General features: G+C 63.1%; 103 protein-coding genes, 1 tRNA gene, 2 pseudogenes and 1 riboswitch (1 of these 107 cut by a window edge). Of the genes and pseudogenes, 66 read left to right on the top strand and 40 right to left on the bottom strand.

The window, feature by feature from the left end; translation table 11 throughout:
• Positions 1 to 637: 637 nt before the first annotated feature.
• Together ACF8FB_RS09285 and ACF8FB_RS09290 are read right to left on the bottom strand one after the other, a co-directional pair.
• On the bottom strand, positions 638 to 2,131 hold the full coding sequence (locus ACF8FB_RS09285) for a CoA-acylating methylmalonate-semialdehyde dehydrogenase (protein WP_003255276.1): 1,494 nt from the start codon (positions 2,129 to 2,131) through the stop codon (positions 638 to 640).
• Positions 2,132 to 2,204: 73 nt separating this feature from the next.
• Positions 2,205 to 3,551, bottom strand: a complete 1,347-nt coding sequence (locus ACF8FB_RS09290) for an aspartate aminotransferase family protein (protein WP_392511245.1) — start codon at positions 3,549 to 3,551, stop codon at positions 2,205 to 2,207.
• A 118-nt stretch (positions 3,552 to 3,669) separates the two neighbouring features.
• Between ACF8FB_RS09290 and ACF8FB_RS09295 the strand changes: the two genes are divergently transcribed.
• From ACF8FB_RS09295 to ACF8FB_RS09315, 5 genes are all read left to right on the top strand, one after another.
• Positions 3,670 to 4,587, top strand: coding sequence for a LysR family transcriptional regulator (locus tag ACF8FB_RS09295; protein WP_392511246.1), 918 nt, complete (start codon positions 3,670 to 3,672; stop codon positions 4,585 to 4,587).
• A gap of 90 nt (positions 4,588 to 4,677) precedes the next feature.
• Positions 4,678 to 5,340 (top strand): TetR/AcrR family transcriptional regulator, encoded by a 663-nt coding sequence (locus ACF8FB_RS09300; protein WP_012051106.1) that lies wholly within the window; start codon positions 4,678 to 4,680, stop codon positions 5,338 to 5,340.
• A gap of 9 nt (positions 5,341 to 5,349) precedes the next feature.
• Positions 5,350 to 5,934 carry a YigZ family protein gene (locus tag ACF8FB_RS09305; RefSeq protein WP_010951864.1) on the top strand — a complete coding sequence of 195 codons (585 nt, stop codon included), beginning with the start codon at positions 5,350 to 5,352 and terminating at the stop codon, positions 5,932 to 5,934.
• A gap of 368 nt (positions 5,935 to 6,302) precedes the next feature.
• Positions 6,303 to 6,989: an SDR family oxidoreductase gene (locus tag ACF8FB_RS09310; protein ID WP_020190046.1), complete on the top strand. Its 687-nt coding sequence runs from the start codon at positions 6,303 to 6,305 to the stop codon at positions 6,987 to 6,989.
• An 86-nt stretch (positions 6,990 to 7,075) separates the two neighbouring features.
• A complete protein-coding gene (locus tag ACF8FB_RS09315) occupies positions 7,076 to 8,023 on the top strand; it encodes an adenosine deaminase (protein WP_010951862.1) in 948 nt (315 codons plus the stop codon).
• Between the two features lie 20 nt (positions 8,024 to 8,043).
• On the opposite strand, the gene ACF8FB_RS09320 is transcribed toward ACF8FB_RS09315, so the two are convergent.
• The gene (locus tag ACF8FB_RS09320) at positions 8,044 to 8,757 is read right to left on the bottom strand and encodes a transcriptional regulator (protein ID WP_392511247.1); all 714 of its coding nucleotides are present in this window, start codon (positions 8,755 to 8,757) and stop codon (positions 8,044 to 8,046) included.
• A gap of 489 nt (positions 8,758 to 9,246) precedes the next feature.
• Here ACF8FB_RS09320 and ACF8FB_RS09325 point away from each other — a divergent pair, with 489 nt between their 5' ends.
• Positions 9,247 to 9,444 carry a hypothetical protein gene (locus tag ACF8FB_RS09325; RefSeq protein WP_003255284.1) on the top strand — a complete coding sequence of 66 codons (198 nt, stop codon included), beginning with the start codon at positions 9,247 to 9,249 and terminating at the stop codon, positions 9,442 to 9,444.
• Here ACF8FB_RS09325 and ACF8FB_RS09330 read toward each other — a convergent pair.
• Both ACF8FB_RS09330 and ACF8FB_RS09335 read right to left on the bottom strand, forming a co-directional pair.
• Positions 9,395 to 10,576 (bottom strand): multidrug effflux MFS transporter, encoded by a 1,182-nt coding sequence (locus ACF8FB_RS09330; protein ID WP_003255285.1) that lies wholly within the window; start codon positions 10,574 to 10,576, stop codon positions 9,395 to 9,397. The genes ACF8FB_RS09325 and ACF8FB_RS09330 overlap by 50 nt on opposite strands.
• Positions 10,577 to 10,683: 107 nt before the next feature.
• Positions 10,684 to 10,881, bottom strand: a complete 198-nt coding sequence (locus ACF8FB_RS09335) for a heavy-metal-associated domain-containing protein (protein WP_392509301.1) — start codon at positions 10,879 to 10,881, stop codon at positions 10,684 to 10,686.
• Between the two features lie 145 nt (positions 10,882 to 11,026).
• Between ACF8FB_RS09335 and ACF8FB_RS09340 the strand changes: the two genes are divergently transcribed.
• From ACF8FB_RS09340 to ACF8FB_RS09360, 5 genes and pseudogenes are all read left to right on the top strand, one after another.
• Entirely contained in the window at positions 11,027 to 11,413 is a 387-nt protein-coding gene (locus tag ACF8FB_RS09340; RefSeq protein WP_010951859.1) for a hypothetical protein, read from the top strand.
• Between the two features lie 52 nt (positions 11,414 to 11,465).
• Complete coding sequence (locus ACF8FB_RS09345) at positions 11,466 to 13,865, top strand: heavy metal translocating P-type ATPase (protein WP_392509302.1); 2,400 nt, start codon at positions 11,466 to 11,468, stop codon at positions 13,863 to 13,865.
• Positions 13,862 to 14,272, top strand: coding sequence for a Cu(I)-responsive transcriptional regulator (cueR, locus tag ACF8FB_RS09350; protein ID WP_004576995.1), 411 nt, complete (start codon positions 13,862 to 13,864; stop codon positions 14,270 to 14,272). Before ACF8FB_RS09345 ends, cueR begins: the two co-directional genes overlap by 4 nt.
• Positions 14,273 to 14,637: 365 nt before the next feature.
• Positions 14,638 to 15,525: pseudogene (locus ACF8FB_RS09355) on the top strand (cache domain-containing protein); the annotation flags it as partial.
• Between the two features lie 129 nt (positions 15,526 to 15,654).
• Positions 15,655 to 16,383 carry a methyl-accepting chemotaxis protein gene (locus ACF8FB_RS09360; protein ID WP_392509328.1) on the top strand — a complete coding sequence of 243 codons (729 nt, stop codon included), beginning with the start codon at positions 15,655 to 15,657 and terminating at the stop codon, positions 16,381 to 16,383.
• Positions 16,384 to 16,448: 65 nt separating this feature from the next.
• On the opposite strand, the gene ACF8FB_RS09365 is transcribed toward ACF8FB_RS09360, so the two are convergent.
• Positions 16,449 to 17,228 carry an AraC family transcriptional regulator gene (locus ACF8FB_RS09365; RefSeq protein ID WP_392509303.1) on the bottom strand — a complete coding sequence of 260 codons (780 nt, stop codon included), beginning with the start codon at positions 17,226 to 17,228 and terminating at the stop codon, positions 16,449 to 16,451.
• 89 nt (positions 17,229 to 17,317) lie between these two features.
• A complete protein-coding gene (locus tag ACF8FB_RS09370) occupies positions 17,318 to 18,595 on the bottom strand; it encodes an acetyl-CoA C-acetyltransferase (protein ID WP_014755214.1) in 1,278 nt (425 codons plus the stop codon).
• 117 nt (positions 18,596 to 18,712) lie between these two features.
• Between ACF8FB_RS09370 and ACF8FB_RS09375 the strand changes: the two genes are divergently transcribed.
• The 8 genes from ACF8FB_RS09375 to ACF8FB_RS09410 all read left to right on the top strand — a co-directional run bounded on the left by ACF8FB_RS09375 (position 18,713) and on the right by ACF8FB_RS09410 (position 24,968).
• Positions 18,713 to 20,065, top strand: a complete 1,353-nt coding sequence (locus ACF8FB_RS09375; RefSeq protein WP_392509304.1) for a 3-oxoacyl-ACP reductase — start codon at positions 18,713 to 18,715, stop codon at positions 20,063 to 20,065.
• Positions 20,066 to 20,067: 2 nt separating this feature from the next.
• Positions 20,068 to 20,919, top strand: a complete 852-nt coding sequence (locus tag ACF8FB_RS09380) for a MaoC family dehydratase (RefSeq protein WP_392511248.1) — start codon at positions 20,068 to 20,070, stop codon at positions 20,917 to 20,919.
• 78 nt (positions 20,920 to 20,997) lie between these two features.
• On the top strand, positions 20,998 to 21,303 hold the full coding sequence (locus ACF8FB_RS09385; RefSeq protein ID WP_003255298.1) for a MazG-like family protein: 306 nt from the start codon (positions 20,998 to 21,000) through the stop codon (positions 21,301 to 21,303).
• Positions 21,300 to 22,049, top strand: a complete 750-nt coding sequence (locus tag ACF8FB_RS09390) for a methyltransferase domain-containing protein (RefSeq protein WP_104960723.1) — start codon at positions 21,300 to 21,302, stop codon at positions 22,047 to 22,049. The genes ACF8FB_RS09385 and ACF8FB_RS09390 overlap by 4 nt, the downstream gene beginning before the upstream one ends.
• 22 nt (positions 22,050 to 22,071) lie before the next feature.
• On the top strand, positions 22,072 to 22,707 hold the full coding sequence (locus ACF8FB_RS09395; protein ID WP_049587205.1) for a DUF4136 domain-containing protein: 636 nt from the start codon (positions 22,072 to 22,074) through the stop codon (positions 22,705 to 22,707).
• Between the two features lie 19 nt (positions 22,708 to 22,726).
• Positions 22,727 to 23,296, top strand: coding sequence for a DUF4136 domain-containing protein (locus ACF8FB_RS09400; RefSeq protein WP_010951849.1), 570 nt, complete (start codon positions 22,727 to 22,729; stop codon positions 23,294 to 23,296).
• A 305-nt stretch (positions 23,297 to 23,601) separates the two neighbouring features.
• Positions 23,602 to 24,072 (top strand): prepilin peptidase, encoded by a 471-nt coding sequence (locus ACF8FB_RS09405; protein WP_010951848.1) that lies wholly within the window; start codon positions 23,602 to 23,604, stop codon positions 24,070 to 24,072.
• Between the two features lie 119 nt (positions 24,073 to 24,191).
• The gene (locus ACF8FB_RS09410; RefSeq protein WP_392509306.1) at positions 24,192 to 24,968 is read left to right on the top strand and encodes a response regulator; all 777 of its coding nucleotides are present in this window, start codon (positions 24,192 to 24,194) and stop codon (positions 24,966 to 24,968) included.
• A 72-nt stretch (positions 24,969 to 25,040) separates the two neighbouring features.
• Here ACF8FB_RS09410 and ACF8FB_RS09415 read toward each other — a convergent pair whose 3' ends face one another.
• A complete protein-coding gene (locus ACF8FB_RS09415) occupies positions 25,041 to 26,705 on the bottom strand; it encodes a ShlB/FhaC/HecB family hemolysin secretion/activation protein (RefSeq protein WP_392511249.1) in 1,665 nt (554 codons plus the stop codon).
• A gap of 92 nt (positions 26,706 to 26,797) precedes the next feature.
• Complete coding sequence (gene pbpC, locus ACF8FB_RS09420) at positions 26,798 to 29,152, bottom strand: peptidoglycan glycosyltransferase PbpC (RefSeq protein ID WP_392511250.1); 2,355 nt, start codon at positions 29,150 to 29,152, stop codon at positions 26,798 to 26,800.
• Between the two features lie 77 nt (positions 29,153 to 29,229).
• Between pbpC and ACF8FB_RS09425 the strand changes: the two genes are divergently transcribed.
• The gene (locus ACF8FB_RS09425; RefSeq protein WP_004577004.1) at positions 29,230 to 29,523 is read left to right on the top strand and encodes a hypothetical protein; all 294 of its coding nucleotides are present in this window, start codon (positions 29,230 to 29,232) and stop codon (positions 29,521 to 29,523) included.
• A 151-nt stretch (positions 29,524 to 29,674) separates the two neighbouring features.
• Here the strand turns inward: ACF8FB_RS09425 and ACF8FB_RS09430 are convergent, their stop codons facing one another.
• Positions 29,675 to 34,576 carry an alpha-2-macroglobulin gene (locus tag ACF8FB_RS09430; protein ID WP_392511251.1) on the bottom strand — a complete coding sequence of 1,634 codons (4,902 nt, stop codon included), beginning with the start codon at positions 34,574 to 34,576 and terminating at the stop codon, positions 29,675 to 29,677.
• Between the two features lie 180 nt (positions 34,577 to 34,756).
• Between ACF8FB_RS09430 and ACF8FB_RS09435 the strand changes: the two genes are divergently transcribed.
• Positions 34,757 to 36,094, top strand: a complete 1,338-nt coding sequence (locus ACF8FB_RS09435; protein WP_392509309.1) for an MATE family efflux transporter — start codon at positions 34,757 to 34,759, stop codon at positions 36,092 to 36,094.
• A gap of 126 nt (positions 36,095 to 36,220) precedes the next feature.
• On the opposite strand, the gene ACF8FB_RS09440 is transcribed toward ACF8FB_RS09435, so the two are convergent.
• The 5 genes from ACF8FB_RS09440 to ACF8FB_RS09460 all read right to left on the bottom strand — a co-directional run bounded on the left by ACF8FB_RS09440 (position 36,221) and on the right by ACF8FB_RS09460 (position 41,121).
• Positions 36,221 to 36,676 carry a transposase gene (locus ACF8FB_RS09440; RefSeq protein ID WP_392511252.1) on the bottom strand — a complete coding sequence of 152 codons (456 nt, stop codon included), beginning with the start codon at positions 36,674 to 36,676 and terminating at the stop codon, positions 36,221 to 36,223.
• A gap of 166 nt (positions 36,677 to 36,842) precedes the next feature.
• Entirely contained in the window at positions 36,843 to 38,756 is a 1,914-nt protein-coding gene (gene speA / locus ACF8FB_RS09445) for an arginine decarboxylase (protein ID WP_010951840.1), read from the bottom strand.
• A 150-nt stretch (positions 38,757 to 38,906) separates the two neighbouring features.
• A complete protein-coding gene (locus tag ACF8FB_RS09450; RefSeq protein ID WP_003255318.1) occupies positions 38,907 to 39,278 on the bottom strand; it encodes a translation initiation factor Sui1 in 372 nt (123 codons plus the stop codon).
• 239 nt (positions 39,279 to 39,517) lie between these two features.
• Positions 39,518 to 40,051 carry an NUDIX hydrolase gene (locus ACF8FB_RS09455; protein ID WP_010951839.1) on the bottom strand — a complete coding sequence of 178 codons (534 nt, stop codon included), beginning with the start codon at positions 40,049 to 40,051 and terminating at the stop codon, positions 39,518 to 39,520.
• Positions 40,052 to 40,053: 2 nt separating this feature from the next.
• Positions 40,054 to 41,121 (bottom strand): DUF2333 family protein, encoded by a 1,068-nt coding sequence (locus tag ACF8FB_RS09460; protein WP_049587200.1) that lies wholly within the window; start codon positions 41,119 to 41,121, stop codon positions 40,054 to 40,056.
• A gap of 247 nt (positions 41,122 to 41,368) precedes the next feature.
• On the opposite strand from ACF8FB_RS09460, the gene ACF8FB_RS09465 reads away from it, so the two are divergent.
• From ACF8FB_RS09465 to accC, 6 genes are all read left to right on the top strand, one after another.
• A complete protein-coding gene (locus ACF8FB_RS09465) occupies positions 41,369 to 42,724 on the top strand; it encodes a diguanylate cyclase (RefSeq protein ID WP_010951837.1) in 1,356 nt (451 codons plus the stop codon).
• Between the two features lie 652 nt (positions 42,725 to 43,376).
• A complete protein-coding gene (locus tag ACF8FB_RS09470; protein ID WP_392511262.1) occupies positions 43,377 to 44,930 on the top strand; it encodes a methyl-accepting chemotaxis protein in 1,554 nt (517 codons plus the stop codon).
• Between the two features lie 117 nt (positions 44,931 to 45,047).
• Positions 45,048 to 46,820 carry a protein-disulfide reductase DsbD gene (locus ACF8FB_RS09475; RefSeq protein WP_392511253.1) on the top strand — a complete coding sequence of 591 codons (1,773 nt, stop codon included), beginning with the start codon at positions 45,048 to 45,050 and terminating at the stop codon, positions 46,818 to 46,820.
• Positions 46,821 to 46,999: 179 nt separating this feature from the next.
• Positions 47,000 to 47,455, top strand: coding sequence for a type II 3-dehydroquinate dehydratase (gene aroQ / locus ACF8FB_RS09480; RefSeq protein ID WP_003255330.1), 456 nt, complete (start codon positions 47,000 to 47,002; stop codon positions 47,453 to 47,455).
• A gap of 100 nt (positions 47,456 to 47,555) precedes the next feature.
• Positions 47,556 to 48,017 (top strand): acetyl-CoA carboxylase biotin carboxyl carrier protein, encoded by a 462-nt coding sequence (gene accB, locus ACF8FB_RS09485; protein WP_010951833.1) that lies wholly within the window; start codon positions 47,556 to 47,558, stop codon positions 48,015 to 48,017.
• A gap of 17 nt (positions 48,018 to 48,034) precedes the next feature.
• The gene (accC, locus tag ACF8FB_RS09490; protein ID WP_003255333.1) at positions 48,035 to 49,390 is read left to right on the top strand and encodes an acetyl-CoA carboxylase biotin carboxylase subunit; all 1,356 of its coding nucleotides are present in this window, start codon (positions 48,035 to 48,037) and stop codon (positions 49,388 to 49,390) included.
• Between the two features lie 90 nt (positions 49,391 to 49,480).
• Here the strand turns inward: accC and ACF8FB_RS09495 are convergent, their stop codons facing one another.
• On the bottom strand, positions 49,481 to 51,334 hold the full coding sequence (locus tag ACF8FB_RS09495; protein ID WP_010951832.1) for a sigma-54-dependent Fis family transcriptional regulator: 1,854 nt from the start codon (positions 51,332 to 51,334) through the stop codon (positions 49,481 to 49,483).
• Between the two features lie 283 nt (positions 51,335 to 51,617).
• Here ACF8FB_RS09495 and ACF8FB_RS09500 point away from each other — a divergent pair, with 283 nt between their 5' ends.
• From ACF8FB_RS09500 to ACF8FB_RS09530, 7 genes are all read left to right on the top strand, one after another.
• Positions 51,618 to 52,673, top strand: a complete 1,056-nt coding sequence (locus ACF8FB_RS09500; protein WP_010951831.1) for an ATP-NAD kinase family protein — start codon at positions 51,618 to 51,620, stop codon at positions 52,671 to 52,673.
• Between the two features lie 22 nt (positions 52,674 to 52,695).
• The gene (locus ACF8FB_RS09505; protein WP_010951830.1) at positions 52,696 to 53,673 is read left to right on the top strand and encodes a thiamine pyrophosphate-dependent dehydrogenase E1 component subunit alpha; all 978 of its coding nucleotides are present in this window, start codon (positions 52,696 to 52,698) and stop codon (positions 53,671 to 53,673) included.
• Between the two features lie 33 nt (positions 53,674 to 53,706).
• The gene (locus tag ACF8FB_RS09510) at positions 53,707 to 54,729 is read left to right on the top strand and encodes an alpha-ketoacid dehydrogenase subunit beta (RefSeq protein ID WP_010951829.1); all 1,023 of its coding nucleotides are present in this window, start codon (positions 53,707 to 53,709) and stop codon (positions 54,727 to 54,729) included.
• Positions 54,726 to 55,832, top strand: coding sequence for an acetoin dehydrogenase dihydrolipoyllysine-residue acetyltransferase subunit (locus ACF8FB_RS09515; protein WP_010951828.1), 1,107 nt, complete (start codon positions 54,726 to 54,728; stop codon positions 55,830 to 55,832). The genes ACF8FB_RS09510 and ACF8FB_RS09515 overlap by 4 nt, the downstream gene beginning before the upstream one ends.
• Before the next feature lie 52 nt (positions 55,833 to 55,884).
• Entirely contained in the window at positions 55,885 to 56,949 is a 1,065-nt protein-coding gene (locus tag ACF8FB_RS09520) for a 2,3-butanediol dehydrogenase (protein WP_223843612.1), read from the top strand.
• A 213-nt stretch (positions 56,950 to 57,162) separates the two neighbouring features.
• Complete coding sequence (locus ACF8FB_RS09525) at positions 57,163 to 58,896, top strand: C13 family peptidase (RefSeq protein ID WP_392509313.1); 1,734 nt, start codon at positions 57,163 to 57,165, stop codon at positions 58,894 to 58,896.
• A 27-nt stretch (positions 58,897 to 58,923) separates the two neighbouring features.
• Positions 58,924 to 59,568: an oxidoreductase gene (locus ACF8FB_RS09530; RefSeq protein WP_104960714.1), complete on the top strand. Its 645-nt coding sequence runs from the start codon at positions 58,924 to 58,926 to the stop codon at positions 59,566 to 59,568.
• 107 nt (positions 59,569 to 59,675) lie between these two features.
• Here ACF8FB_RS09530 and ACF8FB_RS09535 read toward each other — a convergent pair whose 3' ends face one another.
• The 4 genes from ACF8FB_RS09535 to ACF8FB_RS09550 all read right to left on the bottom strand — a co-directional run bounded on the left by ACF8FB_RS09535 (position 59,676) and on the right by ACF8FB_RS09550 (position 64,017).
• Positions 59,676 to 59,963: a YceK/YidQ family lipoprotein gene (locus tag ACF8FB_RS09535; protein WP_003255347.1), complete on the bottom strand. Its 288-nt coding sequence runs from the start codon at positions 59,961 to 59,963 to the stop codon at positions 59,676 to 59,678.
• A complete protein-coding gene (ubiX, locus tag ACF8FB_RS09540; protein WP_003255348.1) occupies positions 59,960 to 60,589 on the bottom strand; it encodes a flavin prenyltransferase UbiX in 630 nt (209 codons plus the stop codon). The genes ACF8FB_RS09535 and ubiX overlap by 4 nt, the downstream gene beginning before the upstream one ends.
• The gene (gene mpl, locus ACF8FB_RS09545) at positions 60,586 to 61,935 is read right to left on the bottom strand and encodes a UDP-N-acetylmuramate:L-alanyl-gamma-D-glutamyl-meso-diaminopimelate ligase (RefSeq protein WP_350298338.1); all 1,350 of its coding nucleotides are present in this window, start codon (positions 61,933 to 61,935) and stop codon (positions 60,586 to 60,588) included. Before mpl ends, ubiX begins: the two co-directional genes overlap by 4 nt.
• A 66-nt stretch (positions 61,936 to 62,001) precedes the next feature.
• Entirely contained in the window at positions 62,002 to 64,017 is a 2,016-nt protein-coding gene (locus ACF8FB_RS09550; RefSeq protein ID WP_392509314.1) for a sigma-54-dependent Fis family transcriptional regulator, read from the bottom strand.
• Between the two features lie 255 nt (positions 64,018 to 64,272).
• On the opposite strand from ACF8FB_RS09550, the gene ACF8FB_RS09555 reads away from it, so the two are divergent.
• The 10 genes from ACF8FB_RS09555 to ACF8FB_RS09600 all read left to right on the top strand — a co-directional run bounded on the left by ACF8FB_RS09555 (position 64,273) and on the right by ACF8FB_RS09600 (position 74,523).
• A complete protein-coding gene (locus ACF8FB_RS09555) occupies positions 64,273 to 65,793 on the top strand; it encodes an aldehyde dehydrogenase family protein (RefSeq protein ID WP_010951822.1) in 1,521 nt (506 codons plus the stop codon).
• A 227-nt stretch (positions 65,794 to 66,020) separates the two neighbouring features.
• Complete coding sequence (gene eat / locus ACF8FB_RS09560; protein ID WP_003255355.1) at positions 66,021 to 67,469, top strand: ethanolamine permease; 1,449 nt, start codon at positions 66,021 to 66,023, stop codon at positions 67,467 to 67,469.
• A gap of 46 nt (positions 67,470 to 67,515) precedes the next feature.
• The gene (locus tag ACF8FB_RS09565) at positions 67,516 to 68,910 is read left to right on the top strand and encodes an ethanolamine ammonia-lyase subunit EutB (RefSeq protein ID WP_392511254.1); all 1,395 of its coding nucleotides are present in this window, start codon (positions 67,516 to 67,518) and stop codon (positions 68,908 to 68,910) included.
• 8 nt (positions 68,911 to 68,918) lie between these two features.
• The gene (eutC, locus tag ACF8FB_RS09570; RefSeq protein ID WP_392511255.1) at positions 68,919 to 69,737 is read left to right on the top strand and encodes an ethanolamine ammonia-lyase subunit EutC; all 819 of its coding nucleotides are present in this window, start codon (positions 68,919 to 68,921) and stop codon (positions 69,735 to 69,737) included.
• 107 nt (positions 69,738 to 69,844) lie between these two features.
• The gene (locus ACF8FB_RS09575; protein WP_012051075.1) at positions 69,845 to 70,303 is read left to right on the top strand and encodes a GNAT family N-acetyltransferase; all 459 of its coding nucleotides are present in this window, start codon (positions 69,845 to 69,847) and stop codon (positions 70,301 to 70,303) included.
• 235 nt (positions 70,304 to 70,538) lie between these two features.
• A complete protein-coding gene (locus ACF8FB_RS09580) occupies positions 70,539 to 71,186 on the top strand; it encodes a DedA family protein (RefSeq protein WP_003255361.1) in 648 nt (215 codons plus the stop codon).
• Positions 71,187 to 71,206: 20 nt separating this feature from the next.
• Positions 71,207 to 72,022, top strand: coding sequence for a zinc-dependent peptidase (locus tag ACF8FB_RS09585; protein WP_010951819.1), 816 nt, complete (start codon positions 71,207 to 71,209; stop codon positions 72,020 to 72,022).
• Between the two features lie 92 nt (positions 72,023 to 72,114).
• A complete protein-coding gene (ppa, locus tag ACF8FB_RS09590; protein ID WP_003255365.1) occupies positions 72,115 to 72,642 on the top strand; it encodes an inorganic diphosphatase in 528 nt (175 codons plus the stop codon).
• 182 nt (positions 72,643 to 72,824) lie between these two features.
• Positions 72,825 to 73,526 carry an XRE family transcriptional regulator gene (locus ACF8FB_RS09595; protein ID WP_049587189.1) on the top strand — a complete coding sequence of 234 codons (702 nt, stop codon included), beginning with the start codon at positions 72,825 to 72,827 and terminating at the stop codon, positions 73,524 to 73,526.
• A gap of 526 nt (positions 73,527 to 74,052) precedes the next feature.
• Positions 74,053 to 74,523, top strand: a complete 471-nt coding sequence (locus ACF8FB_RS09600; RefSeq protein ID WP_010951817.1) for a hemerythrin domain-containing protein — start codon at positions 74,053 to 74,055, stop codon at positions 74,521 to 74,523.
• A gap of 161 nt (positions 74,524 to 74,684) precedes the next feature.
• Here the strand turns inward: ACF8FB_RS09600 and ACF8FB_RS09605 are convergent, their stop codons facing one another.
• The gene (locus ACF8FB_RS09605) at positions 74,685 to 76,862 is read right to left on the bottom strand and encodes a TonB-dependent siderophore receptor (protein WP_010951816.1); all 2,178 of its coding nucleotides are present in this window, start codon (positions 76,860 to 76,862) and stop codon (positions 74,685 to 74,687) included.
• A 181-nt stretch (positions 76,863 to 77,043) separates the two neighbouring features.
• Between ACF8FB_RS09605 and ACF8FB_RS09610 the strand changes: the two genes are divergently transcribed.
• From ACF8FB_RS09610 to ACF8FB_RS09620, 3 genes are all read left to right on the top strand, one after another.
• Positions 77,044 to 77,736 (top strand): response regulator transcription factor, encoded by a 693-nt coding sequence (locus ACF8FB_RS09610; protein WP_010951815.1) that lies wholly within the window; start codon positions 77,044 to 77,046, stop codon positions 77,734 to 77,736.
• The gene (locus tag ACF8FB_RS09615) at positions 77,736 to 79,064 is read left to right on the top strand and encodes a sensor histidine kinase (protein ID WP_010951814.1); all 1,329 of its coding nucleotides are present in this window, start codon (positions 77,736 to 77,738) and stop codon (positions 79,062 to 79,064) included. Before ACF8FB_RS09610 ends, ACF8FB_RS09615 begins: the two co-directional genes overlap by 1 nt.
• A gap of 100 nt (positions 79,065 to 79,164) precedes the next feature.
• Positions 79,165 to 80,058 carry an alpha/beta hydrolase gene (locus ACF8FB_RS09620; RefSeq protein ID WP_010951813.1) on the top strand — a complete coding sequence of 298 codons (894 nt, stop codon included), beginning with the start codon at positions 79,165 to 79,167 and terminating at the stop codon, positions 80,056 to 80,058.
• A 21-nt stretch (positions 80,059 to 80,079) separates the two neighbouring features.
• Here ACF8FB_RS09620 and ACF8FB_RS09625 read toward each other — a convergent pair whose 3' ends face one another.
• Positions 80,080 to 81,060, bottom strand: a complete 981-nt coding sequence (locus ACF8FB_RS09625) for a zeta toxin family protein (protein WP_049587186.1) — start codon at positions 81,058 to 81,060, stop codon at positions 80,080 to 80,082.
• 149 nt (positions 81,061 to 81,209) lie between these two features.
• A riboswitch (FMN riboswitch) is annotated at positions 81,210 to 81,351 on the top strand.
• An 80-nt stretch (positions 81,352 to 81,431) separates the two neighbouring features.
• Between ACF8FB_RS09625 and ribB the strand changes: the two genes are divergently transcribed.
• From ribB to ACF8FB_RS09650, 5 genes are all read left to right on the top strand, one after another.
• Complete coding sequence (gene ribB / locus ACF8FB_RS09630; RefSeq protein WP_010951811.1) at positions 81,432 to 82,082, top strand: 3,4-dihydroxy-2-butanone-4-phosphate synthase; 651 nt, start codon at positions 81,432 to 81,434, stop codon at positions 82,080 to 82,082.
• 165 nt (positions 82,083 to 82,247) lie between these two features.
• Positions 82,248 to 82,490 (top strand): exodeoxyribonuclease VII small subunit, encoded by a 243-nt coding sequence (locus ACF8FB_RS09635; RefSeq protein WP_003255380.1) that lies wholly within the window; start codon positions 82,248 to 82,250, stop codon positions 82,488 to 82,490.
• On the top strand, positions 82,487 to 83,374 hold the full coding sequence (gene ispA / locus ACF8FB_RS09640) for a (2E,6E)-farnesyl diphosphate synthase (RefSeq protein WP_010951810.1): 888 nt from the start codon (positions 82,487 to 82,489) through the stop codon (positions 83,372 to 83,374). Before ACF8FB_RS09635 ends, ispA begins: the two co-directional genes overlap by 4 nt.
• A gap of 177 nt (positions 83,375 to 83,551) precedes the next feature.
• The gene (gene dxs, locus ACF8FB_RS09645) at positions 83,552 to 85,447 is read left to right on the top strand and encodes a 1-deoxy-D-xylulose-5-phosphate synthase (protein ID WP_010951809.1); all 1,896 of its coding nucleotides are present in this window, start codon (positions 83,552 to 83,554) and stop codon (positions 85,445 to 85,447) included.
• Between the two features lie 208 nt (positions 85,448 to 85,655).
• Positions 85,656 to 87,527: a TonB-dependent receptor domain-containing protein gene (locus tag ACF8FB_RS09650; protein ID WP_392511256.1), complete on the top strand. Its 1,872-nt coding sequence runs from the start codon at positions 85,656 to 85,658 to the stop codon at positions 87,525 to 87,527.
• Here the strand turns inward: ACF8FB_RS09650 and ACF8FB_RS09655 are convergent.
• From ACF8FB_RS09655 to nrdR, 12 genes are all read right to left on the bottom strand, one after another.
• Entirely contained in the window at positions 87,505 to 88,317 is an 813-nt protein-coding gene (locus ACF8FB_RS09655; protein WP_010951806.1) for a cobalamin-binding protein, read from the bottom strand. The genes ACF8FB_RS09650 and ACF8FB_RS09655 overlap by 23 nt on opposite strands.
• Positions 88,317 to 88,736: an MFS transporter gene (locus tag ACF8FB_RS09660; protein WP_392509320.1), complete on the bottom strand. Its 420-nt coding sequence runs from the start codon at positions 88,734 to 88,736 to the stop codon at positions 88,317 to 88,319. Before ACF8FB_RS09660 ends, ACF8FB_RS09655 begins: the two co-directional genes overlap by 1 nt.
• Positions 88,733 to 89,350, bottom strand: a complete 618-nt coding sequence (ribA, locus tag ACF8FB_RS09665; RefSeq protein WP_003255389.1) for a GTP cyclohydrolase II — start codon at positions 89,348 to 89,350, stop codon at positions 88,733 to 88,735. The genes ACF8FB_RS09660 and ribA overlap by 4 nt, the downstream gene beginning before the upstream one ends.
• A gap of 180 nt (positions 89,351 to 89,530) precedes the next feature.
• Complete coding sequence (locus ACF8FB_RS09670; protein ID WP_010951804.1) at positions 89,531 to 90,274, bottom strand: ABC transporter substrate-binding protein; 744 nt, start codon at positions 90,272 to 90,274, stop codon at positions 89,531 to 89,533.
• A gap of 16 nt (positions 90,275 to 90,290) precedes the next feature.
• The gene (locus tag ACF8FB_RS09675) at positions 90,291 to 90,794 is read right to left on the bottom strand and encodes a phosphatidylglycerophosphatase A (protein WP_010951803.1); all 504 of its coding nucleotides are present in this window, start codon (positions 90,792 to 90,794) and stop codon (positions 90,291 to 90,293) included.
• Complete coding sequence (gene thiL / locus ACF8FB_RS09680; protein ID WP_010951802.1) at positions 90,791 to 91,759, bottom strand: thiamine-phosphate kinase; 969 nt, start codon at positions 91,757 to 91,759, stop codon at positions 90,791 to 90,793. Before thiL ends, ACF8FB_RS09675 begins: the two co-directional genes overlap by 4 nt.
• A gap of 18 nt (positions 91,760 to 91,777) precedes the next feature.
• Entirely contained in the window at positions 91,778 to 92,278 is a 501-nt protein-coding gene (nusB, locus tag ACF8FB_RS09685) for a transcription antitermination factor NusB (RefSeq protein WP_003255393.1), read from the bottom strand.
• Positions 92,275 to 92,751, bottom strand: coding sequence for a 6,7-dimethyl-8-ribityllumazine synthase (gene ribE / locus ACF8FB_RS09690; protein WP_003255395.1), 477 nt, complete (start codon positions 92,749 to 92,751; stop codon positions 92,275 to 92,277). The genes nusB and ribE overlap by 4 nt, the downstream gene beginning before the upstream one ends.
• Before the next feature lie 91 nt (positions 92,752 to 92,842).
• Positions 92,843 to 93,934 (bottom strand): bifunctional 3,4-dihydroxy-2-butanone-4-phosphate synthase/GTP cyclohydrolase II, encoded by a 1,092-nt coding sequence (gene ribBA / locus ACF8FB_RS09695; RefSeq protein ID WP_003255398.1) that lies wholly within the window; start codon positions 93,932 to 93,934, stop codon positions 92,843 to 92,845.
• An 18-nt stretch (positions 93,935 to 93,952) separates the two neighbouring features.
• Positions 93,953 to 94,618 (bottom strand): riboflavin synthase, encoded by a 666-nt coding sequence (locus ACF8FB_RS09700; protein ID WP_392511257.1) that lies wholly within the window; start codon positions 94,616 to 94,618, stop codon positions 93,953 to 93,955.
• A 42-nt stretch (positions 94,619 to 94,660) separates the two neighbouring features.
• The gene (gene ribD, locus ACF8FB_RS09705) at positions 94,661 to 95,791 is read right to left on the bottom strand and encodes a bifunctional diaminohydroxyphosphoribosylaminopyrimidine deaminase/5-amino-6-(5-phosphoribosylamino)uracil reductase RibD (protein WP_392511258.1); all 1,131 of its coding nucleotides are present in this window, start codon (positions 95,789 to 95,791) and stop codon (positions 94,661 to 94,663) included.
• Positions 95,792 to 95,793: 2 nt separating this feature from the next.
• Complete coding sequence (nrdR, locus tag ACF8FB_RS09710) at positions 95,794 to 96,258, bottom strand: transcriptional regulator NrdR (protein WP_003255402.1); 465 nt, start codon at positions 96,256 to 96,258, stop codon at positions 95,794 to 95,796.
• A 106-nt stretch (positions 96,259 to 96,364) separates the two neighbouring features.
• Here nrdR and ACF8FB_RS09715 point away from each other — a divergent pair, with 106 nt between their 5' ends.
• Genes ACF8FB_RS09715 through trxA form a run of 3 tightly spaced genes read left to right on the top strand, consistent with a single transcriptional unit; the run spans position 96,365 to position 98,375 of the window.
• Complete coding sequence (locus ACF8FB_RS09715) at positions 96,365 to 96,811, top strand: YbaY family lipoprotein (RefSeq protein ID WP_020191400.1); 447 nt, start codon at positions 96,365 to 96,367, stop codon at positions 96,809 to 96,811.
• A gap of 3 nt (positions 96,812 to 96,814) precedes the next feature.
• A complete protein-coding gene (locus ACF8FB_RS09720; RefSeq protein WP_392511259.1) occupies positions 96,815 to 97,471 on the top strand; it encodes a class I SAM-dependent methyltransferase in 657 nt (218 codons plus the stop codon).
• A gap of 31 nt (positions 97,472 to 97,502) precedes the next feature.
• Positions 97,503 to 98,375, top strand: coding sequence for a thioredoxin (gene trxA, locus ACF8FB_RS09725; protein ID WP_010951799.1), 873 nt, complete (start codon positions 97,503 to 97,505; stop codon positions 98,373 to 98,375).
• Positions 98,376 to 98,526: 151 nt separating this feature from the next.
• On the opposite strand, the gene ACF8FB_RS09730 is transcribed toward trxA, so the two are convergent.
• Positions 98,527 to 98,871 carry a hypothetical protein gene (locus ACF8FB_RS09730; RefSeq protein WP_010951798.1) on the bottom strand — a complete coding sequence of 115 codons (345 nt, stop codon included), beginning with the start codon at positions 98,869 to 98,871 and terminating at the stop codon, positions 98,527 to 98,529.
• Positions 98,872 to 99,001: 130 nt separating this feature from the next.
• Between ACF8FB_RS09730 and ACF8FB_RS09735 the strand changes: the two genes are divergently transcribed.
• The 5 genes from ACF8FB_RS09735 to ACF8FB_RS09755 all read left to right on the top strand — a co-directional run bounded on the left by ACF8FB_RS09735 (position 99,002) and on the right by ACF8FB_RS09755 (position 102,991).
• Positions 99,002 to 99,583 carry a DUF2796 domain-containing protein gene (locus ACF8FB_RS09735; protein ID WP_392509322.1) on the top strand — a complete coding sequence of 194 codons (582 nt, stop codon included), beginning with the start codon at positions 99,002 to 99,004 and terminating at the stop codon, positions 99,581 to 99,583.
• Positions 99,584 to 100,294, top strand: a complete 711-nt coding sequence (locus ACF8FB_RS09740) for an ABC transporter ATP-binding protein (protein ID WP_350298345.1) — start codon at positions 99,584 to 99,586, stop codon at positions 100,292 to 100,294.
• Positions 100,294 to 101,559: an FtsX-like permease family protein gene (locus ACF8FB_RS09745; RefSeq protein ID WP_010951795.1), complete on the top strand. Its 1,266-nt coding sequence runs from the start codon at positions 100,294 to 100,296 to the stop codon at positions 101,557 to 101,559. The genes ACF8FB_RS09740 and ACF8FB_RS09745 overlap by 1 nt, the downstream gene beginning before the upstream one ends.
• Before the next feature lie 126 nt (positions 101,560 to 101,685).
• Complete coding sequence (locus ACF8FB_RS09750; protein WP_020191397.1) at positions 101,686 to 102,198, top strand: DUF3299 domain-containing protein; 513 nt, start codon at positions 101,686 to 101,688, stop codon at positions 102,196 to 102,198.
• A gap of 109 nt (positions 102,199 to 102,307) precedes the next feature.
• On the top strand, positions 102,308 to 102,991 hold the full coding sequence (locus ACF8FB_RS09755; protein WP_010951793.1) for an OmpW family protein: 684 nt from the start codon (positions 102,308 to 102,310) through the stop codon (positions 102,989 to 102,991).
• Here the strand turns inward: ACF8FB_RS09755 and ACF8FB_RS09760 are convergent.
• Positions 102,979 to 104,184: an MFS transporter gene (locus tag ACF8FB_RS09760; RefSeq protein WP_392509323.1), complete on the bottom strand. Its 1,206-nt coding sequence runs from the start codon at positions 104,182 to 104,184 to the stop codon at positions 102,979 to 102,981. The genes ACF8FB_RS09755 and ACF8FB_RS09760 overlap by 13 nt on opposite strands.
• Positions 104,185 to 104,285: 101 nt before the next feature.
• On the opposite strand from ACF8FB_RS09760, the gene ACF8FB_RS09765 reads away from it, so the two are divergent.
• Positions 104,286 to 104,729, top strand: coding sequence for a helix-turn-helix domain-containing protein (locus ACF8FB_RS09765; RefSeq protein WP_010951791.1), 444 nt, complete (start codon positions 104,286 to 104,288; stop codon positions 104,727 to 104,729).
• A gap of 30 nt (positions 104,730 to 104,759) precedes the next feature.
• Here ACF8FB_RS09765 and ACF8FB_RS09770 read toward each other — a convergent pair whose 3' ends face one another.
• Both ACF8FB_RS09770 and ACF8FB_RS09775 read right to left on the bottom strand, forming a co-directional pair.
• A complete protein-coding gene (locus ACF8FB_RS09770; RefSeq protein WP_392511260.1) occupies positions 104,760 to 105,692 on the bottom strand; it encodes an NAD-dependent epimerase/dehydratase family protein in 933 nt (310 codons plus the stop codon).
• Positions 105,685 to 106,569: a sugar nucleotide-binding protein gene (locus ACF8FB_RS09775; RefSeq protein ID WP_003255419.1), complete on the bottom strand. Its 885-nt coding sequence runs from the start codon at positions 106,567 to 106,569 to the stop codon at positions 105,685 to 105,687. Before ACF8FB_RS09775 ends, ACF8FB_RS09770 begins: the two co-directional genes overlap by 8 nt.
• A 258-nt stretch (positions 106,570 to 106,827) precedes the next feature.
• On the opposite strand from ACF8FB_RS09775, the gene ACF8FB_RS09780 reads away from it, so the two are divergent.
• From ACF8FB_RS09780 to ACF8FB_RS09790, 3 genes and pseudogenes are all read left to right on the top strand, one after another.
• Positions 106,828 to 106,989: a hypothetical protein gene (locus tag ACF8FB_RS09780; protein ID WP_154070664.1), complete on the top strand. Its 162-nt coding sequence runs from the start codon at positions 106,828 to 106,830 to the stop codon at positions 106,987 to 106,989.
• Between the two features lie 93 nt (positions 106,990 to 107,082).
• Positions 107,083 to 107,822 (top strand): annotated as a pseudogene (locus tag ACF8FB_RS09785) (TSUP family transporter).
• Between the two features lie 8 nt (positions 107,823 to 107,830).
• On the top strand, positions 107,831 to 108,676 hold the full coding sequence (locus ACF8FB_RS09790) for an alpha/beta hydrolase (RefSeq protein WP_049588011.1): 846 nt from the start codon (positions 107,831 to 107,833) through the stop codon (positions 108,674 to 108,676).
• Between the two features lie 11 nt (positions 108,677 to 108,687).
• Here the strand turns inward: ACF8FB_RS09790 and ACF8FB_RS09795 are convergent, their stop codons facing one another.
• Positions 108,688 to 109,497 (bottom strand): helix-turn-helix transcriptional regulator, encoded by an 810-nt coding sequence (locus ACF8FB_RS09795; RefSeq protein WP_014589490.1) that lies wholly within the window; start codon positions 109,495 to 109,497, stop codon positions 108,688 to 108,690.
• Positions 109,498 to 109,675: 178 nt separating this feature from the next.
• On the opposite strand from ACF8FB_RS09795, the gene ACF8FB_RS09800 reads away from it, so the two are divergent.
• Together ACF8FB_RS09800 and ACF8FB_RS09805 are read left to right on the top strand one after the other, a co-directional pair.
• The gene (locus tag ACF8FB_RS09800; RefSeq protein ID WP_010951788.1) at positions 109,676 to 111,118 is read left to right on the top strand and encodes a sodium:alanine symporter family protein; all 1,443 of its coding nucleotides are present in this window, start codon (positions 109,676 to 109,678) and stop codon (positions 111,116 to 111,118) included.
• 63 nt (positions 111,119 to 111,181) lie between these two features.
• Positions 111,182 to 112,180: an asparaginase gene (locus ACF8FB_RS09805; RefSeq protein WP_079732569.1), complete on the top strand. Its 999-nt coding sequence runs from the start codon at positions 111,182 to 111,184 to the stop codon at positions 112,178 to 112,180.
• 106 nt (positions 112,181 to 112,286) lie between these two features.
• On the opposite strand, the gene ACF8FB_RS09810 is transcribed toward ACF8FB_RS09805, so the two are convergent.
• Positions 112,287 to 112,306: transfer RNA gene (locus ACF8FB_RS09810), tRNA-Sec, on the bottom strand (it continues 76 nt past the right edge of the window).

Here is a 112,306-nt window from a genome sequence, read left to right on the forward strand (position 1 = left end):
CTCTCGTAGCGGGAGGCGAATCATACAGCACTTGGAAACGCTGTCAACCATCATCTCAACCGCTTTCGATCATTTGATCGTAGCCCTTTCAGCCTTTGCCTTCACTACTTAACTCGTTGAATTTCAAGGAGTTTTTCGTTCCGATGTCGCTGGAAGTGGGGCGCATTATAAGGGGATTCGAGAGGGCGTCAACCTTTAATTTCAATAAAGTGAAATATAGGGGAAAAGACCGTATCAAGGCTACCAGGTGTTCGCCACAACGCATTTGGCGCCTGTGAGACCGAGCGCCGCCCGCGCGGCGCATCGCGAGCAAGCTCGCTCCTACATTTGTTTCGGGCCAATTATGCCTGTGAGATTCGCGCGCGAACGCTTTGGTGCCTGTCTCGATATCGCGTCGAACAAACAAGGCGGTCGCGCGCGCCAGGCACAGGAGGGACTGGCCCGAAACAAATGTAGGAGCGAGCTTGCTCGCGATGCGCCGCGCGGGCGGCGCTCGATCTCACAGGCACTGCAAGGGTTGTGGCGGACACATCTCACAGCCAACACCCTCTCAAAACAGTTCCTCCCCAACAGCAACAACCAACCCCCAAAAACAAAGCGGGGAGGCCTGACGGCCTCCCCGCTTCATCTACTTCCCTTACAGGCTAGGGAATGCAAACTGCGACGCTTCATGGCTGGCCCGCTGCGGCCAACGCTGGGTAATGGCCTTGCGACGGGTATAGAAGCGCACACCATCCGGGCCATAGGCATGCAGGTCACCAAACAGCGAACGCTTCCAGCCACCGAAGCTGTGGTAGGCCACCGGCACCGGCAGCGGTACGTTCACACCCACCATACCCACTTCGATCTCGTCGCAGAACAGACGGGCCGCTTCACCGTCACGGGTAAAGATGCAGGTGCCGTTGCCATACTCGTGATCGTTGATCAGCTGCATGGCCTGCTCCAGGCTATTCACCCGAACCACGCACAGTACCGGGCCAAAGATCTCCTCTTTATAGATACGCATCTCCGGGGTCACCTTGTCGAACAGGGTGCCACCTACAAAGTAGCCATCTTCATTACCCGCCACACGGAAGCCACGGCCATCCACCACCAGCTTGGCACCAGCAGCAACACCGTCATCGATGTAACCCACGACCTTGTCACGCGCTGCCGCAGTCACCAGCGGGCCCATGTCCAGGCCGCACGAGGTGCCGGCACCAATCTTCAGCGCCTTGATCTGTGGCTCCAGCTTGGCAATCAGGGCATCGGCCACTTGGTCGCCCACGCACACGGCTACCGAAATGGCCATGCAACGCTCGCCACACGAACCGTAAGCCGCGCCCATCAGTGCACTGACTGCGTTGTCCAGGTCGGCATCCGGCATCAGCACCGCATGGTTCTTCGCGCCACCCAGGGCTTGTACACGCTTGCCACGCTTGGTGCCTTCGGCATAGATGTACTCGGCGATCGGGGTCGAGCCCACGAAGCTCAGTGCTTTGACTTCCGGCGCTTCGATCAGCGCATCCACCGCTTCCTTGTCACCGTGCACGACGTTGAGGATGCCCTTCGGCAGGCCGGCTTCCAGCAGCAACTGGGCAATGTACAGGGTCGAGCTCGGGTCACGCTCGGAAGGCTTGAGGATGAATGCGTTGCCACAGGCGATGGCCAGCGGGTACATCCACAGCGGCACCATGGCCGGGAAGTTGAATGGGGTGATACCGGCAACCACGCCCAGCGGCTGGAAGTCGGACCAGGCGTCGATGTTCGGACCGACGTTGCGGCTGTACTCGCCCTTCAGCACTTCTGGGGCTGCACACGCGAACTCGACGTTCTCGATACCACGCTTCAGTTCACCGGCGGCATCTTCCAGGGTCTTGCCGTGCTCTTCGCTGATCATCTGCGAAATCTTGGCTTCGTTCTGCTCCAGCAGTTGCTTGAAGCGGAACATCACCTGGGCGCGCTTGGCCGGAGGGGTGTTGCGCCAGGCCGGGAAGGCTGCCTTGGCCGAGTCGATCGCTTCCTGCACGGTTGCGCGGCTGGCCAGTTCGACCTTGCGAACGGCCTGGCCAGTGGACGGGTTGAAGACATCGGCGGTGCGCTCACCCTTGGTAACCAGTTCGCCGTGAATCAGGTGCTGAACAATGCTCATGCAAAACTCCAGATAAACAAAGGAGAGCCAGGCGCGCGCTGCGGGCATACGCCTGGCATCAATATCGGAAAGATCAGTCGATCAGGTTCAGGGTTTCGCCAACAGCATCGAACAAGCGGTCCAGTTCCTGCGGCTTGGTATTGAAGGTTGGGCCGAACTGCAGGGTGTCGCCACCAAAGCGTACATAGAAGCCCGCTTTCCACAGCTTCATGGCCGCTTCGTATGGGCGAACAATGGCATCACCGTCACGGGCGGCGATCTGGATGGCGCCGGCCAGGCCGTAGTTACGGATATCGACGATATTCTTGGTGCCCTTCACGCCGTGCAGCAGCTTCTCGAAATGCGGCGCCAGTTCAGCCGCGGACTGCACCAGGTTTTCCTTCTGCAGCAGGTCCAGCGCGGCGATACCGGCGGCACAGGCTACCGGGTGCGCCGAATAGGTGTAGCCGTGTGGGAATTCCACGGCGTATTCCGGGGTCGGCTGGTTCATGAAGGTCTGGTAGATCTCGCTGCTGGCAATCACTGCGCCCATCGGGATGGCGCCGTTGGTCACCTGCTTGGCGATGCACATCAGGTCCGGGGTAACGCCGAAGGCTTCCGAGCCGGTCATCGCGCCCATGCGGCCGAAGCCTGTGATCACTTCGTCGAAGATCAGCAGAATGTTGTGCTGGGTGCAGATTTCACGCAGGCGCTTCAGGTAACCCTTTGGCGGCGGCAGCACACCGGCCGAACCGGCCAGCGGCTCGACGATGACTGCTGCGATGTTGGAGGCATCGTGCAGCTCGATCAGCTTGAGCATTTCGTCAGCCAGCGCGATACCGCCCTCTTCCGGCAAGCCTTTCGAGAAGGCGTTCACCGGCAATACAGTGTGAGGCAGGTGGTCGACGTCCAGCAGCTGGCCAAACATCTTGCGGTTACCGTTGACGCCACCCAGGCTGGTACCGGCGATGTTCACGCCATGGTAACCACGGGCACGGCCGATGATCTTGGTCTTGGTTGCCTGGCCTTTCAGGCGCCAGTAGGCACGCACCATCTTCAGTGCGGTATCGGCGCACTCGGAACCGGAGTTGGTATAGAAGACGTGATTCAGATTGCCCGGAACCAGCTCGGCGATCTTTTCCGCCAGCTGGAACGACAGCGGGTGGCCGAACTGGAACGCTGGGGAGTAGTCCAGCGTACTCAGTTGACGGGTCACCGCGTCAGCGATTTCCTTGCGAGTGTGCCCTGCGCCGCAGGTCCACAGGCCGGACAGGGCGTCGAAGATCTTGCGCCCGTGGTCATCGACCAGGTAGTTGCCTTCGGCCGCCACGATCAGGCGTGGGTCGCGCTGGAAGTTACGGTTGGCGGTGTAGGGCATCCAGTGGGCGTCCAGCTTGAGCTGGCTGGCGATACCGGCAGGACCAGTTTCGGGCATGTTCATCGGCGGTTCCTCGGAAGACGATTAGGCAACGATGGATGTTGTTGCAGCTAAATTGGCACGGCGATAGAGTCTGAAAAAGCCTACATTTCTAACCTTCAGACAGGCCGTGACTAAACTAATGAGCCGACGCCCCGATCCACTCGCCCAAGTCAGCGATTTCGACATCCGCCTGCTGAAGATCTATCGCAGCGTCGTCGAGTGCGGTGGCTTCTCGGCTGCCGAAAACGTACTGGGCATTGGTCGCTCGGCCATCAGCCAGCAGATGAACGACCTCGAGCAACGCCTCGGCCTGCGCCTGTGTCAGCGCGGCCGCGCCGGTTTCTCGCTGACGGAGGAAGGCCGCGAGGTCTACCATTCAGCCCTGCAACTGCTCAGCGCGCTGGAAACCTTCCGCACCGAGGTCAACGGCCTGCACCAGCATTTGCGCGGCGAGCTGAACATCGGCCTGACCGACAACCTGGTGACCCTGCCGCACATGCGTATCACCCATGCCCTGGCGGAACTCAAGGATCGGGGCCCTGATGTGCGCATCCAGATCCGCATGATCGCCCCCAGCCAGGTCGAGCACGGCGTGCTCGACGGCAGCCTGCACGTTGGCGTCGTACCACAGACCAGCCCGTTATCGGGGCTTGAGTATCAACCGTTGTACAGCGAACGCTCGCTGCTGTACTGCGCGGTTGGCCACCCGCTGTTCTACGCCGACGACCAGCAGATAGACGACGAGCGCCTCAACAGCCAGGAAGCCATCACCCCCACCTTCCGCCTGCCGGCCGACATCCAGGCGCAATACCAGGCGCTGAATTGCACAGCCAGTGCTTCTGACCGCGAGGGCATGGCGTTTCTCATCCTTACCGGGCGCTATATCGGCTACCTGCCCGACCACTACGCCATGTTCTGGGTGCAGCAAGGCCGTTTGCGTGCGCTCAAACCCAAGGAGCGTTTTTATGACCTGAGCCTGAGCTGGGTTACCCGCAAAGGCCGGCGCCCCAACCTGGTGTTGGAAAGCTTCCTCGAAAGCCTGGCTGCGACACGTTGATGCCTGTCTGTGCCGCAAACGCTTGTCACTTCGGCACAGGCAGGTAATCTTGTCCCACAGCCGCAGCCACTGCACCGTACGGAATCGTCCATGACCCTAGAAGTCCCTGCGCATCGCCTCTCCGCCTCGGGCAAGCCCGCGGGCCGTATCCGCCAGAAGAACGAACAGGCCATTATCCAGGCCGCCGAAGATGAATTCGCCCGCCATGGTTTCAAGGGCACCAGCATGAACACCATCGCCCTCAAGGCGGGGTTGCCCAAGGCTAACCTGCATTACTACTTCACCAACAAGCTGGGCCTGTACATCGCCGTGCTCAGCAACATCATCGAGTTGTGGGACAGCACCTTCAACGCCTTGAGCGTCGATGACGACCCCGGTGAAGCCCTGAGCCAGTACATCCGCACCAAGATGGAGTTCTCCCGGCGCAACCCGCAAGCTTCGCGCATTTTCGCCATGGAAGTGATCAGCGGTGGCACCTGCCTGACCGAATACTTCAGTGCCGACTACCGCGAATGGTTCCGAGGCCGTGCTGCGGTATTCCAGGCCTGGATCGAAGCAGGCAAGATGGACCCGGTCGACCCCGTACACCTGATCTTCCTGCTCTGGGGCAGCACCCAGCACTACGCTGACTTCGCCACCCAGATTTGCCAGGTGACTGGCCGCAGCCGCCTGACCAAGCAGGACATGGAAGACGCGAGCAACAACCTTATCCACATCATTCTGAAGGGCTGCGGCATCACGCCGGCTGCCTGACTGTCCTTTATGCCTTCTACCCTGCTCGACCTCTGCGAATACCGCGAGGAAATCCGCAAAAGCCGCTTCATCACCCTCGCCGGGCCGATCAGCAGCGCCGCCGAAGCGATGAGTTTCATCGAACGTCACAGCGACCTGGCCGCTACCCACAACTGCTGGGCCTGGAAACTCGGCGCGCAGTACCGCAGCAGTGACGACGGCGAACCCGGCGGCACCGCAGGGCGGCCGATCCTGGCGGCCATCGAAGCGCAGGACTGCGACCAGGTGGTGGTGCTGGTGATCCGTTGGTACGGCGGCATCCAGCTGGGTACCGGCGGCCTGGCCAGGGCCTATGGCGGCGGCGCCAACAAGTGCCTGCAACAGGCGCCCAAACGCCTGCTGGTGCAGCGCAGCCATTTCAGCTGCAGTTGCAGTTTCAGCGAACTGGCGCTGGTGAAGTTGCGTCTGGCCGAGGTTGACGGCCTGGTCCTGGACGAACAGTTCACCGCCAATGGTGTGGACCTGGTGATCGCCCTCGGTGACGCCCACCTGGCGCCATTGCAGCAGCAACTGGCGGACTTGAGCCGCGGGCGTATTTTGCTCGAAGCACGCTGAACATTGCCCACAACAACTGTGGGCCTGCCTGTGGATAAGCTTGGGGCATTCTCTTGCAGCCTAGTGATTTCAAGGCCCCCAGAGCTTTGATCATATTTTGATCACTATTTGATGACAGTCGTAAACTGCTGAATGTGCGCGACTTATCCCCAGCGAACCGCCCATCCAAGCCGCACCCCTCTTGCTCACCTTGCACACAATAACTGTGGACCAGCTTGTGGATAACCCGTGCGCCAACGGGCGAAGCGCCCGGCACCGCAAGGCCCAGACAAAACTGACCATTTTTTAACCAGACGCAAACCAGGCACGCGTATTCGCCGTGACGTATGCTCAATTCCTTTCTCCTACACCGATAAAGGAATGTTCCTATGGCTAATTCAAGAACTGCCCTCATCATCGGCGCCTCGCGCGGGCTTGGCCTGGGTTTGGTACAACGCCTGCACGAAGACGGCTGGCACATCACTGCAACCGTCCGTAACCCGCAGCAGCCCGGCGGCCTGGCGAACGTCCCCGGCGTGCACATCGAGCAGCTGGAAATGAACGACACCGTTCAGCTCGACAGCCTGCAGCAACGCCTGCAAGGCCAGGTGTTCGACCTGATATTCGTCAACGCCGGGGTCATGGGCCCCCTGCCGCAAGACCTGGAGGCAGTACACAACAGCGACATTGGCGATCTGTTCATGACCAACGCCGTGGCGCCGATACGCGTGGCTCGCCGCCTGGTGGGTCAAATACGCGAAGGCAGTGGTGTGCTGGCCTTCATGAGCTCGATCCTGGGAAGCGTCACCATCCCCGACGGTGGCGAAATCTGCCTGTACAAGGCCAGCAAGGCGGCACTGAACTCGATGATCAACAGCTTCTTCGTTGAGCAGCAGCGCCCGGACCTGTGCGTGCTGGCCATGCACCCGGGCTGGGTGAAAACCGACATGGGTGGCGAAAACGCCGATATCGATGTGCTCACCAGCACCCGCGGCATGATCGAACAGATCAAGGCTCAGAGCGGCAAGGGCGGCCTGCGTTTCATCAACTACAAGGGCGAACCCTTGGTCTGGTGATTCACCAGGTCGCAGCCCGGCTGGGCGCATTGCCCGGCCGGCCCCTGTAGAATGGCCGCAACCGTACCTGATTGAGATGAACCACTATGTATGACTGGTTGAACGCCCTGCCCAAGGCCGAACTGCACCTGCACCTGGAAGGCTCGCTGGAGCCCGAGTTGCTGTTCGCCCTGGCCGAGCGCAACAAGATCGCCTTGCCCTGGGCCGATGTGGAGACCTTGCGCGGTGCCTATGCCTTCAACAACCTGCAGGAGTTCCTCGACCTGTATTACCAGGGCGCCGACGTGCTGCGCACCGAGCAGGACTTCTACGACCTGACCTGGGCCTATCTGCAACGCTGCAAGGCCCAGAACGTGATCCACACCGAACCCTTCTTCGACCCGCAGACCCACACCGACCGCGGCATTGCTTTCGAAGTGGTGCTCAACGGCATCAGCCAGGCGCTCAAGGATGGCCGCGAACAACTGGGCATCAGCAGCGGCCTGATCCTCAGCTTCCTGCGCCACCTCAGCGAGGATGAAGCGCAAAAGACGCTCGATCAGGCATTGCCGTTCCGCGATGCGTTCATTGCCGTAGGCCTGGACAGCTCGGAGATGGGCCACCCACCCAGCAAGTTCCAGCGGGTGTTCGACCGCGCCCGTAGCGAAGGCTTCGTCGCCGTTGCCCATGCTGGCGAAGAAGGCCCGCCTGAGTACATCTGGGAAGCCCTCGACCTGCTGAAGATCAAACGTATCGACCATGGCGTGCGCGCCATCGAGGACGAGCGCCTGATGCAGCGCATCATCGACGAGCAGATCCCGCTCACGGTGTGCCCGCTTTCCAACACCAAGCTCTGCGTGTTCGACCACATGAGCCAGCACAACATCCTCGACATGCTCGAGCGTGGTGTGAAAGTCACGGTCAACTCGGACGACCCGGCCTACTTCGGTGGCTACGTCACGGAGAACTTCCACGCTCTGCATACCCACTTGGGCATGACCGAAGACCAGGCACGTCGCCTGGCGCAGAACAGCCTGGACGCACGGCTGGTTTGAGTAGCATGACGACGTTGCGCTCAACCGACCTGCAACGTCGCCACGCGGGCTATGCGATTGATCTGCTGGATACCCAGCGCCGAAATATGCAGTGCCCGCGAGTCCTCCAACTCACGCATCCAGCCAGATTGCAGGAACAACCTGAACAAGGCCTGGCCCAGTACGCCACCCAGATGCGGGCCCTGGTCATTCCATTCGGTGCAGCGGCAGATCACGCAACCTCGTTGCTGGTGTGGCGCCAGGGCATCGATGTACACCCCGACCAAGGCCAACTGCGCCCGCCCCTCGTCACTGACCCTCAAGTGCCGTCCGCTGCCTTCCAACCAGCCAGCCACCACCATGCGATGGTACAGCTCACTGGCCAACTCCCCACCCAGGTGATCGCCACAACGGCGCGCCCGGCGCATTGATAGCGGCAGCGACGATACCGGCGCTTCGGCACGCTTTCCCCTGGCGCTATCCAGCTGTACGCTGGCCAAGGCCTCTACCGCTGCTCCGACCTGAGGGGTAGCCAGGCAGAAGTAACGTTTGCGGCCCCTGGCTTCATGCCTGAGCAAACCGGCCGACGACAGCAGCGAAAGGTGTGCGCAGGCGGACGATGAAGTCAGGCCAGTCATTATCGCGAGCTCATTGGCCAACCGTGGTGTGCCATCGATCAATGCCCACAACATGGCACTGCGCTTGGGGTCGGCCATCAGGCTGGCAATTTGGCTGATACTGCTGGCTGCGTTCATGTCCTTGTAACTCCCTGCAAGTTCACGGTGGGGATGCGATGGCCAACCCTGCCAGGGAAGCGCCTCTCGCTGGCACTGGCCTGGCTCGCCAGTATAAGCCGCAGAAAAACGCCGGTCAGACGACCAGGTGCCGTCGTACTCATGACGAAAAACCACTGGGTATGCCTACCCATTGCAAGCAGCGAAGCGGCTTCGAAAACGCCCCGGAACCAAGTCAAACAAGGCACCGGTACGCCCACACAAATGCGCTGAAACATCTTGATGAAAACAAACTTGCAGCCATTTCAGATGTGGCCCACAGCAACCTTCCACAAATAGCGCGAAACAAAGCGAAGGTTCTGCGGGTTTGCAGGCATTGCGCCCAAAGTAGGAAGCACCGCCAGTGAAATGCACACACTTACCGTCAGTCAGGAGGCTGAAGCCGTGTCATGGCAGGCTGGCGGGCCAGCGCTACACTTGAGCGGCTCCCCTTCCTGGAGGTATGCCGCGATGAAAATTATCGTAAGTGCGTCGAGCCGAAACCCCGCCTGCCCTTGGCAAGTCCAGCTCGATCAGCATGTGGTCAGTTTTCGCAGCGAGGCTGAGGCGCGCGCCTTCGTCGCCACGCTGGAAACCCGGCTGCAGGCACCTCACCCGCTTATGCGGGAGCCTTGGCCTGCAAACGCCGGGTCAACAGCGCAACACTGACCACCAGCGCCCCGCACAGGCTGATCACGATTGCCATGGGCACCGCACTGCCATCATGCAGTAGCCCGACCAGCGCCGCAGCACCCGCAGCTACGCTGAACTGCACGCAGCCCATCAGTGCCGAGGCGCTGCCGGCACGCGCGCCCTGTCCACTCATGGCGCAGGCCGAAGCATTGGGAATGATGCAACCAAGGCTGGCGATACAGATGAACAGCGGCACCAGTAGCGGCCACAATTGCGCAGGGCGCAACGCCGCCACGCCCAGCAGCACCAGGCCCGCAACCAGATACAGCCACACCGCACGGCCCAGCAGGAAGGCCGGCCCGCGTTTGGCCAGCAGGCGGGCGTTCACCTGCGCCACCAGAATAAAACCTGCGGCGTTGGTACCGAACAGCCAGCCGTAGTGCTCAGCGGGCACGCCATACAGTTTGATGAACACGAAAGGTGAACCGGCGATATAGGCGAACATGCCGGCAATGGCGATACCGCCGGTCAGGGCATGGCCGAGGAAAACCCGGTCAGCCAGCAGCCGCAGGTACTGGCGTAAAGCGCCAGACAGCGGTTGGCGGGGTATATGCTCGGGCAGGCTTTCCGGCAGGCCCAGGCTTACCGCAAGCAGGCAGCCAGCACTGAACAGGCTCAGCGCAAGGAAGATCGACTGCCAGCCGGCCAGGTTCACCAGCACCCCACCCAACATCGGTGCCAGGATCGGCGCCAAGCCCATGACCAGCATCAGTTGCGAAAACACTTTGGCGGAAGCTACCGGGTCGCACTTGTCGCTGACGATGGCCCGCGAAAGCACCATGCCGGCACAACCACCCAGTGCCTGGATGAAACGCGCCACTACCAAGGTATCGAGGTTGGGGGCGTAGGCACAGGCCAGTGATGCCAAGGTGAACAGCGTAACGCCGAACATCAGCGGTTTGCGTCGGCCAAAGCGGTCGGCAACCGGCCCATAGGCCAACTGCCCGATAGACAGGCCCAGGAAGTAGGCGGCCAACGTGGCCTGGACGTGTTTTTCATCGGTGGCGAACGCTTGCGCCATGGCCGGGAAGGCTGGCAGGTAAAAGTCGATCGCCAAGGGCCCGAACGCACTGAGTGCGCCCAGGATGAGCACCATTCGCAGGTTCATCAGGAATCCATAGCAGGCTAAGCAAGTGACTGATTCTACCTGCTGTGGACCCTGTCAATGTGAAAAGATTTGCAACACTGTTAGCCCCGGAGGGAGCAATCAGGTCTTCAGGCGAGTTCGGCCTGATACCCCTCATCCCGAATCGCAGTGAGGATCTGCTCCTGCGCCAACTCGCTCTGCACACGCACCTGTTTGTCTGCCAGATCAACTTCCACCCTGGCCGCCGCATCCCGCTCCTGCACCGCGCGGGTCACGGCTTTCACGCAATGGCCGCAGGTCATGCCTTGTACATTGAACACTTGCATGGGGGTTACCTCCTTCAGGTTTTTCACAAGTCTCAAGCTTGCCATCAGGGCAAGGTCAAGCCCTGCCTGCAACACCCGGGGTGGAAATCCGCGTCCGCGTCGGCCAAGCTGCGCCTTTGACGATCAGGCAAGCAGGAGATTTTTCATGTTCAGGGCAGCATTGGGCGTTGTCGGGCTCTTGGGCGCGCTGGCTGTGGTGCCACCGGCATTCGCCGAGGGCAACTCGGCCTACAGCGTACTGATCATTTCCCGGGAGCGCCTGGAAGTGGCCACCAGTTGCGAAATCGGCGTGTACCTCAACGACCAGCTTTCCGGGCGCGTTTTCCAGGAGCAGTCCACCTCGTTCAACCTGCCGCCTGGCACGGTGGATGTGCGCCTGCGCCTGCTGCCTGGGCAAATGCCGGGTTGCGCCCCAGGTATAGAGGACCAGCGCAGCACACGTTTGAATCTGCAGGCGGGCCAGATCAACAAATACCGCATCGCCATGGGGCAATATGGGCTGGAGTTGAAACGAGCCGACCTGGGCTATTGACCTTGCCTGCGTGGCAAGGTTGATGCTGGAGGCCTGTCCAAGGAGGAGAGCCATGCCCGCATCCACCATATACGACCTGCCGATCTCCGGCATGACCTGCGCCAGCTGTGCTGGCCGGGTCGAGCGCGCCCTGCGCAAGGTCACCGGCGCTGAACAGGTCAGCGTAAACCTCACCACTGAAAAAGCTCGGGTTCTGGCCCCGCCTGCCAGCCTGCCAGCCTTGGTCGAAGCCGTGCGCGAGGCCGGTTACGGGGTACCAACCCGCACCCTCGAACTGCAGATAGGCGGCATGACCTGCGCCAGTTGTGTCGGCCGAGTAGAGCGCGCCCTGGGCAAATTGGCCGGAGTCGAGCAGGTCAGCGTCAACTTGGCCAGCGAACGCGCGCACCTCGAAGTGCTTGCCGCGCTTGATGACAACCTGCTGATCGACGCTGTGCAAAAGGCAGGCTACAGCGCCAGCCTGCCGCAATCGACCAAGGACGACCAAAGCGCTGTCCAGCGCCGCCTGCGCAACGAGCGCCTGGCAGTCGGTGCAGCCTTGCTGTTGGCCCTGCCGCTGGTATTACCCATGCTGGTACAACCGTTCGGCTTGCACTGGATGCTACCCGCCTGGGCGCAGTTCCTGCTGGCCACACCCGTGCAGTTCATTCTCGGTGCCCGCTTCTACATTGCAGCCTGGAAGGCCGTGCGCGCCGGCGCCGGCAACATGGACCTGCTGGTGGCCCTGGGCACCAGCGCTGGTTATGGCCTGAGCCTGTACCAATGGGCACAGGCTCCCGCCGGCATGGCCCCGCACCTGTACTTCGAAGCCTCAGCCGTGGTGATTGCCCTGGTATTGCTGGGCAAGTACCTGGAAAGCCGCGCCAAACGCCAGACCGCCAGTGCCATCCGAGCCCTCGAAGCCCTGCGCCCGGAACGCGCCTTGCGCGTGGTCGACGGCGTGGAAGAGGACGTGGCCATCGCCCACTTGCGCGTGGGCGACCTGGTACTGGTCAAGCCCGGCGAACGCTTCCCGGTCGACGGCGTGGTCGAAGACGGCAGCAGCCATGCCGATGAGGCCCTGATCAGCGGCGAGAGCCTGCCAGTGCCCAAGCAACCCGGCGACAGCGTCACCGGTGGCGCCATCAATGGCGAAGGCCGGCTGCTGGTGCGTACCCAGGCGCTGGGCACCGAGACCGTGCTGGCGCGCATCATCCGCCTGGTGGAAGACGCCCAGGCCGCCAAAGCGCCGATCCAGAAGCTGGTCGACCGTGTCAGCCAGGTGTTCGTCCCGGCCGTGCTGGTACTGGCGCTGATCACCCTGATTGGCTGGTGGCTGGCTGGGGTACCGCTGGAAACCGCGCTGATCAACGCCGTCGCCGTGCTGGTCATCGCCTGCCCCTGCGCCCTCGGCCTGGCCACGCCCGCCGCGATCATGGCCGGTACCGGGGTCGCCGCCCGCCACGGCATCCTGATCAAGGATGCCGAAGCCCTGGAGCGTGCCCATGCGGTCAACCGCGTAGTGTTCGACAAAACCGGCACCCTCACCTCCGGCAGCCCGCAGGTGGTTCACAGCCAGGCGCTGGACGGCAACAGCGCCGACCTTTACCGCCTGGCCGGCGCCCTGCAGCGTGGGAGTGAACACCCGCTGGCCAAGGCGGTGCTGGTGGCCTGTGCAGAGCAAGGGCTGGACGTGCCAACCGTTGCCGACAGCCAGTCGCTGACCGGGCGCGGCATTGCCGGTCGCGTTGAAGGCCGTGAACTGGCGCTGGGCAACCGCCGACTGCTTGACGAAAGCGGTCTGCAGCCCGGCGAGTTGGCCGCCCAGGCCCAGGCCTGGGAAGCTGAAGGGCGCACACTGTCGTGGCTGATCGAGCGCGGCAAGCAACCGAGAGTGGTGGGCCTGTTCGCCTTTGGTGACAGCCTCAAGCCTGGCGCTGCGCAGGCCATCGAAACCCTTCACGCCCAACACATCAGCAGCCACCTGCTGACCGGTGACAACCGTGGCAGCGCCAACGTGGTTGCCGAGGCCCTGGGCATCGACGATGTGCATGCCGAAGTGCTACCGGCCGACAAGGCCGCGACCGTGGCCGCGCTCAAGCAGGAAGGAGTGGTCGCCATGGTTGGCGATGGTATCAACGATGCACCGGCGCTGGCCGCGGCCGACATCGGCATTGCCATGGGTGGCGGTACCGACGTGGCCATGCAGGCCGCCGGCATCACCCTGATGCGTGGCGACCCGCGCCTGGTGCCCGCCGCGCTGGAAATCAGCCGCAAGACCTACGCGAAGATCCGCCAGAACCTGTTCTGGGCCTTCATCTACAACCTGATCGGCATTCCGCTCGCCGCGCTGGGTTACCTCAACCCGGTACTGGCAGGAGCCGCCATGGCCCTGTCCAGTGTCAGCGTCGTCAGCAATGCACTGTGGCTTAAAACGTGGAAACCCACCAGCAGCACCCAGGAGGCGCCATGAACATCGGCCAGGCCGCCCGCCGCAGCGGGCTCAGCACCAAGATGATCCGTTACTACGAATCCATCGGCCTGCTCAAACCCGCCACTCGCAGCGACAGCGGCTACCGCCTGTACCAGGCGCAAGACTTGCACAACCTGGCCTTCATCAAGCGCTCCCGCGACCTGGGCTTTTCCCTCGAGGAGGTCGGCAAGTTGCTGACCTTGTGGCAGGACCGCCAACGTGCCAGCGCCGATGTGAAGGCGCTGGCCATGCACCACATCGATGAACTGAACCGGCGCATCGAGGAGCTGGTGAGCCTGCGCGACACCCTCGGCGAGCTGGTTTCGCACTGTCAGGGTGACGACCGCCCGGACTGCCCGATCCTCAAAGACCTGGCCAATGGCGCTGCAGGTAGCTGCTGTCACTGAGCTGCCACGCGCCTTTGGCATGCCATAAATGTCCAAACACGACCGAATAGTCACCAACCACGACTTTATCCAATAAATACGGGCGTTTTGGCTTCATAAAACCCGGATGCTGCCGATGCAGTTGCTACCTGCCTCGTGTGTCGAAAACAAAAATTCCGGGAGCGTCGATGAGCATCAAACAGAAATTGACCTGGGCATTCGCGGTCATCGCCGGCTTGCCCATCGTTCTGGTGGCCACCCTGGTGGTCATCAACCTGCGCGGCGAAGCCCGCGACGGATTCCTCGACAGCAGCAGCCGGGAAATCCGCCAGGTCAGCAATGCGATGAACATCTTCTTCCAGGGGATCAACCAGAACGTCGAGTACATGGCTTCCCAGCCAATGGTTGCCGCCACGGGCAGCGAGCTGAACAAGTACATGAGCGCAACCCCGTCCTACGAACTGGGCGAGCAGGCCAGCAAAATTCTCGACTTCATGACTCGCCTGGCCAACTCACATCCCGCCTACGCCTACCTGTCCTACGGGGTGAATGACGGCGGCTACACCGGCTGGCCGGCCGGCCAGAAGTTTGTCAATTATGACCCACGCACGCGCCCCTGGTACCAACTTGCCATGGCCAACCCTGGCAAGACGATGCGTACCGGCGCCTACTACTGGGCCGCCGACGATGCGGTGCTGGTCAGCACCGTGCGCACCGTGGCCAACCAGCTGGGCAACCCCGGCGGCGTGGTCAACATCGACGTGTCGCTCAAGGGCCTGACCGAGATCGTCAAGCAGATCAAACTGGGCGAGAGCGGCTACCTGATGCTGGTGGAAAGCAACGGCAACGTGATGGTCGACCCGCGCGACGCCGCCCACAACTTCAAGCAGCTGGGAAGCTTTGGCGACGGTTACGCCAAGCTGGCCAAAGCCGGCAAAGGCCTGGTCGAGGTCGAACTCAATGGCGTGCACTACATGGCCAACGTCTACCCCGACCAGCAGCTGGGCTGGACCTTCATCGGCCTGATCGAACAAAGCGAAGTGATGCAGACCACCACCCGGCTCACCTGGCTGATCGGTGTCATCGCTGTGGTGTTGGCCGCGCTGTTCGCGGTGGTCGGTGCGGCCTTCGCCAAACTGATCGTGCGCCCGATCAACAGCGTCACCAATGGCCTGGAAGACATTGCCCAAGGTGAGGGTGACCTGACCCGCAACCTGGAAATCCGCGGCCGCGACGAAACCGCGCAACTGGCCAACTGGTTCAACCAGTTCCTCGGTGCCATTCGCAGCCTGATCCAGCACATCGGCACTGCTGCCAGCAAGATCCTCAGCACGTCCAGCAGCTCGACCCGCGTCTCCAGCGACATGGCCGAGGCGGCCGGCCGCCAGCGCGAAGCCGTGGATATGGTTTCCACTGCATTCCACGAAATGGTCGCCACCGCCAATGAAGTGGCACGGTCCTGCAGCCAGGCGGCGCAGTCGGCCGACAACGGCCAGCAGCAGGCCCGCGAAGGGCAGCAACAGATCGATGCAGCGGTACACAGCGTTGATCGCCTGAGCCAGGAGATCGAGCAATCGGCCCAGTCGATCCAGCAACTGGAGCGTGACAGCAACGCCATTCAGTCGATCCTCGGCACCATCCGTTCGATTGCCGAACAAACCAACCTGCTGGCCCTGAACGCCGCCATCGAAGCGGCCCGTGCCGGTGAGCAGGGCCGCGGCTTTGCCGTGGTGGCCGACGAAGTACGGGCGCTGGCCAAGCGTACTGCCGACTCCACCGCTGAAATCGACGGTTTGCTGGGCAACCTGGCCAGCCGTACCGCCGAAGTGGCCGAGCAGATGCACGCCAGCCTGGAAGTGTCGCAGCAGTCGGTGAGCCGCATTGGTCTGGCCCGCGACAGCTTCGGGCAGATCCGTGAGTCGGTGGATGTGATCCGCGACATGAACACCCAGATCGCCACGGCAGCCGAAGAACAGCATCAGGTGGCTGAGGACATCAACCGGCACATCAGCCAGATTCACGGGGATGCGCAGTTGGTGGCCGAGCTGGCCCAGGCGGCGCGCCAGGACTCCGAGAGCCTGGCCGGGCTGTCCAATGAGCTGGATACGCTGGTGCGCAGGTTCCGCACCTGACGTATGGCCTGTGCCGGCCCTTTCGCGGATAACCCCGCGAAAGGGCCGGCACAGGCAACCGAAAATCAGAGCTTCAATTCCCCCGGTGTCGCGCCAAACAGCTGCTTGAACGCCGCAATGTAGGCCGACGTGGAGTCATACCCACACCCCAGCGCCGCCTCGGTCACAGTCTCCCCCGCCTCCAGCAACGCCAGCGACGACAACAACCGCATGCGCTGGCGCCAATTACGAAAGCTCAAGCCGGTCTCCCGTTGAAACAGCCGCATCAGTGTCTTCTCCGAACACCCCAGCTCCCGCGCCCATTGCTGCAAGGTCTGCGGCTGGTCTGGTGCAGCGATCAAGCCATTGCACAGCGCCAGCAAACCAGGGTGGCGGGGCAACGGCAGCGAAAAACCGACTTCCGGCAAGGTGCGCAACTGATCGAGCAGCACTGCCACCAGACGCGATTCGGCGCTGTCGTCCTCTGGGTAATCTGCCGGGAACAGGCAGAACTGCTTGATCAGCTCGCGCGCCAGCGGCGTGACTTCCAGCACTCGGCATTGTTCCGGCGCCCATGGGCAGGCATCGCGGCGCACATACAGGCTGCGCATCTCGGCTTGCATCGAGGTGACCACTTCATGCTCGGCATCGGCAGGGATCCACACCCCCCACTGCGGTGGGGCGAAGTAACTGCCGTCGCGTGTGTACACGCCAAGTACACCGCTGATGGCGTAGGAGAACTGCACCCAGTCGTGCTGGTGGCGGGTAGTCCACGAACCGGCGCCAAGGCTTTCGGCACGGGCGTAGAGCGGTCTGGGCAGGTGTTCCAGCGCGGGGATAGCGCGGGGGTGTCCGATGATCGGCATGGTATGTTCTTGTAGTTCTGACCAGACAAGCCTAACAGCTGGATCATGATCGAGGCACTCACCGCCTCTGCAGTTACCCTCGAGGTGCTTCAGCGCTCGACGATAACGGTCACCCCCTGCCCGCCTGCCGCACAGATCGAAATCAGCCCGCGCCCCTTACCCGCCGTCGCCAGCAGCTTGGCCAGGTGGGCCAATATCCGCCCACCGGTTGCCGCAAACGGGTGCCCGGCCGCCAGCGAACTGCCCTTCACATTGAGTTTGCTGCGGTCGATCGCGCCCAGCGGCGCCTCCAGGCCCAACCGCTCACGGCAGTAATCGGCATCTTCCCAGGCCTTGAGCGTGCACAGCACCTGGGCAGCAAAGGCTTCGTGGATTTCGTAGTAGTCAAAGTCCTGCAGCGTCAGGCCATTGCGTGCCAGCAAGCGCGGCACGGCATACACCGGCGCCATCAACAACCCTTCGCGCCCCGTGACAAAATCCACCGCAGCGGTTTCGCCATCGACCAGATAGGCAAGCACCTGCAACCCCTGCTGCTGCGCCCACGCCTCGCTGCCCAACAGCACCAGCGAAGCACCATCGGTCAACGGCGTGGAATTACCCGCCGTCAACGTGCCCTGCCCGCTGCGGTCAAAGGCTGGTTTGAGTCTGGCCAACTGTTCAAGACTCAGGTCGGGGCGCAGGTTGTTGTCCCGTGCCAGCGAAAGAAACGGCGTCAACAGGTCGTCCTGCCAACCCTCGGCATAGGCCGCAGCCAGCTTCTGGTGGCTAAGCAGCGCCAATTCGTCCTGCTCGGCGCGGCCAACGCGCCAGGTGTGGGCCATGCGCTCGCAATGCTCGCCCATCGACAACCCCGTACGCGGCTCGCTATTGCGTGGCAGCTCGGGTTTCAGGTGATGAGGCCGCAGCTTGAGGAAGGGCTTTAACCGTTCGCCAAGGCTTTTGCCACGGTTGGCCTGCAGCAATATATGGCGCAAGCCTTCGTTGACGGCGATCGGCGCATCGGAGGTGCTATCGACACCGCCGGCAATACCGCAGTCGATCTGCCCCAGGGCAATCTTGTTGGCCACCAGCAGTGCAGCCTCCAGCCCGGTACCGCAGGCCTGCTGGATGTCATAGGCCGGGGTCTGCGGTGACAGGCGCGAACCCAACACGCACTCGCGGGTCAGGTTCATGTCGCGCGAGTGCTTGAGCACGGCACCGGCCACCACCTCGCCCAACCGCAGCCCGTGCAGGCGATAGCGTTCGATCAAGCCTTCAAGCGCGGCCGTGAGCATCGCCTGGTTGCTGGCCGTAGCGTAGGCGCCATTGGAGCGGGCGAAAGGGATCCGGTTGCCGCCCAGGATCGCGACCCGGCGAGTTGAACGCATGCGCGTGTTCCTCCTGAAACAATTTGTTCGGTACAGCCTAGGTGTTTTTACCGCATTCGAACGACCCTGCCGCAAAGTTGGTCCACACTTTCAAGCTTGCCTTTCGGGAGACCCCTCATGAGCGATCGCTACCTCGGTTTTGCCAACTCCAATCTCGGCCGCCGCCTCGTGGATGCCCTTGGCCTGCCACGCCCGGCGCCACTGGAGCGCTGGCAGGCTGGCCGCCTGCGGCCGGTGGAAGGTGCCCTGGTACTGGGTGGCGGGCCACTGGCGAAGCAGGTCGAAGCCATCGCCCCGCGCCTCACGGACGAGGTATACAGCTTCAATGCCGACAACCTGCAGGCTGAAGCCTGGGTGGCCGGCCTGGGGCCGAAAATCAAGGCCGTGGTATTCGATGCCAGTCACTTGTCCGACAGCGATGCACTGAAGCAGTTGCGTGAATTTTTCCAGCCGCTGTTACGCAGCCTGGCCCCATGCGCCCATGTACTGGTGCTGGGCCGTGCACCGGAAGGCCTCGACGACCCACTGGCCAGCGTTGCACAGCGTGCCCTTGAGGGCTTCAGCCGCTCACTGGCCAAGGAACTGCGCAATGGCGCGACTGCCCAGCTGCTGTATGTCGCCCCCGGTGCCGAAGATCAGCTGGAAGGCGCCCTGCGCTTCTTCCTCTCGCCAAAGAGTGCCTTCATCTCTGGCCAGGTACTGCGCCTGCAAGCCTGCACCAGCCAGGTGGAGGACTGGACCCGCCCACTCGGCGGCCGCCGTGCGCTGGTCACGGGGGCTGCGCGCGGTATCGGCGCCGCCATTGCGGAAACCTTGGCACGGGACGGCGCCGATGTACTGCTGCTGGATGTACCGCAGGCCAGCCAGGACCTCGACGCCCTCGCTGCACGCCTCGGCGGCAAGGCACTGCCACTGGACATATGCGCGAGCGATGCGGCAACGCAACTGCTCGCGGCCCTGCCCGACGGCATCGATATCGTGGTGCACAACGCCGGTATCACCCGCGACAAGACGCTGGTCAACATGACGCCGGAATACTGGGACGCCGTGCTGGCCGTGAACCTCAAGGCACCGCAAGTGCTCACCCAGGCGTTGTATGACAACGGTGCGCTGGGGGAAAACGCGCGCATCACCCTGCTGGCCTCGGTCAGCGGCATTGCCGGCAACCGCGGGCAGGCCAACTATGCCGCGAGCAAGGCCGGGCTGATCGGTTTGGCCCAGGCCTGGGCGCCACGGCTCGCCGAGCGCGGTGGCAGCATCAACGCCATCGCTCCCGGTTTCATCGAAACCCACATGACTGCAGCCATGCCCATGGGCCTGCGCGAGGCGGGCCGGCGCCTGAGTTCACTGGGCCAGGGGGGGAGCCCGCAGGATGTCGCCGAAGCCATTGCGTGGCTCAGCCAGCCAGGCTCCGGGTCGGTCAACGGCCAGGTGCTGCGGGTGTGCGGCCAGGCACTGATGGGGGCTTGAACATGAGCCGACAATGGCACGACCTGCACAACCCTGCCGCCCGCGCCAGCCTGTACCTGCGCGCAGCCAGCAAACGCTCCATCAGCGGCGACCGCCTGCCGGACGATGGCCTGCGCTGTTTCATGCGGGTCCAACCGGGCAATCTGGGTGCCTATCGAAGGCTTTGCCACTTTCCCGATGATGGCCGCCTGCCGGGGACCTATCCACATGTGATGGCGTTCGCCCTGCAATTGCAGCTGATGACGGCCGATGATTTCCCCTTCCCGCTGCTTGGCCTGGTACACCTGCACAACCGCATCGAAGTGCTGCGCCCGCTTGGTGCTGTCGAAGGACTGCGCTTTGCGGTGTACACGCACAACCTGCAGCGCCATGCCAAAGGTGGCACCTTCGACCTGGTCACCGAGGCTGAAGATGGTATCGGCCTGCTCTGGCGCGAAACCAGCCGCATGTTGGTGCGTGGCTTGGCCCTGGAAGGCGAGGCAAGTGAGCCCGCCGACCCTGAGCCTGATCCGTTGGCCGAGGCCACCCGCTGGTACGCCGACAGTGATATCGGCCGGCGTTATGCCAAGGTGTGCGGGGATTACAACCCTATCCACCTCAGTGCCGTCAGTGCGCGGTTGTTCGGCTTTCCCACGGCCATTGCCCATGGCATGTGGACCAAGGCCATGGCCTTGGCCGCGCTGCGCGGGCACTTGCCGCACAGTGGCTATGCCTTTGAGGTGGACTTCCGCAAGCCGGTGAGGTTGCCTTCCGAGGTGGTGCTCAGTGCCAGTGAAGCGGGCCCTTCGGGCCAACTGCGCCTGGACGGGCACGGGGACGTGCTGCATATGGTCGGCCGTTGGGAGAGCCTGTAGGGCCGGGCCTGTCCTGGCGGTATACGCTTGCTTTGCATCGGGCCTGGGCAGAAGCTATGCAGCAATAGGAGACCCCCGATGAACCTGCAAGAACTCACCCAACGCCTGCATCAGATCCGCGATACCAATGACTGGCGCGGCTTCCACAGCCCGAAGAACCTGGCCATGGCCGCCAGCGTCGAAATGGCCGAACTGGTAGAAATCTTCCAGTGGCTGAGCGAGGACGAATCGCGCCAGCTGCCTGCCGACAAACTCGCCCACGCCGGCCAGGAGATCGGTGACGTGGTGCTCTACCTGTTGCTGCTGTGCAGCGAACTGGGTCTGGACATGGACCAGGTGGTGCGTGCCAAGCTGGCCGACAGCGAGAGGCGCTTCGCCCGATGAACGACCGTCATTTCGATGAGCTGGCCACCCGCTTTGCCGAAAAGATCTATGGCGGCGCCAAGGGTGCGATCCGCCTGGCCGTGCTGCAGGCCGACCTGGCCGAAGCGCTACCCGACCGCCCGCTACGCATCCTCGACATCGGCGCCGGGTTGGGCCACATGGCCTTGTGGCTGGCCGAGCGCGGCCACCAGCTGACCCTGGCCGAACCTGCGGCGCCCATGCTCGACGGCGCCAGGGCACGCTTTGCCGAAGCCGGCCAGACCGCGACTTTCATCCAGGCGCCCTGGCAAGACCTCCTCGGCCAACTGACCGAGCGCTACGACCTGGTGCTCTGCCACGCCGTGCTCGAATGGCTGGCCGAACCCGAGAGCATCCTGCCGGTGCTGCATCAGCTCACGGCCCCCGACGGCTGGTTATCGCTGGCCTTCTACAACCGCGACGCCCTGGTCTATCGCAACCTGCTCAAGGGCCATTTCCGCAAGTTGCGCAGCAACCGGCTGGAAGGTGAAAAGCAGAGCCTGACCCCTCAGAAACCGCTTGATCCACGCGAACTCAAGGCGCAACTTGAGCCTATGTGGCTGGTTGAAAGCGAAAGCGGCGTGCGGGTGTTTCACGACTATATGCCCAAGGAATTCCAGGGCAAGGCCGAGCTGCTCGACCTGCTGGAAATGGAACTGGCCCACCGTCGCCACCCCACCTTCGCCGGGCTTGGCCGCTACCTGCACTGGGTTTGCCGCCCCCGCTAATCCGCCGCGCCGGGAGAAACACATGCCGTACCGTCTGTTGTGCCTGGCCCTGCTGCCCATTGCCCTGGCTGGCTGCCAGGGCAGCAACCCGTATGTGGCCAGCAGCCGCCCGTTACCACCGGCCCCCGCCCAGGCGGCCACCACCTTCGACGCCAGTGCTTACCCTGCGCCCGCTCGTGATTATGGGCACTACCGCAGCTGGAGCTGGCGCAACGGCCAGTTGCCCAGCGGCACTGTCGATGCCGACCCGGCGCAACTGGCCGATGCCGTCAGCGGTGCGCTCGACCAGCATGGCCTGCGCCCCTCTCGCGCAGGCCCTGGCGACTTGCTGGTGAGCGCCGATATGCGCCTGGAAAAACGCTTGCGCCAAGTGCGTGACTACGACACCTACGACCCCTACTACGGGCCGTACCCCTATGGAGGTGTCGGCTATGGCGGCTACCGCCACGGTTATGGAGGCTATGCCAGCGTGCCCATCGTGCGTACCTACGAGGTCGAAGTCCTGGTGGTGCGCATCGACCTGTACGACGCCCGCAGCGGCCAGCCGGTCTGGAGCGCCAGTGCCGAAAGCAGCAGCAACAAGGACTCGCCCCGCGAACGCGAAAGTGCCTTGCGCGACTCTGTGCACAAGGCACTCAGCGGCTATCCTCCCAGTTAATAGCTAACGGAGAACCATCATGTTGCGCCGTCTCGTTCTACTGTCATTCGCGTTGTTGCTCGCTGCCTGCTCGAGCAACAACGTCCAGCAGGATTTCGATGCCAGCCGCGATTTTGCCGCCTACCGTAGCTGGGCATGGCAGGAGCCGGGCCTGCAGTACCGCCCGGATGACCCGCGGATCAAGAGCGACCTCACCGAGCAGCGCATTCGCCAGGCGGTGGCAGACCAACTCGACCAGCGCGGCCTGCGCCCGGTACAAGGCGGAGCGCGGCCCGACCTGACAGTACGCACATACCTGATCGTGGAGCAGCGCCAACAACAGATCACCACCAACTACGGCGGTGGCTGGGGTGGCTACTGGGGCGGCTACTGGGGTGGCCCGATGTACAACGAAACCCGCAGTGTCGACTACAAGGTCGCCACCATCCAGGTCGACATGTTCGATGGGCGTGACGGCAAGCTGGTATGGCGCGGCAGTGCCGAGCAGATCATGAACAACTACCCGCCAAGCCCGGAAGAACGCAACAGCGCAATCCGCAATACCGTGGCCAAGGTGCTGGGCAACTACCCACCGGGCAGCAAAAAATAGCGTTGGAACGCGGCTTTTGCATGCACCGTGGCCCGGCGGGAGCGGGTTTACCCGCGAAGCAATTGGCCCGGTGCATGGCACCGGCTTCGCGGATGTTCGCGGGTGACCCCACGCCTACATAGATGGCGACTCCGAGTACGACTGCGTCACCGGCCTGGCCTGTGTCAGCTACGACAAAATCCATTCCACGCACGCCTTTTTTCCGATGCCAACCGCACTCCCCCGCACGTTCCCGTCTATCTTCTTTTAAGGAAACCTGACTGACCGGGTAGAAGTGTTCAACATTTGGGAAAGGCGACCTGCCAATGCAAAGCATTGTTCTCCTGCTGTGGCTTGCCTTGTGCTCCGAACAGGATGTGCGTCAACGCCAGATCTCCAACGTGCTGACCCTGGGGGCGGCTGGCTGCGCCCTGGCCTGGCTGTTCAGCACCGGTCACAGCTGGATAGGCGCCGAAGCCAGCGAGGCCGGTTGGGCGCTGGCCATCGTCATGCTGCTGACCCTGCCAGGCTACATGCTCGGCCGCTTCGGCGCCGACGACGTCAAGCTGATGGGCGCCCTGGCCCTGGCCACCAGCCCGCAATATGTGCTCGGCACCTTCATTGGCGCGGGTGTCACTGTACTGGTCTGGCTACTGACCCGCCGCCGCCTGTGGACGCTGCTCAACCCCAAGGTAAAGAAGCGTTTGCAGGCTCTGACCGAAGAAATGGGCGACAAGCAGGCGTTCGTCCCCTATGTGTTATCAGGTTTTCTTCTAACGGCCGTATGGATCCAATAACCCTTCCAGTGGTCCGATGACTTGTACAGACCTTGTACATATTCGCTGAGTGCGACTACTTTTAAGCTGCCAGAGCGTCTGGCACGGGAGCAGGGCCGTATAAGAACAGGGAGTTGATCGTGTCCAGATCAGTGAGTGAAGTAAAGGTGTTGGTGGTTGATGACCAACCGGTCATTGTCGAACAGCTGAGTGAATTCCTTCAAACCAAGGGCTATGCCTGCGTTACAGCCCTCTCAACCGACGAAGCCATCGAGCACTATGTGGCAGACCCGACCATCGGCTTGCTCATCTGTGACCTGCACATGCCAGATCGGGATGGCATCGAGCTGGTGCGCGCCTTGAAGGAAATCAACGGCAGCCAGCGCACGTTCGAAGCCATCATGTTGACAGGGCGTGCCGAGAAACAGGACTTGATCCGGGCGATACGCGAAGGGTTTGCCGATTACTACCAGAAGCCGATGGACCTTGATGAACTGCTGGCAGGCGTCCGCCGGCAGGAAGAGGCCTTGCTGGAGCGCCAGCGCAACATCCGCGATCTGGGTGGGCTGAACCAGCGCTTGCAGGAACTGGCCGAGTCGGTGGACGAACTGTATCAGGACCTGGAAAAAGCCCGTGGCCAAGGCACTCACCGGCGTGCCAGTGATGCAGAAGAAAGCGAAAGCGAGCTGCCAGCAGCGTTCGAGAAACTGTCTCCACGCCAGCTGGAAGTGGCGCGCCTGGTAGGCAAGGGCAAGACCAATTACCAGATCGCCTGCGAACTGGGCATTACCGAAAACACCGTGAAGCTCTATGTGTCTCAGGTATTGCGTTTGACGCATATGCACAACCGCACCCAGCTGGCTCTGGCGCTGACCCCCAGCTCGTCACCCGTGCACCAGCGGTTCACGACCCATTGAGTGAAGGCTCGGCTTACCATCTGGAGCGGCCTCGTGCTGCAAAGGCTGCTCCTGCAAGCCCATAGTTGCCTGCTACAACTGGATCGCCAGGTTCAACGACAGCCGCGGCCCACGGTCCAGGCTATCCAGCGCCACATCCGCCAACGGCTTGGCCACTTCCAGCGTCACATTGAACACATGCCCACCCCCTAACCGCACACCCAGCGCCACCGAAGCCAGATGGGCGTCCTCCACCGGTCCCCGGTTATGCCAGGCCTGAGCGGTATCCACCACCGCATAGGGTTGAACCTGCGCAAGCCATCTACTGCGCACGCTGTAGTTGAGCCCGTAAGCCACACCCCAGCCCTTGTCACCGTCCGCCTGATCGCGCGGGTAACCGCGCCCGAAATTCTGCCCGCCAAACCCCACACGCTCGCTGTCGGGCAAGCGATCATCACTCCAGTACAACGCCCCGGACACCACCCCCTGCCAGTTATCCAGCAGCGTGTCGCTCTGCAAACCGGAAAGCCGCAAGCGCAGGAAGTCGAGATCGTAGTCAGCATCGCTGCGTGCCCCCAGGTAGTCCAGACCCTGATGGACCCCGGCACTGACGATACGCAAACGCCCCTGCTCCACCTTGCGCCAGTCACCTTCGAATGACAGCGCCCGCACATAGGTGTCGTATTTGCGAGACGTTGGCTGCTCGGCCATCCGGTCTTCATCATGCTCACTGACCGAGTACAGGTGGCCCTGCACCGCCAGCCACTCATTCGGCCTGACAACCACCGGCTGACGCAGGCCGATCGCATAGCGCTCACTGTCGTGCTCGCGGGTGATATCGCGGCCATCGTCCAAACGTATGCGCGTGCCGGGCTCGCTGCGGTAGCGCGACGCCGACAGCAGCAGTTGGCTACCGGCGGCGTCCAGGTACTGGCTGTAATCGAGGCGCTGGTAATAGACCCGGTCATTGCCAGGGGGCAGCAGCCAGCTGGCCGTGACGCGTTCGCCATGGCGGGTCTGGGCATTGCTGGCTACGGTGATCAGGGCCTGTGCAGCATCACGGCTGGAGTCGGCCACGGTCACAGCGGCGCTGAGCGGCTTGCGCCGCGCATGCACCGTCAGCTGGGCGACACCATCGGCAGCCCGTGCCATTGCCAGTTCGGCCTCTACCACGACCCCTGGCATGCGCGTAGCCAGGCCCAGATAGCGCTCCAGCGTTTCGCGGCTCAGTGGGCGCTCGGCCTCAATGCGCGCCAGCAACTGCTGCAAATACTCATTGGCCGGTCCAATATCGCCTTCCACGTGGTAATCACGTACGTAACCTTCGACCAGCACCACGTCGACCCTGCCATCGGCCACATCCTGAGGAGGCAGATAGGCATACGACAGCAAGTAGCCCTTCTGCCGGTAGCGTTGGGTCAGGCGCTGGGTGTATTGCTGCAATTCACCCAACGTGGTTTCGCGCCCGATCAGCGGCTGATAGTGTTCGCGCAGGTCGCCCAAGGGGAACACCGTGCCGCCCTCGAAGCGCACTTTTTGCAGCACCAGCCGGGTGTTGGCCGGGGCCCAGTCGGGGTTTTCGATAGCCGCCCCTGCCAACCGTATGCGGGGGCTCACAGGGGCGTAGTCCGTCATCGGCAGGTTGGCGCTTGGCAGACGTCGCTCGTATTCATGGCTGTCGAGAAACCCCGGCAACGGGTCGGCGTGGGCAGCAAGTGCCCAAAGCAGCAACATCAGGGGCACGACCAGAGGACGCATAGGGTACTCCATGTTCCCATGGGTTGCGGGGCACCAGCCGGTCACACCCGTCACTTGCAAGCGTAGGTGCTGGCCCGGCTGTCGTCGAACACCTACTCACTGACCTGGAACGCCACCCGCGCCGTCTGACCGCTTTCGTCCAGCGCGCTGAGTTCGGCCTGCCCGACCTGTGGCAAACGCAGCAACAAGCTGTCCTGCCCCTGGGTTTCACCCAACGGCTGGCCGTTGAGGAACCACCAGCGCCGTCCACCACCACCCAAGGCAGATACCTGCAATTGCAACGGCTCAGTGCTGGTGGCCGGGCGGCGCAGATTGTCGCCTGTGCGCACGCCGACGATCGACAGCGGTGGTGCACTGGCCGGCGCCTGCGGCGGGCAGGCCGGGTCGATGGCCGGCAAACGCGCCATGCGCCGCTCGACACGGGGTAGCCAAGGCTCCAGCGGCGCCGGCCACAGGGCGATGTCGCTAGCCTTGGCGCCCGGGCAGCTACCATCGACCCGCAAGCCCTGCTCGTTGACCCATACTTTTTCGCGCAAACCCAGGCCCAGCGGCTGGTCGGCTGCCTGCAAGGTTGGCGGCGTGGTGCCGTCCAGGGTCCATGCAAAGCGCTGACGCCGACAGTTGGTGTCCTGCTTGCTCATCGGCTGGCCCAGCGGCCAACAGATCGCCGCAACGCCGATATTCGCAGGTACCGGCGCTACCGGGACGCTGATGCCGCGTTGGCTGTCGCGATTGCTCAACAGATCGTGCACCTGCAACATCAGCGGCGCCGCCGACGCCAGGCCGAACTGTCCAGGCACCGGTGTACCGTCGGGGCGGCCAATCCATACGCCGATCAGGTAACGCGGCCCCACGCCAATCGACCAGGCATCGCGAAAGCCGTAGCTGGTGCCGGTTTTCCAGGCCAGTAGCGGGCGCTGCACCAGTTCGGCGTGCGGGTCACGGTCCGGGCGCGCCTGGCCGCTGAGAATACGCCGGATGATCCACGCCGCCCCCGGTGACAGCAACCGGTGCTCCACCAGAGGGGCCTGTGGCTGCAAGCGCACCTGCGCACTGTTGCCACCCCGCGCCAGCGCCGCGTAGCCGCCGACCAGGTCCTCCAGCCGGCTGCCGGCACCGCCCAGGATCAACGACAGGTTGGGCTCGGCAAGGGGGGGCAGTATCAACGGCATGCCCGCCATGCGCAGTTGCGCGGCAAAGCGTTTCGGGCCGTAGGCCTCCAGCAATTGCACGGCGGGCAGGTTGAGCGACAGGGCCAGCGCCGAGCTGGCCGACACCGGTCCGCTGAACCCCATGGAGAAGTTGCCAGGGCGATAGTCGCCATAGCGTCGCGGAACATCCTGCAACAGCGATTCGGAATGGATCAGGCCATCGTCCAGTGCCATGCCGTAAAGAAACGGTTTGAGGGTGGAGCCGGGCGAACGTAGCGAGCGCACCATATCGACATGGCCAAAGCGGCGCTCATCAGACAAATCTATCGAGCCCAGGTACGCGCGCACCGCCATGCTCTGCGCTTCGACCACCAGAATGGCGGCCGAGGTACGCTCCGGCAGCCGTGCGCGCCAGCCCAGCAGCAAGTCTTCGAGGCGCCGCTGAAGCGCAGCGTCAAGCGTGGTACGGATCAGCGGCGGGCTGTCAGCGCTGTTCAGGCGCCGGGCCAACAATGGCGCCAGGGCCGGCTCCTGGCGTGGCGCCAACACCAGCGGCTCCTCGGCCGCCTCGCGAATTTGCTGGGCCGGCCATACCTGGTACTCAGCCAGGCGCTGCAGCACCTTGTCCCGGGCACGCTGGGCACGCTCGGGGTGGCGGTCCGGGCGCAGCCGGCTGGGTGCCTGGGGCAGCACGGCCAGCAGTGCCGCTTCGGCAGGTGTCAGGTGCAGGGGCGACTTGCCCAGGTACGCCCAGCTGGCTGCCGCCACGCCCTGAAGCGTGCCGCCGAAAGGTGCGCGGTTCAGGTAGATCTGCAGGATGTCGCGCTTGGACAAGTGCCACTCCAGCTGCAAGGTGCGCCATAGCTGACGCAGTTTGCCGACCAAGGTACGGTCGTGCGGGTCGAGCAGCCGTGCCACCTGCATCGACAATGTGCTGCCGCCCGACACAACACGCCCGCCGCGCAGGTTCAGCCAGGCCGCGCGGACCAATGCCAGCGGGTTGACCCCTGGGTGGTTGTAGAACCAACGGTCCTCATAAGTCAGCAAAGCCTGCAGGTAAAGCGGCGAAACCTCTTCAGGGCTCACGGGGTAGCGCCACACGCCATCAGCATCGGCAAAGCGCCACAAGGGCGTGCCGTCTTCGGCCAGCACTACCCGGGCCAGGTCATCACCCGGCAGCGGCAACGGCCAGATACGATCAGCCAGCCAGAACAGGCTGCCGAGCACCAGCAGACTGATCAGCGCGGCACGCAACAACCTGCCCGCACGGCACCGTGGTCGCGCTAAGCTTGGCATCGGGAACCGACCTGGCCAGGTAATGGCCAAAGGCTTTGGGACGACAACCTCGCCGATTTTTTCATCAGGAAGCAACTATGCATGTAGAAGGTTTTTTCGAGTGGCTGGGCCAGGCACTGGGGTCGTTGATCCGCTTCATCGTCGACGCATTGAGCGGGTTGTTCAACCTGCTGGCCAATGCCGGTGGCAACTTCATCGATGGCCTGTCGCGCACCTTGGGCATGGACACTTCGCTGCTGAGCATCCTGGCCCTGATCATCGGCCTGATGCTGCTGTACTCGGCAATCCGCGCATTCATGCGCGCCTCGATCATCCTCGGAATCATCTGGCTGGTGCTGGGGCTGTGGGTGATGAGCTGGGTGATCCACTGATCTGCGCGGTCTTTGTGGGAGCGGCCTTGCGTCGCGACAGGGCTGCACAGCAGCCCCAGGCTTTCAGCTTCGCCGCTTGAATTGTCGGGGCCGCTTTGCGGCCCTATCGCGACGCAAGGCCGCTCCCACACTTTCCGCGTAGAGCGGGTCTCTAGCGGGCTTTCACCGTCATCTCCCCTTGCCCATCGCCCACGGCCTGCAGGTTCGGCCGGTACATCGATTCGACCTGCGGCGGCGGCACGCGGTAAGTGCCCGGGGTCACTGCTCGCGCCAGGTACAGCAGGTGGGTGGTGCCATAGCCCTCAAGCTTGAGCGCGGCAACATAACGGTCATCACGGTACTCCTGATGCACCACGCTGGCATTCTGCATCGACTCGCGCCACGCCTTCACTGCACTGCTGGCGTTGTCCAGGCTGGCGGCGCTTTGAGCCAGGTTCTGGTTTTCCAGCTCCAGGCCTGCCGGCAGCAGGTCCACCACCAACGCATCCGGCACGCGGTCCTCAGCCTTGAGCGCCAGGTGCACGAGCACAAGGTCGCCACTGCGCAGGTTGTGCAGGTCCAGCGGCTGGCCATTCATACCCAGGTACTCTCTGTGAATCTGCATGCCATTGCCGCCTGCCGCAGGTGCCTGGCGCGGGTAGCCGGACAAGGTCAGCTGCTGATAGAGCGTCTCACTGCCTTGGTTCTGCACGCTCAGCGGTGAAGCCAGCAACGGGCCCTCAAGCTTCATACCGGCCTCGGCATTGTTCAACTCGCGCACTTCACCCGCGCTGTCCAGGCGTGCCTGCCACTGGCCTTCCGGCTTGCCCAGCAGGCCACGGCCAGCGAGGAACAGTGCATTGCGCTCTTGGGTCGACAGCCAACGGTTGGCTGCCAGTTCATCCGACAAGGCGAACAGGCGCTGATCGACCTGGCTGCTGACCAGGTTGCTTTCCTGCAGCAGCGCCAGGATCAGTGCCTGGTCACGCAGGGCGCTGCCATAATCGGCCAGCCAGCCTTTGCCACGGCTAATGCCCAGGCCCGCCTGCAAGGCTTGCTCGGCACGCGGTTTGTCGCCCATTTTGTCCAGCGCCACTGCCAGTTGTACCAGCGGCAGACCGGAGCGGGCATCGGCGCGACGTTCGAACAGCCCGCGCAGGGCACCCAACGGCGCCTGCTGGCTGCGCGACAGCACCAGCGCCGCGTAGGCCTGCACCGCAAAGCGCGTGTGGTCGGCATTCTCGCTGTAGTCGACTTCGATCAGGTTGCGTTCCTGCAGGTAACGCAGCAGGCGCTCACTGGCCTTCTTCAGTGCCTCGGCGGGCACGCCGTAACCCTGGTCACGGGCACGCAGCAGGAAGTCGGTCACATAGGCGGTCAACCAGTACTCTTCCTCGCTGTCCGAACTCCACAGGCCAAAGCTGCCGTTGTAGCGCTGCATCCCCAGCAAGTGCTCGATGCCCATTTCGATCTTGCGCTTGCGCACATCCGCCGGCTCGCCCTTGATGCCCAGGCGCTTGAGGCTGTCGGCATCGGCGTACAGCGAAGGGTACAGGCCACTGGTGGTCTGTTCGAGGCAGCCATAGGGGTAGGCTTGCAGCGCGCGAATCTGCTCGGCAAGGTTCAGCGGCGGCCGGCTCGACAAGGCCAGGCTGGCTTCCAGGCCAGCCGGTTCGAAGGCGGCCAGGTCTGCTTCGGGCAGAGTCCACGGCTGGTCCTTCAAGGCCACACGGTAGTGCTTGAGCATTGCCGGGTAGGCCGGGCGCACGCCCAGCGTCCACTCACGTTCGAACGCATTGACCGGCTCGTTCGGCAGTTGCAGGCCCGTCACCCGGACATGCACTTTGCCCTGCCCCAGCCCTCCCTGGGCCTGCACCGGAATCATCAGCGTCGAGCGCTGCCCTTCGGCCAGGTTAATGCTCTGCACGGCGTTGGCCGCCAGGCTCAGTTGCCCATCCGTGGTGATTTCGACGCTCAGTTGCTGGGCGCGGCCGGACAGGTTGGCCAGGTCCAGTGCCAGGCTGGTACGGTCGCCACCGGCCAGGAAGCGCGGGGCCGAAAGCTCGGCAATCAACGGCGCGGCGACCACGGTCTTGCCTTCGGCCATGCCGAAGTGCTCTTCGGTCCAGGCCTGCGCCATCAGCCGCAATTCGCCGTTGAAGTCGGGGATGTCGACCGTAGCCTGGCCCTCACCCTTGTCGTCCAGCGTCACCGGCAGGCTCTGCTGGGCGACTATGGTTACCGTAGTGTTGGGTCGCTTGCCCCCCTTGGCCATCGCCGCATCGCCACCGAACGCCAGGCTGGCCAGGCGGCCTTGGCCGGCCTCGATCAACTGGCCGTAGATGTCCAGTTGATCGGCACCATAGGCCTTGCGCCCGAACAGGCTGGCGAACGGGTCGGGGGTTTTGAAATCGGTGATGTTGAGGATGCCCACGTCCACCGCCGACAACAACACATGCACCTGCTTGGGCACACTGCCATCGGCGTTGGCGGCCTTTACCTTCACTGTCAACGGCTGTTTCGGGCGCATTTTCTCCGGCGCCTGCAGGCTCAGCGCAAGCTTGCGCTCGGCGCGGTCCAGCGGCAGGTGCAGCACGCCCACGGCGCGCTTGGGCGTGGCATTGGCCTTGCGCTCACCAGGGCGGATAACCAACGCGCTGATGTACAGGTCGTGACGGGCCCAGGCCTTGTCCAGTTGCACGTCAAAGGTCTTGCCCTCGGCGGGCACATCGATCTCCTGCCACCACAGCGGGCCATCGCTGGACTCGATCATCAGGTAGCCGCTGCCCGCAGCGGGCGGAGTGACGGTGACCTTGGCGGTAGCGCCATCGGTGTAGGAGGGTTTGTCCAGCGCCAGCTTGACCTGGTCCGGCCGCACCGCGCCGCCCTCAGCGTTGTCCTGGGCACGATAGCCGGCCCAGAAGCGCTCACTGGACACCAGACCGGTCTGCGGGTCTTCGACCTCGACGCGGTACGGGCCCCATTCAACCTGGAAGCTGAGCTTGGCGGTGGAACCTGCCTTGACGCTGATCGTCTCTTCGTTCTGGGTCAGGAACTTCTCGTTGTAGGCGTAGCTCCAGCCGTCGTTTTGCGAGTAATTCCAGTAATAATCCCGGCGTTCGCGAACAAGGCGCACCTTGAGCGCGTCGGCCGCCAGTTTGTTACCGTCGCGGTCGGCCACCAGGAACTCGAATTCCACGGGCCCGTCGCTATCGGTCTCCTCACCTTCGAACAGGCCTCGCAGGCCCGGCAGGCGCTCAGCCGGCCAGATAGGCTGCTCCAGGCGCCGGGTGATCGGCCGGCCACCCGACTCCTGCAGGCTGGCCTGCACGGTCAGTTGCAGCGGAGAGCGGGCTTCGGCCCAACGGCTTTCGATATCGACCACCGCCTTGCCGGCCTGGTCAAGGGTGACTTCGTCCAGTTCCAGGTCCTGGTTCAGATCGGTTTCGGTGACCGAGCCGAATTGGTAGCCAGGCAACGCCGGTACGGCCTCGCGCAGCGGGCGTACATAGGCCTGACCGCTCAGGCGGTTGCCGGCGGCCGGCGCACCATAGAGGTAACGGCCATTGACCTGGATACGCGCATCTTCATCCGGCGAAAGCGGTGTGCTGCTGCCCTTGAGCTCCAGCGCCAGGCGCTCGGGCAGGAAGTCTTCAACGAGGAATTCATAGACCTGCTTGCGCCCGCCACCCAGGTCGAGCAGCAACTGCCAACGGCCAGTCGGGGCCTCGGTGGCCAGTTGCAACTGGTATTGGTACAAACCATTGCTGTCGGCTTCCCAGACGAACTTGCGGCTCACCTGTTCATCCGGGCGACGCACTTCCACGCTCACCGGCTGGGCTTTGACCGGCTTGCCGTCCTGGTCGCGCAGCAGGCCGTTGAGCAGCACCGTCTCACCCGGGCGGTACAGGTCACGCGGGCCGAAGATGAAGAACTGCAGCGGGTTGGCCTGAGGCCCGGTAATGTCGAATTCGGCCAGGTCCAAGGCTGCGGTGTTCAGGCGCAGCAGCGTGGTATGCACGCCCTGGGTGGCGATCAGGGTATCGGCCTTGGGCGTGATCGGCAGCTGGGCATGCCCCTTGCCATCGCTGGTGGCCTGGGCCAGCAGCTTGCCCTTCTCGTCATGGATTTCCAGGTTGACGCCGCTAAGCGCCTTGCCGCCTTCCAGGGCTTGAGCAAACACGTCGATGCGATCGCGGTAGCGGTGGGCCGACACGCCGATGTCGCTAAGGGTGAACAGGGTTGCCGGCTGAGAATAATCGTAGGTACCCGAGGCGCGCATCACTGCCAGGTACACGCCTGGCGCCTGCAACGGCTTGATGCCGGCAATCGGCAGCAACACGGTCTCGCGCGTGTTGCGCGCCGGGTTGAGATCGAAGCGGCCGCTGTAGACCAGCTCGGCCATGTCCAGGGTTTCCTTGGACTGGTAGTAGTACAGGCTGCTGTTGCGTCCCCAGTTGGCCAGGAAGGTCGAGAGCATGTCTGGCTTGATGCGGAAGAACTCGACATCCACTTTGTCGACGTTCAGGGCAATCACCGGCAGGCCTTCGGCCAGGCGCGTAGGCAGCAAAGAGCCGCGGCTGGCAAAGCCGATGGTCGGCTGCATGTCGCGGGTTTCCAGGCGGGTGATCGACTCGCTGTCCAACTGCTTGCCGTTGACTGCCAGCAGCCCCTTGTCGACGGTCAGCACCAGCTTGCGCTGCGGCTCCAGGTGGCGCAAGCGCAGCTCCATCTGGTTGTCGGAGAGTTCCCAGGCACCGTCGAGCTTGCCTTTGACGGTGTCTACCAGGTGCACCTTGGTGGTGAAGTCCTGCTTGGCATCCAGCGGTACGGAGAAGCTGATCGACAGCGTTGCCGCGCCATCGAGCTGCACTTCCGATACGTCCAGCACCGTGAGTTCGCGGCCCTCGTAGCGCTTGGCGAGCACGGTCGGGTCCTCACGCTTGGGGGCGGAGGCTTCGGCGGGCGCGGGTGCCACAGACTTCTCGACCGGTGCGGGTTTACCCGGCGTGGAAGAGTCACAGGCACTGAGCAACGCCAGCGCGCAGGCCAGCAACAATCCTTTGTTGAACATGAGATAGGAACTCTTGGGCAGCGTGTACGTGAGGGCAGCAACTATAGCTCAACGTCAGGTGCAGCACCCGGCGTTGCGCGCCAGGTCAGACCATGGTCGCGCTAAATGGTTGCCTGGTCGTTACACTGTGGCCATTCGTTAAAGGGGCACACAGCGGCCCCAAAATCTCATGGAATGCACATGCCCCAACTCGCTGCCGACTGGCGCCACCGCCCCACCCACCGCAAGGTCTGGGCGCTGGCCGCGCCGATGATCCTGTCCAACATTTCGGTACCGCTGGTGGCGCTGGTCGACAGCACGGTCATCGGGCATCTCCCGCACGCTCACCAACTGGGCGCCGTAGCCGTCGGCGCCACCTTGTTCACCTTCATGGTCGGCCTGATGGGCTTCCTGCGTATGGGTTCCACCGGCTTCGCTGCTCAGGCCGCCGGCCGTGGCGACGGTGCAGCGCTACGCCAGGTCCTGGTGCAAGGGCTGCTGCTGGCGGTCGGCTTCGCCCTGTTGATCGGCCTGCTGGCCCTGCCCTTCAGCCAGCTGGCACTCCATGCGATGCAACCCAGCGCAGCCCTGCAGCAATCCACCGAAGACTTCTTCCATACCCGCCTGCTTGGCCTGCCTGCGGCGCTGGCCAGTTACGCGCTGGTCGGCTGGTTCCTCGGCACGCAGAACGCCAGGGCTCCACTGGCCATCCTGCTGACCACCAACCTGCTGAACATCGCCTTGAACCTATGGTTCGTGCTGGGCCTGGACTGGGGTGTACTGGGCTCGGCGCGGGCGTCGGTAATTGCCGAATGGAGTGCCGCCCTGCTCGGCCTGGCCCTGACCCGCCCGGCTCTGCGGGCATACCCGGGGCAGATCGTGTGGGCAGCGCTCAAGCGCTGGCAGGCCTGGAGGCCACTGCTGGCGGTGAACCGCGACATCTTCCTGCGGAGCCTGGCACTGCAACTGGTGTTCCTGCTGATTACCGTGCAGGGCGCGCGTCTGGGTGAGGCCACGGTGGCGGCCAACGCCCTGCTGCTCAACGGCCTGCTGCTGACGGCCTATGCGCTGGATGGGCTGGCCCATGCGGTGGAGGCCTTGTGCGGCCATGCCATTGGTGCCCGTGACCGCGACACCTTGCGCCGCTCGCTGGTGGTCGCTTGTGGTTGGTCACTGATCACCAGCCTGGGCTTTGCCGGGCTGTTCCTGCTGGGTGGGCACCTGTTCATCGACTTGCAGACTGATATCGACAGTGTGCGGGCGGCGGCTTATCCGTATTTGCCCTACCTGGCGTTGCTGCCGCTGATCACGGTGTGGAGTTACTTGCTGGATGGCTTGTTCATCGGCGCGACCCGGGCGCGGGAAATGCGTAATGCAATGCTGGTTTCGGTGTTGATTGCGCTGCCGGTGGCAGTGGCCATGAGCGGGTTGGGCAACCATGGGTTGTGGATGGCGTTTCTTGGGTTCATGGGGTTGCGGGCGGTGACGTTGGGGTGGGTCGGGTGGCGGTTGCAGCAGAGAGACCTGTGGTTTGGCTGATTGGGGCCGCTTTGCGGCCCATCGCGACGCAAGGCCGCTCCCACAGGGGATAGCGAGTCGGCCTGCTTTTGCGATCCCTGTGGGAGCGGCCTTGTGTCGCGAAATGAGGGCGAAGCCCTCACATGCTCACAGCCATACACAGTCCCAATGGGGATACTCGCCAGCCCGCCGCACGAGGCCCGTCCGAATAGGGTTGGCGATGATGTAGCGGGCCACCGCTCGCACATCCTCCTCGCGACGCAAAGCCCGGTCATGAAAGCTGGTTTGCCAGATATGCCTTCTTTCAGCACCGGCCTTGTACAAGGCACAGCTGCTTCTGGATTTGAATTCGCACATCAGCCTACCCAGGCTCACTGGACCCAGCTCGATAAGCCAGTGAAGGTGATCCGGCATCAACACCCATGCCAGCGATCGACAAGCCTTGCGCTCATCGCTGAACCGCAACTGCTGGATCACGGTCCTGGCGAATCGGAAGTCTTTGAACAACGGCGTTCGGTCACGAGTGGTTGTGGTGAGCAGATAAAGGCGCCCGGATTCAGACACTCGACCGCCACGTAAACGATGGGAGCCTGGACGTTGCATATCGTCCTCCTTTGAACATTGCATTCAAAGGTAGCGGCATTGGTGCGATGGACCAGGGCCGGATATTTACCGGTTGTGACGCTGGTGAGGGCTTCGCCCTCATATCGCGACGCAAGGCCGCTCCCACAAAAGGCAGCACAGGCTTTTGCAGGAGCGGCCCCGTCAATTACGACGACAGGTACGAAGACCGGGTCAAGCCCAGGCGCAAGGCATCCAGATACTGGGTCCGCTCACGCGCAGTGATCTTGGCGCTGGCAACCTTGTCGCGGTAATGCGTCATCAACTCTTCCGGCGACAGGTGCACGTAGCGCAGCATGTCTTCGATGGTGTCGTGGGTTTCGATACCGGCGTGGTACACGCTGCCGTCGGCATTCTGGTAGATGTTCACCGAATCGGTGTCACCGAACAGGTTGTGCATGTCACCCAGGATTTCCTGGTAGGCACCCACCAGGAACACGCCCAGCAGGTAATCCTCACCCTCCTTCACCGCATGCACCGGCATGCTGGTTTCGATGCTCTGCTCGTCAACGTACTGGTTGATCTTGCCGTCGGAATCGCAAGTCAGGTCCTGCAATACCGCACGCCGCATCGGCTCTTCGTCCAAGCGGTGCAGCGGGATGATCGGCAGGACCTGGCCGATGGCCCAGGTGTCTGGCAGGCTCTGGAACACCGAGAAGTTGCAGATGTACTTGTCGGCCAGCTTGTCGTTCAGCTCGTCCAGCACCTGGCGGTGCGAGCGCTGGCGGGCTTTCAGCGAGTTGTGCAGGCGGCGGCACACGGCGAAATAGCACTGCTCGGCCAGGGCCTTCTCGCCCAGGCTCAGCTTGCCATCGGCGTACTGCGCGGCCACATCACCCATGTAGTGGGTGGCGCGCCAGTAGGTCTCGGTGACCATCTCGATGTCGGTCGGGCCAAGCAGGTCGACCAGCCACTGCACGGTCTCGGGCAGGGCTTCCTTGTTCTCGATGGTCGGTACGTCGTCATTGTGTTTCTCGACGTCGGTCACCTGGATCACCAGCATGGCGTGGTGCGCGGTCAGCGAACGGCCACTCTCCGAGAAGATGTGCGGGTGCGGCAAGCCCTGCGCGTCGCAGAACTCCTTGAGCATGCCCACCACCACGCCGGCGTAGTCGTCCATGTCGTAGTTGATCGAGCTGGCATTGCGCGAGTGGGTGCCGTCGTAGTCCACACCCAGGCCGCCACCCACGTCGATGTGGTCGACCGGCAGGCCCAGCGCACGCAGTTCGCCGTAATAACGGATGGCTTCCTTGAAACCGTGCTGGTAGTCAGCCAGGTTGGCGATCTGCGAACCCATGTGGAAGTGCAGCAGGCGGATGCCCTGATCCAGGCCCGCATCGCGGAAGCGCTGCACCACCGAAAGCAACTGGGCGGCGGACAAACCGAACTTGGACTTCTCGCCACCGGTGTCGGCCCACTTGCTCGAGGCCAGCGACGACAGGCGAACGCGCAGGCCAACCTGTGGTTTCACCTTGAGCTCGGCGGCCTCTTCGATCACCAGGGCCACTTCCGACTCTTTCTCGATGACGATGAACACATTGTGGCCAAGCTTCTGACCCATCAGCGCCAGGCGAATGAACTCACGGTCCTTGTAGCCATTGCAGACGATGGTGCCGCCCTTCGGCGCCAGCGCCAGCACTGCCAGCAACTCGGGTTTGGAGCCGGCTTCCAGGCCGATGGAAACGTTTTGCGTGGCGATGATGTTTTCCACCACCGCTTCCTGCTGGTTGACCTTGATCGGGTACAGCGCGGTGTACTGGCTCTGGTATTCCAGGCGCGCGATGTTGGCGTCGAAGGCACCGGTCAGCTGGCGCACACGGTCCTGCAAAATGTCAGGGAAGCGTACCAGCAAGGGCAGCGACAAGCCGCTCTGGCGCAGTTCGTCGACCTGTTCGAACAGGTCGATCGGAGCGCTTTGAGGGCCGTTGGGGCGTACTTCGACGCGCCCGGCTTCATTGATGGCGAAATAGCCAGCGCCCCAATGGCGGATACCATAAACACTGCGGCTGTCGGCCACGGTCCATTGGCTACCATCGTCTTTGCGTGTGCGTCGTACGGACATTCAAGTCCCCTATAGATAAGTCGAAGACACTGCCCGCAGGCAGCGGGGCGAGTGTAAAAGCTGAAAATGACGATTCATCCGTGCTCAGGCATAGACTCTGACCACGGGAACGAGTTTAGAAAGCGCTGGGCAAAAAATCGCGCGATGGCCTCAGCCGCCGGACTTTTTCGCCTTGAAACCCTGTTTGGTCAGCTCGCCGATCAATAGCTCGACATGGTCGCCCTGGATCTCGATAACCCCGTCCTTCAAGGCGCCGCCGGTACCGCAGCGGCGCTTGAGTGTGGTCGCCAGCTCTTTGAGCTGATCGGGCGGCAGCGGCACGCCGGTGACGGTGGTCACGGTCTTGCCGCCACGGCCTTTGCTTTCGCGGCGCACGCGGGCAATGCCGTCGCCTTCGGGGATGATTTGCTGCTTGCAGGTGCAGGCGTCCACCGGCTGGCCACAGTCGGGGCAGTGCCGACCGGCGTCGGTGGAGTACACGAGACCGCCAAGGGCGGAAAAGGAAGAAGCTTTCTTGGCCACTTTTGTTCCTCGGTGCTGAGGACAAAAACTGGTCGTGCCTTGGGGTTGAGGCCGACCGCGAAGCCCCACTCTGGCAGGGGCGGCGCTACTGCTGCAAGAATTGCGGCAGCCCGAAAAGGGCGCGCAGTGTAACGATAAATACGCCGGTTGTGTAGGAGCGGATTTACCCGCGAACAAGGGCAAAGCCCTTGCCCTGGGAAACGGGTGTCTGGGCCGGTATTTCGCGGGCAAACCCGAGCCTACAAAGTGGCCTTGTAGCGCTGCAACGCCGCCAACGAGTCCGGGCAATAAGGCTTGCTCAGGCTTTCCTGCTCAGCCTGTTCCAGACCGATGAAGCGCGCTTCAATAACCTCTTCCGGCTGCAACCGCAACGGCGCATCCGACACCGCCGAATACACCGCGCACCACAAGCGGTTATCCGGCTGGTCGAAATAGAACCGCTCGTGAAAGCGCAGCTCGGCGCCCTCGATGCCCAGCTCTTCGGCCAGCTCGCGCGCGGCCGACTCGGCATACGCTTCGCCAGCCGCGACCATGCCGCCCGCTGCCACATCCCAATAGCCGGGGTACAGCGCCTTGCTCAGCGTACGCCGGTGTACACACAATTCACCGGCACTGTTGAACAGCAGAATGAACGTGCAACGACCGATCAGGCCACGCTCGCGCAGCTCGGCACGGGGCAAGGCGCCCAGTACCTGGTCGGTTTCGTCCACCCAGGTGACCAGCTCGCGGTCGGAAGCCGCCCGATGGGCGGCCTCGGTTGGGCTGATAGCCATCATCAACCCTGCGACAGCAGCTGACGCAGATCGATAACCGCAGCGTTGGCCCGGGAAATGTAGTTGGCCATGACCAACGAGTGGTTGGCCCACATGCCGAAGCCACTGCCGTTGAGCACCATCGGGCTCCACAGCGACTCTTGCGAGGCCTCCAGCTCACGGATGATCTGACGCACGCTGACGGTGGCATTCTTCTTCGCCAGCACGTCGGCGAAGTCCACCTCGATGGCACGCAGCAGATGCGACAGCGCCCAGGCTTGGCCACGGGCTTCATAGAACACGTTGTCGATCTGCAGCCATGGGGTTTCCACCAGCTCCTCATCCACCTGCGGCGCCTGGCCGGCAACGACCGACTCGGTCTTCAGCGTGGTGTTGAGCTTGACCCGGCCAACGCTGGCCGACAGGCGCTGCGACAGCGAGCCCAGACGGGTGGCGACGTCACCCAGCCAGTTGTTCAGGTTGTCGGCGCGGGTATAGAAGATAGCGCCCTTGTCACCGGCAGCCAGACGGGTCTGGTAGCGGGTCAGCGACTTGATGCCCTCTTCGAACTCCGACTCGCTCGATGGCAGGATCCAGCTCTTGTTGTCGAAGTTGAAGCGCGGCTCGGCCTTGGCCAGGTCGGCGTCTTCGGTGGACTGCGACTGCGAACGGGCGAAGTCTTTACGCAGGGCACGGGACAGGTCGCGGACCTGGACCAGCACGCCATATTCCCAGCTTGGCATGTTGTCCATCCACAGCCCTGGCGGGAAGCGGTCGTTGGAAATGTAGCCGCCCGGCTTGTTCAGCAAGGTGCCGGCCACGGTCTTGAGGGTTTCGACGGTGGTATAGCCCACCACCATCTGCTGGCCAGTACGTTCGGCTGCTGCCTGGGCGTTTTGCTGCACCGGGAACAGAGCAGGCTCCTGGCTCCAGTACCAGCCCAGGCCGATACACACCAGCAGGTACAACCCGATCAGGGTCCCCAGGGCACGGCTCCAAAGGCCGCCAAGGTAGCTACGGGCGGCAGCGCCGCGCCCGTCGACACGCTCACGGGGCTCGGCTTTGGCCTCGCGGTTTTTCCAGTCCAGCATGGCTTTGTCCTTATCAGTCACGACGGTTCAGGGGCTTTGACCACAGGCCTGCGCTAGCGTGCCACGGGAAGCCCGAATGGCTGCACTATAAAGCAGACACCACCGTACGCATAAGCGACCATTCAGTCAGCAACTGAATATTCGTTCTGCCCGCTTTGTTGACGCAGGGCACTCACTCACGTGAAAAGAGCTGCTAGCATAGAGCCATCATTGCCCCTGCACATCCCAACCTATAAGTAGCCAGGACATGAGCCAAGCAGTCGAGCCGAGCCCGCAGTGCCCCGTCCAACAGTTGACGCGTAACGGCCTGCGCAAGGACGACCCGCTCGACCAACTGCTGCTGCCCGTGCGCAAACCGGTGTACATCCTGCTGCAGGACCACGAGCGCGCCCAGCGCCTGGCCCAGCAACTGGAATTCTTTGGTCTGGTGGTGCAGGCGTTGCCCAGCGCCGCAGCGTTTCTCGCCTCGATCAGCGAGTACCCGCCGTCGGCCATCATCATGGATGTCGACTTCACCGGCGCCGGCCTGGGCTTGCTGCTGGCCGCTCAGGTGCAGCAGGGCCTGGCACGCTCCATTCCGTTGCTGTTCTTCAGCCATCACGAAGCCGACACCCCTACCCGCCTTGCCGCAGTGCGCGCCGGCGGTCAGGACTTTCTCACCGGCAGTCTGGAAGCTTCCAGCTTGCTGGAAAAGGTCGAACTGCTGACCAACACCGCCCCTCACGACCCGTTGCGCGTGCTGATCATCGACGATTCGCGCACACAGGCCATGTACACCGAGCGTGTACTGGCCGGCGCCGGCATGCTCACCCGCAGCCTGACCGACCCGATCCGCACCATGGCCGAGCTTGCCGACTTCCAGCCCGACCTGATCATCCTCGACCTGTACATGCCGGCCTGCACCGGCCCGGAGCTGGCCAAGGTAATCCGCCACAGTGACCGTTATGTGAGTGTGCCGATCATCTACCTGTCTGCCGAGGACGACCTGGACAAGCAACTGGATGCCATGAGCGAAGGCGGTGATGACTTTTTGACCAAGCCGTTTCGCTCACGCCACCTGATCACCACCGTGCGCAACCGCGCCGCCCGCGCCCGCCATTTGAAGGCGCGCATGGTCCGCGACAGCCTGACCGGGCTGTACAACCACACCCATATCCTGCAGCTGCTGGAAGACTGCAGCTTCCGCGCCCGCCGTGAGCAGCAGCCGTTGAGCTTTGCCATGCTCGACATCGACCACTTCAAGAAGATCAACGACCGCCACGGCCACCCCATGGGCGACCGAGTGATCAAGAGCCTTGCCCTATTCCTCAAGCAGCGCTTGCGCAAGACCGACTTCATTGGCCGCTACGGTGGCGAGGAGTTCGCCATCGTCATGCCCAATACCGCGCTGGATGCCGCACACAAGGTGCTGGACGAAATTCGCCGGCGCTTTGCCGAAATTCTCTACCCGGCGCAGCCGCGGGATTTGCAGTGCACCTTCAGTGCCGGCGTGGTGCAACTGGACGAGGGGCTGGATGCACTGACCATGGCCAGTGCAGCTGACGAGGCGCTGTACCGGGCCAAGCATGCGGGGCGCAATTGCGTCGTTCGTGTAGAGCCCTGAAATTCGCACTCACGGTGCCGGCTTCTTCACAGGCTCGCCCGCTTCCCCAGGCATTTCACATACCTCAAGTCTGGAGGTAAACCTGTGGGAGCGGGCAAGCCCGCGAAGAGGCCAGTGCCGGCCACACCAATAGAGGCACTGTGCCACTTTTTTTCTGACACCAAGCCCCTGGCGTCATCACCCCGTCACAAAATCGCAATAACTTCAGGCGCCTACCTCTCCCCTGCGCAGGAAGTTCGCGGCTATGCGCCTGAAGTGGCTGACCAATTTCAACACGCTGTTGCTGGTGACCGTGTGTATCGCCTTGGGCGCCACCCTGTGGTGGTCACAGCGCGCCCTCGAACGCCCCTACCAGCTGATGGAGCGCTATCTGGGCCTGTCCCAGCAGTTCCAGAACCAGGCGGCGCGCAATATCCAGGCCTACCTGGGCAGCGGCGACGCCCTGCGCCAGGCCGCCGCCATGGAGGCGAACCAACAGTTGCAGGCCGCACTGACGGACTGGCCGGTAGAGCTGGCCGAGAAGTTGCGCCCCAGCCTGGATAGCCTGCAGGCCTTCACCGCCAACGAACTGCTGGCCGCCGGCAAGCTGGCCGGCGACCCACAAGCCCTGCTGCTGCAAGCCGAGCGGGAGCTGGGGGCGAACTTCGAGCAGATGGCCAGCTACGCCCGCGACAGTGGCAACGCCGAGGCCAATCGCTACTTGCTGCCCTTGCTAGACGCCACCCTGCATCTGGGGCGGCTGTCATTGGCTCGCGACAAGCTGGTCAGCAGCGGCCGCCCAGAGCTGGCCGACGAGGTGGAGCGCGAGCTGCAACTGATCCGCACCCAGGCCCAGACGGTCGACGGCCTGCCACTGCTCGGAGTAACCCGCACGGCCGAATCCGGAGCCGACGACTTCGCTGCGATGATGGGCCTGGAATCCCAGAGCAGCGCCCAGCAGGAAGACATTGCCGTGGGCCTCAAGCGTGAATTGCAAAGCCTGCTCAACCGCTACCCGGCCGAACTGCAACGCACCCGCGAACAGATCGAGCGCCGCGCCGAACTGGCCGCCACCACCGGCCAGCGCCTGGAAGCCGTACAACAGGCCATCGCCGCGCTGGAACCCGAAGTACGCGGCCAGCATGCGAAAATCGCTGCCGAGGTGCGCATCATCCAAGGCCTGATGATCGGCCTGATCCTGCTGATCGCCCTATTGATCGACACGCTGCAACGGCGCCTGGCCCGGACCCTGACCGGACTGGCCCCGGCCCTGTCACGCTGGGCCGAGGGCGATTTCGCCCAAGCCATCGCCCTGGGCAAGACCAACCGCGAACTGCACGACATCCAGGAGTCGCTCAACCGCCTGCGTCAGTACCTGGTGGAGCTGGTCGGCACCATCCGTCATAATGCCGAGCAGGTGGCCGGCAGCAGCCATGCCCTGGCCGGCATGAGCGCTGCGCTGCACGGCGGCGCCGAGCGACAGGCCGGCGATACCGGGCAGATCCGCGATGCCTTGGGCGAGCTGGAAGCAACCATTCAACAAGTGGCTGGTGATGCCAGCGCAGCCGCCGAGGCCAGCCGCGATGCCGGGCGTGCGGTGGAACAAGGCCAGGCGGTAATCGGCCAGAGCCTGTCGGGCTTGCGTGAGCTGGTCGATGAAGTGCAAGGCAACGCCCGCATGATCGAACAATTGGCGGAAGAGTCGGCCACCATTGGCGGGGTACTGACGGTGATCCGCGCGATTGCCGAGCAGACCAACCTGCTGGCACTGAATGCCGCGATCGAAGCGGCCCGTGCCGGCGAGATGGGCCGTGGCTTTGCCGTGGTCGCCGATGAGGTGCGCTCACTGGCTCAGCGCACCACGGGGGCTACCGGCGAGATCCAGGCGTTGATCGACCGCCTGCAGCAGGCCGCCAGAAGTTCGGTGGCGGGGATGCGCGCGCAACTGGAGCATGCCGAGGCCACGGCCAACCAGGCCCAGGCGGCGGATGGGGCACTGGATGAGATTGTCTGTGCCATTCGCACCATTTCCGATACAGCGGTGCGGATTGCCGATGTAACGGCACAGCAGAGTGGCGCGGTGAGCGAGATTCGTGACCACAGCGAGCGGATTCACGAACTGGGTGAAGACAACCTGCAGCGCATTGGCGAGGGGCGTAAACAGGGTGAACAGCTGCTGAGCCTGGGCGGTGAGCTGAACCGGGCGGTGCGAGCGTTCAGGGTCTGAGATCGAGCGCCGCCCGCGCGGCGCTTCGCGGGTAAACCCGCTCCTACGTTTGTTTCGGGCCAATTATTCCTGCGCATCCGTTATCATGCCGGGCACGTTCCACCTCGCGAGTCCGCCATGCGCCGCCTGTTTTTCATGCTGTTCCTACTGCTGGCCAGCCCGGCCTTCGCCGCAGGCCTGCTCGACAACCGCCCCAGCGCCACCCTTGGCGCCGCTTCGCTGGCCAACAACGCCGACTTCCTGCCGGTACACGAGGCCTTCAAGTTCAACCTGGTCCAGGCCGATGCGCAAACAATCAAGCTGCGCTTCGTTGCCACCGATGGCTACTACCTTTACCGCCACCGCTTCCAGTTCCGCACGGAACCGGCCGATATCACCCTGGGCACACCGAACATCCCCAAGGGTGAGGCCAAGCACGATGAATTCTTCGGCGACGTCGAGGTGTACCACGGCGTGCTCGATATCGAGTTGCCACGTAAAGACCCGCGCGCCTTCACCCTGCTGGTGGGCTACCAGGGTTGCGCCGACAAGGGCTTGTGCTACCCGCCGGAAACCGCACGCCTGAGTATCGATGGCGAAGGCGTTGCAAACACGCCAGCCACCCGCGAACACGGCTGGAACTGGAAGTCGCTGCTGCTGTTCTTCCTCGCTGGGGTCGGCCTGACCTTCACCCCCTGCGTGCTGCCGATGTTGCCGATCCTTTCCGGTGTCGTGCTGCGCGGCCAGGTTGGCGGCGTGCGCGGCCTGGCGCTGTCGCTGGCCTACGTGCTGCCAATGGCCGCCAGCTTCGCGGTGCTCGGCGCACTGATGGGCCTGTTCGGCGCAAGCCTGAACCTGCAGGCGCGCCTACAGTCGGCCTGGGTGCTGGTACCTTTCGCGCTGTTTTTCGTAGTGTTCGCCCTGGCCATGTTCGGCCTCTTCGAACTGAGGCTGCCCCAGGCCCTGAGCAACCGCCTGAACAACGTCGCCAACCACACCCGCGGCGGCTCGCTGCTGGGCGCAGCTGTGCTCGGTGTGCTCTCCAGCTTGCTGGTTTCTCCGTGTGTATCGGCGCCCCTGGCCGGTGCCTTGCTCTATATCAGCGCCAGCGGCGATGCCCTGGGTGGCGCGCTAAAGCTGTTCGCCCTGGGTTTGGGCATGGGTGCACCGCTGCTGCTGGTAGCCACCGGTGGCGCGGCCTGGCTGCCCAAAAGCGGCCCATGGATGAACACGGTGAAAAACGCCATTGGCGTACTGCTGCTGGGGCTGGCCATCGGCTTGCTCAGCCGTGTACTGCCGGGCCCTGCGACCTTGCTGCTGGTCGGTTTCCTCGCTGCGGGTGTGGCACTGTTCCTTGGTGCGCTGGAATTCGTCGTCAAGACGACGGCCCAACGCCTGGCGCAACTGCTCGGTCTGGCCTTGCTGGTCTACGCGCTGGCTTGCTGGTACGGCGCCCTCACTGGCCAGGGCGACCCACTGCGCCCACTGCCAGTTGCGTCAATGGCCGCCAGCGGCGGTCTGCCGGCAGCAAAAGCCGATGCCTGGCAGACCATCACCACACCTGATGCTCTGGACGCGGCCCTCGCGCAGGCCCAGGCCACCGGCCAGCCAGTGCTGCTGGACTGGTACGCCGACTGGTGCATCAGCTGCAAGGTGATCGAGCATGAGGTGCTCAATGCACCGCAGGTGCAAACACAGCTGGCCGGCTTCAAACTGCTGCGGTTCGACATCACCGAAAGTAATGCCGAGCAACGCAAGCTGCTCGACCGCTATCAGCTGTTCGGCCCACCTGCCCTGCTGTTCTTTGCTGCGAACGGCAGCGAAATTACCGCTGATCGGGTGATTGGCGAGATAAATGCCGGTGAATTTGCGCAGATTCTGACGCGCGTGCGCGGCAAAGTCGGTCTATAACTTCCCGCGAGCCCGGAAAAATCCTGAAATGAGTGACCGGATTTAATTATTCGGTCACATACTTCGCGCGAACCTCGGACATCGTGCTGGCTATTGCCGGGAACTGGACACTTGCCGTTGCTTTACGGCACACTCGCCGCGCTGTGTCGAATTGCCCTACAAATCCAAGGAATCCGCAGATGGCAACGCTACTGGTGCTCCACGGCCCCAACCTCAACCTGCTCGGTACTCGCGAGCCAGGCCACTACGGCGCCGTGACCCTGGCTCAGATCAACCAGGACCTGGAGCAACGCGCCCGCGCCGCAGGCCACCATCTGCAGTACCTGCAGAGCAATGCCGAATACGAACTGATCGACCGCATTCACGCCGCACGCAACGAGGGTGTGGACTTCATCCTGATCAATCCGGCTGCTTTCACCCACACAAGCGTCGCATTACGTGACGCATTGCTTGCGGTGAGCATCCCATTCATCGAAGTGCACCTGTCCAACGTGCACAAACGCGAACCGTTCCGTCACCACTCCTACTTTTCCGATGTTGCCGTAGGGGTGATCTGCGGTCTGGGCGCCAGCGGTTATCGCCTGGCCCTGGAGTCCGCGCTGGAACAACTGGCTGCCAACGCACAGCCCAAATGATGAAAACCCTGGCCTAAGTGGGCCGGGGTTCGAGAGAAACGTTTCAGATACGTTTTTTTGTATTTCGCCCCCTGACCGAACCTTTGGGAGTTGATGATTAATGGATATCCGTAAAGTCAAGAAACTGATCGAGCTGCTGGAAGAGTCTGGCATCGACGAACTGGAGATCAAGGAAGGCGAAGAGTCGGTCCGTATCAGCCGTCACAGCAAGACCCCAGCTGCCCAGCAGTTCTACGCACCGGCGCCTATGGCCGCCGCCCCTGCCGCTGCGCCGGTTGCCGCTGCTGCGCCAGCCGCCGAAGCCACTGCTGCCGCCCCGGCCCTGAAAGGCACCGTGGTCCGTTCGCCAATGGTAGGTACCTTCTACCGCAAGCCTTCGCCGACCTCGCCTAACTTCGCTGAAGTTGGCCAGTCCGTGAAGAAAGGCGACACCCTGTGCATCGTCGAAGCCATGAAGATGATGAACCACATCGAAGCCGATATTGGCGGTGTCATCGACGCCATCCTGGTAGAAGACGGCCAGCCGGTTGAGTTCGACCAGCCGCTGTTCACCATCGTTTGAATCGCGGAGAGCCAACGATGTCTGGGAAGCTCGAAAAAGTCCTGATCGCCAACCGCGGGGAAATTGCCCTGCGGATCCTGCGTGCCTGCAAAGAGCTGGGTATCAAGACCGTCGCCGTGCACTCCACTGCCGACCGTGAACTGATGCACCTGGGCCTGGCAGACGAGTCGGTCTGCATCGGCCCTGCATCGTCCAAGGATTCCTACCTGCATATCCCCGCGATCATCGCTGCCGCCGAAGTGACTGGCGCCACTGCGATTCACCCGGGTTACGGCTTCCTGGCGGAAAACGCCGACTTCGCCGAACAGGTGGAAAAATCCGGTTTCGCCTTCATCGGCCCGAAAGCCGACACCATTCGCCTGATGGGCGACAAGGTTTCGGCCAAGGACGCGATGATCAAGTCGGGCGTACCGACCGTACCGGGCTCCGATGGCCCACTGCCAGAAGACGAAGAAGTTGCCCTGGCGATTGCCCGTGACGTCGGCTACCCGGTGATCATCAAGGCCGCCGGTGGCGGTGGTGGTCGCGGCATGCGCGTGGTGCACAAGGAAGAGGACCTGATTTCCTCGGCCAAGCTCACCCGTACCGAAGCCGGTGCAGCCTTCGGCAACCCGATGGTTTACCTGGAGAAGTTCCTGACCAACCCACGCCACGTGGAAGTACAGGTACTGTCCGACGGCCAGGGCAACGCCATTCACCTGGGCGACCGCGACTGCTCGCTGCAGCGCCGTCACCAGAAAGTACTGGAAGAAGCACCAGCCCCGGGCATCGATGAGAAAGCCCGTCAGGAAGTGTTCAAGCGCTGCGTCGATGCGTGCATCGAGATCGGCTACCGTGGTGCCGGTACTTTCGAGTTCCTGTACGAAAACGGCCGCTTCTACTTCATCGAGATGAACACCCGCGTGCAGGTTGAGCACCCGGTGTCGGAGATGGTCACTGGTATCGACATCGTCAAGGAGATGCTGAGCATCGCCGCTGGCAACAAGCTGTCGTTCCGCCAGGAAGACGTGGTGATCCGTGGCCACTCGCTGGAGTGCCGGATCAACGCCGAAGACCCGAAGAAGTTCATCCCGAGCCCAGGCAAGGTGAAGCACTTCCACGCCCCGGGCGGCAACGGCGTACGCGTCGATTCGCACCTGTACAGCGGTTATTCGGTTCCGCCGAACTACGACTCGCTGATCGGCAAGCTGATCACCTACGGCAAGGACCGCGACGAGGCCATGGCGCGCATGCGCAATGCCCTGGACGAGATCGTCGTCGACGGCATCAAGACCAACATCCCGCTGCACCGCGACCTGGTGCGTGATGAAGGCTTCTGCAAAGGCGGCGTCAACATTCACTACCTCGAGCACAAACTGGCCAACCAGGAGTGATCGTGTAGTGTGATGTACCAGAACCCCGGCCCTGTGCCGGGGTTTTTTATTGCCTGCCAGAATCTGGGGCCGCGTCGCGGCCCCAGGGCTCTACCCCTTCATCCGCGGCATGTCGATGCGGTGCTCATGCACTCGCCGATAAAGCGTCGCCCGCGAAATGCCCAAAGCCCGTGCCGCATCAGCCGGCTTCCAGCGATGGCGGATCAGCGCGTCCAGCAACAGCTGCCGGGCCGGGCACGACACCCCGCTTTCAGCCGAGCCAACCGCTTCACCGCGCACCTCCTGCGGCAGATCCTGCAGCCGCACCTGACCGCCCTCACTCACCGCACAGGCATACCGCAACACCTGCCGCAGCTGGCGCAAATTGCCCGGCCAGCGATAAACCAGCAGCGCCTGCAGCGCGTCATCCGCCAACACCACCTCCACCCCGCAGGCCGCAGCCTCTTCGGCCAGCAACTGGTGAATCAGCCCCAGCCGGTCATCACGCTCACGCAAGGGGGGGAGCTCAAAGCGGGCATTGGCCAGGCGGAAGTACAAGTCTTCACGAAATCGCCCGTCCTCCACCATCGCCGCCAGATCGCGATGGGTCGCACAGATCACCTGAATATCCACCCGCTCCCGCCGCGCGGCCCCCAGCGGCGCCACCTCGCCCTCCGCCAGCACCCGCAGCAGGCGGGTTTGCAGGTTCAGCGGCATGTCCCCGATCTCGTCGAGGAACAGCGTGCCGCCATCGGCCTGCTGCAACAGCCCTTGCATGCCTTTGCTGGAAGCCCCGGTGAAGGCCCCGGCCACATAGCCGAACAACTCGCTCTCGATCAGGCTTTCCGGGATGGCCGCGCAGTTCAGGGTAACGAACGGGCCATCACAGCGCTGGCTTTGCTGGTGCAACTGGCGGGCGAATACCTCCTTGCCGGCCCCGGTCTCACCCAGTACCAGCACCGCCAGGTTGCAGTCCTTGACCCGCGTGGCCAACCGCAGGTGTTGCTCGATACGGGTGTCCTGGGCCTGGCGCAAAGGCTGCGCACGCTGGCGTTGCTGCGGTGCGCTGACCCGGCCATACAAACCGCCCAGACCAGGCAGGCGCTGGGCGGACGACGCGCTCACCCGGCGCAGTTGGTCGATGTCGAACAGTTCGCCAATATGCTCGGGCAAGCGCCCCAGGCGTTCCACCAAGCGCTGCCGCGCCAGGCTGTTGATCGCCTGCAAGCGGCCATCGGCATCCCAGGCCAGCAGGTAGTCGGGCTGGCTCTCCACATAGCCCGGCGTACCATGGGCGCGCATCACCCAGTGGCCCTGGGCGCTGTGCATGAAGAAGGCGTTTTCGATCTCGCGGGCCGTTTGCTCGACCAACTGGCGGATCAGGTGCTGGCTGCGCCGATCGTCCGGCGACTGCAAGGCCGACACATCTACCACGCCCAACAACTCACCCAACGGGTCGAACACCGGCGCCGCTGTGCAGGTCAGGCCGATGAAGGCGGCGCGAAAGTGATCGCGCTTGTGCACCGTGACCGGAGCCTTGCTGGTCAGCACCGCCGCCACGCCGCATGTGCCCTCCTCGCCCTCCGACCAGCAGGTCCCCAGATACAGCCCGGCCTTGCGACAGTCGTTGCGGATGGCCGACTCGACCCGGTAATCGATGGTGCGCCCCTGGGCATCGGTAAGCAGCACGCAGTAGTCAGCGCCGCGCACCCGCTCATGCAAGCGCGCCACGGCATCGCTGGCGATGCGCAGGAACAGCTCGGCGCGTTCGCGGCATTCGTTGAGCAGGCTTTGGGAAAGGATACGCGGCCCCTGCTGGGAACCGGGGTCGAGGCGGTACACATCCATGGAGCGGCGCCATGAATCGAGGATCAGCGGTGGTACCGGCGCCTGCGGCAGGCGGTCGGCATTCTTCAACACCCTGCTGACGCAGTCCACATGGGCTCGGGAGTTCGCGGCAAGCATTCAGGCCCTCCGGTTCTCGTTACTGTTTTTATCGTTGTCCGGCCATTAAGCGCCTCTGGGCATGCCCCGACAAGCACTGTGTGATTACCGGCTGGCTTGAGACGCAGCGTCTCAGTGTCTCGGCAACGCAGGCCCGGCGCTGGCACCCGGCGTCTCGCCACCCTACCCGTGAAAACCTGCCCGAACACGACCAGAGCCCTCTAGCCCGGCCACTTCAGCCATCGCGAAGAAAGCTGGCACCCCGCTTGCTCCTGCCCTTGCAAACAAAAATACGAGGTGCGCCATGCCGCTACCCGCCCCGATTGTCGGGATCATTGCCAACCCTGCCTCTGGCCGCGACCTGCGCCGCCTGACCGCCAATGCCGGGCTCTATTCGAGCACCGACAAGGCCTCGGCTATCCAGCGCCTGCTGGCCGCTTTCGGTGCCACCGGCATTGGCCAGGTGTTGTTGCCCAGCGACATGACCGGCATCGCTGCCGCCGTGCTCAAGGCCAGCCAGGGCCCGGGGGCCCGTGACCAGCACTGGCCGGCCATCGAAATCCTCGACCTGCCACTGAGCCAGACCGTGGCCGATACCCGCCTGGCTACCCGGCACATGGTCCAGCGCGGCGTGGCGATGATCGCCGTGCTGGGCGGTGATGGCACCCACAAGGCGGTCGCCGCCGAGGCCGGTGACGTGCCGCTGCTGACCCTGTCCACCGGCACCAACAACGCCTTCCCCGAACTTCGCGAAGCCACCAGCGCGGGCCTGGCCGGTGGCCTGCTTGCCAGTGGCCGGGTACCGGCCAGCATCGGCTTGCGCCGCAACAAACGCTTACTGGTGAACGTGCCTGAACAACAGCTGGCCGAGTGGGCCTTGGTCGAGGTGGCCGTGTCGCCGCAGCGCTTCATCGGTGCCCGTGCACTCAGCCGCAGCGAGGACCTCTGCGAAGTCTTCGCCTGCTTCGCCGAGCCCCACGCCATCGGCCTGTCGGCCCTGTGCGGTCTGTGGTGCCCGGTGTCACGGCAAGATCCGCACGGCGCCTGGGTACGCCTGGCCCCCGACGCCGAACAGGCGCTGTTGGCGCCGTTGGCGCCCGGGCTGCTGCAAGCCTGCGGCATCACTGCCTGCGGTCCGCTGACACCCGGCGTCGCCCAGCGCCTGAGCCTGACCAGCGGCACCTTGGCGCTGGATGGCGAACGCGAAATCGAATTTGCCGAGCATGACACGCCCACCATCACCCTCGACCACCAAGGCCCACTCAGCGTGGACGTCGAGGCCGTGCTGGCGCATGCCGCCCGCCACCACCTGCTGGCCGTCCCGCGCGGCCACCGGCTGCACCCTGCAAACCCGTGTTGAGACAACCCCGGAGAACAACAAGATGTCCAATCAACTCAGTACTGAACAACTGCTGCATGCCTATGAAGTCATGCGGACCATCCGCGCCTTCGAAGAACGCCTGCATGTGGAGTTCGCCACCGGCGAAATTCCCGGCTTCGTCCACCTGTATGCCGGCGAAGAAGCCTCTGCCGCCGGGGTCATGGCCCACCTGCGCGACAGCGACTGCATCGCCTCGACCCACCGCGGCCATGGCCACTGCATCGCCAAAGGCGTGGACGTGTACGGCATGATGGCCGAGATCTACGGCAAGAAGACCGGCGTGTGCGGTGGCAAAGGCGGCTCGATGCACATTGCCGACCTGGAAAAGGGCATGCTCGGTGCCAACGGTATCGTCGGCGCCGGCGCACCACTGGTGGCCGGGGCGGCGCTGGCGGCCAAGCTCAAGGGCCGCGATGACGTGTCGGTAGCCTTCTTCGGCGATGGGGCATCCAACGAGGGCGCCGTATTCGAGGCCATGAACATGGCGTCGATCATGAACCTGCCCTGCATCTTCGTGGCCGAGAACAACGGCTACGCCGAGGCCACTGCCTCCAACTGGTCCGTAGCCTGCGACCACATTGCCGACCGCGCTGCCGGCTTCGGCATGCCAGGCGTCACCATCGACGGCTTTGACTTCTTTGCCGTATACGAGGCCGCCGGCGCTGCCATCGAGCGCGCCCGCTCCGGGCAAGGGCCGTCGCTGATCGAGGTCAAGCTCAGCCGTTACTACGGCCATTTCGAAGGCGATGCGCAAACCTACCGCGCCCCTGATGAAGTGAAGAACCTGCGCGAATCCCGCGACTGCCTCATGCAATTTCGCAACAAGACCACCCGCGCCGGCCTGCTCACGGCCGAGCAACTGGACGCCATCGACGCCCGCGTCGAGGACCTGATCGAAGACGCCGTTCGCCGCGCCAAATCCGATCCCAAGCCACAGCCCGCCGACCTGCTCACCGACGTCTACGTCGCCTACCCCTGAGCCGCGGATTACAAGAACAACAGGAGAACCACCATGGCAAGAAAGATCAGCTACCAGCAGGCCATCAACGAGGCCCTGGCCCAGGAGATGCGCCGCGACAGCACAGTGTTCATCATTGGCGAAGACGTCGCCGGCGGTGCCGGTGCGCCCGGCGAGGATGACGCCTGGGGTGGCGTGTTGGGCGTGACCAAAGGCCTGTATCACCAATTCCCCGGCCGCGTGCTTGACGCGCCGCTGTCGGAAATCGGCTACGTCGGCGCGGCCGTCGGTGCTGCCACCCAGGGCCTGCGCCCGGTGTGCGAACTGATGTTCGTCGACTTCGCCGGCTGCTGCCTGGACCAGATCCTCAACCAGGCCGCCAAGTTCCGCTACATGTTCGGCGGCAAGGCCGTGACCCCGCTGGTGATGCGCACCATGTATGGCGCCGGCCTGCGTGCGGCAGCCCAGCACTCGCAGATGCTCACCTCGCTATGGACGCACATCCCCGGCCTGAAGGTGGTGTGCCCATCCTCGCCTTACGATGCCAAGGGCCTGTTGATCCAGGCGATCCGCGACAACGACCCGGTGATCTTCTGCGAACACAAACTGCTGTACAGCATGCAGGGCGAGGTGCCGGAAGAGGTGTACACCGTACCGTTCGGCGAAGCCAACTTCTTGCGCGATGGCGACGACGTGACCCTCGTTACCTACGGGCGCATGGTGCATGTGGCGCTGGAGGCCGCCAACAACCTGGCCCGCCAGGGCATCGACTGCGAGGTACTGGACTTGCGCACTACCAGCCCGCTGGACGAGGACAGCATTCTGGAAAGTGTGGAGAAGACCGGCCGCCTGGTGGTGATCGATGAAGCCAACCCGCGCTGCTCGATGGCTACCGACATCAGCGCGCTGGTGGCACAGAAGGCTTTTGGCGCACTCAAGGGGCCGATCGAAATGGTCACCGCGCCACATACCCCGGTGCCGTTCTCCGACGCCCTGGAAGACCTGTATATCCCTGACGCGGCGAAGATCGAAGCCGCCGTGCGCAAGGTGATCGAAGCCGCAAGGAGTGCTGCATGAGCCAGATCCATACCCTGACTATGCCCAAGTGGGGCCTGTCGATGACCGAGGGCCGGGTGGACACCTGGCTCAAGCAGGAAGGTGACGAAATCAGCAAGGGCGACGAGGTGCTGGACGTCGAGACCGACAAGATCAGCAGCAGCGTCGAAGCGCCTTTCAGCGGCGTGCTGCGCCGCCAGGTAGCCAAGCCGGATGAAACCCTGCCCGTCGGCGCACTGCTGGCGGTGGTAGTCGAAGGCGAAGCAGAGGAGGCCGAGATCGATGCCGTGGTACAGCGCTTCCAGGCCGAGTTCGTCGCCGAAGGTGGCGCCGACCAAAGCCAGGGGCCGGCCCCTCAGAAGGCGGAAGTAGGCGGGCGCCTGCTGCGCTGGTTCGAGCTGGGTGAAGGCGGTACACCGCTGGTGCTGGTGCACGGGTTTGGTGGTGACCTCAACAACTGGCTGTTCAACCACCCGGCGCTGGCTGCCGAGCGGCGGGTCATCGCCCTCGACCTGCCGGGCCACGGCGAGTCGGCCAAGGCCCTGCAGCGGGGCGACCTGGATGAGTTGAGCGAAACCGTGCTCGCCCTGCTCGACCACCTGGACATCGCCAAGGCCCACCTGGCCGGCCATTCCATGGGCGGAGCCGTCAGCCTCAACGTGGCGCGCCTGGCCCCGCAGCGGGTGGCCAGCCTGAGCCTGGTGGCCAGCGCCGGCCTGGGCGAAGCGATCAACGGGCAGTACTTGCAAGGCTTCGTCACTGCGGCCAACCGCAATGCACTCAAACCGCAGATGGTGCAGTTGTTTGCCGACCCGGCGCTGGTCACCCGGCAAATGCTGGAGGACATGCTCAAGTTCAAGCGCCTGGAAGGTGTGGACCAGGCCCTGCAGCAACTGGCAGGGGCGCTCGCCGACGGCGACCGGCAGCGCCATGACTTGCGCGGGGTCCTTGGCAATCACCCGGCACTGGTGGTGTGGGGTGGCAAGGATGCGATCATCCCGGCCAGCCATGCCGAGGGCCTGGAAGCCGAAGTACAGGTGCTGCCAGAGGCCGGCCACATGGTGCAGATGGAGGCGGCCGAACAGGTCAACCAGCAACTGCTCGCATTCCTGCGCAAGCACTAAGCCCTTTTCGTGAGCCTGGAGAACAACAATGAATGACCTGAGCCACACCCACATGCGCGCGGCCGTCTGGCATGGCCGCCACGATATTCGTGTCGAACAGGTACCTTTGCCGGCCGATCCTGCGCCAGGCTGGGTGCAGATCAAGGTGGACTGGTGCGGCATCTGCGGCTCCGACCTGCACGAATATGTTGCCGGCCCGGTGTTCATCCCGGTAGAGGCCCCGCACCCGCTGACCGGCATTCAGGGCCAGTGCATCCTCGGCCACGAATTCTGCGGCCACATCGCCAAGCTTGGCGAAGGCGTGGAAGGCTATGCCGTAGGCGACCCGGTGGCGGCAGACGCCTGCCAGCATTGCGGCACCTGCTATTACTGCACCCATGGCCTGTACAACATCTGCGAACGCCTGGCGTTCACCGGCCTGATGAACAACGGTGCCTTCGCCGAGCTGGTCAACGTGCCCGCCAACCTGCTCTACCGGCTGCCGCAGGGCTTCCCTGCCGAAGCCGGGGCACTGATCGAACCGCTGGCGGTGGGTATGCACGCGGTGAAAAAGGCCGGCAGCCTGCTTGGGCAAACCGTTGTAGTGGTGGGGGCCGGCACCATCGGCCTGTGCACCATCATGTGCGCCAAGGCTGCAGGTGCGGCACAGGTCATCGCCCTTGAGATGTCCTCTGCGCGCAAAGCCAAGGCCAAGGAAGTGGGCGCCAACGTGGTGCTGGACCCCAGCCAATGCGATGCCCTGGCGGAAATCCGCGCACTGACTGCAGGGCTGGGCGCCGATGTGAGCTTTGAGTGCATTGGCAACAAACATACGGCCAAGCTGGCCATCGACACCATCCGCAAGGCGGGCAAATGCGTGCTGGTGGGTATTTTCGAAGAGCCCAGCGAGTTCAACTTCTTCGAGCTGGTGTCCACCGAGAAGCAAGTGCTGGGGGCGTTGGCGTACAACGGCGAGTTTGCCGACGTGATTGCCTTCATTGCTGATGGTCGGCTGGATATTCGCCCGCTGGTAACCGGCCGGATCGGATTGGAGCAGATTGTCGAGCTGGGCTTCGAGGAACTGGTGAACAACAAAGAGGAGAACGTGAAGATCATCGTTTCACCAGGTGTGCGCTGATTGCACCTTGAAGGCAACGTGGCACCTGTGGGAGCGGGTGGGCCTGCGAACAATGCAACACAGTGGAGGGCACCGGCTTTGCCGGTGTTCGCGGCTGAAGCCGCTCCTACAGGGTACTGGCAAGGTTCCAAGGCTGTGCGCTGGCACAGGGGCTCGCTGTCTCAGGATCCCATTCTGCGTCATACTCGGCAGACCTATTGCCCGGTCCTCGCCATGCGTCCACTGCTCCCCATTACCCTGGTCCTGCTGCTCGCCGCCTGTGGCGATGGCGAATCGCTGCTCCCGCCCGACGCACGGCTGCCTGACGGTGGGCGTTACCGGGGGCAGGTGGTCGATGGCCTGCTGCAGGGTGAGGGCCGGATCGACTACCCCAACGGCAGCTGGTACGCCGGCAGCTTCAAGGACGGCCAGTGGCACGGCCAGGGCGAATGGCATGGCCAGAACGGCGAGGTCTACCGCGGCCAGTTCGCCGAGGGGCTGTTTCAGGGCCTGGGTGACCTGATCACCCCAGGCAGCCACTATAGCGGCACCTTCCGCCACGGCCGCCGCGACGGCGAGGGCACCCTCAAGCAAGCCGACCAGACATACCGCGGCCAGTTCAAGGACGACCTGTACGACGGTGCAGGCCAACTGGAACTGGCCGACGGCAGTCGCTACCAAGGCCTGTTCGCCAAGGGCAAGCCCAACGGCGCCGGGGTGCGCAGCGATGCCAGCGGCAACCAGTTCAGCGGCCACTTCGTCAACGGCCAGCTACAAGGCGCTGGCACCTACGACAGCGTTGATGGCGAGCAGTACATCGGCGAATTCAAGGACAACCGCCTGGAAGGCCGAGGCCGCTACGAAAATGCCGATGGCGACGTGTGGATCGGTGAATTCAAGGACGGCTCGCTGATCGGCGAAGGGGAGTTGCTGGGCAGCGATGGCAGCCACTACAAGGGCGAGTTCGCCGACTGGCGTCTGTCGGGCCAGGGCAGCCTGCAACTGGCCGACGGCAGCAAGTACATCGGCGGTTTCCTCAACGATGCCTACCATGGCCATGGGCGGCTGATTCTGCCCAGTGGCAAGGTCGAAAGCGGAACATGGGCCAACGGCGTGCGCGTGCGCGACCAGAACGGCAAGCTGCTGCCAGACCCACTGGACCTAGCGTTGCTCAACCAGGGCCGGCTGCTGGACGAGGCGCTGGCTCGGGTACCTCGCTCGGCGCCACCGATCCAGCTGTATAGCCTGGTAGTGGCCGGCGATGGCCAGCAAAGCGTATTCCTGCGCGAAGCCGACTACGTCAGCCGCATGCTCAAGGTGCGCTTTGGCGCCCGTGGCCAAGTGACCCTGGTCAACCACCGCGACCACATGGCCACGCGTCCCATGGCCACCCGCGAAAACCTCTCCCGCGCTGCCGCCACCCTGGCAGAGCGCAGCGGCCCCGAAGACCTGGTGTTCATCTACCTCACCAGCCATGGCAGCCAGGACCACCAGCTGGTGCTCGACCAGCCCCGTCTGCAACTGGCCGACCTGGCCGCTGACGAGCTGGCCACTGCCTTGGCGCCGCTGAAGGATCGCGACAAGGTCATCGTCATCTCCGCCTGCTATTCAGGGGGCTATATCGCTCCGCTCAAAGACGAGCGCACGCTCATCATGACCGCTGCCCGGGCCGACCGCGTCTCCTTCGGTTGCTCGGAGGAAGCCGACTTCACCTACTTTGGCGATGCCCTGTTCGCTGAAGCGCTGAACCAGACCGACGACCTGAAACAGGCGTTTGAACTGGCACGTGCCAGCGTTGCCGAAAGAGAACAAAGGGAAGGCTTCGAGGCCTCCGAGCCGCAGCTGTGGGCACCGCCGGCCGTGCTTGAGCACTGGCACCAGCTGCGTCAGCAGCAAGCCGAAGAAGCGTTGCGTAACACCACACAGGCCAACGTGAGCAAGCAGGCAAAAATGCCCGGCACTCACTAGACTTGAGTGTAACAAGGGAGAGACATCATGTACTTGACGCCTCAGCATGTCCTGCTTGCCGGAGCCACCGGTCTGACCGGTGAACACCTGCTAGACCGCCTGCTCAACGAGCCCACCATCACCCGTGTCCTGGCGCCTACACGCCGGCCATTGGCCGAGCACCCGCACCTGGAAAACCCGGTGGGCGACCCGGCGGTATTCCTTCCGCAACTGGCCGGGCGGGTCGACATCGCCTACTGCTGCCTGGGCACCACGCTGAAGCAGGCGGGTTCCGAATCGGCTTTCCGCGCAGTGGATCTGGACATGGTGGTCGCCTTCAGCAAGCGTGCCCGGGAAATGGGCGCACGGCATCTGCTGGTGATCAGTGCAGTGGGCGCCGATCCTAAGTCGTCAATTTTCTATAACCGGGTCAAGGGCGAGATGGAAGAAGCGCTCAAGGCTCAGGACTGGCCACAGCTGACTATCGTGCGGCCCTCGTTCCTACTGGGCGAGCGGCTGGAGCCACGGCTGACTGAACAGCTAGTTGCGCCGTTTTCTCGGTTCATACCCGGGAAATACCGGGGAATCGAGGCTTGTACCCTGGCGCGGGCGCTGTGGCGGCTGGCGCTGGAAGAAGAAGACGGCGTGCGGGTTGTGGAGTCGGATGAGTTGCGCAAGCTGGGCAGGATCTAGGCTTCGCTTGTGCTGGCCTCTTCGCGGGCACGCCCGCTCCCACAGGGTCTCCATAAACTTCCAGTGACTACTCACCAATAGGAATGGGCGTGCCGGCGAAGAGGCCATCACAGGCCGCCGCTAGCCTGGAAGCCTATGCCGGCCGCTGTCAGCAAAGACAACGGCAGCAGCAGGGTATCAAGCAACATGCTCCCCGGCAGATCCAGACGCGGATACGCCGGAGCGTCAGCCCCGTAATGATCCCGCGGGCAACACCCGCCATTGATCACATACAAATCCAGCCGGGTACCGGCATACACCACCGGTGCGCCGGGCTTGTTGGCATCCAGCGTGCGCACCGTGGCGCAGCCCCCCAGCATCACCAGCGCCAGCAACCCCGCCAGTGCTCGCTTCAATCATCCACCCCGAAGTGGTGCTCGCCCCAACGCGGCAACATGTCCTGGGGGATGTTCAGCAGGTTGAGGATACGCGCCACGACAAAGTCGACCAGGTCGTCGATGGTCTGCGGCTGGTGATAGAACCCCGGTGCCGCCGGCAGGATCACCGCGCCCATTTGCGACAGCTTGAGCATGTTTTCAAGGTGGATGGTGGAGAATGGCGCTTCGCGTGGCACCAGGATCAGCTGGCGACGCTCCTTGAGGGTAACGTCGGCAGCACGCTCGATCAGGTTGTTGCAGGCGCCAGTGGCAATGGCCGACAAGGTGCCAGTGGAACAGGGGACCACCACCATTGCCGCCGGGGCGCCAGAACCCGAGGCTACCGGCGACATCCAGTCTTCCTTGCCATACACACGGATCTGCCCGTCGGCCGCGCCGGTGTATTCGGTCAGGAAGGCCTGCATCGCCTGGGGCTTGGCCGGCAACACAACATCCGTCTCGGTGGCCATCACCAACTGTGCGGCCTTGGAAATCAGGAAGTGCACCTCGCGGTCTTCGCGTACCAGGCAATCGAGCAGGCGAAGGCCATACTGGGCACCCGAGGCGCCCGTCATGGCCAGGGTGATGCGTTCCGGCCCGTTCACTTCAGCGCCTCGGCCAGCTTGCCGTGCAGGCCGCCGAAGCCGCCGTTGCTCATGATCACCACCTGGGTGCCTGGGCGAGCCTGACCTTTGACCCGCTCGATGATCGCTTCGAGGCTATCGGCCACCACGCTCGGCACCTTGCACTGCGCAGCGGTGGCGGCCAGGTCCCAGCCGAGGTTGGCCGGCGCATACCAGATCACCTGGTCAGCGTCGTTGACGCTTTCTGGCAGGCCGTCACGATGGGCGCCGAGCTTCATCGAGTTGGAGCGTGGCTCGATCACCGCGATCACAGGCGCCTCCCCCACCCGCTTGCGCAGGCCGTCGAGCGTGGTGGCAATGGCGGTCGGATGGTGGGCGAAGTCATCGTAGATGGTCACACCTTGTACTTCGGCAACCTTCTCCATGCGCCGCTTGACGCTCTTGAACGCACTCAGGCCGTCGATGCCCATGGCCGGTACCACGCCTACATGACGCGCTGCTGCCAGGGTAGCCAAGGCATTGGCGACGTTGTGCTGGCCGGTCAGCGCCCAGTCCACCACACCCTGCACTTCGCCCTCGAACAGTACTTCAAAGCGCGAGCCATCTGGGCTGAGCAGGCGGGCTTGCCACTGGCCGCCCTCCCCGGTGGTTTGCACAGGGGTCCAGCAGCCCATGCCGATCACGCGCTCCAGCGCTTGCTCGGTGGTCGGGTGGATGACCAGGCCTTCGCTGGGGATAGTCCGCACCAGGTGGTGGAACTGCCGCTCGATCGAGGCCAGGTCCGGGAAGATGTCCGCGTGATCGAACTCAAGGTTGTTGAGGATCGCGGTACGCGGGTGATAGTGGACGAACTTAGAGCGCTTGTCGAAGAAGGCGCTGTCGTACTCGTCGGCTTCCACCACAAAGAACGGCGTGTCGCCCAAGCGGGCCGACACCGAGAAGTTCTGCGGCACGCCGCCAATCAGGAAGCCCGGGCTCATGCCGGCGTGCTCCAGCACCCAGGCCAGCATGCTGCTGGTGGTGGTCTTGCCGTGAGTACCGGCAACGGCCAGCACCCAGCGGCCTTGCAGCACGTGGTCGGCCAGCCACTGGGGGCCGGAGACGTAGGGCAGGCCCTTGTTCAGCACGTATTCAACCGCTGGGTTGCCGCGCGACATGGCGTTGCCGATGACCACCAGGTCTGGCGCCGGATCCAGCTGGGCCGGGTCATAGCCTTGGGTCAGTTCGATACCCTGGGCTTCGAGCTGGGTGCTCATCGGGGGATAGACGTTGGCGTCAGAGCCGGTGACGCGGTGGCCAAGTTCCTTGGCCAGCACCGCCAGCGAACCCATGAAAGTGCCGCAAATACCGAGAATGTGAATATGCATGGTCGACCTCGCAAAACATCGAGGCAGGGTAGCCCAGGGCGCGACAAATCGCACCCGCTGTTTCGCTCAGTCGCCCCTGGTAATGCCGTGTTTGCGCAGTTTTCGATACAAGGTATTGCGGCTGATGCCCAAGTGCTCGGCGACGCGGGTGAGATGCCAGTGTTTTGCCTCCAGGACCTCCTTCAGCGCTTGCCGCTCCGCGTCGAGCAGAACCTCGGTCCCTGCAGAGTCACCCTCAATCTCTGCGGCACCGCCGGACCTGTGGGAGCGGGCTTGCCCGCGAACGAGGGCAACGCCCTCGCCCTCCATTTCCTGGTTGGACATCTTCGCGGGCTCGCCTACCCCCGCGAGAGGTGGGCTGGTGCGGATGACTGCGGGGAGGTCTGCAAAGGTAATGCGGGCATCTTCGCAAAGCGCCACCAAAGTACGCAGCACATTGCGCATCTGCCGCACGTTCCCCGGCCAGTTAAATGCGAGCAGCGCCTGCCGCGCCCGGGGCTCGATGTCTATCCATTGCCCCTGCGTCTCCTGACGCAGCAGAAAGTCCAGCAACTGCGCCTTGTCACTGCGTTCGCGTACCGCCGGCAGTGCCACCTCCAGGCCATTGAGGCGGTAATACAGGTCCTCGCGGAAACTGCCCTGTTCAACCCGTTCCAGCAGGTCACGGTGCGTAGCGCTGACGATGCGCACGTCCACCGCCTGTGGCTCTCCCCCGATCGGCACCACCTGGCGCTCCTCCAGCACCCGCAGCAGTCGGGTTTGCAGGGCAAGCGGCATATCGCCGATCTCGTCCAGCAGCAAGGTGCCGCCGTCGGCCTGCAACAGCTTGCCGCGCATGCCCTCCTTGCGCGCGCCGGTAAAACTGCCGCCGCGGTACCCGAACAGCTCACTCTCGATCAGGCTTTCCGGGATAGACGCGCAGTTGATGGCGACGAACGGCTTGCCGCGCCGCTCACTGGCCTGATGCACAGCCTGGGCGAAGGCTTCCTTGCCACAGCCGGTCTCGCCGCGCAGCAGCAATGGCACATCGCGCTCGAACACCCGCACGCTGCGGCGGAAATCATTTTGCAACGCAGGGTCAAGCAGACAGACCAGCGGCTCCACTTCCGCTGCGGGCCGCGGCTGGGCGGCCGGCACCGACCACACCGGCGCCCGGGCCTGCCCCCGCAGGCTGGCGAACACCTGGCGACCGTCCAGGGTGCGCAGCGGCCAGACAGCACTGCCGCCGGGCGTGGCACGGCTGAACATTTCGTCATGGCTGCACGCGAAAAAGCACTCCAACGGTTTGCCCAGCACGCCACCCCGTACCGTACCCAGCAGGTTCAGTGCGCTTTGGTTGGCAGCGCAAATGCGCCCATCGCCGTCGAACGCCAGCAAGCCTTCGCTGAACAGGCCGACCGACTCGGCTTGCAGGTGAAAACGCAATAACCATTGCTGCTCGAAATGGCGCAGGAAATAGCAGCTTTCGATCATCTTCGCCGACAGGTTGACCAACGCCATGGTGTGGAACTGGCTTTGCCGCGATACGTCGGGGCGCGCAGAGGACACGTCGAGCACCGCCAGCAGGTCGCCATGCGGGTCGAACACCGGGCTGGCCGAGCAGGTCAGCCCGGTGTGACGGCCACGGAAGTGCTCGTTCTGATGGATGGTCAGCGCCTGGCGCTCGACCAGGCAGGTGCCGATGCCATTGGTGCCCTCGCGCGCCTCGCTCCAGTCGGCGCCCAACCACAACCCGGCACGCTCGAAGCTGCGCCGCTCGGCGGGGGCACTGACGCAATTGAGGATCACCCCGCGGGCGTCGGTCAGCAGCACCGCGTGGCCTGCGCCGGAAAGCTGCTGGTGCAGGCTGTTCATTTCATGGTCGGCAATTTGCAGCACCTGGTGCAGGCGCTCGCGGCTTTCCAGCAGGCGCCCATGCTCAAGCACCACCGGCGCTTCGATCACCGCCGGGTCGAGGTGGTAATCCTCCAGGCAGCGCAGCCAGGAACGGGCGATGGACGGATCACTGCCGCCCTCCCCGGCCCCGCCATGGGCAACGCTATGGACCTGCCGGGCATGGCGAGTGAAGTGATTGCTCTGCATTGTTGTAATTCTCCGCAGATAGAGCGTCAGCCCAGCATCCTCCACCCGGTTAGGCTTTGCAATGCACACGCCCTGTGATGTGTCGCAAACGGCACAAAATGTCACCCCAGGCGTACCGGCGCCGGCACAGCGGTCCTTGAACAGGCCCGTAAAAATGACCCAAGTCATTGATTTGCCTGGCACCGCCAACACTGGCCCAACCCTTGCTCTATGCTTTTCAACTCCCTAAAAAGCACAATACCAAGGAGACACACCATGCGTTATGCACATCCCGGTACCGAAGGCGCGAAGGTTTCCTTCAAGAGCCGCTACGGCAACTACATCGGTGGTGAGTTCGTTACTCCGGTAAAGGGGCAGTACTTCGAAAATACCTCCCCGGTGAATGGCAAGCTGATCGCTGAGTTCCCCCGCTCTACTGCCGAAGACATCGACAAAGCCCTGGATGCCGCCCATGCTGCGGCCGACGCCTGGGGCCGCACTTCAGTGCAGGATCGTTCCAACGTGCTGCTGAAGATCGCCGACCGCATCGAGCAGAACCTCGAACTGCTGGCCATTACCGAAACCTGGGACAACGGCAAGCCGATCCGCGAAACCCTCAACGCCGACATTCCGCTGGCGGTCGACCACTTCCGCTATTTCGCTGGCTGCATCCGCGCCCAGGAAGGCGGCGCTGCCGAAATCAATGAAGGCACCGTGGCCTACCACATCCACGAGCCACTGGGCGTGGTCGGGCAGATCATCCCCTGGAACTTCCCGATCCTGATGGCTGCCTGGAAGCTTGCCCCGGCACTGGCAGCTGGTAACTGCGTGGTGCTCAAGCCTGCCGAACAGACGCCGCTGGGTATCACCGTACTGCTCGAAGTCATTGGCGACCTGTTGCCACCTGGCGTGCTCAACGTAGTGCAAGGCTATGGCCGCGAAGCCGGTGAAGCCCTGGCCACCAGCAAACGCATCGCCAAGATCGCCTTCACCGGCTCTACCCCGGTGGGCTCGCACATCATGAAATGCGCCGCCGAGAACATCATCCCGTCCACCGTCGAACTGGGTGGCAAGTCGCCGAACGTGTACTTCGAAGACATCATGCAGGCCGAACCAAGCTTCATCGAGAAGGCGGCAGAAGGCATGGTGCTGGCGTTCTTCAACCAGGGTGAAGTGTGCACCTGCCCGTCGCGTGCCCTGGTGCAAGAGTCGATCTATCCGCAGTTCATGGAAGTGGTGATGAAGAAGGTGCTGCAGATCAAGCGCGGCGACCCGTTGGACACCGACACCATGGTCGGCGCCCAGGCCTCGCAGCAGCAGTTCGAAAAGATCCTCTCGTACCTGCAGATTGCCCAGGAAGAAGGCGCCGAGCTGCTCACCGGCGGCAAGGTCGAGAAGCTGGAAGGTTCGCTGGCTACCGGTTACTACATCCAGCCGACCCTGCTCAAGGGCAACAACAAGATGCGCGTGTTCCAGGAAGAAATCTTCGGCCCGGTGGTCAGCGTCACCACCTTCAAGGACGAAGCCGAAGCGCTGGCAATTGCCAACGACACCGAGTTCGGCCTGGGCGCCGGCGTGTGGACCCGCGACATCAACCGTGCCTACCGCATGGGCCGCGGCATCAAGGCTGGCCGTGTGTGGACCAACTGCTACCACCTGTACCCGGCGCATGCCGCGTTCGGCGGGTACAAGAAGTCAGGGGTTGGGCGTGAGACGCACAAGATGATGCTGGATCACTATCAGCAGACCAAGAACCTGCTGGTGAGCTACGACATCAATCCGTTGGGCTTCTTCTAGACCGCGTCGCCTTCTTCGCGGGTAAACCCGCTCCTACAGGTTCACCGTTGGTTCCAGAGCCGGTGAGGTACCTGTGGGAGCGGGCAAGCCCGCGAAGAGGCCGGACTTGCTTTACACAAAACCCAGGGCGGTAACCGTGCACCAACCGCTCTGGCTCGCTTCCTGCAGCACCCATCACCATCGGCCCGGAACCCTTCCGGCCACCAAGAAAAAAAACAGGTGAATCTATGCCAAGCGAACATTCCGCCGGATCGCCGGCAGGCTCCTCCGTCGACTTCGAGAAAGTCGGCTCTGACTATTTCCAGCAACGTGAACTGAAAAAAGGCGCCGCCGGCTGGGTACTGCTGGTCGGCCTGGGCGTGGCGTACGTCATTTCCGGCGATTACGCCGGCTGGAACTTCGGCCTGGCGCAGGGCGGCTGGGGCGGCATGTTCCTGGCCACCTTGCTGATGGCAACCATGTACCTGTGCATGTGCTTCTCGCTGGCCGAACTGTCGTCGATGATCCCCACCGCTGGCGGCGGCTACGGCTTTGCCCGCAGCGCGTTCGGACCGTGGGGCGGCTTTTTGACCGGCACGGCGATCCTGATCGAATACGCCATCGCCCCAGCCGCCATCGCGGTGTTCATCGGCGCCTACTGCCAATCGCTGTTCGGTATCGGCGGCTGGATGATCTACCTGGCGTTCTACATCGTGTTCATCAGCATCCACATTTTCGGCGTGGGTGAGGCACTGAAGCTGATGTTCATCATCACCGCCATCGCCGCCATTGCCCTGGCCGTATTCCTGATAGGCATGGTGCCCCATTTTGATGCAGCCAACCTGTTCGACATCGCCAAAACGGACGCCGTCGGCGCCAGCAGCTTCCTGCCGTTCGGCTATGTCGGCGTGTGGGCAGCCATCCCTTACGCCATCTGGTTCTTCCTTGCCGTCGAAGGCGTGCCGCTGGCCGCAGAAGAAACCAAGAACCCCAAGCGTGACCTGCCACGCGGCCTGATCGGCGCCATGCTGGTACTGCTGGCCTTCGCCTTGCTGATCCTGGTGGTCGGCCCAGGCGGCGCAGGCTCCGAGGCGCTGAAGGCCTCCGGTAACCCGCTGGTCGAAGCCCTGTCGAAGGCCTACGGCGGCTCCACCTGGATGGGAGGCTTCGTCAACCTGGTCGGTCTGGCCGGGCTGATCGCCAGCTTCTTCTCGATCATCTATGCCTATTCCCGGCAGATCTTCGCCCTGTCCCGCGCCGGTTACCTGCCGCGCAAACTGTCGGAAACCAACAAGAGCAAGGCCCCGGTACTGGCCTTGGTCATCCCCGGCATCATCGGGTTTGCCCTGTCGCTGACGGGCCAGGGTGACTTGCTGATCCTGGTGGCAGTGTTTGGCGCTACCCTGTCTTACGTGCTGATGATGGCTGCGCACATCACCCTGCGCATCCGCCGGCCAAAGATGGAGCGCCCCTACCGCACCCCGGGTGGCATCTTCACATCCGGCCTGGCGCTGGTGCTGGCGTGCATCGCCGTGGTCGCCGGATTCCTGGTTGACCCGAGGGTAGTCATTGGCGCTGCAGTGATCTATGCGGTATTAATTGCCTACTTTGCTTTCTACAGCCGCCACCACTTGGTTGCGGGCACACCGGAAGAGGAATTCGCCGCGATCCAGAAGGCCGAAGAGGCCCTGCACTGATCGCCGCCACCCGCCGCGGGGCAACCCGCGGCTCTGGAGATTCTGTATGGCAAGTTTCGTACACACGGTCGGCCATCTGGTCTACCGCTTCGACAGCCTCAAGGAAGTGATGGCCAAGGCCAGCCCGGCACGCTCCGGGGACTGCCTGGCAGGCGTGGCGGCCAGCAACGACGCCGAGCGCGTCGCCGCGCAGATGGCGTTGGCCAACATTCCGCTAACGCACTTTCTCAATGAAGCACTGATCCCTTACGAAGCAGATGAAGTTACCCGCCTGATCATCGACACCCACGATGCCCAGGCCTTCGCCCCGGTCAGCCACCTGACCGTGGGTGGCCTGCGTGACTGGCTGCTGAGCGAGGAAGCCAACGAAGACAGCCTGCGCGCCCTGGCGCCCGGGTTGACCCCGGAAATGGCCGCTGCCGTGTCGAAGATCATGCGCGTGCAGGACCTGGTGCTGGTGGCGCAGAAAATCCGCGTGGTCACCCGGTTCCGCGGCACCATGGGCCTGCGCGGGCGCCTGTCGACCCGGCTGCAACCCAACCACCCGACAGACGAACCGGCCGGTATTGCCGCCAGCATTCTCGACGGCTTGCTGTACGGCAACGGCGACGCCATGATCGGCATTAACCCGGCCACCGACAGCATCGCTTCGATCTGCGCCCTGCTGGAAATGCTCGACGCCATCATCCAGCGCTACGACATCCCCACCCAGTCCTGCGTGCTGACCCACGTCACCACCTCGATCGAAGCGATTAACCGCGGCGTGCCACTGGACCTGGTGTTCCAGTCCATCGCCGGCACTGAGGCGGCCAACGCCGGCTTCGGCATCAACCTGAACGTGTTGCAGGAAGGCTACGAAGCAGGGCTGTCGCTGAAACGTGGCACCCTCGGGCAGAACCTGATGTATTTCGAAACCGGCCAGGGCAGTTCGCTCTCGGCCAACGCCCACCACGGCGTCGACCAGCAGACCTGCGAAACCCGCGCCTATGCCGTGGCTCGTCACTTCAAGCCGTTCCTGGTCAACACCGTGGTCGGTTTCATTGGCCCGGAATACCTGTACAACGGCAAGCAGATCATCCGCGCCGGCCTCGAAGACCATTTCTGCGGCAAACTGCTGGGCGTGCCGATGGGTTGCGATATCTGCTACACCAACCATGCCGAAGCCGATCAGGACGACATGGACACCTTGCTGACGCTGCTGGGTGTGGCCGGCATCAACTTCATCATGGGCATCCCCGGCTCCGACGACATCATGCTCAACTACCAGACCACCTCGTTCCATGACGCGTTGTACGCGCGCCAGACCCTGGGCCTGAAGCCCGGGCCGGAATTCGAGGCATGGCTGGCCCGCACCGGTATCTTCACCCAGGCCGATGGCCGGGTGCGCTTCGGTGACAACCTGCCGCCGGCCTTCCGCCAGGCCTTGGCACAGCTTGCATAGGGATGACCATGGACCACCGCACGCCTACCCCCGACAACCCTTGGCTGGCCCTGCGCAACCTGACCCCGGCGCGCATCGCCCTGGGCCGCACCGGCACCAGCCTGCCGACCGGGGCGCAGCTGGACTTCCAGTTCGCCCATGCCCAGGCACGAGATGCCGTGCACCTGGCTTTCGACCACGCCGGCCTGGCCAGCCAGCTGAGTGACCGCGGGCGCGAAAGCCTGGTGTTGCACAGCGCTGCCAGCGACCGCCACCAGTACCTGCAGCGCCCGGACCTTGGGCGGCGGCTGAACGAAGACTCGATTACGACCCTTCGCCAGCACGCCCAGGCCAACCCCGGGGGCGTCGACCTGGCCATCGTGGTGGCTGACGGCCTCTCGGCACTGGCCGTGCATCGCCACACACTGCCGTTCCTGACCCGCTTCGACGAACAGGCTGCCGCCGACGGCTGGACCTGCGCCCCGGTGGTGCTGGTGCAGCAGGGCCGCGTGGCAGTGGCCGATGAGGTCGGCGAGCTGCTGGGCGCCCGGATGACGGTGATGCTGATCGGCGAGCGCCCGGGGCTGAGCTCGCCCGACAGCCTTGGCCTGTATTTCACTTACGCACCCAAGGTCGGCCTGACCGATGCCTACCGCAACTGCATTTCCAATATCCGCCTGGAGGGGCTGAGCTATGGCATGGCGGCGCACCGCCTGTTGTACTTGATGCGCGAAGCCTGCCGGCGCCAGCTTTCCGGGGTGAATCTAAAGGACGAAGCCGAGGTCCATAGCCTGGAGAATGAAGACAGCGCCAACCAGAAAGGTAACTTCCTGCTCGGCAAAGGGTAAAAAATCTGTCACGGAAGGCGGATTGCACTCGTACCGTGCATTGGGCAGCATGCCCTTGAACGCTGCTGGCATTCCGCTGTTTCCCAAATGGACTCTGAGGGCCGCACATGCGCATCATCAAAGCAACCCTGGAACACCTCGACCTGCTCACCCCGTTGTTCGTCAAATACCGTGAGTTCTACGGGCAACTGCCCTACCCCGACAGCTCGCGCAGCTTTCTGGAAAAGCGCCTGAAGCGGGACGAATCGGTGATTTACCTGGCACTTCCGGATGATGACGACAGCAAACTGCTGGGCTTTTGCCAGCTGTACCCGAGCTACTCGTCGCTGTCGTTGAAGCGGGTATGGATTCTCAACGATATCTATGTGGCCGAGGACTCCCGGCGCATGCTGGTCGCCGACCATTTGATCCGCGAGGCGAAGAAAATGGCCAAAGAGACCAATGCTGTGCGCATGCGCGTGTCGACCAGCGCGAACAATGAAGTGGCGCACAAGACCTACGAATCCATCGGGTTTCGTGAGGATACCGAGTTCAAGAGCTACATCCTGCCAATCAGCCAGGATTGACCGGCACCGACCGCTTCGCGGGCACGCCCGCTTCCACAAGCAAGGTCGTTATCCTTGTGGGAGCGGGCGTGCCCGCGAAGCGGTTGGTAAAGGAATACCCCCTCTACCGTAACCCCCCGCTACAAACTCTCCGGGCATGTTCCTGACTTAGCCGTATAATGGCTCACCTGTCATGTGTGAAAATTTACCCTCCCCCCGGTAACCAAGCCTACGCCCAAGAACACAGGTGCTGTACATGGATTTCAACCCGCTGGACCTTATCCTGCATCTCGATGCCTACCTCGATCTGCTGGTCACCAATTACGGTCCCTGGATCTACGCCATCCTGTTCACCGTGATCTTCTGCGAAACCGGCCTGGTAGTGATGCCATTCCTGCCGGGCGACTCGTTGCTGTTCATCGCCGGCGCCGTTGCGGCGGGTGGCGGCATGGACCCGGTACTGCTGGCCGGCCTGCTGATGGCCGCTGCAATCCTGGGCGACAGCACCAATTACGTGATAGGCCGAACAGCCGGCGAGCGCTTGTTCAACAACCCCAACTCCAAGATCTTCCGCCGCGACTACCTGCAACGTACCCACGATTTCTATGAACGCCATGGCGGCAAGACCGTGACCATGGCGCGCTTCCTGCCCATCTTGCGCACCTTCGCACCGTTCGTCGCGGGCATTGCCCACATGCACTACCCACGCTTCCTCGGCTTCAGCGTTGCCGGTTCGCTGCTTTGGGTCGGCGGACTGGTCACCTTGGGCTACTTCTTCGGCAACGTGCCATTCATCAAGCAGCACCTGTCGCTGATGGTGGTGGGCATCATCATCCTGTCGCTGGTGCCGATGATTCTCGGCTTGCTGCGTGGGCGCCTGGGCCGTACGGCCAAGGCTCACTGAACAGGTAAAGAACGAACGGCATGTGGTCATTCAGCGCCTGGCGGCGCAAGCGTACTCTGGCGCGTTACCCGATCACGCCACAGCAATGGCAGGCCGTACGCGAGCGGCTGCCAATGCTGGACGGCATCAGCGACGCTGAAGACCGCTGGCTGCGCGAAGCCTGCATCCTGTTCCTGCTCGACAAGCACCTCACCTGCCTGCCCGGTGTCGAGCTGGACGACGAGCAGCGCCTAATGCTGGCCGCCCAGGCACAGTTACCGCTGCTTCACCTGGGTGAGCTGAACTGGTACCAAGGCTTCCACGAAATCATCCTGTACCCCGACGACTTCAAGAGCCCCCAGCGCCACCGCGATGCCAGTGGTGTGGAGCATGTGTGGGACGGCGAACACAGCGGCGAAGCCTGGCAACAGGGGCCGATCATCCTGGCCTGGAACGGCGTGCAGGCCAGTGGTGGCTGGGAGGCTTACAACCTGGTCATCCATGAGCTGGCGCACAAGCTCGACATGCTCAACGGCGATGCCAACGGCCTGCCACCGCTGCACAGCGGCATGCCCGTTGATGAGTGGGCGAGCGCCATGCAGCAGGCGTACGACGACCTCAACCAGCAACTGGACGCCAACCCCGACGCCGAAACTGCCATCGACCCCTATGCTGCGGAAAACCCGGCAGAGTTCTTTGCCGTTACCAGCGAGTACTTCTTTAGTGCCCCTGACCTGCTTCATCAGGCTTATCCAAAGGTCTACCACCAGTTGTCGCTGTTCTACCGGCAAGACCCGCTGGCGCGCCTGTGCCGGCTGCAGGCGGAACACCCCGAGTACCGCGAAAGCCACGCCTGACGGGCCCGCACATCAGGCCAAGCGTGGCGTGCCCCGGCAGAATGTGCCTATAATCGCCGCCACTTTTTGGTCAAACACGGGGGCACTGCCCAATGAGCTACAGCAAGATTCCGGCGGGCAAAGACCTGCCGAACGACATCTACGTCGCCATCGAGATCCCGGCCAACCACGCGCCGATCAAATACGAAATCGACAAGGACAGCGACACGCTGTTCGTCGACCGTTTCATGGCTACCCCAATGTTCTACCCAGCCAACTATGGCTTCATCCCGAACACCCTGGCTGACGACGGTGACCCGCTGGACGTGCTGGTGGTTACCCCTTACCCAGTGGCCCCAGGCTCGGTTATCCGCGCCCGTCCGGTTGGCGTGCTGAACATGACCGACGACGGTGGCGGCGACGCCAAGGTCATCGCTGTTCCTCACGACAAGCTGTCGCAGCTGTACGTTGACGTCAAGGAATACACCGACCTGCCAGCCCTGCTGATCCAGCAGATCGAGCACTTCTTTGCCAACTACAAAGATCTCGAGAAGGGCAAGTGGGTCAAGATCGAAGGCTGGGAAGGCGCCGACGCCGCCCGTGCCGCGATCACCAAATCGGTCGCTGCCTACAAGGGCTGATTTCGACTGCAGGGAAACCCCGCTTTGGCGGGGTTTTTCATGCCTGAATGGAACGCGCTCACTGCTGGGAACAAATCCTACACAGTCCTACACCAGCATCCTACAAACAGCCTCTTTTCGTACAAATCCCGTCAACACCCGGTTCATTTCCTTACTGGCAACCCGCCGCTACACTCGCCGCCATGAACACTTCCGGCGACCGCCTCAGAGCCCTGCTCCACGAATGTGGCCTGACCCCTTCCGATTTCGCCGCCCAGCGCAGCGTCACAGCACAGCACGTCAACAACTGGTTCAAACGCGGTGTGCCTTTGGCCCGACTGGACGAACTGGCCGATCTGTTCTGTGTGCACCGGCGTTGGCTGCGCACCGGTGAAGGCCCCAAACACCCCAATCCACTCCTGCGCAACGGCCGTCCACGGCCAGCGCCCGCCAACCCGCTTACCCCGCTGTCGGAACATCGTGGCCGGGTATTGAAGGTGCCCTACTACGAAGTGCGCAACGGCTTGCTGTCGCCGGTGGGCAGCAAGCACCTGCGCTTGCCGGCAAAAGCCCTGAAGGGCTTGGGTGTGCAAGCCGGCAACGCAATCTGCCTGGCAATGCCGGCCAGCAACATGCTCCCGCTGATTCCGCTGCAAGCTACCCTGGCCATCGACCTGGGCATGACCCAGGTGGTCGAGGGCGAAACCTATGCCCTGCTGCAAAACGGCATGCTCAGGGTAAACAACCTCAGTCTTGGCCCGCACGACACCCTGTACCTGCACAGCCATGACCGGCGCAACTACACGGTCGAACGCTACACCGCTGCTCAGCGTCAGGCGCAGGGCCTGGAAATTCTTGGCTGGGTGTTCCACTGGTCACATTTCCGCCAGCAGCGGCCCAGTTGAAGCACTCTGGGCAATTTTTTGCTGGGCATCCTGCGCCCGCCCTTGTATGCTACGCCGCACATTAAGCCCCGACCGGCGCGAGCCGCGTTCCAGAGGGCTCGGCGATATCCCACACGGGCATCTGCCATCTCTTTCAGGCCCTTGATGGCCACACAGTTAAGGCGATTGCGGCTTACCATAAATTAGTCGGAAGCGTCCCCGAGAAGCCGGCCACAAGCCGGCTTTTTAATTTGGCAATGCCCCGTCCTGCATAAGGTTGACACCTCCCGTTGTGCTCAGCCCCCCCCCCGCTGTTCACGTTCAGCCCGCAAGCGATTCTGGGGTGTCGGCTTCTTCTCGTCGCGCATATAGAAATCAAGTTGATATTTCGAAATCTTCCAATGGAGGTTTTTTTCTGAAGGTGAGCGTTTCGCGCCAGACTATAATAAAACGATCAGATGTGCGCTGACACGTGCGGCCATCCTTGGAGATTGCTTATTACTTATATTTAATCTGTAACGGTTTGATGTAGTGATGAGGACTTAGCATGAACGCCTTATTGAAAGAGCTGCACGCCTATCATCATGAGGTGGCTACCAAAATTACTCAGATCAAAGAATTACTGGAGAGGATAAGACACGGCTCTGCGGGTGCCGATGACTGCAAGCTGTTGTTTAAGCAACTGGAAGCCTTGCATGGTGATGCAGAGCGGCACCACCATGAAAATGAAGAGCTTATTCGGCTGGCCTTGCTGACAACCGACGCACCGATTCACCAACGGGTCATGGCCATTGAGCAAGATCATAAAGCCTTCACGCGAATTGCAGGGCAGCTCAAGATGTTGGAGCAGTCAACGCAAGAGGCCAGAGTAATTGCCGACACGATCGAAGACTTCATCAAGAAATATTATGACCATATGGATGCCGAGGAGAATATTTTCTTTCCGGTAGCAGACAAGTGGTTGTCAGACACCCAATGGCAAGAAATAAAGCATCAATGGCACTCGGAGACTTCTTGAATTAAAACCAAGCGCCTGATTAACACTTACTCTCACAACTTTATTGCACTGATACCCGATAGTGCAGATACACTTCTAGATTTCTCATGATTCAGCATCAAGGCCGCGCCCTTTGCAGGCACGGCCTTGTGTCGCGGTGCACCTAGCGGCAACAGACCCCGTCAGAAGTCATACCGCGCTCCAACCATCATGCTGCGCGACGGCCCGTAGAAGTTGAACGTGGAGGTCGAGCCCACCCGCGACAGGTAATCCCGGTCGAACAGGTTATTGACGTTGAAGGTGGCGGTCAGCTTCGAAGTCACCGGGTACGACAGCATCGCGTCCACCGTCGCGTAGCCCGGCGCGTCGATACGCACGCCGCCGTTTTCGGAGTAGAAGTTGCTCATCGCGGAAATTCCGCCACCAATCGCCAGGCCGGTCAGCGGCCCTTGGCTGATGGTGTACTTGCTCCAAAGCGAAGCCTGGTTGCGCGGCATGATGAAGAACGTGGTTTCGGCGTCACCCTTGACGGTTTCGGTCTCCATCCAGGTGTAACCGGCCAGCAGTTCCCAATTCGGCGTCAGCTTGCCGCTCACTTCCACTTCCGCGCCCTTCACGCGGGTCTTGCCGGATGCAACGGAATCGGTAGTGGCCACACCATCGGCATCGTACAGGGTGGTAGCGCGGTTCTTGTCGGTCAGGCGGAACACCGAGAAGCGCGTATTCAAATCGCCGCCAAAGTAGCTGCTCTTGAGGCCGAACTCGTACTGCTCGCCTTCACGCGGTTTCAACACCCGGCCACTGCTGTCGGTGTCGGATTGAGGCTTGAAAACCTGCGAGTAGCTAGCGTACAGCGCGTGGTTCTCGGTCAAGTCATAGACCAGGCCCCCGTACGGGGTGAAGTGGCCGTCCACACGCTTGCTGTCATTGGTCGTAGCACCGCTGCTCAGGGTGGTGGTGTAGAAATCACCGCGGTACCAACTGAAACGGCCACCGGCAATCAGCGCAAGTCGCTCGATCGGGCGGAAGGTGACCTTGGAATAAAGGCCGTATTCCTCTTCCTGCATGCCGGTCTCGGTACTGTAGTTGGGCGACGGTTTGGCGAACTGTTTAGGCGAGTAGGTGTTGACGTTGATGGCGCCCAGGTTGGTGGTGCCGTTGAGATACTCGGTGTCGTAGTTCTTGTAGTCGCTGCCCACCACGAACTCGCTGACCTGGCCGAAGGTTTCGAACGGCTGGCTGTAACTGGCGTCCAGCGAGTAGGTGTCTTGAGTGAAATCACGGGCGCTGGCGCGCTCGGAGTTGGCGCCTGTGGTGGCATTGGTTGCAGTGAAGGCGTACAGGTAGTTGGTGTCGCGGTGCGAGCCACGGGCCGCGACACGGCCGTAACCACCATTGTCGAAGCGGTGGGTCAGCTCGGCGACCAGGTCGGTGGTCTTGCCGTCGAAGTAGTTCCAGTCGGCGCCCAGGAAACGCGAATGGCTGAAGTCGGGCACCTCGCCGGACAACGTGGCCGGGTAGCCGTTGTGCGGGGTGATGTTCTTCACTTCGTGCATCAGGCCGAACGACAGCGTAGTGGCGTCGTCCAGGTCGATATCCAGCGCACCGTAATAGCTGTTGCTGGTGTTGGCGTTGTAGTCCACTTCGCCATTGGTGTCGTCACGGGATGCAATGAAGCGCCCGCGCACGCGACCGGCGGCGTCCAGCGGGCCGCTCAGGTCGATTTCTTCATGGTTGGTGTCCCAGGTGCCGTAGCTGCCTTCGATGTGGCCCTGAAACTCGGCGGTCGGGCGCTTGCGTACCATGTTGACGATACCGCCCAGTTCGCTGGTGCTGCTGAACAATCCGGCCGGGCCGCGCATGATTTCGACACGGTCGAACGCGGCCAGCGACGGTACGGTGCCAAAGATGCTGGCCATGGGGGCCGGCAGGCCATCGATGTTGAATTCGCTGTACTCGTAGCCACGGGCGTAGATCGACGAACGGCCGCTGTCGTTGGTCAGGGTGCGCAGGCCGGCGGTGTACTTGGCCAGGTCATCCAGATGTACGAACTGGCGATCCTTGACGTAGTCCTGGGTGTAGACGGTGATCGACTGCGGGATGTCCTTGAGCGCTGCCGGCGTCTTGGTGCCCACGGTAGCGGCATCGACGCTGTAACCGCCGGTTTCCTCCGAAGGCAGCATGTCGTACAGGCGGTTGCCTTCGATGGTCAATGCAGGCAGATCAAGCGAGTTGTCTTCAGCCGCCGCCTGGGCCGCTACCGTTTCGGCCACTGCCGATAAAGAAAACGGTGCCAGCAACCCCAGCGCCAGCCATCCCCGAACCCGTTGCAAGCTGCCCACACTTTTGAAACCGGTCATGACACACCCTTCGCCCAAATGATATTGAATCGCAAACGAAACAAGTTGCTTTTTGCGAACGATACCGGAGCGAAAACCAGGGTGCAGCATGATTAACCTTCTTAACACATCAAGGCGTTGCCCTTTCCCTGCAGCCAGTGGGATGATTCGCAACTGATAAAAATTCTCATCAAGGCTCGCCGTGCCCACCTCACTTCTCCTTGCCGAAGACGACCCACGCCTGCTTCAGGACCTGGACCGCCATTTCCGCAACCGCGGTTTCCTGGTGCACGCCTGCGCCAGCGGCACCCAGGCCCTGAATGCCATACAGCAATCTCAGTTCGAACTGGTGCTGCTGGACATCATGCTGCCAGGCATCGACGGCCTCAGCCTGCTCGACGCCCTGCGCCGCCAGCAGGCAGTGCCGGTCATGCTGATGTCGGCACTAGGGGCCGAGCAGGACCGCATCAGCGGCTTCACCCGTGGTGCAGACGACTACCTGCCCAAGCCCTTCAGCCTGGCGGAGCTGGACGCACGGGTGGATGCCTTGCTGCGTCGCGTGGCATTCGATCGTGGTACGGCGCTGCGTGCCGACGTGGGGGAGGTGATGCTGGACCACGACCGCCAGGACGTTATCCACAACGGCAACGCCGCTGGCCTTACCGCTTCCGAATTCCGCTTGCTGGTCACGCTGCTGGCCCACCCCGACGAAGCGTTGAGCAAGCCCTTCCTGTACCAGACCGTGCTGCACAGGGCCTATACCCGACTGGACCGAGGCCTGGATGTGCATGTGTGCAACCTGCGCCGCAAACTGGCCGACATCAATGCCCAGCACCTGCAGATCCAGGCCGTGCGTGGCCAAGGGTACATCCTGGTCGACACGGAGCAGGCCTGATGCGTCGCCACCCGTTGCTGTGGAAACTGGCCTTGCTGCAAGTCAGCTTCTGCCTGTTGCTGATCTGGCTCATCTGGACCTGGGGCCTTTCGGTGGAACGCAGTACCTATTTTCTGTCCCAGGCTGACCAGGACTACCTGGCGCGTTATGCTCAACAGGCCGAACAGGCGTGGGAGCAGGACGGCGCAGCCGGCACCGAGGCCTGGCGCAAGCATGTGGCACGGGCCGAGGACACCTGGGTGGCCGTGATAGGTCCACACCTTCAGAGCCTTGGCACCACGCCGCTGAGCGCCGAGGAAGCCAGCCACCTGACATTCATGCGCAAGCTCGACTGGCCGATGAGCCGGCGCCTGCAGGATGAACTGCCCTACGTCAGCATCGAATTTCCGCAACACCCCGAGCATGGCCGCCTGGTGCTGCAACTGCCCGAACGGCTGCTACCGACAGGCCTGACACCCTGGACCCATGTGGTCACGCATGGCGTTGCCCCCGCACTGCTGGCCCTGCTGCTAGGCCTTGCGCTATACCGGCATCTTGTCGTGCCGCTGAACCGCCTGCGCGACCGCGCCGACGCCCTGCGGGCCGATGATCTGGACAGCCCCGCCCTGCCCCTGCAGGAGCGGCGTGATGAGCTGGGTGAGCTGGCTCAGGCCTTCGAGCACATGGCCGGGCGCCTGCGCCAGAGCCTTGAGCAACAGCGCCTGCTGTTGCGCACGCTGTCTCACGAATTGCGCACGCCGCTGGCGCGGCTGCGCATCGCCCATGACAGCGACTTGCCACCGCCGCAGCTGCGCGAGCGCCTGGACCGTGAGGTAGCCGACATGCAGAAGCTGCTGGAAAACACCCTCGACCTGGCCTGGATGGACACCGAACAGCCCAGCCTGGTGACCGAGCCGGTATTGGTGCTTTCCGTGTGGGAAGCCTTGTGCGAGGACGTCTGTTTCGAAAGCGGCTGGGACCGTGCGCGCCTGCCGTGCTCACTTGGCACCGACTGCCTGGTGCAGGCCCATCTGGACAGCCTGGCCCAGGCCCTGGAAAACCTGTTGCGCAATGCCATTCGCCACTCGCCGACCGAAGGCCGGGTCAGCCTTGATGGCTGGCGTGAGGGCGCATGCTGGCACCTGCGCCTGAGCGACCAAGGGCCAGGCGTACCGGATACCGACCTTGAGCGCATTTTCAAGCCCTACCAGCGCCTGGCCGAGAGTGGCGCAGGCTTCGGCCTGGGCCTTGCTATCGCCCGTCGCGCCATCGAACTGCAAGGCGGCCGGTTGTGGGCCAGCAATGGGCACCCGGGCCTGTGCCTGCACATGACCTTGCCTGCGGCCTGAGACTGTTTAGAAAGTTAATGCGCTTTACGCTTGATAGGGACTGGTTATCATCTGGGCGCTCAAGCCTTGCGCTCCATGCAAAGCCCTGACGAGACGCCTGATGAGCAAGAAGAACCTGATGCTGGCCTTGGCACTTGCCCTGGCGGCCCCTCTTGTCCTGGCCCAGCCCGAGCATGACCAGAAGATGGACACGTCGGTGTTACAGCGCCAGGACCTGGCCTATCACTTCACCCAGCTTGATCTGGACTCGGCCGATGGCCTGCGTCACTACCGCCTGTGGGTTGGCAAGCCGAATCGTCCAGCGCCAGCATCGGGGTACCCGGTGCTGTGGATGCTCGATGGGAATGCTGCGCTGGGGACGCTGGATCAGCAGCAACTGGACAGGCTCGCCGTGGGCCAGGCGCCCCTGCTGGTGGCGGTGGGTTACCGGACCGAACTGCGCATCGACAGGGCCGGCCGCACGCTGGACTACACCCCGGCGCTGCCGGAGCAGGTGCAGCAGCGTGATCCGCTGACCGGCCAGCCCAGCGGCGGGGTCGATGCGTTCCTGAAGCTTCTGACCGGGCGCATGCGCACGATGGTGTCGGCTGTGGCGCCGATCGACCCGCAACGACAGACGCTGTGGGGGCACTCCTATGGTGGCCTGGCCGTGCTTCACGCACTGTTTACCCGCCCCGGCGCATTCAGCCTTTACGCTGCTGCCAGCCCGTCACTGTGGTGGCGCGATGGTGTGATTGTCCGCGAGGCGCAAGGGCTTCCCTCACGCCTTGGCGAGGCGCGCCCGCATCTGTTGCTGATGCGCGGCGGGCAGGAGCCCGCCAGCCCGCATGGTTCGCCGCACGAGAACGACGAGTTGCCTGCGCGCCAACTGGCGGCAGATCTGGCCGCGATCAAAGGCCTCGACGTGCGCTTTGAGCGCTTCGAGGGTCTGGGGCATGGGCCCATGCTGGGCGCCTCCCTGCGCAGGGTGATCGAAGGCATGTCTGGCCAGTGATCAGCCCTGCCCCTGTCCGACTCAAGGTTGCGCGTACTTGAGCACGTACAGGCACAGCTCGCGGTAGACATCCACAGGCAGCTGCGACATCAGCTTCTGAGCCTGGCCGAGGGTTTTGCAATTGAGTTCGGCCATCGTCCGACGGTGTTTCGAACCCAGCAGGCCGGCATGCACCACCTGCGCATACTGAATATAGGAACAGGGGAAATCGGCCTGGGGACTGCGCTGGACCTTGAAGTCGATCTTCAGGTCTGCCCCGCGGAAGAATTCCCTGCCCTGGTAGGTCTGCTGGGGCACGAGGCGCCCTTTTTCAGGACAGGTGCTGTGACAGACCGGCAGGCTATTCCTGTCCGTCTCCAGGCCACGTCGATAGATCACGATTTCGGAACCCGGTACCTCGATACAGGCGTTTTCGAAAGCATCGATGATGGACCTGCCATTGATTTGCGCCTCTTCGATCTGCGTCAGGCTGACCACACGCTCGAGCTCATGATTGCCAACACTGTTGACCACACGGTCCAGGGTCGACCAGTGGCTGAATTCTTTCTGACACGCAATCAGATGGACCTCGCTCTGATAGCCCTTCAGGGCGGCATCAGGTGGAAAATCAGCGAAATGAGGGCTGTCGAGCGCGGTCTCCATGATGATGTTGTATTTGTTTTCCATCGCATACGTGCAAATCATTGCCCCCAGGCGCCAGATGAACGGCTCGGTATGCTCATAGACATGCAGCACGCCTTTGTCTTCCATCGCCCGATAATGAGGGTGCAGTTCACGAAAATGGGTTTCGTAAAGGCGAACATAATTGTCGTAGCGCCCGCTCTTCAGCAGCGTTTTTTCCAGCAAGTACGTCTTACCCGAGCCTTGTGCACCGGCAATGATGAGCATTTTGGGCTTGAGCACGCCGTCGACGTAGTCGCGCTTCTTGTCGAACAAAGTGTCGACGACCTTTCTGAATGCGAGATGGAGATCGGTATCGGTAAAAGGATAGAGAGAGGACATGACGGTTCGTTTCCTTGGTTTGCCAATGTGACCGTCACGAAGGTAAGCGCTGCGGCAAGTGCAAAGGGGTAGATGGTTACTGCTGCAAGTCTCGCCGAAGGTAGTAGAACCGCGGGTTGCCACTGGGGTGGCACTGTGCTGTATGCTGGGTCGGTCTTCAGGGCGGGGTGTAAGTCCCCACCGGCGGTAAATCGAAAGATGAGCCCGCGAGCGCCCCGACCATGTCGGGGGTCAGCAGATCTGGTGCAACTCCAGAGCCGACGGTCATAGTCCGGATGAAAGAAGGCGTCATGCAGGGGCCATCCGGGCGCCCTTGCGCGCGCATTTTGTTCGCCCCGAGACGTTCATCGATCATTCACGAGGAGCGTTTCATGTTCACCCAGCACCACGCGCAATTCCCCAATGTTTCCGCCGCCATCGCCGCCTTCCAGGCCGGGCGCCCAGTACTGTTGCTCGACGATGACGACCGCGAGGACGAAGCGGACATCATTGCCGCCGCCGAGAACATTACGCTGCAGACCATGGCCATGATGATTCGCGATTGCAGCGGCATCGTCTGCCTGTGCCTGGACGAAGCCACCGTCGACGAACTGCAGCTGGCACCCATGGTGCAGAACAACCAGGCCCGCCACGGCACCGGTTTCACCGTCACCATCGAGGCGGCCGAAGGTATCACCACCGGGGTTAGCGCCCAGGACCGCATCACCACCATTGACGCAGCACTGCGTTCCAGCGCCGAACAGCGCCATATCGTCAGCCCGGGGCATGTTTTTCCGCTGCGCGCCCGCAATGGCGGGGTGCTGACACGCCGTGGGCATACCGAAGGTTCGGTGGACCTGGCGCGCCTGGCCGGCCTGCGCCCGGCAGCGGTCTTGTGCGAGCTGATGAATCCCGATGGCAGCATGGCCCGTGGTGAGCAGGTGGCGGTATATGCACGGCAGTACAATTTGCCGGTGCTGACCATCGAGGAGCTGGCGCGGTACCGTGAGGCAATGCTGGAACGGGAGGCAGAGCCGGCCTGATCCACCGAACCGGGACGCTTTGCGGTCCTTGTGCGAGCGGCCCTTTCGCGACACAGGGCCGCTCCTCCATCGGTCTGCATCAGCCGATGCAGCTGCCGGAAGTTTGCTCCCCCCGCCCCGCTCTGCTAGTGTCGCGCCGTTCTGAATGCCACCGAGACAGTCGCCATGGCCCGCAAAAAAGCCTCCCTCGATTTCGAGCAATCCCTCGCAGACCTGCAAGCACTGGTCGAGCGCCTGGAGAACGGCGAGTTGTCGCTGGAAGAGTCGCTGGCCGCCTTTGAACAAGGCATCGCCCTGACCCGTGACTGCCAGGGCGCCCTGGCCCAGGCCGAACAGAAGGTGCAAATTCTGCTGGAGCGCGACGGCGAACTGGCTGCCCAACCCTTCGACGCGGAGCCGGAAGCATGATTGGCACCTACCAGGCCAGTTGCCAGGCGCGCGTCGACGCAGCCCTCGAACCGCTGTTCATCGCCCCGAGCAAAGAGCTGGAACGCCTTTACGCCGCCATGCGCTACAGCGTGATGAACGGCGGCAAACGCGTGCGCCCGTTGCTGGCCTACGCGGCCTGCGAAGCCTTGGGCGCCCCGGCCGAACAGGCCAACGGTGCAGCCTGCGCGGTCGAGCTGATCCATGCTTACTCGCTGGTGCATGACGACCTCCCGGCCATGGACGACGACGACCTGCGTCGCGGCCAGCCGACCACCCACAAGGCGTTTGACGAAGCGTGCGCCATCCTTGCTGGCGACGGTTTGCAGAGCCTGGCTTTCAGTGCCCTGCTCGACCCTTGCCTGAGCCCTCAGATCGACAGCATTCGCCTGGCCATGGTTCAGGTGCTGGCCAAAGCTGCCGGCCCGGCCGGCATGGTTGGCGGCCAGGCCATCGATCTCGGTTCGGTGGGCCAGAAGCTGGACCAGCAGGCGCTGGAGTTCATGCACCGGCACAAGACCGGCGCGCTGATCGAAGCCAGCGTACGCCTCGGCGCCCTGGCAAGTGCCCGTGCCGAACCGGTGCAGCTGGATGCCCTGCAAACTTATGCACAGGCCATTGGCCTGGCATTCCAGGTGCAGGACGACATCCTCGACGTGGAAAGCGACACTGCTACCTTGGGCAAACGCCAAGGTGCAGACATAGCGCGTGACAAACCGACCTACCCGGCCCTGCTGGGCCTGGAAGCCGCCAAAGCCTATGCAATCGAACTGCGCGACCAGGCGCTGGCCGCACTGCAAGGGTTCGGCGAAAAGGCCGAGCCGCTGCGGGCCTTGGCGCGTTATATTGTCGAACGCCGTAACTAAACAGCTTCACCTATCCCTGTAGGATCGGGTTTACCCGCGAATGCGATCTTGAATTTGCCGACGCATTCGCGGGTAAACCCGATCCTACAGGGGGCCGCGTAACCTGTGGTCGAATGGGCACTTTTCCCACAATGGGGTAAACTGCCGCGTCTTCACACACCTATAACGACTCGCCTGATGCCCACGACGTTTCAAGAGATCCCCCGCGAACGCCCGGTCACGCCGTTGCTCGACCGCGCTGACACGCCTGCCGGCCTGCGCCGGTTGGCCGAAGCCGACCTGGAAACGCTGGCCGACGAACTGCGCCAGGAATTGCTCTACACCGTTGGGCAGACCGGTGGGCATTTTGGTGCCGGTCTGGGCGTCATCGAGCTGACCATCGCCCTGCACTACGTGTTCGACACCCCGGACGACCGGTTGGTGTGGGACGTGGGGCACCAGGCCTACCCGCACAAGATCCTCACCGGGCGCCGTAACCGCATGCTCAGCCTGCGCCAGAAGGACGGTATCGCGGCCTTCCCGCGCCGCAGCGAAAGCGAGTACGACACCTTTGGCGTTGGCCACTCCAGCACCTCGATCAGCGCCGCGCTGGGCATGGCCATTGCTGCCCGCTTGCAGAACAGCGCACGCAAGTCGATCGCGGTGATCGGTGATGGCGCGCTGACCGCCGGCATGGCATTCGAGGCGTTGAACCACGCCCAGGAAGTCAATGCCGACATGCTGGTGATCCTCAACGACAACGACATGTCGATTTCGCGCAATGTCGGCGGCCTGTCCAACTACCTGGCCAAGATCCTCTCCAGCCGCACCTACGCGAGCATGCGCGAAGGCAGCAAGAAAGTGCTGTCGCGGTTGCCAGGCGCCTGGGAAATTGCCCGTCGCACCGAGGAATACGCCAAGGGCATGCTGGTGCCAGGCACGCTGTTCGAAGAGCTGGGCTGGAACTACATCGGCCCGATCGACGGCCACGACCTGCCCACCATGATCGCCACCCTGCGCAACATGCGTGACCTGAAAGGCCCGCAGTTCCTGCATGTGGTGACCAAGAAGGGCAAAGGCTTCGCCCCTGCCGAGATTGACCCGATCGGCTACCACGCCATCACCAAGCTGGAGCCGGCCGACAAGCCCGCCGCGCCGAAGAAAGCCAGCGGCCCGAAATACTCCGCGGTGTTCGGCCAGTGGCTGTGCGACATGGCCGCCGCCGACAACCGCCTGGTGGGCATTACCCCGGCAATGAAGGAAGGCTCGGACCTGGTCGACTTCAGCGAGCGCTACCCTGAGCGCTACTTTGACGTTGCGATCGCAGAGCAGCATGCCGTGACCTTGGCGGCCGGCATGGCCTGCGAGGGCAGCAAGCCGGTGGTGGCGATCTACTCCACCTTCCTGCAGCGTGCCTACGACCAGCTGATCCACGACGTGGCGGTGCAGAACCTCGACGTGCTGTTCGCCATCGATCGCGCCGGCCTGGTCGGCGAGGACGGCCCGACCCACGCCGGCAGCTACGACCTGTCGTACCTGCGCTGCATCCCGGGCATGCTGGTGATGACCCCCAGCGACGAGAACGAACTGCGCAAGATGCTCAGCACCGGCCACCTGTACAACGGCCCGGCCGCTGTACGGTACCCGCGTGGTACCGGCCCGAATGCGCCGATCAGCGGAGACCTGCAACCACTGGAGATCGGCAAGGGCGTGGTCCGCCGCCAGGGCGAAAAAGTGGCCCTGCTGGTGTTCGGCGTACAACTGGCCGAGGCCATGCAAGTGGCCGAACAGATCAACGCCACGGTGGTCGACATGCGCTTCGTCAAGCCGCTGGACGAGGCGCTGGTGCTAGAGCTGGCAGGCAGCCATGAGCTGCTGGTAACCATCGAAGAGAACGCCATCATGGGTGGCGCGGGCGCTGCGGTGGGTGAGTTCCTTGCCAGCCAGGCAGTGCTCAAGCCGCTTCTGCACCTGGGGCTGCCGGATATCTATGTCGAGCATGCCAAGCCTGCGCAAATGCTGGCTGAGTGCGGGCTGGATGCGGCCGGGATCGAGGCTTCGGTGAAGGCCCGCATGGCCAGGCTCGGGCTCTAGGGCCCTTTCGCGGGTGAACCCGCTCCTACGACGGCCTGCGCCCGATCACCGACGTGTGCCCACTGTAGGAGCGGGTTTACCCGCGAATACGGTAGCGGCGGCAACGGTGAACGACTGGTGAGAAATGGCCAGCAGGCCCGGCCCTTTCGCGGGTAAACCCGCTCCTACGGGGACAGCACAGTGCTGTGGAAACCCTTTGGAACTGCCCATGAAAAAATTAGCCTGTACCACGATTCTCTGTGCCCCTACATTCCTTCTGGCCGCTGAGCGCGACGACGCCCTCAAACTCCCCGACGTGCTGATCAGCGCCAGCCGCCAGGTCGAATCGCGTACCGCCACCAGTGCAGCCAACACGGTTTTCACCCGCACCGACATCGACCGCCTGCAACCCTCCAGCGTCACCGACTTGCTCTCCCGCGTGCCGGGCGTGCAAGTGGCACCTACCGGTGGCCGTGGCAGCCTGCCGGGCATCTTTATCCGAGGCACCAAAGCCGCGCAAAGCCTGGTGCTGGTCGATGGCGTGCGCATCGCCAATGCCACTTCGGGCGACAGCGGCCTGCAGTTTCTGGACATCGACCAGATCGAGCGCATCGAAGTCCTGCGCGGCTCGCGCTCAGCGGTATACGGAAGCGATGCCATTGGCGGGGTGATCCAGATCTTCACCCGACGCAGCAATGGCCCCGGCCTGCAGCCACGCCTGCGCATGGCCGCCGGCAGCAACCAGACATTCCAACGCAGCCTGGGGCTTTCTGGCGGCAACGACTCGACCCGCTTCAACCTTGGCGCCAGCCTGGATGAAACTGCCGGTATCGACTCGACCGGGCCATCCTTCGCCAGCGATGGTGACCACGACGCCTACCGCAACAAGGCGTTGAACCTAAGCCTGAGCCACACCTTCAGTGAGCGCTTCGAGGCCGGCTTGAACCTGCTCGACAGCCGTGGTCGCAGCGAGTACGACAACCCGTTCGGCGGCTTCGACCCCGTCACCTTCGAGAGCTTCGGTCAACAACCCTACACCGACTTCAGCGTCAGCAGCCTGGGCAGCTACGTTGACGTTCAGGTCACCGAAAACTGGCACTCACGCCTTGAACTGGCACATAGCGAGAACCGGGACGACAAACGCGACAAGCTCAGCGCTGAGCGCTTCGTGTTCAACACCTATCGCGATCAGGCTACCTGGCAGAACGACCTGGCCCTCGGCGAACGCAACACCGTACTGATCGGTGGCGACTGGTACGAAGACCGCGTACACGGCACTACCGACTTCACTGAGGACAGCCGCTGGAACCGTGCCGTGTTCGCCCAGCACCGCTACCGGGGCGAGCAGTTTTCCACTGAGCTGGGGGTGCGCCATGACCGCAACCAGCAGTTTGGTGGCCAGACCACCTGGAGCGGCAGCCTGACCGTACCGCTGAACGCGAACAACGATGTGCTGCTGTCCTACAGCGAAGGCTTCCGCGCGCCAACGTTCAACGACCTGTATTACCCACAGTTCAGCAACCCGAACCTGGACCCAGAGCACTCCAGAAGCTACGAGCTGCAATGGCGCAGCCAGCTGACTGCAGAGAGCCGGCTGGAGACTTCGCTGTACCGCACCGACCTGCGCGACGCGATCATCTTTGGCCAGGACTCGATACCCCGTAACGTCGCCTCGGCACGAATCAATGGTGTGGAAATGGCGCTGGCGCAGCAGTGGGGCGCCTGGCACAGCCAGCTTGGCCTGGCGCTGATCGACCCACGCGACCGCGACACTGGCCACACTCTCGCCCGCCGCGCCCGCCGCACCTTGAGCCTGGACCTGGACCGAGAGTTCGGGCGTTTCAGCGTGGGTGCCAGCTGGCAGGCGGTCAGCAGCAGTTATGACGATGAGGCCAACCGCAACCGCATCGGTGGCTATGGTCTGCTGGGTTTGCGCAGCAGTTGGGCGGCTAGCGACGAACTGAAACTCGAAGCCAAGCTCGATAACCTGCTGGACCGCAGCTACAGCCGCGCCCTTTACAGCTATGAGGGTGCGTATCACCCTTACCGTGAAGAGGGCCGCACTGTGCTCTTGAGCATCACCTGGACACCGGCGCTTTAGCGTCCAGCAACGCACACAAGCGGGCGGTGGCTTCGATCATCTGCCCGCTGGGGCGCTCCAGCCCTTTGTCCGGCACCACCAGCAGACGCCCATCAGCCACCGCCCGAATCTGCGGCCAGGCCTTCCAGCTGGCCAGTTGCGCCTCATCAGCGGCCAGGATGACCTGCGGATTACGCAGCAGCACGGACTCTACATTCACCTGTGGCGCCGGCTGGCCAAGGTCGGCGAACACATTGCGCGCCCCGCACACGGCCAGGGCGTCGGTCACCACCTGGCGGCCACCGAGCGTGTACAACGGCCGATCCCAGACTTGATAAAACACCTGCAAGGGTTCGTCACGCCGATACTGCTGGCGCAGCTGCTGCAGCCGCTCACGCAGGGCTCGCGCGTATGAATGACCCTGCTTGGCACGCCCGACACGCTCGGCAATGGCCTCGATCTGCTCGATCAGCTGGCTGATGTCATGGGGTTCGGCGCTGAAGGTGGCGATACCCAGGCGCTTGAGTTGGTCGCGCTGGGCCGGCGGCACACTGCCTGGCCACAGCAGCAACAGGTCGGGGCGCAGGCTGAGCAGGCGCTCCATGTCCAGTTGCCCTTGGCGCCCGACCGAAGGCAAGTGGCGCAGTGCAGCCGGCCGTTCGCCGCCATCGAGCACGCCCACCAGCAGGTCGTCGGCCTGCAGCTCAAGCATGATCTCGCTCATCGAGGGGGCCAGACTGACGACACGTAGCGGTTCTGCAGCCAGTACGGTGCAGGCGAACAACGCCAGCAGGCCAGGTAGCAGTCGCATCAACCCAGCTGGCGCGGAATGCGATAGAGGTACAGCACTACAACGGTAGACACTGCGAGGAGGATCTGCGGCACTGCCTCCAGGCCGACCAGCACCGACAATGCGGCGACCCAAGCCGGGAAGCAGGCATATAGCATGGCCATGCGCCGCACCCGCGCCAGTTCGATCCAGGCAGTGGCTTCTTCGCCCGTACCGAGCACCTTTGAGGTGGCAATAAGTGCGCGCTTGTAGGCACCGAAACGCGGCAGGCTGAGGAACATGGTGGCCGCACCGGCGATGAACAGTGGCATGGCCAACACCGGGATCAGTTCATCACCGCCCCCAAAGGCCCAAGCCATGACTGGCAGCGGCATCAGGCCCACCGCCAGGTACTGCCACCAGGCCAGCGCCAGGCGCCGCTTGACCTCGGCGCGGGTCACGCCTGGGGCACCTCGCCCTGGTGTTCGTTGCCCAGCATGTGGCCCAACTTGCCGGCCTTGGTCGCCAGGTAGTAGCGGTTGTGCGGGTTATGCCCGGTGTGCAGCGGCACACGCTCGGCAACCACGATGTTCATGTCGGTCAGGGCTTTGACCTTGCGCGGATTGTTGGTCATCAGGCGCAGCGACTTGACGCCCAGGTGCTCGAGCATCGGCAGGCATATGGCGTAGTCACGCTGGTCGGCAGCGAAGCCCAGGCGCTCGTTGGCTTCGACGGTGTCGGCGCCGCCATCCTGCAGCTCGTAGGCGCGGATCTTGTTCAGCAGGCCGATGCCACGGCCTTCCTGACGCAGGTACAACAACACCCCACGGCCTTCGCGGGCGATGGCCTGCAGCGCGGCTTCCAACTGCGAGCCGCAGTCGCAGCGCTGGCTGAACAGTGCATCGCCGGTCAGGCACTCGGAATGCAGGCGCCCCAGTACCGGCTGGCCGTCCGCGATATCACCCAGGCTGAGCACCACATGCTCACGGCCTGTGGCTTCGTCGAGAAAGCCATGCATGGTGAAGGTCGCGAAGGGCGTCGGGAGTTTTGAGGCGGCAACAAAGACGACGGGCACGTTGTGCTCCTGGAGTAAGTAGGAAATTTCTCGTGGGCCGATTGTATCAGCAGGTTGGGGAATGTGGGCTGGCTGTATACAGTGGCTTAAGATCGAAAAGTTCGATACTTATTAAAAGCCATCGCTCAACCCCAAGCCCGCAGCCCAAGAGGGCCGCGATATACCTTGGTGTATTCGGCTTCAGTGTGGGTGACTGTCCGCGCTGAACGGATAGGGCTGTTTCCAGTGCTCGAAAATCGGCTTCAGTTCGCCGCTACGTATCAGCTCCTTCATGCGCTTGTCGAACAGCTCGCACAGAGCCTTGGCCTGGTCGTTACGGGCAAAGGCCAGGTACAACGGCAACTCGGCCACATGGGTACGGCGGAAACGCTCCGGGTGAGAGGTTTGCCCGAGCACGTAGTCGACCTCGGTCAGTGCGTCGATGTAGTAGTCCACCCGGTCATGTTCGAGCATCGGCAGAATGCCCTCGCGACGCTGGATTTCGCGAAATTCGCGCACATTGGGCAAGTAGCTGCCGTAATCATAACCACGCACCCAGGCCAACCGGTACTTGCCGATGGTCTCCAGGGTAGGCACAGGTTTGCTGGCCAGCCCCAGGGCATAGATATGGTCCATGTCGAAGTGCCAGCGCGGGTACAGGTTGTCGTCGTTCTCTTCCTTGTACGAGCCAACCCAGGCATCAGCCTCGCCGCGCTTGACCAGGCCAACCGCCCGGCTGTAGGGCGCGCTCTGGGTAACCACCTTGACTCCGGCCGGCTCGAACACTTTGCGCAGCACATCCCAGGCCACCCCGGTACCGTCGGCGTTGGTGTAGTCGAGCCACTCCTCGCTAACCAGATGGATCTGTTTCGGCATGCCCTCGGCAGCCGTCACCCACGGGGCAATACTCAGCAGCATTGCCAGCAGTACAGTCCTTAAGGCCATTCACGCACTCCCTGTTTCAGGCAACCGCCCACACCAGAACCTGCATGCCCAGCCAGGCAAACACACCGGCCAGGATATCGTCGAGCATGATGCCGACGCCCCCGTGCACATGGCGGTCGATCCAGCGAATCGGCCACGGTTTGAGGATGTCGAAGAAGCGGAACATCAGGAACCCTGCCAACAGCCACTGCCAGCCCTCCGGCACCAGCCAGAGGGTGATCCACATGCCGACAATCTCGTCCCAGACAATGCCTTCATGGTCGTGTACGCGCAAATCATTGGCAACTTTGCCGCACAACCAGAAGCCAAACAGCATGCTCACGCCGAGTAACAACCAATAGCCCCAGTCGGGCAGCAGCTGCCACAAGGGGATGAACGGTATGGCGACCAGCGAGCCCCAGGTACCCGGGGCCTTGGGCAGAGTGCCGGAACCGAAGCCAAAGGCGATGAAGTGCCACGGATTGCGCCAGACCGAAGGCGGAACGAACTCCGCAGGCACCTGGTTGGGGTGATCGGTCACGGTCTCTCCCTAAAGTGTTGATAGCCCCGCTGGACGGGGGTTATGTCCTGGCCCTGTGAGTCGCGCAAGGTCACACCCTGCCCTTCGAGCACACGACCAATGATATGTACCTCGATGCAACCGAGGCCAGCCAGGGGCGCCAGCGCTTCGGGCGGCAAGGTGAAGGCCAGTACATAGTCGTCGCCACCGGTGAGTGCTGCCTGCAACGCCGCTTCGCGCCCGAGGAATGCCTCTAAGGCAGGAGACACTGGCACCTGCGCCAGGTTCACCTCCAGCGCCACGCCGGAGGCCTTGGCGATATGCCCGCAGTCAGCGAGCAGGCCATCGGAAATGTCCAGGGCCGCAGTGGCCTTGCCACGCAGCAGAGCCCCGAGGGTGAGCTGCGGCATCGGTGACCAGTAATGAGCCAGCAGCGGCTCGGCCTGCGCGGCAGGCGCCTCGCGCTCACCCAGCACCAGCGGCAAGGCACCGGCGGCCTTGCCCAGCGAACCACCGACACACAACAGATCACCCGGCCTTGCACCGCTGCGGCGCAAGGCCTGGCCAGCCGGCACGCGGCCGAACACGGTCACGGTGATGCTCAACGGGCCGCGCGTGGTGTCACCACCGATCAGGCTCATGCGGCAACGGTGGGCCATGCGACCAAGGCCGTCGGCATAGGCCGCCAGCCAGTCAGGGCCAACGTCAGGCAGGGTCAGTGCGAGGGTGAAGCCGATTGCAGTCGCGCCCATGGCTGCCAGGTCACTGGCCGCCACAGCCAACGAACGCTGGCCAAGCAGCAACGGATCGCAAACAGCAGGAAAGTGCACCCCGGCGACCAGGGTGTCGGTCGACACCGCCAGTTGCTCACCGGGGGGAAGGTCCAGCAGGGCGCAGTCGTCGCCGATACCCAGCGCCACGCCCTCGCCGCCCTGCGCACAGGGCGCTGCGGCGAAGTAATGGTTGATCAGCTCGAACTCACCCATGGCCAGGCAGCGCCAGGATCAGCGCTTGTTCGCCTTGACTTCTGCTTCACGCAGCGCAGGTGCAAGCTTGTCCAGTACGCCGTTGACGAACTTGTGGCCGTCAGTGGCGCCGAAGACCTTGGCCAGTTCCACACCTTCGTTGATCACGACGCGGTAAGGCACGTCGACGCGTTTGATCAGCTCCCAGGTGGACAGGCGCAGCACAGCCAGCTCGACTGGGTCGAGCTCTTCCAGTGCGATGGTCATGCAAGGCACCAGCGCTTTGTCGATTTCGCCCTTGATTGCCGGGACCCCATGCAGGATCTCGCGGAAATAGGCACCGTCGACATCGGTGAAATCGTTATCCACCCGGAATTGCGCTTCGATCTCGTTCAGCGAATGCTGGGCCATGTGCCACTGGTAGAGGGCCTGGGTCGCGAGCTTGCGGGCTTCGCGGCGCTTGGCGCTCTTGGAGGGCTTGCCGGCATCCGCAGGTTTTGGATCGCGCGGGTTGAAACGATCGCTTTCGTCGCTAATCACTTGGCCTCCAACTGCGCCAGCAGGCTGACCATTTCCAGTGCGGACAGGGCAGCTTCAGCACCTTTGTTACCGGCTTTGGTGCCAGAACGCTCGATGGCTTGCTCGATGGAGTCGACGGTCAGTACGCCGAAGGCCACCGGAACACCGAACTCCATGGACACCTGGGCCAGGCCCTTGGTGCACTCGCCCGCCACGTATTCGAAGTGCGGGGTACCGCCACGGATCACGGCGCCCAGGGCGATGATCGCGTCGTAGGCGCCTTGCTGGGCGACCTTCTGTGCCACCAGCGGGATCTCGAATGCACCCGGGGCACGGATGATGGTGATGTCGCTTTCGCTGACACCGTGGCGTACCAGGGCATCAACGGCACCGCTTACCAGGCTTTCGACAACGAAGCTGTTGAAGCGGCCAACCACCAAAGCATAGCGACCTTTGGGGGCGATGAAGGTACCTTCGATGGTCTTCAGGGTCATTCCGATATTCTCATCTTCAAGAGCGAGGCCGCATACAAGCGGCCTCGACAGGGGTCTGGACTCGAGCAGGGGGCGTCAATGCCGCCTCAAGTCACTCGGAGGGCACGTATTCTACAACTTCCAGATCGAATCCGGATATCGCGTTGAACTTCATCGGCGAACTCATCAGGCGCATCTTGCGCACACCGAGGTCACGCAGGATCTGCGAACCGGCACCCACAGTGCTGTAGGTGGTCGGTGCCTTGGCCGGCGCATCGCCCGCGCTTTCGCGGATGTGCGCCAGCAGCACGTCGCCGTCCAGCGGGTGCCCCAGCAGCAACACCACACCACTGCCGGCCTCGGCCACTGCGGCCATGGCCGCGCGCAGGCTCCAGCGGCCTGGCTGCTTGACCAGCAGCAGGTCGCGCAGCGGGTCCATGTTGTGCACGCGCACCAGGGTCGGTTCTTCCGCGCAGATCTTGCCCAGGGTCAAGGCCATGTGCACGTCGCCTTCGACCGCATCACGGTAGGTGACCAGGTTGAACTCACCCAGCTCGCTCTCCACCGATTGCTCGGAAACACGCTGCACGGTGCGCTCGTGGATCATGCGGTAGTGGATCAGGTCGGCAATGGTGCCGATCTTCAGGCCGTGCTCGGCGGCGAACACTTCCAGTTCGGCGCGGCGCGACATGGTGCCGTCGTCGTTCATCACTTCGCAGATCACGCCGCTTGGCTCGAAACCGGCCATGCGCGCCAGGTCACAGGCGGCTTCGGTGTGGCCGGCACGCGCCAGCGTACCGCCTGGCTGGGCCATCAGCGGGAAGATGTGACCAGGGCTGACAATGTCTTCGGCCTTGGCGTCCTTGGCAGCAGCAGCCTGCACAGTGCGTGCGCGGTCGGCGGCGGAAATACCGGTGGTGACGCCCTCGGCGGCCTCGATCGACACGGTGAACTTGGTGCCGAAGCCCGAGCCGTTGCGCGGCGCCATCAACGGCAGCTTCAGCGTTTCGCAACGCTCGCGGGTCATCGGCATGCAGATCAGGCCACGGGCGTGCTTGGCCATGAAGTTGATGTGCTCCGGCTGGCAGCATTCGGCCGCCATGATGATGTCGCCTTCGTTCTCGCGATCTTCGTCATCCATCAGGATGACCATTTTGCCCTGGCGGATGTCTTCGACCAGTTCTTCGATGCTGTTGAGCGCCACGCGGCACCCCCTTCTCAATCAGGATTTCAAGAAGCCATTGGCGGCCAGGAAGCTTTCGGTAATGCCACTGCCCTTGCTCGGTTCGGCGGCCTTGTCACCCAGCAGCAAGCGCTCCAGGTAACGGGCCAGCAGGTCGACCTCAAGGTTTACCCGACGCCCTGCACGGTAATCGGCCATGATGGTTTCGGACAGAGTGTGCGGGACAATGGTCAGCTCGAATTCGGCGCCATTGACCTCATTGACCGTCAGGCTGGTGCCGTCGACGGTGATCGAACCCTTGTGGGCGATGTACTTGGCCAGTTCCTTCGGTGCACGCACGCGGAACTGGATGGCGCGGGCGTTATCGCTGCGCGAAATGATTTCGCCAACCCCGTCGACGTGGCCGCTGACCAGGTGCCCGCCCAGGCGGGTAGTGGGGGTCAGGGCTTTTTCCAGGTTGACCTTGCTGCCGCTCTTGAGGTCGATGAAGGCGGTGCGCTTGAGGGTTTCGACGCTGACATCGGCCCAGAAGCCGTCGCCCGGCAGTTCTACGACCGTGAGGCATACACCGTTGACGGCGATGCTGTCGCCGAGCTTGACGTCCCCCAGGTCGAGCTTGCCGGTTTCTACGTAGACGCGCACGTCACCACCCTTGGGGGTCAGGCTGCGGATGGTGCCGATGGATTCGATGATGCCGGTGAACATGGGGTCTTCCTCAAAAACGGTTTGCGCGGGGCAAGCCCGGCATTATACGCCGGGCGCTGGCAGGGGGATGGCCGTGACCCGCCAGTCATCGCCCACTGCGCGCATTTCGGTAATTTTCAGCCGTGGTGCTTCGCTCATCTTGTCCATCGGCCAGTCCAGCAGCGGCCGGGCCTGGGAGCCGAGGAAGGTGCCAGCGACGAACAGCTGGTATTCGTCGACCAGGCCTTGCCGTGCGAAGGCACCGACCAGGCCGGCACCGGCTTCCAGCAGGATTTCGTTGACGCCGCGAGCGGCCAGAGCGTGAAGCAGCGCCCCCAGGTCGACCTGGCCATTGTCGCCCGGCAAGCTGAGCAATTCGTGGCCGGCAGCGGCATAGCGCGGGTCATCTGCGACAGCAGTCACCACCAGAGCCGGGCCGGCCTGGAAGAACGGCGCCGCCAGGGGCAGGCGCAGACGGCCATCGACCAGCACCCGCAAGGGTGTGCGGCTAAGAGCCAGGGCAGTAGTTTCGGCATCCAGGCCCAGGTCGGCACCACGCACGGTCATGCGTGCGTTGTCTGCCAGCACGCTGGCGGCGCTGGTCAGCACAACGCTGGAGCGGGCGCGCAAGCGCTGCACGGCTGAGCGGGCGGCCGGGCCGGTGATCCACTGGCTCTCACCACTGGCCATGGCGGTGCGGCCGTCCAGGCTCATGGCCAGCTTGGCGCGAACGAACGGCAGGCCGTGCTCCATACGCTTGAGGAAGCCTGGGTTGAGGGCGCGGGCCTCGGCTTCGAGCACCCCGCTGGCCACTTCGATTCCGGCTTCGGCCAGGCGCCGCAGGCCCTGTCCCGCCACTTGCGGGTTAGGGTCCTGCATGGCTGCGACTACACGCGCCACACCGGCCTTGACCAGCGCTTCGGCACACGGCGGCGTACGGCCATGGTGGCTGCATGGTTCCAGGGTGACATAGGCACAAGCACCCCGGGCAAGTTCACCGGCCTGACGCAGAGCATGCACTTCGGCATGGGGCTCGCCGGCGCGCACGTGCCAGCCTTCGCCAACCACTTCGCCATCACGCACGATCACGCAGCCTACGCGCGGGTTCGGGTGGGTGGTGTACAGGCCTTTACGCGCCAGCTCCAGCGCACGGGCCATGTAGTGGGCGTCAAGGATGGCGGCTTGGCTGGGCATGTTCACTCTTTAGCTGGCTCACGGGCCAGGCGGTCGATTTCTTCGCGGAACTCGTCGAGGTCCTGGAAGCGCCGGTACACCGAGGCAAAGCGGATATAGGCCACTTCATCGAGTTTGCGCAACTCGGCCATGACCATTTCACCGACCACCAGCGATTTGACTTCGCGCTCGCCCGTGGCACGCAGCCGGCTCTTGATGTGCGCCAGCGCAGCTTCCAGGCGCTCGACGCTGACCGGACGCTTTTCCAGGGCCCGTTGCATGCCAGCGCGCAGCTTTTCTTCGTCGAAGGGCTGGCGCGTGCCGTCCTGCTTGATCAGCCGGGGCAGCACCAGCTCGGCGGTTTCGAAGGTGGTGAAGCGCTCGCCGCAGGCCACGCATTCACGGCGGCGGCGCACCTGCTCGCCCTCGGCGACGAGGCGAGAGTCGATGACCTTGGTGTCGTTGGCACCGCAAAAGGGACAGTGCATGGTGGCAGGCAACAAAAAAAGGGAGGGCCATGGTAGCGCATTGCACTGGCAAGACAAGCCAAAGGGGTTAACATCCATGGGAAATATGCCCGTGAAGGACTCCCCCATGCACTACCGAGCGCTCGTCGTGCTGTGCTGCGCCGCTTTGCTTGCCGCCTGCGGCAGCGACAGGCCAAAGACCGACAACCCGGCGCCCGCGCCAGCCCCCTCGGCCAAGGCCGAAGTACCGGGCCCGTTGCCGGCCTACCAGCGCGAGCTGAGCGGCACCTTGCTGGAAATCCCGGCGGGTGCCGAGGTGGAACTGGCCTTGCTGGTGATCGACGAACGCGACCGCCCGCAGCGCCTGCTGGCCAGCAGCAACCTGACCGGTACCGGCCAGGCGCTGCCCTACCACCTGCGTTTCAACCCCGAAGCCTTCCCGCCCGGTGCCCGGGTCGAACTGCGTGGCCGCGCCAGCAACTCCGGCCAGCTGATCATGCACCTGCCCCCGGTGCGCATTACCCAGGCACAAACCCAGGCCACCGGCCCGCTGCGTTTCGAAAAGGCGCCTTAAGTGATGCCGCTGGCCCTGCAACAGGCCCTCAGCGGCCTGATCGGCGAAGCACGCCTGATCGTCAGCGAACTGCCCGACTGTGACCTGAAGCTATGGCTGATCGACGATCAGAACATGGATCGCGCCTTCAGCAGCGAAGAAACCCGGCGCATTCTTGAAGAACCTCCCTATTGGAGCTTCTGCTGGGCCAGTGGGCTGGCAATGGCCCGCTACCTGGCCGAACGCCCGGAATGGGTGGCAGGCAAGCGCGTGCTGGACTTTGGCGCCGGCTCTGGTATCGCCGGCATTGCTGCTGCACGCGCCGGTGCACGGGAAGTGGTGGCCTGCGACCTCGACCCGCTGGCCCTCGCTGCCTGCCGTGCGAATGCAGCACTGAACGGGGTGACACTAAGCTACAGCAGCGATTTTTTTGCCGAGGAAGACCGTTTCGACCTGATCCTGGTTGCCGATGTGCTGTACGATCGCGCCAACCTGCCGCTGCTGGATGCCTTCCTGAGCCGCGGTCGGCAGACCTTGGTGGCCGACTCGCGGGTACGCGACTTTAGCCACCCGTTGTACCAGCAATTGGGCGTGCTCGAAGCACTGACCCTGCCGGACCTGGCCGAGCCACACGAATTCCGCCGGGTCAGCCTGTACCACGCCAGCCGCGACACCTTATAGTGGTGCCATACACGAGTTTGCGAGAGTCGCGATGACCCAAGACACGCCTTACATTTTCGACGCCACCGATACCAACTTCCAGCAACTGGTGATCGAGAACTCCTTCCACAAGCCGGTGCTGGTGGACTTCTGGGCCGAGTGGTGCGCGCCGTGCAAGGCGCTGATGCCTTTGCTGGCAAAGATTGCCGAGGGTTACCAGGGCGAACTGCTGCTGGCCAAGATCAACTGCGACGTGGAGCAACAGGTGGTTGCCCAGTTCGGCATCCGTAGCCTGCCGACAGTGGTGCTGTTCAAGGACGGCCAGCCGGTGGACGGTTTTGCCGGGGCACAACCGGAATCGGCGATCCGCGCCATGCTCGAGCCGCATGTACAAATGCCCGCCGCGCCCACCGCCGCGCCACTGGAGCAGGCAAAGGCACTGTTTGCCGAAAGCCGTTTTGCCGAAACCGAAACGCTGCTACAGGCGCTGCTGGGTGAGGACAACAGCAATGCCGAGGCGCTGATCCTGTATGCCCGCTGCCTGGCCGAGCGTGGCGAGCTGGGCGAAGCGCAAGTGGTGCTGGATGCAGTCAAGACTGACGAACACAAAGCTGCGCTGGCCGGTGCCAAGGCCCAGCTGACCTTCCTGCGCCAGGCTGCCAGCCTGCCGGAAGTGGCTGACCTTAAAAGCCGTCTGGCGCAGAACCCGCAAGACGACGAGGCGGCTTATCAGCTGAGCATTCAGCAACTGGCGCGCCAGCAGTACGAAGCGGCGCTGGAAGGGCTGCTGAAGCTGTTCCAGCGTAACCGTGGCTACGAGAACGGGCTGCCGCAGAAGGCGCTGTTGCAGGTGTTCGAGTTGCTGGGTGGCGATCACCCGCTGGTTGGTGTTTATCGTCGCAAGCTGTCGGCGGCGATGTTCTGAGTGACCTTGAAGCCTGCGCTGGACCTGTTGGAGCGGGCATGCCCGCGAAGAAACCAACACAGTGGATGGCACCGGCTCTGCCGGTGTTCGCGGGTAAACCCGCTCCTCCGGGTGACCGCGCAGGCGTTTCAATTTTCAAGCAAGACAGCGCTCACCCTACCCAGTGATAAACGGGCGCATCCACGCCACTCTCCACCTTGACCTCACTGCTGTGCCGCAAGCGCACCAGCAGCCGCTTGCCCGCCGCCGTACTCCCTGCCAGCCCTTCCAGGCGGTCCAGCAATTCCGGCCCGCTCATCTGTCCTGCCAGACGCAACACATCACGCGCCGCAGCCCACTGAGCGTCATTTTGGCGCGGCCCGGCCACCGCAGCGGTCGCCGCAGCCTGGGCTACCACCGGCACCTCGGTCTGTCGCCCCAGTTGCGCCCACTCTTCAGGCGTAAGCTCGATGGTCAGGTCCACCGGCCAGTCACCAATCTGTCCACGAATTCTCATGATGCATTCCTTGAACCCACGTCAATGCAGCCATGCTACCGCAACATGAAAGATGCGCCACGCAGGCTGGCGGCGCGCCGAAATCTTGTTATAACATAACCCGATCTTTCAGCCCGCTCCGGAGTCGTCCATGCGTCGCCTGCTGCTCGCCCTGCCCTTCGCTTTGCTGCCACTGGCCGTGGCCCATGCTCACGATGACCATGATCATGACCACGCCCACGGCTCCCTCGGCGCCCACGAGCATGGCGTAGCCAAGCTCAACGCAGTACTCGATGGCAATACCCTGGAACTGGAGCTGGACAGCCCGGCAATGAACCTGGTCGGCTTCGAGCATGCCGCCAGCAGCGATGCCGACAAGGCCAAAGTCGCCGCTGTGCGCCAGCAGCTTGAACAACCCCTGAAGCTGTTCGGCCTTTCTGCTGCCGCGGACTGCAAGGAAGAGCAGCAGGCGCTGGAAAGCCCTCTGTTCGGTGACGCAGCGAAGGCCGACGACGATGGTGACGAGCACGAACATGAACACGACCATCAGCACAGCGACATCGGCGCCCACTATCAGCTGACTTGCGCCAACCCCGACAAACTCACACAGCTGGACCTGGCGCCGCTGTTCAAGGCCTTCCCCGCCACCCAGAAAATCAACGTGCAACTGATCGGCCCCAATGGCCAGAAAGGCGTGGAAACCACGCCAACCAAGGCAGCGGTCGCCTTCTGAATGAACCAGCCGTTGATCGATCTGCATGACCTGGTGTTCGCCTGGCCAGGTCACCCGCCGCTGCTGGATATTCCGGCATTGCGCCTGGACGCTGGTGAAGCACTGTTCCTCAAGGGCCCCAGCGGCAGTGGCAAGACGACCTTGCTGGGCCTGCTGGGCGGGGTGAACGTACCGGTCCAGGGCCGCATCCAGTTGCTCGGTCAGGACCTCGGCAGCCTGGGCCAGGGCGCCCGCGACCGCTTTCGGGTCGATCACACAGGGTATATCTTCCAGCAGTTCAACCTGCTGCCGTTCCTCTCGGTACGTGAAAACGTCGAACTGCCCTGCCGCTTCTCGCGCAGCCGCAAGGCACGCGCCGAGCAGCGCCATGGCAGTGTTGACCAGGCGGCCAGCACGCTGCTGACCCACCTGGGCCTGGGCGACCCTGCCATGCTCGCCCGCCGCGCCGACAGCCTGTCGATCGGCCAGCAGCAGCGGGTCGCCGCCGCCCGCGCACTGATCGGCCAGCCTGAACTGGTGATCGCCGACGAACCGACCTCGGCACTGGATGCGGACACGCGCGAAGCATTCATCCGCCTGCTGTTCGATGAGTGCCGCGCCGCCGGTGCCAGCCTGCTGTTCGTCAGCCACGACCAGAGCCTGGCGCCGCTGTTCGACCGCCACCTGTCGCTTGCCGAACTGAACCGCGCCGCCAAGCCCCGGGAGGCCTGATGTACCTGCTCCGCCTTGCCTTGGCCAGCCTGGCCAACCGCCGATTCACTGCGTTTCTGACCGCCTTTGCCATTGCCCTGTCGGTGTGCCTGCTGCTGGCTGTTGAGCGGGTCCGTACCGAAGCCCGTGCCAGCTTCGCCAGCACCATCAGCGGCACCGACCTGATAGTCGGTGCACGCTCCGGCTCGGTGAACCTGCTGCTGTATTCGGTGTTCCGCATTGGCAACGCGACCAATAACATCCGCTGGGACAGCTTCCAGCACTATGCACAGGACCCACGGGTGAAGTGGGCAATCCCGATCTCGCTGGGCGACTCGCACCGCGGCTACAGAGTGATGGGCACCACCACGGATTACTTCAGCCATTATCAGTACGGCCGCCGCCAGCATCTGCAACTGAGCCAGGGGCGTGAGTTTGCCAACGACCCGTTCGAGGTAGTGCTCGGCGCTGAAGTGGCCGAGGCATTGCACTACAAGCTGGGTGACAAGCTGGTGCTGGCCCACGGCGTGGCCGCAATCAGTCTGGTCAAGCACGACGACAAGCCGTTTACCGTGGTCGGCGTACTCAAGCGCACCGGCACCCCCGTCGACCGCACCCTGCATATCAGCCTGGGCGGAATGGAGGCGATCCATATCGACTGGCACAACGGCGTACCCGCCCGTGGCGCCGGGCGCATCAGCGCCGAACAGGCCCGTACCATGGACCTGCAACCTGCCGCCATCACTGCGTTCATGCTTGGCCTGAACAGCAAGATCGCAACCTTCAGTTTGCAGCGAGAGATCAACGAGTACCGCAGCGAGCCGTTGCTGGCGATCCTACCTGGGGTCGCCCTGCAGGAACTGTGGAGCCTGATGGGCACTGCGGAACAGGCATTGTTCGTGGTGTCGCTATTCGTGGTGCTGACCGGTTTGATCGGCATGCTCACGGCGATTCTCACCAGCCTCAACGAACGCCGCCGGGAAATGGCGATCTTGCGTTCGGTCGGGGCCCGGCCTTGGCATATTGCGGGGTTGCTGGTACTGGAAGCACTGTCACTGGCCTCGGTCGGGATCGTGGCCGGGCTTGGCTTGCTATATGCGGGTATCGCCCTGGCACAGGGATATGTGCAGGCCAACTATGGTTTGTACTTGCCACTGGCTCTGCCGAGTACCCATGAATGGACCTTGCTGGCTATCATCCTGGGGGCCGCGTTGCTGATGGGCAGCGTGCCGGCGTGGCGGGCTTACCGGCAATCGCTGGCTGACGGCCTGTCCATACACCTCTGAGTGCGCGTAATGATCAAACACCTCACCGCCTGCTTCGCGGGCACGCCCGCTCCCACAGGGAGCCCCGCAGGCTTTGGAGCTTGTGCAGTACCTGTGGGAGCGGGCATGCCCGCGAAGAGGCCGGCAATGCACATGCTGCTGGCCTTGCTGTTGCTGGTAGCGATGCCTCTATGGGCCGCCGAACCCAAGGAGCTGGACTGGCCCGCACTGATCCCTGAAGGTGCCCCGGTCATCCCGCCACAACTGGCGCCGCTGCACGACATGTCACAGCTCAGCAACGCGCTGTCTGCCGAGTCCGCACCTCCCGCGCGCCAGCAGGCGCCCGACGCGCCAGTGGTAAAAAGCCTCGACGGCCAACAGGTCAAACTTCCCGGCTACATCGTGCCACTGGAGGTCAGCGAAGAAGGCCGCACCACCGAATTCCTGCTGGTCCCTTACTATGGCGCGTGCATCCACGTGCCGCCGCCACCGCCGAACCAGATCGTGCATATTTTCAGCGAGATGGGCGTGCGCGTCGAAGACCTCTACCAGCCCTACTGGATAGAGGGAAAGATGCAGGTCAAAGCTTCCAGCAGCGAGCTGGCCGACGCCGGCTACCAGATGGAAGCCGAGAAAATCTACGCTTATGAGCTGAGATGAGAACTGTTTCGAATTCGTGAAGACGCTTCGTTGAGCTGGGTCAAACTTTCCGTTTAACCAGCTCCGTACCATTGGACTACTCGATTAATAACGTCCTTTGGGAGCTTCCATGAACAAGTCCTTGCTGGGTGCCTCGCTTGTGGCCCTTGCGCTCGCCGCCCCTGCCGCCCACGCCTATCAGGCGGGGGACATGATCCTGCGCGCAGGCGCCATCACCACCGCCCCGAACGAGAGCAGCGGCGACCTCAAGTTCGACGGCAACAAGGTGTCGGGCACCAAGGCGACCCTGGACAGCGATACCCAGTTGGGCCTGACCTTTGCCTACATGCTCACCGACCACATCGGCCTGGAGCTGCTGGCAGCTACCCCGTTCAAGCACACCGTCGGCGTAAAAGGTCTGGGCGGCGGGCTGGACGGCAAGCTGGCGGACATCAAGCAACTGCCGCCAACGCTGTCGCTGCAGTACTACCCAATGGAGCCAAATTCGCGCTTCCAGCCGTACGCTGGCGTCGGTATCAACTACACCCTGTTCTTTGACGAAGACTTGAGCAGCGCACGCAAGGAACAAGGCTTCAGCAACCTCAAGCTGCAGGATTCGGTAGGTATCGCCGGCCAACTGGGCATGGACTACATGCTGACCGACAACCTGCTGGTAAACGCCTCGGTCTGGTACGTCGACATCGACACCAAGGCCAGCGTCAACGGCCCGACCGCCCTTGGCTACAGCAAGACCAAGGTCGACGTCGACGTCGACCCGTGGGTATACATGGTCGGTCTTGGCTACAAGTTCTGACCTGAACATTGCAGGGCGGCCTCGGCCGCCCTCGCGCGTTGCAGCCATAGCCAGTAGCACAGTGCGGCGGCACTGATGCCCATGCCAAGCCCACACACCGCAACCCAGCCCCAGTGTGCAAACACCCAGCTCGCCAACACCGCCCCCAAACCGCTGCCCAGCGAATAGCAACACATGTAGGCGCCGATCAAACGGCTAGCCATCGCACCACGTCCGGCCAGCAACAGGCTCTGGTTGGTGACATGCACTGCCTGCACGGCAAAGTCCAGCATCAGCACACCCAGCACGAAGGCCAGCAAAGAATGTTCGACGAACGCTGTTGGCAGCCACGATAGCGTCAGCAGGGCCAACGACACTCCGGTCGTACACTCACCGCGCCCAAGGTCAGCCAGACGACCAGCATGCGAAGCCGCCAGCGTGCCCGCCACACCTGCCAGGCCAAACAGGCCGATCTCGGTATGGCTCAGTGTCAGCGGCGCAGCGCTGAGTGGCATGACCATGGCACTCCACAGCACGCTGAATGCGGCGAAGATCAACACACCGAACACACCGCGCTGGCGCAGCAACCGGTCGTGCCGATACAAGCTGAACTGGGCCACGATCAGCGCCCGGTAACTCGGCCGGATCCCCATCGGCTGCCCGCCGGGCAGACTGCGCCACAGCACCAGCGCCAGCAACATCAACAGCCCTGCGGAAGCCAGGTACACACTCCGCCAACCGGCCAGGTCGGCCAGCCCGCCCGAAGCCAGCCGTGCCAGCAGAATACCCAGCACCACACCACTGGTGACGGTGCCTACCGCCTGCCCTTGCTGGCCAGGTGAGGCCAGGCTCGCAGCATGAGCCACCATCACCTGCACCATGACTGCCATCAACCCGGTGATCGCCAGAGCCAGCAGCAATATTGCCCAGTTCGGCGCCATGCCAACGCCGACCAGCGCAAGCGCCGCGAACAGCAACTGGCCAAGCAACAAGCGTTTACGGTCGACCAAGTCCCCGAGCGGCACAATCAGTAGCAGCCCCAGGGCGTAGCCCGCCTGGGTCGCGCCGACTACCCAGCCAATCTGCTGCTGCGCCACTCCCAACTCAGCAGCCATCGACTCAAGCAGCGGTTGAGCGAAGTACACCGTCGCCACCGCCATTGCGCTGGTGGTGGCAAGCAACAGGGTTATCCAGCGTGTCAGCGAAGGAGTCATCGGGCAAACCTCTGGAATCTGGTTTCAATTTGAAACCACACGCTGGCTATTTAGCAAATGTGGTTTTAATCTGCAACCAGATAATCAAGACAGGCTTGCCCATGCTCGATGAAAACAATGCGCAGTGCCCCGTAGCCCGGGCTCTGGAGGTACTGGGTGACCGTTGGGCGCTGATGATCCTGCGCGATGCCTTCGACGGCCTACGGCGTTTCAGTGAATTTCAGAAGAACCTGGGGCTGGCGAAAAACATCCTCACCTCGCGGCTAAAGCTGTTGGTGGAAAGTGGGTTGCTGATGACACAGCCGGCGTCGGATGGCAGTGCCTACAAAGAATATGTGCTGACCGATAAAGGGCGGTCGGTGTTTCCAGTGGTGGTTGGTTTGAGGCAGTGGGGGGAGCGGTTTCTGTTCGAGGCGGGAGAAGCGCGTTCGGAACTGGTGGACGGCGTGACGGGGCAGGCGCTTGAAATATTGCAGGTCCGTGGCCAGGATGGGCGGGTCTTACATCCCGAAGATTGCCAGCGCAGAAGGGTGCGGCATGGGTGATGTCAGGGCTGCTGAGCAGCCCCGCGGGGCTCAGCCTTTACCGAGAAGCTTTGTCAGGCCTTCAACCATCGGCGTCACCTGCGCAAACTCGAACCGCGCCAACAGCCGCTGGTTATCTGCTCGCGAATGGCGGATATCACCCGATCGCGCCGCCGCATAGCTGATCGCTGGCAAGCTCCCCACAACCTTCTCCAGCGCGGCCAGCAACTGGTTCAGTGAGGTCGCCTGGTTCAGCCCGATGTTCACCGCCCCCTCCTCGACCTGCGGCTGCTCCAGTGCCTGCACCATCACCTGCACCAGGTCGCCCACATAAAGGAAGTCCCGGGTCTGTTCGCCGTCACCGAACACTGTAATCGGCAAGCCCTGCACAGCACGCTCGCAGAAGATGCTGATCACCCCGGAATACGGTGAGGAAGGGTCCTGCCGTGGCCCGAAGATGTTGAAGAAGCGAAACACCACCGGCTCCAGACCATGCTGGCGACGGTAGAAGTCCAGGTACTGCTCACTGGCCAGCTTGTCCACGGCATAAGGGGTCAACGGCGCCTTGGGCGTGTCTTCGGAAATCGATTCCCCTTCACCATTGTTGCCGTACACCGCTGCGCTGGAGGCGAAGAGCACCCGGCGCACGCCATGCACGCGCATGGCTTCGCAAACGTTGAGGGTACCGATGAAGTTACTCTGGTGGGTACGCACCGGGTCTTCGACCGATGCCTGAACCGACGCTACCGCCGCCAGATGCACCACAGCACGGCAGCCAGCCGCAGCCTGAGTGACCAGCCCTGCATCGGCAACATCACCTTCGATCAGTTCCAGCCGTGGGTGATCGACCTGCAGATTGCTTCGCCGGCCGGTGGAGAAGTCGTCGAGAATGCGTAAGGCGTAGCCTTTGTCCAACAACGCATCGCACAGGTGGGAGCCAATGAAGCCGGCACCGCCGGTGATCAGGATGGGGGCGTCAGCCATGGCGGTAGAACCGGTCCAGTAGAGGTGGCAAGCCAGCGCGCCAGGCACGCGGCTTGATACCGAAGGTATGAAGGATTTTCTTGCAGGCCAGTACCGCGTGCTGTGGCTCTTCGCTGGCATCCGGGCGCGCGGCATGGGCCTGCGGCGTGGGGGCCTGAACGGCCAGCTGGCGGTATTGGCCGGCCTCGGCGAGGATCGCCTGGCCCAGCGCCAGCGGCGTGGTCGCCTCATTGCCGGCGTAATGGTAGGTGCCCCACAGCGGCGCATTGCAATCCAGTTGCTTGAGCACCGACAGGATCACTCGGGCGGCATCATCGACCGGCGTCGGGTTGCCACGTCGATCATCGGCCAGCAGCAGCTCCTGTGGTTGCTCGGCACGGGTCAGGAAGCGGCCCAATGCGCCATCAATGCTCTCGTCCAGCAACCAGCCAAAGCGCAGCAACACATGCTGCGGGCAGGCCGCACGCACGCTCTGCTCGATGCGCCATAGGGCCTGGCCACGCAAGCCCAGCGGCACTGGCTCGTCCTTTTCGCTATAGGCCGTGGCCCGCGAACCATCGAACACACGGTAGCTGGAGGGCTGCACCAAGGTGATCTGATGGTGCTGGCACAGCTCTGCCAACCGCTCCACCGCCCGCTCCTGTTGAGCCAGGCGCTGCTCGCTGACCGACTCGGCCTGGAACCAGTCGAAGTAATAGGCCAGGTTGACCAGCGCGTCGGGGCGATGGTCATCGAGCAGCTGAGTGAGGCTTGAGGGCGCCCAGCCGTTCTCGGGCGGGCGCGGTGCCAGGAAAGCGATGTCCTCCTCGGCCCCAAGACGAATCAGCGCTTGCCCGAGGGCATTGCCACCACCCAACAGCATTAGGCGCATACGCATAGAGTCAGCAGATCCGGAGAGGTTGATGAGAAAAAAGAGTCATTTTGCGGTTTCCTGCCCGGGAAGTCCAACACCGGACCCGTTCGATGCCACAGGGCGTGATTCCACAGTTTCACCGCTCAATACCGCCACAGACAGAAATTTCCTACGACATACGAGGAATGGGCTGACTACCACGTCACGGCATAACTGCATTGAATAGTCGACTCCCCACTTGCCAGCCAGGGAGTTTCACACAAAAACGACAAGGAACGTTCAATGCCTCATTCGGAAGCTGCCTACCTGGATTTCTACCCAAAGCAAAGCCAGGCCATAGCCTTTGCAAGCCAAACCCTTGCTGATTTGGGTGGACCGGAGGCTAAAGGAGTAGCACTTCAGGCTCGTATATTCGCCGATCAACTCGAGAAAGGTGCTCGCTGAAGACCCGCTGCTGGTACGTGGTTGAGCACAGGAAAATACTCCATGATCGAAATCGACTTGACGTTTGTTCTGCTACTCGCACTGGTTGCACTGATGGCCGGCTTTTTTGATGCTATTGCCGGGGGCGGTGGCCTTATCACGCTCCCGGTGTTGTTTATTGCCGGTGTAGAACCCTTGGCAGCTATCGCCACTAACAAGTTCCAGGCAGCTTCGGCTACGGTTTCGGCTACGTGCGCCTTCGCCCGCAAAGGCATGATCGACTGGAGACGAGGCAGTCCCATGGCTGTCATGGCGTTTATCGGTGGGGCGCTGGGGGCCTTGTCGATAACTTTGTCCCCAAAAGCGTTTTGCAGGCGTGCGTCCCACCACTGCTGATCCTGATCGCCGCCTACTTTGCCTTCAGTCCAAAGCCGAATGAACAAGCGCGCAAGGCAAAGGTATCGACCAGCCTATTCTGCGTGACGGCTGCACCCATCATTGGCTTTTATGACGGCATCTTCGGCCCCGGAGTCGGCTCGTTCTTCATGCTGGCCTGCGTGGTCCTCTTGGGCCAGCACCTCATTCAAGCCGTATGCACCAGCAAGCTTTTGAACGCGGCCTGTAACCTGGGCGCACTATCCGTCTTTTCTCTCAGCGGGGCGATCATCTGGCCGCTGGCGCTGGCAATGGCGCTCGCCGCCTTTCTGGGCGCACAATTGGGGGCTCGCTGCGCAGTTCGCTTCGGCTCGCGCCTCATAAAACCGCTGCTGGTCAGCGTCTGCTGCATCATGGCACTCAAACTGCTGCTCGATACCGGCAACCCGCTCGGCGAATGGCTCAACCAGTTCTTCTAGAGAGCACCATGCACATTCAAATGGCTTCCCCGCAGCGCGTGAAGTGGCAGTTTGACGAGCCCGCCCCGGGCAAAGAGCTGTTCATCAATGAAGTCTTTGGAAACTACCAGCAACAGGCGCGATTGCTGGTACCTGATATCGAGCGCGCAGCTCCCGCATTCGTCTTGGGGGGCGCGCGTTCCGACTTTACCCGGCTCAACCCCCTGCTTTATCGCCTGCAAGCCGCGGGCATTGGTTCACTCACTGGCAATCTGTCAGGTCACAGCCTCGCCAGCGAGCCAGGCGCAATGGCGCCGTCACTGGCGACGAACCTTGATGAAGCACAGCGTTTCCACGCGCATATCGCGCCTCGATGCCGAACGCTCATAGGCCACAGCCTTGGCGGGGCAATTACGCTTAAGCTTGCAGCACAGTTGCCACAAGTGGACAGCATCGTATTGATCTGTCCCGCAGTTTATCCAGACCATGCCCACCAAGCGCCGTTCGGCCCGGCATTCACTGCGGCCATCAACAAGCCTTTCGGTTTTCTGGAGAGCGATAGCTATACCTTCCTCAACCAGTTTCGTGGAAGAGTATTAATGGTGATCGGCGAGTACGACGGGCTCAACTCCCAGAGATTCGGCAAAGGCCCCGGCACCAGCGCTGGCAACCTGTGGCTTGCCGGCACTGAACGCTATAGCCCGATTCCTGAAGAAGTTAACCTCGCCTTGATGCGAGCAGTTCCAGCGTCGCGTTTGCAATGCCTGTTTCTTACCGACTGCGACCATGGCATCGCGGCACATTTGCGCAGTACTCCGGCAATAGCGGACCAGGTTGCCGACACGGTCGCAACGTTCATCCTCGACAATGCTTAAGGCGTTTAGCATTACTCGATCTCGAACAGACCATTGCGCAATGGCGCCACGCTCAATCGCTCACGCACATCGTCATCTATGCGCGGATCATCCGGCCGGTACAGTTTCACCTGCCGATACGCATTGATGCGATTGATCTCCTCGCCCAGGTATTCCCACACCACCCGGGTACAGGCTGGGTTGCGCCGGTCGCCGCTGGATACGCCGGCCTTCAAGCCATTCAGCCGGGTAATGCGGCTTTTGAAGCTGGGGATGAGGATGGTCTGGCTCATTTCGTTGAACGTCAGCGACTCGTAGTCGATGAGGAACATCCGGTCCTGCAGCTGGAACGCCGCCCCCAGGTAGCGGCAGCGTACCTCGGCATGCTGATCGGTGGCGCTGGAGCGCTCCTGCCGTTCCTGGCGCTCGAACAGAAAACGACCGCGCTCTTCCCACAGGTGCACCAGCGACACGAGGATCGTGCCCGGCACCGACATGCAGTTGGAGTACTCGAAGTAGTAACCGCAATAGCGCGAAAGGTTGCCGCCATGTTCGTGCAACGGGCGGAACAACTCGCTGATCGGGTCACTGGGTTGCTGGGCCTGGGGCGATACCCGCGCACCGATCAGACGGGCGAACTGCTCGGCGGGCAGGTTCAGTTCGTAATCCTCGACACCGAAGAAGTCGCCGATACGCTTCAGGTTGAAAGCCGTCGGACGGCTTTGCCCGCTCAGGTACTTGTTGAACTGCGCGCGGTTGATCGACAGCTGGCGGCAAACTTCGGAAATAGAGCGGTAGTGACTGCAGGCAAGTTTGAGGTTTGTAGCGAAGTGATCGCTCATATGCGGAGTCCAGGTGACGCGAATGACGCCATTGTAGCATCAAGTCGCATCAAGTCAGAGCAATCCGCGAAATTGTAACCACTCTTGTCATAGCCAACCATGCGCCCCAACGAATAGCGGTGCGCCTGCCGTCCGCTGGTCTTTCCACACGAAGAATAAGAATCGAGGTCATTTTCCAATGCTCGAAGTAATCAACGATTTCCTTTCGGGGAAACTCCTCATCGTGCTGATCGTCGGGCTGGGTAGCTACTTCACCATCCGCTCCCGGTTCGTCCAGTTCCGCCACTTCACCCATATGTTCAGCGTGTTCAAGGAATCGCTGCGTGGCCAGGCAGGCCAGCTGAGCTCCTTCCAGGCCCTGATGCTGAGCCTGGCCGGCCGCGTGGGCGCCGGCAACATCGCCGGTGTCGGTATCGCAGTGACCCTGGGCGGCCCAGGTGCCGTGTTCTGGATGTGGGTCACCGCACTGGTGGGCATGTCCAGCAGCTTCTTCGAATGCACCCTGGCCCAGGTGTACAAGCGCGCTGATGGCGACGGCCTGTACCGTGGCGGCCCGGCCTACTACATCCAGCACGGGCTGAAGCGCAAGAGCATGGCCATCGTGTTCTCGATCTTGCTGCTGGTCACCTACGGCTTCGCCTTCATCGGCCTGCAGTCGTACACCGTCACCCACTCGCTGCAGAATGCCTTTGCCTTCGACCCAAGCCACACCGGTATTGTGCTGGCCGTACTGCTGGCCATCACCTTCATCGGCGGCATCAAGCGCATCGCGGCGGTGTCGGACCTGCTGGTACCCGTCAAGACCTTGGCCTACATCGGCGTGACCCTGTACGTGATCGGCACCCAGATCGAACACGTGCCAGCCATGCTGGAAACCATCTTCAAGAGCGCCTTCGGCCTCGACCCGGCGTTTGCCGGCCTGCTCGGCAGCGCCATCGTCATGGGCGTGAAACGTGGCGTGTTCGCCAACGAAGCAGGCCTGGGCAGCGCGCCGAACGTCGCCGCCGTGGCCGCGGTGAAACACCCGGGCGCACAGGGCGTGGTCCAGGCCTTCAGCGTGTTCCTCGACACCTTCGTGATCTGCACCTGCACCGCCTTGCTGATCTTGCTGTCGGGCTTCTACACCCCGGGCTTCGAAGGTGACGGCATCGTCCTGACCCAGAACTCGCTGGCCGCCGTAGTCGGTGACTGGGGGCGCGTGTTCGTCAGCGTGGCGCTGTCGCTGTTCGTCTTCACCTGCATCCTCTACAACTACTATCTCGGCGAGAACAGCCTGCAATTCCTCAGCCGTAACCGCGTAGTGTTGATGGTGTTCCGTGGCCTGGTGCTGGCACTGGTCGTGTGGGGTTCGATGCAAGACCTGTCGACCGTGTTCGCCTTCGCCGACATCACCATGACCTGCCTGGCCTTCGTCAACCTGGTGGCCCTGGCCCTGCTGTTCAAGGTCGGCCTGCGGGTCATGCGCGACTACGACGACCAGCGCAAGGCCGGTGTAAAGCAGCCTGTGTTCGACTCGTCCAAGTTTGCCGACCTGGACCTGGACCGCAATGCCTGGCCTGCCAATCCGCAGGTGGAAACAGCCACTGACAAAGCAGTCGGCCAAGTTCAGACGCAGCGCTGATATCCTCCCCTGCCCAGCCGCCCCTTCCGCGGGCGGCTTTTCTTTGTCCGCTCACCGCTACGGATGCTTTCCATGCGCGCAGTAAAGAATCTTCTCGTTCTCTATACCGGTGGCACCATCGGCATGCTCGAAACCCCGGAAGGCCTGGCACCGGCCGGTGGTTTTGAAGCACGGATGCGTGAACACTTTGCCCAGATGGCCAATGCACCCCAGGTGCAATGGACACTGCACGAGCTGAACCCGCTGCTCGACAGCGCCAATATGCAACAGCACAACTGGCTGGCGATGCGCGATGCCATCGTCGCGGCGGTGGATGTCGCGGGCCACGATGGCGTGTTGGTGCTGCACGGTACCGACAGCATGGCCTACAGCGCTGCTGCGTTGTCGTTCCTGTTGCTGGACCTGCCAGCACCAGTAGTGCTGACCGGCTCGATGCTGCCGGCAGGTGTCCCGGACAGCGATGCCTGGGACAACCTGTGCGGCGCATTGCGCCAGTTCGAACACGGCCTGGAAGATGGCGTGCAGCTGTACTTCCACGGGCAGCTGCTGCATGGCTGTCGGGCGTCGAAGCTACGCAGCGAAGCGTTCGATGCCTTTGCTGCGCTGCCACGCCACCGTGACGCTGAGCGGGCCGATACGATCCCTGCCGAACTGGGCTACAAGCAGCCGCGCAAGCCGGTCAACCTGGCGGTTGTGCCAGTATTCCCGGGGCTTCAGGCCGGGCATTTGCAGGCCTTGATAGACAGCGGTGTGCAGGGTTTGCTGCTGGAGTGCTACGGCAGCGGGACCGGGCCATCTGATGACCAGGCGCTGCTGAATGTGCTGAGCACAGCGCGCCAGCGCGGCGTGATGCTGGCGGCTATCAGCCAGTGCCCGGAAGGCTCGGTGGTGTTCGACACCTATGCAGCGGGCAACCGCTTGCGCGGAGCCGGGCTGGTCAGTGGCGGTGGCATGACCCGTGAAGCAGCCCTGGGCAAGATGGTGGCGCTACTGGGCGCAGGGTTGGATGCTGACGCAGCAGACCGCTGGTTTGTCCTGGATTTGTGTGGCGAGCGGGCTTGATCAGCGCCCTTGAGGGCCTCTTCGCGGGTAAACCCGCGCCTACGACGATTGCGTTTCCTGTGTAGGAGCGGGTTCACCCGCGAAGAGCCCCTAAAGGGTGAAAAAATGGCGGAAGGCAGCGGGAGT

This window comes from Pseudomonas sp. yb_2 (assembly GCF_043103905.1).
In the GTDB taxonomy this organism is placed as follows: domain Bacteria; phylum Pseudomonadota; class Gammaproteobacteria; order Pseudomonadales; family Pseudomonadaceae; genus Aquipseudomonas; species Aquipseudomonas alloputida.

What these genes read in the sequence shown, in the direction of transcription:
- ACF8FB_RS09285 (WP_003255276.1), bottom strand. Translation starts at nt 2,131, where the DNA reads ATGAGCATTGTTCAGCACCTGATTCACGGCGAACTGGTTACCAAGGGT.
- ACF8FB_RS09290 (WP_392511245.1), bottom strand. Translation starts at nt 3,551, where the DNA reads ATGAACATGCCCGAAACTGGTCCTGCCGGTATCGCCAGCCAGCTCAAG.
- ACF8FB_RS09295 (WP_392511246.1), top strand. Translation starts at nt 3,670, where the DNA reads ATGAGCCGACGCCCCGATCCACTCGCCCAAGTCAGCGATTTCGACATC.
- ACF8FB_RS09300 (WP_012051106.1), top strand. Translation starts at nt 4,678, where the DNA reads ATGACCCTAGAAGTCCCTGCGCATCGCCTCTCCGCCTCGGGCAAGCCC.
- ACF8FB_RS09305 (WP_010951864.1), top strand. Translation starts at nt 5,350, where the DNA reads ATGCCTTCTACCCTGCTCGACCTCTGCGAATACCGCGAGGAAATCCGC.
- ACF8FB_RS09310 (WP_020190046.1), top strand. Translation starts at nt 6,303, where the DNA reads ATGGCTAATTCAAGAACTGCCCTCATCATCGGCGCCTCGCGCGGGCTT.
- ACF8FB_RS09315 (WP_010951862.1), top strand. Translation starts at nt 7,076, where the DNA reads ATGTATGACTGGTTGAACGCCCTGCCCAAGGCCGAACTGCACCTGCAC.
- ACF8FB_RS09320 (WP_392511247.1), bottom strand. Translation starts at nt 8,757, where the DNA reads ATGAACGCAGCCAGCAGTATCAGCCAAATTGCCAGCCTGATGGCCGAC.
- ACF8FB_RS09325 (WP_003255284.1), top strand. Translation starts at nt 9,247, where the DNA reads ATGAAAATTATCGTAAGTGCGTCGAGCCGAAACCCCGCCTGCCCTTGG.
- ACF8FB_RS09330 (WP_003255285.1), bottom strand. Translation starts at nt 10,576, where the DNA reads ATGAACCTGCGAATGGTGCTCATCCTGGGCGCACTCAGTGCGTTCGGG.
- ACF8FB_RS09335 (WP_392509301.1), bottom strand. Translation starts at nt 10,881, where the DNA reads ATGCAAGTGTTCAATGTACAAGGCATGACCTGCGGCCATTGCGTGAAA.
- ACF8FB_RS09340 (WP_010951859.1), top strand. Translation starts at nt 11,027, where the DNA reads ATGTTCAGGGCAGCATTGGGCGTTGTCGGGCTCTTGGGCGCGCTGGCT.
- ACF8FB_RS09345 (WP_392509302.1), top strand. Translation starts at nt 11,466, where the DNA reads ATGCCCGCATCCACCATATACGACCTGCCGATCTCCGGCATGACCTGC.
- cueR (WP_004576995.1), top strand. Translation starts at nt 13,862, where the DNA reads ATGAACATCGGCCAGGCCGCCCGCCGCAGCGGGCTCAGCACCAAGATG.
- ACF8FB_RS09360 (WP_392509328.1), top strand. Translation starts at nt 15,655, where the DNA reads ATGGTTTCCACTGCATTCCACGAAATGGTCGCCACCGCCAATGAAGTG.
- ACF8FB_RS09365 (WP_392509303.1), bottom strand. Translation starts at nt 17,228, where the DNA reads ATGCCGATCATCGGACACCCCCGCGCTATCCCCGCGCTGGAACACCTG.
- ACF8FB_RS09370 (WP_014755214.1), bottom strand. Translation starts at nt 18,595, where the DNA reads ATGCGTTCAACTCGCCGGGTCGCGATCCTGGGCGGCAACCGGATCCCT.
- ACF8FB_RS09375 (WP_392509304.1), top strand. Translation starts at nt 18,713, where the DNA reads ATGAGCGATCGCTACCTCGGTTTTGCCAACTCCAATCTCGGCCGCCGC.
- ACF8FB_RS09380 (WP_392511248.1), top strand. Translation starts at nt 20,068, where the DNA reads ATGAGCCGACAATGGCACGACCTGCACAACCCTGCCGCCCGCGCCAGC.
- ACF8FB_RS09385 (WP_003255298.1), top strand. Translation starts at nt 20,998, where the DNA reads ATGAACCTGCAAGAACTCACCCAACGCCTGCATCAGATCCGCGATACC.
- ACF8FB_RS09390 (WP_104960723.1), top strand. Translation starts at nt 21,300, where the DNA reads ATGAACGACCGTCATTTCGATGAGCTGGCCACCCGCTTTGCCGAAAAG.
- ACF8FB_RS09395 (WP_049587205.1), top strand. Translation starts at nt 22,072, where the DNA reads ATGCCGTACCGTCTGTTGTGCCTGGCCCTGCTGCCCATTGCCCTGGCT.
- ACF8FB_RS09400 (WP_010951849.1), top strand. Translation starts at nt 22,727, where the DNA reads ATGTTGCGCCGTCTCGTTCTACTGTCATTCGCGTTGTTGCTCGCTGCC.
- ACF8FB_RS09405 (WP_010951848.1), top strand. Translation starts at nt 23,602, where the DNA reads ATGCAAAGCATTGTTCTCCTGCTGTGGCTTGCCTTGTGCTCCGAACAG.
- ACF8FB_RS09415 (WP_392511249.1), bottom strand. Translation starts at nt 26,705, where the DNA reads ATGCGTCCTCTGGTCGTGCCCCTGATGTTGCTGCTTTGGGCACTTGCT.
- pbpC (WP_392511250.1), bottom strand. Translation starts at nt 29,152, where the DNA reads ATGCCAAGCTTAGCGCGACCACGGTGCCGTGCGGGCAGGTTGTTGCGT.
- ACF8FB_RS09425 (WP_004577004.1), top strand. Translation starts at nt 29,230, where the DNA reads ATGCATGTAGAAGGTTTTTTCGAGTGGCTGGGCCAGGCACTGGGGTCG.
- ACF8FB_RS09430 (WP_392511251.1), bottom strand. Translation starts at nt 34,576, where the DNA reads ATGTTCAACAAAGGATTGTTGCTGGCCTGCGCGCTGGCGTTGCTCAGT.
- ACF8FB_RS09435 (WP_392509309.1), top strand. Translation starts at nt 34,757, where the DNA reads ATGCCCCAACTCGCTGCCGACTGGCGCCACCGCCCCACCCACCGCAAG.
- ACF8FB_RS09440 (WP_392511252.1), bottom strand. Translation starts at nt 36,676, where the DNA reads ATGCAACGTCCAGGCTCCCATCGTTTACGTGGCGGTCGAGTGTCTGAA.
- speA (WP_010951840.1), bottom strand. Translation starts at nt 38,756, where the DNA reads ATGTCCGTACGACGCACACGCAAAGACGATGGTAGCCAATGGACCGTG.
- ACF8FB_RS09455 (WP_010951839.1), bottom strand. Translation starts at nt 40,051, where the DNA reads ATGGCTATCAGCCCAACCGAGGCCGCCCATCGGGCGGCTTCCGACCGC.
- ACF8FB_RS09460 (WP_049587200.1), bottom strand. Translation starts at nt 41,121, where the DNA reads ATGCTGGACTGGAAAAACCGCGAGGCCAAAGCCGAGCCCCGTGAGCGT.
- ACF8FB_RS09465 (WP_010951837.1), top strand. Translation starts at nt 41,369, where the DNA reads ATGAGCCAAGCAGTCGAGCCGAGCCCGCAGTGCCCCGTCCAACAGTTG.
- ACF8FB_RS09470 (WP_392511262.1), top strand. Translation starts at nt 43,377, where the DNA reads ATGGCCAGCTACGCCCGCGACAGTGGCAACGCCGAGGCCAATCGCTAC.
- ACF8FB_RS09475 (WP_392511253.1), top strand. Translation starts at nt 45,048, where the DNA reads ATGCGCCGCCTGTTTTTCATGCTGTTCCTACTGCTGGCCAGCCCGGCC.
- aroQ (WP_003255330.1), top strand. Translation starts at nt 47,000, where the DNA reads ATGGCAACGCTACTGGTGCTCCACGGCCCCAACCTCAACCTGCTCGGT.
- accB (WP_010951833.1), top strand. Translation starts at nt 47,556, where the DNA reads ATGGATATCCGTAAAGTCAAGAAACTGATCGAGCTGCTGGAAGAGTCT.
- accC (WP_003255333.1), top strand. Translation starts at nt 48,035, where the DNA reads ATGTCTGGGAAGCTCGAAAAAGTCCTGATCGCCAACCGCGGGGAAATT.
- ACF8FB_RS09495 (WP_010951832.1), bottom strand. Translation starts at nt 51,334, where the DNA reads ATGCTTGCCGCGAACTCCCGAGCCCATGTGGACTGCGTCAGCAGGGTG.
- ACF8FB_RS09500 (WP_010951831.1), top strand. Translation starts at nt 51,618, where the DNA reads ATGCCGCTACCCGCCCCGATTGTCGGGATCATTGCCAACCCTGCCTCT.
- ACF8FB_RS09505 (WP_010951830.1), top strand. Translation starts at nt 52,696, where the DNA reads ATGTCCAATCAACTCAGTACTGAACAACTGCTGCATGCCTATGAAGTC.
- ACF8FB_RS09510 (WP_010951829.1), top strand. Translation starts at nt 53,707, where the DNA reads ATGGCAAGAAAGATCAGCTACCAGCAGGCCATCAACGAGGCCCTGGCC.
- ACF8FB_RS09515 (WP_010951828.1), top strand. Translation starts at nt 54,726, where the DNA reads ATGAGCCAGATCCATACCCTGACTATGCCCAAGTGGGGCCTGTCGATG.
- ACF8FB_RS09520 (WP_223843612.1), top strand. Translation starts at nt 55,885, where the DNA reads ATGCGCGCGGCCGTCTGGCATGGCCGCCACGATATTCGTGTCGAACAG.
- ACF8FB_RS09525 (WP_392509313.1), top strand. Translation starts at nt 57,163, where the DNA reads ATGCGTCCACTGCTCCCCATTACCCTGGTCCTGCTGCTCGCCGCCTGT.
- ACF8FB_RS09530 (WP_104960714.1), top strand. Translation starts at nt 58,924, where the DNA reads ATGTACTTGACGCCTCAGCATGTCCTGCTTGCCGGAGCCACCGGTCTG.
- mpl (WP_350298338.1), bottom strand. Translation starts at nt 61,935, where the DNA reads ATGCATATTCACATTCTCGGTATTTGCGGCACTTTCATGGGTTCGCTG.
- ACF8FB_RS09550 (WP_392509314.1), bottom strand. Translation starts at nt 64,017, where the DNA reads ATGCAGAGCAATCACTTCACTCGCCATGCCCGGCAGGTCCATAGCGTT.
- ACF8FB_RS09555 (WP_010951822.1), top strand. Translation starts at nt 64,273, where the DNA reads ATGCGTTATGCACATCCCGGTACCGAAGGCGCGAAGGTTTCCTTCAAG.
- eat (WP_003255355.1), top strand. Translation starts at nt 66,021, where the DNA reads ATGCCAAGCGAACATTCCGCCGGATCGCCGGCAGGCTCCTCCGTCGAC.
- ACF8FB_RS09565 (WP_392511254.1), top strand. Translation starts at nt 67,516, where the DNA reads ATGGCAAGTTTCGTACACACGGTCGGCCATCTGGTCTACCGCTTCGAC.
- eutC (WP_392511255.1), top strand. Translation starts at nt 68,919, where the DNA reads ATGGACCACCGCACGCCTACCCCCGACAACCCTTGGCTGGCCCTGCGC.
- ACF8FB_RS09575 (WP_012051075.1), top strand. Translation starts at nt 69,845, where the DNA reads ATGCGCATCATCAAAGCAACCCTGGAACACCTCGACCTGCTCACCCCG.
- ACF8FB_RS09580 (WP_003255361.1), top strand. Translation starts at nt 70,539, where the DNA reads ATGGATTTCAACCCGCTGGACCTTATCCTGCATCTCGATGCCTACCTC.
- ACF8FB_RS09585 (WP_010951819.1), top strand. Translation starts at nt 71,207, where the DNA reads ATGTGGTCATTCAGCGCCTGGCGGCGCAAGCGTACTCTGGCGCGTTAC.
- ppa (WP_003255365.1), top strand. Translation starts at nt 72,115, where the DNA reads ATGAGCTACAGCAAGATTCCGGCGGGCAAAGACCTGCCGAACGACATC.
- ACF8FB_RS09595 (WP_049587189.1), top strand. Translation starts at nt 72,825, where the DNA reads ATGAACACTTCCGGCGACCGCCTCAGAGCCCTGCTCCACGAATGTGGC.
- ACF8FB_RS09600 (WP_010951817.1), top strand. Translation starts at nt 74,053, where the DNA reads ATGAACGCCTTATTGAAAGAGCTGCACGCCTATCATCATGAGGTGGCT.
- ACF8FB_RS09605 (WP_010951816.1), bottom strand. Translation starts at nt 76,862, where the DNA reads ATGACCGGTTTCAAAAGTGTGGGCAGCTTGCAACGGGTTCGGGGATGG.
- ACF8FB_RS09615 (WP_010951814.1), top strand. Translation starts at nt 77,736, where the DNA reads ATGCGTCGCCACCCGTTGCTGTGGAAACTGGCCTTGCTGCAAGTCAGC.
- ACF8FB_RS09620 (WP_010951813.1), top strand. Translation starts at nt 79,165, where the DNA reads ATGAGCAAGAAGAACCTGATGCTGGCCTTGGCACTTGCCCTGGCGGCC.
- ACF8FB_RS09625 (WP_049587186.1), bottom strand. Translation starts at nt 81,060, where the DNA reads ATGTCCTCTCTCTATCCTTTTACCGATACCGATCTCCATCTCGCATTC.
- ribB (WP_010951811.1), top strand. Translation starts at nt 81,432, where the DNA reads ATGTTCACCCAGCACCACGCGCAATTCCCCAATGTTTCCGCCGCCATC.
- ACF8FB_RS09635 (WP_003255380.1), top strand. Translation starts at nt 82,248, where the DNA reads ATGGCCCGCAAAAAAGCCTCCCTCGATTTCGAGCAATCCCTCGCAGAC.
- ispA (WP_010951810.1), top strand. Translation starts at nt 82,487, where the DNA reads ATGATTGGCACCTACCAGGCCAGTTGCCAGGCGCGCGTCGACGCAGCC.
- dxs (WP_010951809.1), top strand. Translation starts at nt 83,552, where the DNA reads ATGCCCACGACGTTTCAAGAGATCCCCCGCGAACGCCCGGTCACGCCG.
- ACF8FB_RS09650 (WP_392511256.1), top strand. Translation starts at nt 85,656, where the DNA reads ATGAAAAAATTAGCCTGTACCACGATTCTCTGTGCCCCTACATTCCTT.
- ACF8FB_RS09655 (WP_010951806.1), bottom strand. Translation starts at nt 88,317, where the DNA reads ATGCGACTGCTACCTGGCCTGCTGGCGTTGTTCGCCTGCACCGTACTG.
- ACF8FB_RS09670 (WP_010951804.1), bottom strand. Translation starts at nt 90,274, where the DNA reads ATGGCCTTAAGGACTGTACTGCTGGCAATGCTGCTGAGTATTGCCCCG.
- thiL (WP_010951802.1), bottom strand. Translation starts at nt 91,759, where the DNA reads ATGGGTGAGTTCGAGCTGATCAACCATTACTTCGCCGCAGCGCCCTGT.
- ribE (WP_003255395.1), bottom strand. Translation starts at nt 92,751, where the DNA reads ATGACCCTGAAGACCATCGAAGGTACCTTCATCGCCCCCAAAGGTCGC.
- ACF8FB_RS09700 (WP_392511257.1), bottom strand. Translation starts at nt 94,618, where the DNA reads ATGTTCACCGGCATCATCGAATCCATCGGCACCATCCGCAGCCTGACC.
- ribD (WP_392511258.1), bottom strand. Translation starts at nt 95,791, where the DNA reads ATGCCCAGCCAAGCCGCCATCCTTGACGCCCACTACATGGCCCGTGCG.
- nrdR (WP_003255402.1), bottom strand. Translation starts at nt 96,258, where the DNA reads ATGCACTGTCCCTTTTGCGGTGCCAACGACACCAAGGTCATCGACTCT.
- ACF8FB_RS09715 (WP_020191400.1), top strand. Translation starts at nt 96,365, where the DNA reads ATGCACTACCGAGCGCTCGTCGTGCTGTGCTGCGCCGCTTTGCTTGCC.
- ACF8FB_RS09720 (WP_392511259.1), top strand. Translation starts at nt 96,815, where the DNA reads ATGCCGCTGGCCCTGCAACAGGCCCTCAGCGGCCTGATCGGCGAAGCA.
- trxA (WP_010951799.1), top strand. Translation starts at nt 97,503, where the DNA reads ATGACCCAAGACACGCCTTACATTTTCGACGCCACCGATACCAACTTC.
- ACF8FB_RS09730 (WP_010951798.1), bottom strand. Translation starts at nt 98,871, where the DNA reads ATGAGAATTCGTGGACAGATTGGTGACTGGCCGGTGGACCTGACCATC.
- ACF8FB_RS09735 (WP_392509322.1), top strand. Translation starts at nt 99,002, where the DNA reads ATGCGTCGCCTGCTGCTCGCCCTGCCCTTCGCTTTGCTGCCACTGGCC.
- ACF8FB_RS09740 (WP_350298345.1), top strand. Translation starts at nt 99,584, where the DNA reads ATGAACCAGCCGTTGATCGATCTGCATGACCTGGTGTTCGCCTGGCCA.
- ACF8FB_RS09745 (WP_010951795.1), top strand. Translation starts at nt 100,294, where the DNA reads ATGTACCTGCTCCGCCTTGCCTTGGCCAGCCTGGCCAACCGCCGATTC.
- ACF8FB_RS09750 (WP_020191397.1), top strand. Translation starts at nt 101,686, where the DNA reads ATGCACATGCTGCTGGCCTTGCTGTTGCTGGTAGCGATGCCTCTATGG.
- ACF8FB_RS09755 (WP_010951793.1), top strand. Translation starts at nt 102,308, where the DNA reads ATGAACAAGTCCTTGCTGGGTGCCTCGCTTGTGGCCCTTGCGCTCGCC.
- ACF8FB_RS09760 (WP_392509323.1), bottom strand. Translation starts at nt 104,184, where the DNA reads ATGACTCCTTCGCTGACACGCTGGATAACCCTGTTGCTTGCCACCACC.
- ACF8FB_RS09765 (WP_010951791.1), top strand. Translation starts at nt 104,286, where the DNA reads ATGCTCGATGAAAACAATGCGCAGTGCCCCGTAGCCCGGGCTCTGGAG.
- ACF8FB_RS09770 (WP_392511260.1), bottom strand. Translation starts at nt 105,692, where the DNA reads ATGGCTGACGCCCCCATCCTGATCACCGGCGGTGCCGGCTTCATTGGC.
- ACF8FB_RS09775 (WP_003255419.1), bottom strand. Translation starts at nt 106,569, where the DNA reads ATGCGTATGCGCCTAATGCTGTTGGGTGGTGGCAATGCCCTCGGGCAA.
- ACF8FB_RS09780 (WP_154070664.1), top strand. Translation starts at nt 106,828, where the DNA reads ATGCCTCATTCGGAAGCTGCCTACCTGGATTTCTACCCAAAGCAAAGC.
- ACF8FB_RS09790 (WP_049588011.1), top strand. Translation starts at nt 107,831, where the DNA reads ATGCACATTCAAATGGCTTCCCCGCAGCGCGTGAAGTGGCAGTTTGAC.
- ACF8FB_RS09795 (WP_014589490.1), bottom strand. Translation starts at nt 109,497, where the DNA reads ATGAGCGATCACTTCGCTACAAACCTCAAACTTGCCTGCAGTCACTAC.
- ACF8FB_RS09800 (WP_010951788.1), top strand. Translation starts at nt 109,676, where the DNA reads ATGCTCGAAGTAATCAACGATTTCCTTTCGGGGAAACTCCTCATCGTG.
- ACF8FB_RS09805 (WP_079732569.1), top strand. Translation starts at nt 111,182, where the DNA reads ATGCTTTCCATGCGCGCAGTAAAGAATCTTCTCGTTCTCTATACCGGT.